91 protein-coding genes and 2 pseudogenes (1 of these 93 cut by a window edge) are annotated in these 115343 nt (G+C 59.9%); 40 read left to right on the top strand and 53 right to left on the bottom strand.

From position 1 onward, the window contains the following. Together DJ564_RS14850 and DJ564_RS14855 are read right to left on the bottom strand one after the other, a co-directional pair. A protein-coding gene (locus DJ564_RS14850) for a MoxR family ATPase (protein WP_003218556.1) crosses the window boundary here: on the bottom strand, window positions 1-638 show its 5' portion. 322 nt of this gene lie to the left of the window's left edge; 638 of the gene's 960 nt are visible here — the first part of the coding sequence; the start codon lies at window positions 636-638; its stop codon lies beyond the left edge, outside the window. A gap of 280 nt (window positions 639-918) precedes the next feature. Next, the gene (locus tag DJ564_RS14855) at window positions 919-1272 is read right to left on the bottom strand and encodes a hypothetical protein (RefSeq protein ID WP_109630625.1); all 354 of its coding nucleotides are present in this window, start codon (window positions 1270-1272) and stop codon (window positions 919-921) included. Between the two features lie 503 nt (window positions 1273-1775). Here DJ564_RS14855 and DJ564_RS14860 point away from each other — a divergent pair. Beyond that, window positions 1776-6677, top strand: coding sequence for an NAD-glutamate dehydrogenase (locus DJ564_RS14860; protein WP_109630628.1), 4902 nt, complete (start codon window positions 1776-1778; stop codon window positions 6675-6677). Window positions 6678-6839: 162 nt separating this feature from the next. On the opposite strand, the gene DJ564_RS14870 is transcribed toward DJ564_RS14860, so the two are convergent. From DJ564_RS14870 to DJ564_RS14885, 4 genes are all read right to left on the bottom strand, one after another. Further along, entirely contained in the window at window positions 6840-7550 is a 711-nt protein-coding gene (locus tag DJ564_RS14870; RefSeq protein ID WP_109630633.1) for an ATPase, read from the bottom strand. 227 nt (window positions 7551-7777) lie between these two features. Beyond that, the gene (locus DJ564_RS14875; RefSeq protein ID WP_109630636.1) at window positions 7778-8191 is read right to left on the bottom strand and encodes a cupin domain-containing protein; all 414 of its coding nucleotides are present in this window, start codon (window positions 8189-8191) and stop codon (window positions 7778-7780) included. Between the two features lie 261 nt (window positions 8192-8452). Beyond that, complete coding sequence (locus DJ564_RS14880; protein ID WP_109630639.1) at window positions 8453-8746, bottom strand: antibiotic biosynthesis monooxygenase family protein; 294 nt, start codon at window positions 8744-8746, stop codon at window positions 8453-8455. 123 nt (window positions 8747-8869) lie between these two features. Further along, a complete protein-coding gene (locus tag DJ564_RS14885) occupies window positions 8870-10303 on the bottom strand; it encodes a PLP-dependent aminotransferase family protein (protein ID WP_109630642.1) in 1434 nt (477 codons plus the stop codon). Window positions 10304-10510: 207 nt separating this feature from the next. Here DJ564_RS14885 and DJ564_RS14890 point away from each other — a divergent pair, with 207 nt between their 5' ends. The 3 genes from DJ564_RS14890 (at window position 10511) to DJ564_RS14900 (ending at window position 12652) form a co-directional block, all read left to right on the top strand. Continuing rightward, entirely contained in the window at window positions 10511-10951 is a 441-nt protein-coding gene (locus DJ564_RS14890) for a carboxymuconolactone decarboxylase family protein (protein ID WP_109630644.1), read from the top strand. A gap of 86 nt (window positions 10952-11037) precedes the next feature. Continuing rightward, entirely contained in the window at window positions 11038-11958 is a 921-nt protein-coding gene (locus DJ564_RS14895) for a LysR family transcriptional regulator (RefSeq protein ID WP_178082300.1), read from the top strand. Between the two features lie 172 nt (window positions 11959-12130). After that, window positions 12131-12652, top strand: a complete 522-nt coding sequence (locus DJ564_RS14900) for a GNAT family N-acetyltransferase (RefSeq protein ID WP_109630651.1) — start codon at window positions 12131-12133, stop codon at window positions 12650-12652. A gap of 1 nt (window position 12653) precedes the next feature. On the opposite strand, the gene DJ564_RS14905 is transcribed toward DJ564_RS14900, so the two are convergent. Then, window positions 12654-13346 carry an aspartate/glutamate racemase family protein gene (locus DJ564_RS14905; RefSeq protein WP_109630654.1) on the bottom strand — a complete coding sequence of 231 codons (693 nt, stop codon included), beginning with the start codon at window positions 13344-13346 and terminating at the stop codon, window positions 12654-12656. A 78-nt stretch (window positions 13347-13424) separates the two neighbouring features. Here DJ564_RS14905 and DJ564_RS14910 point away from each other — a divergent pair, with 78 nt between their 5' ends. Together DJ564_RS14910 and DJ564_RS14915 are read left to right on the top strand one after the other, a co-directional pair. After that, window positions 13425-14201: a helix-turn-helix domain-containing protein gene (locus tag DJ564_RS14910; protein WP_109630657.1), complete on the top strand. Its 777-nt coding sequence runs from the start codon at window positions 13425-13427 to the stop codon at window positions 14199-14201. A gap of 70 nt (window positions 14202-14271) precedes the next feature. Further along, window positions 14272-14766, top strand: a complete 495-nt coding sequence (locus tag DJ564_RS14915) for a hypothetical protein (protein ID WP_109630659.1) — start codon at window positions 14272-14274, stop codon at window positions 14764-14766. 154 nt (window positions 14767-14920) lie between these two features. Here DJ564_RS14915 and DJ564_RS14920 read toward each other — a convergent pair whose 3' ends face one another. Next, entirely contained in the window at window positions 14921-15142 is a 222-nt protein-coding gene (locus tag DJ564_RS14920) for a CcoQ/FixQ family Cbb3-type cytochrome c oxidase assembly chaperone (protein ID WP_109630662.1), read from the bottom strand. Window positions 15143-15150: 8 nt separating this feature from the next. Next, entirely contained in the window at window positions 15151-16578 is a 1428-nt protein-coding gene (gene ccoN, locus DJ564_RS14925) for a cytochrome-c oxidase, cbb3-type subunit I (RefSeq protein WP_109630665.1), read from the bottom strand. 377 nt (window positions 16579-16955) lie between these two features. On the opposite strand from ccoN, the gene DJ564_RS14940 reads away from it, so the two are divergent. From DJ564_RS14940 to DJ564_RS14955, 4 genes are all read left to right on the top strand, one after another. Then, window positions 16956-18629: a nitrite/sulfite reductase gene (locus DJ564_RS14940; RefSeq protein WP_109630668.1), complete on the top strand. Its 1674-nt coding sequence runs from the start codon at window positions 16956-16958 to the stop codon at window positions 18627-18629. Further along, on the top strand, window positions 18626-19105 hold the full coding sequence (locus tag DJ564_RS14945) for a DUF934 domain-containing protein (protein ID WP_109630670.1): 480 nt from the start codon (window positions 18626-18628) through the stop codon (window positions 19103-19105). The genes DJ564_RS14940 and DJ564_RS14945 overlap by 4 nt, the downstream gene beginning before the upstream one ends. 142 nt (window positions 19106-19247) lie before the next feature. Then, the gene (locus DJ564_RS14950; RefSeq protein WP_109630673.1) at window positions 19248-20216 is read left to right on the top strand and encodes a hypothetical protein; all 969 of its coding nucleotides are present in this window, start codon (window positions 19248-19250) and stop codon (window positions 20214-20216) included. A gap of 134 nt (window positions 20217-20350) precedes the next feature. After that, window positions 20351-21022, top strand: a complete 672-nt coding sequence (locus tag DJ564_RS14955) for a DUF3313 domain-containing protein (RefSeq protein WP_109630676.1) — start codon at window positions 20351-20353, stop codon at window positions 21020-21022. 109 nt (window positions 21023-21131) lie between these two features. Here DJ564_RS14955 and DJ564_RS14960 read toward each other — a convergent pair whose 3' ends face one another. The 6 genes from DJ564_RS14960 to DJ564_RS14980 all read right to left on the bottom strand — a co-directional run bounded on the left by DJ564_RS14960 (window position 21132) and on the right by DJ564_RS14980 (window position 26108). After that, on the bottom strand, window positions 21132-22103 hold the full coding sequence (locus DJ564_RS14960; protein WP_256597506.1) for a DUF3829 domain-containing protein: 972 nt from the start codon (window positions 22101-22103) through the stop codon (window positions 21132-21134). A 20-nt stretch (window positions 22104-22123) separates the two neighbouring features. Beyond that, entirely contained in the window at window positions 22124-23497 is a 1374-nt protein-coding gene (locus DJ564_RS14965) for a J domain-containing protein (RefSeq protein ID WP_109630682.1), read from the bottom strand. Between the two features lie 119 nt (window positions 23498-23616). Beyond that, on the bottom strand, window positions 23617-25014 hold the full coding sequence (locus DJ564_RS14970; RefSeq protein WP_109630685.1) for a DUF1254 domain-containing protein: 1398 nt from the start codon (window positions 25012-25014) through the stop codon (window positions 23617-23619). Window positions 25015-25022: 8 nt separating this feature from the next. Beyond that, window positions 25023-25250 (bottom strand): hypothetical protein, encoded by a 228-nt coding sequence (locus tag DJ564_RS14975; RefSeq protein WP_109630688.1) that lies wholly within the window; start codon window positions 25248-25250, stop codon window positions 25023-25025. Between the two features lie 10 nt (window positions 25251-25260). Then, entirely contained in the window at window positions 25261-25386 is a 126-nt protein-coding gene (locus tag DJ564_RS32410) for a hypothetical protein (protein WP_256597507.1), read from the bottom strand. A gap of 296 nt (window positions 25387-25682) precedes the next feature. Beyond that, complete coding sequence (locus tag DJ564_RS14980) at window positions 25683-26108, bottom strand: YciI family protein (protein ID WP_109630691.1); 426 nt, start codon at window positions 26106-26108, stop codon at window positions 25683-25685. A 220-nt stretch (window positions 26109-26328) separates the two neighbouring features. Between DJ564_RS14980 and DJ564_RS14985 the strand changes: the two genes are divergently transcribed. The 11 genes from DJ564_RS14985 to DJ564_RS15035 all read left to right on the top strand — a co-directional run bounded on the left by DJ564_RS14985 (window position 26329) and on the right by DJ564_RS15035 (window position 44501). Next, window positions 26329-28926: an S-type pyocin domain-containing protein gene (locus tag DJ564_RS14985; RefSeq protein ID WP_109630694.1), complete on the top strand. Its 2598-nt coding sequence runs from the start codon at window positions 26329-26331 to the stop codon at window positions 28924-28926. Beyond that, window positions 28923-29198, top strand: a complete 276-nt coding sequence (locus DJ564_RS14990) for a bacteriocin immunity protein (RefSeq protein WP_109630696.1) — start codon at window positions 28923-28925, stop codon at window positions 29196-29198. Before DJ564_RS14985 ends, DJ564_RS14990 begins: the two co-directional genes overlap by 4 nt. A 99-nt stretch (window positions 29199-29297) precedes the next feature. Further along, on the top strand, window positions 29298-30857 hold the full coding sequence (locus DJ564_RS14995; RefSeq protein WP_109630699.1) for an S-type pyocin domain-containing protein: 1560 nt from the start codon (window positions 29298-29300) through the stop codon (window positions 30855-30857). 50 nt (window positions 30858-30907) lie between these two features. Continuing rightward, window positions 30908-31351: a polyketide cyclase gene (locus tag DJ564_RS15000; protein ID WP_109630702.1), complete on the top strand. Its 444-nt coding sequence runs from the start codon at window positions 30908-30910 to the stop codon at window positions 31349-31351. Window positions 31352-31598: 247 nt separating this feature from the next. Further along, window positions 31599-32099, top strand: coding sequence for a thiol peroxidase (gene tpx, locus DJ564_RS15005; RefSeq protein WP_010459910.1), 501 nt, complete (start codon window positions 31599-31601; stop codon window positions 32097-32099). Window positions 32100-32278: 179 nt separating this feature from the next. Further along, window positions 32279-33595, top strand: coding sequence for an MdtA/MuxA family multidrug efflux RND transporter periplasmic adaptor subunit (locus DJ564_RS15010; protein WP_109630706.1), 1317 nt, complete (start codon window positions 32279-32281; stop codon window positions 33593-33595). After that, on the top strand, window positions 33592-36696 hold the full coding sequence (locus DJ564_RS15015; protein WP_109630709.1) for an MdtB/MuxB family multidrug efflux RND transporter permease subunit: 3105 nt from the start codon (window positions 33592-33594) through the stop codon (window positions 36694-36696). Before DJ564_RS15010 ends, DJ564_RS15015 begins: the two co-directional genes overlap by 4 nt. After that, complete coding sequence (locus DJ564_RS15020; RefSeq protein ID WP_109630712.1) at window positions 36693-39800, top strand: efflux RND transporter permease subunit; 3108 nt, start codon at window positions 36693-36695, stop codon at window positions 39798-39800. Before DJ564_RS15015 ends, DJ564_RS15020 begins: the two co-directional genes overlap by 4 nt. Beyond that, a complete protein-coding gene (locus tag DJ564_RS15025; RefSeq protein ID WP_109630715.1) occupies window positions 39797-41278 on the top strand; it encodes an efflux transporter outer membrane subunit in 1482 nt (493 codons plus the stop codon). The genes DJ564_RS15020 and DJ564_RS15025 overlap by 4 nt, the downstream gene beginning before the upstream one ends. Window positions 41279-41580: 302 nt before the next feature. After that, complete coding sequence (locus DJ564_RS15030) at window positions 41581-43662, top strand: bifunctional diguanylate cyclase/phosphodiesterase (RefSeq protein WP_109630718.1); 2082 nt, start codon at window positions 41581-41583, stop codon at window positions 43660-43662. Between the two features lie 92 nt (window positions 43663-43754). Next, complete coding sequence (locus DJ564_RS15035; RefSeq protein ID WP_109630721.1) at window positions 43755-44501, top strand: SDR family oxidoreductase; 747 nt, start codon at window positions 43755-43757, stop codon at window positions 44499-44501. A 124-nt stretch (window positions 44502-44625) separates the two neighbouring features. Here DJ564_RS15035 and mapR read toward each other — a convergent pair whose 3' ends face one another. The 3 genes from mapR to DJ564_RS15050 all read right to left on the bottom strand — a co-directional run bounded on the left by mapR (window position 44626) and on the right by DJ564_RS15050 (window position 48046). Then, window positions 44626-46035 carry a GntR family transcriptional regulator MpaR gene (gene mapR / locus DJ564_RS15040; RefSeq protein WP_109630724.1) on the bottom strand — a complete coding sequence of 470 codons (1410 nt, stop codon included), beginning with the start codon at window positions 46033-46035 and terminating at the stop codon, window positions 44626-44628. Between the two features lie 150 nt (window positions 46036-46185). Next, window positions 46186-47616, bottom strand: a complete 1431-nt coding sequence (gene ccoG, locus DJ564_RS15045; protein WP_109630726.1) for a cytochrome c oxidase accessory protein CcoG — start codon at window positions 47614-47616, stop codon at window positions 46186-46188. Between the two features lie 196 nt (window positions 47617-47812). Then, entirely contained in the window at window positions 47813-48046 is a 234-nt protein-coding gene (locus tag DJ564_RS15050) for a DUF3203 family protein (RefSeq protein WP_109630730.1), read from the bottom strand. A gap of 125 nt (window positions 48047-48171) precedes the next feature. Here DJ564_RS15050 and DJ564_RS15055 point away from each other — a divergent pair, with 125 nt between their 5' ends. Then, entirely contained in the window at window positions 48172-48684 is a 513-nt protein-coding gene (locus tag DJ564_RS15055; protein ID WP_109630733.1) for an MgtC/SapB family protein, read from the top strand. Window positions 48685-48687: 3 nt separating this feature from the next. Here the strand turns inward: DJ564_RS15055 and DJ564_RS32170 are convergent, their stop codons facing one another. Beyond that, entirely contained in the window at window positions 48688-48855 is a 168-nt protein-coding gene (locus DJ564_RS32170; protein WP_178082301.1) for a hypothetical protein, read from the bottom strand. A gap of 207 nt (window positions 48856-49062) precedes the next feature. Here DJ564_RS32170 and DJ564_RS15060 point away from each other — a divergent pair, with 207 nt between their 5' ends. The 3 genes from DJ564_RS15060 to glgB all read left to right on the top strand — a co-directional run bounded on the left by DJ564_RS15060 (window position 49063) and on the right by glgB (window position 56854). Next, on the top strand, window positions 49063-51060 hold the full coding sequence (locus tag DJ564_RS15060) for an alpha-1,4-glucan--maltose-1-phosphate maltosyltransferase (protein WP_109630734.1): 1998 nt from the start codon (window positions 49063-49065) through the stop codon (window positions 51058-51060). Between the two features lie 218 nt (window positions 51061-51278). Continuing rightward, on the top strand, window positions 51279-54620 hold the full coding sequence (treS, locus tag DJ564_RS15065; RefSeq protein WP_109630737.1) for a maltose alpha-D-glucosyltransferase: 3342 nt from the start codon (window positions 51279-51281) through the stop codon (window positions 54618-54620). Between the two features lie 2 nt (window positions 54621-54622). Next, the gene (gene glgB / locus DJ564_RS15070) at window positions 54623-56854 is read left to right on the top strand and encodes a 1,4-alpha-glucan branching protein GlgB (RefSeq protein WP_109630741.1); all 2232 of its coding nucleotides are present in this window, start codon (window positions 54623-54625) and stop codon (window positions 56852-56854) included. A 135-nt stretch (window positions 56855-56989) separates the two neighbouring features. Here the strand turns inward: glgB and DJ564_RS15075 are convergent, their stop codons facing one another. After that, the gene (locus tag DJ564_RS15075; RefSeq protein WP_109630744.1) at window positions 56990-58063 is read right to left on the bottom strand and encodes an autotransporter outer membrane beta-barrel domain-containing protein; all 1074 of its coding nucleotides are present in this window, start codon (window positions 58061-58063) and stop codon (window positions 56990-56992) included. 525 nt (window positions 58064-58588) lie between these two features. Between DJ564_RS15075 and DJ564_RS15080 the strand changes: the two genes are divergently transcribed. Continuing rightward, window positions 58589-59359 carry a DUF2092 domain-containing protein gene (locus DJ564_RS15080; RefSeq protein WP_109630746.1) on the top strand — a complete coding sequence of 257 codons (771 nt, stop codon included), beginning with the start codon at window positions 58589-58591 and terminating at the stop codon, window positions 59357-59359. Window position 59360: 1 nt separating this feature from the next. Beyond that, window positions 59361-59924 (top strand): hypothetical protein, encoded by a 564-nt coding sequence (locus tag DJ564_RS15085; RefSeq protein ID WP_109630749.1) that lies wholly within the window; start codon window positions 59361-59363, stop codon window positions 59922-59924. A gap of 12 nt (window positions 59925-59936) precedes the next feature. On the opposite strand, the gene DJ564_RS15090 is transcribed toward DJ564_RS15085, so the two are convergent. From DJ564_RS15090 to DJ564_RS32805, 18 genes and pseudogenes are all read right to left on the bottom strand, one after another. After that, window positions 59937-60737, bottom strand: a complete 801-nt coding sequence (locus DJ564_RS15090; protein WP_109630752.1) for an endonuclease/exonuclease/phosphatase family protein — start codon at window positions 60735-60737, stop codon at window positions 59937-59939. A gap of 199 nt (window positions 60738-60936) precedes the next feature. Next, window positions 60937-61695, bottom strand: a complete 759-nt coding sequence (locus tag DJ564_RS15095) for a PIG-L deacetylase family protein (protein WP_109630755.1) — start codon at window positions 61693-61695, stop codon at window positions 60937-60939. Between the two features lie 124 nt (window positions 61696-61819). Further along, window positions 61820-62479 (bottom strand): glycosyltransferase family 2 protein, encoded by a 660-nt coding sequence (locus DJ564_RS15100; protein WP_109630757.1) that lies wholly within the window; start codon window positions 62477-62479, stop codon window positions 61820-61822. After that, complete coding sequence (locus tag DJ564_RS15105) at window positions 62476-63075, bottom strand: SAM-dependent methyltransferase (RefSeq protein ID WP_109630760.1); 600 nt, start codon at window positions 63073-63075, stop codon at window positions 62476-62478. The genes DJ564_RS15100 and DJ564_RS15105 overlap by 4 nt, the downstream gene beginning before the upstream one ends. Continuing rightward, window positions 63072-63830, bottom strand: coding sequence for a PIG-L deacetylase family protein (locus DJ564_RS15110; protein WP_109630763.1), 759 nt, complete (start codon window positions 63828-63830; stop codon window positions 63072-63074). The genes DJ564_RS15105 and DJ564_RS15110 overlap by 4 nt, the downstream gene beginning before the upstream one ends. Beyond that, window positions 63827-64816, bottom strand: coding sequence for an acyl-CoA dehydrogenase family protein (locus DJ564_RS15115; RefSeq protein WP_109630765.1), 990 nt, complete (start codon window positions 64814-64816; stop codon window positions 63827-63829). Before DJ564_RS15115 ends, DJ564_RS15110 begins: the two co-directional genes overlap by 4 nt. 1 nt (window position 64817) lies before the next feature. Beyond that, window positions 64818-66977 (bottom strand): glycogen debranching protein GlgX, encoded by a 2160-nt coding sequence (glgX, locus tag DJ564_RS15120; protein WP_109630768.1) that lies wholly within the window; start codon window positions 66975-66977, stop codon window positions 64818-64820. A gap of 307 nt (window positions 66978-67284) precedes the next feature. Then, a complete protein-coding gene (locus DJ564_RS15125; protein WP_109630770.1) occupies window positions 67285-67602 on the bottom strand; it encodes a DUF2934 domain-containing protein in 318 nt (105 codons plus the stop codon). A gap of 21 nt (window positions 67603-67623) precedes the next feature. Continuing rightward, window positions 67624-70401, bottom strand: coding sequence for a malto-oligosyltrehalose synthase (locus tag DJ564_RS15130; protein ID WP_109630772.1), 2778 nt, complete (start codon window positions 70399-70401; stop codon window positions 67624-67626). Further along, window positions 70398-72476: a 4-alpha-glucanotransferase gene (malQ, locus tag DJ564_RS15135; protein ID WP_109630774.1), complete on the bottom strand. Its 2079-nt coding sequence runs from the start codon at window positions 72474-72476 to the stop codon at window positions 70398-70400. The genes DJ564_RS15130 and malQ overlap by 4 nt, the downstream gene beginning before the upstream one ends. Continuing rightward, window positions 72473-74269 carry a malto-oligosyltrehalose trehalohydrolase gene (gene treZ, locus DJ564_RS15140; protein ID WP_109630777.1) on the bottom strand — a complete coding sequence of 599 codons (1797 nt, stop codon included), beginning with the start codon at window positions 74267-74269 and terminating at the stop codon, window positions 72473-72475. The genes malQ and treZ overlap by 4 nt, the downstream gene beginning before the upstream one ends. A gap of 17 nt (window positions 74270-74286) precedes the next feature. Then, window positions 74287-75873 (bottom strand): glycogen synthase GlgA, encoded by a 1587-nt coding sequence (glgA, locus tag DJ564_RS15145; RefSeq protein WP_109630780.1) that lies wholly within the window; start codon window positions 75871-75873, stop codon window positions 74287-74289. 560 nt (window positions 75874-76433) lie between these two features. Then, window positions 76434-77387, bottom strand: a complete 954-nt coding sequence (locus DJ564_RS15150) for a D-2-hydroxyacid dehydrogenase family protein (RefSeq protein WP_109630783.1) — start codon at window positions 77385-77387, stop codon at window positions 76434-76436. Between the two features lie 13 nt (window positions 77388-77400). Next, entirely contained in the window at window positions 77401-78426 is a 1026-nt protein-coding gene (locus tag DJ564_RS15155) for an alpha/beta fold hydrolase (RefSeq protein WP_109630786.1), read from the bottom strand. A gap of 84 nt (window positions 78427-78510) precedes the next feature. After that, window positions 78511-78945 (bottom strand): YqaA family protein, encoded by a 435-nt coding sequence (locus DJ564_RS15160; protein WP_109636035.1) that lies wholly within the window; start codon window positions 78943-78945, stop codon window positions 78511-78513. After that, window positions 78945-79391 carry a DUF411 domain-containing protein gene (locus DJ564_RS15165; protein WP_109630789.1) on the bottom strand — a complete coding sequence of 149 codons (447 nt, stop codon included), beginning with the start codon at window positions 79389-79391 and terminating at the stop codon, window positions 78945-78947. Before DJ564_RS15165 ends, DJ564_RS15160 begins: the two co-directional genes overlap by 1 nt. 292 nt (window positions 79392-79683) lie before the next feature. Further along, window positions 79684-80208 (bottom strand): annotated as a pseudogene (locus tag DJ564_RS32800) (methyl-accepting chemotaxis protein); the annotation flags it as partial. A 339-nt stretch (window positions 80209-80547) separates the two neighbouring features. Beyond that, window positions 80548-81675 (bottom strand): annotated as a pseudogene (locus DJ564_RS32805) (cache domain-containing protein); the annotation flags it as partial. Between the two features lie 365 nt (window positions 81676-82040). Between DJ564_RS32805 and DJ564_RS15175 the strand changes: the two are divergent. Continuing rightward, window positions 82041-82574 carry a hypothetical protein gene (locus tag DJ564_RS15175; RefSeq protein ID WP_109630794.1) on the top strand — a complete coding sequence of 178 codons (534 nt, stop codon included), beginning with the start codon at window positions 82041-82043 and terminating at the stop codon, window positions 82572-82574. Window positions 82575-82618: 44 nt separating this feature from the next. Here the strand turns inward: DJ564_RS15175 and DJ564_RS15180 are convergent, their stop codons facing one another. Then, complete coding sequence (locus tag DJ564_RS15180; protein ID WP_109630796.1) at window positions 82619-83614, bottom strand: aldo/keto reductase; 996 nt, start codon at window positions 83612-83614, stop codon at window positions 82619-82621. Window positions 83615-83733: 119 nt separating this feature from the next. On the opposite strand from DJ564_RS15180, the gene DJ564_RS15185 reads away from it, so the two are divergent. Further along, entirely contained in the window at window positions 83734-84660 is a 927-nt protein-coding gene (locus DJ564_RS15185; protein WP_109630799.1) for a LysR family transcriptional regulator, read from the top strand. Here the strand turns inward: DJ564_RS15185 and DJ564_RS15190 are convergent. From DJ564_RS15190 to DJ564_RS15210, 5 genes are read right to left on the bottom strand one after another with little or no spacing between them, the layout of a single operon-like run. After that, on the bottom strand, window positions 84649-85584 hold the full coding sequence (locus DJ564_RS15190) for a GNAT family N-acetyltransferase (RefSeq protein WP_109630801.1): 936 nt from the start codon (window positions 85582-85584) through the stop codon (window positions 84649-84651). The genes DJ564_RS15185 and DJ564_RS15190 overlap by 12 nt on opposite strands. Further along, the gene (locus DJ564_RS15195) at window positions 85584-86873 is read right to left on the bottom strand and encodes an AMP-binding protein (protein ID WP_109630804.1); all 1290 of its coding nucleotides are present in this window, start codon (window positions 86871-86873) and stop codon (window positions 85584-85586) included. The genes DJ564_RS15190 and DJ564_RS15195 overlap by 1 nt, the downstream gene beginning before the upstream one ends. Before the next feature lie 51 nt (window positions 86874-86924). Next, a complete protein-coding gene (locus DJ564_RS15200) occupies window positions 86925-89327 on the bottom strand; it encodes an aldehyde dehydrogenase family protein (RefSeq protein ID WP_109630807.1) in 2403 nt (800 codons plus the stop codon). 1 nt (window position 89328) lies between these two features. Beyond that, window positions 89329-90459 (bottom strand): acyl-protein synthase, encoded by a 1131-nt coding sequence (locus DJ564_RS15205; protein WP_109630809.1) that lies wholly within the window; start codon window positions 90457-90459, stop codon window positions 89329-89331. A 21-nt stretch (window positions 90460-90480) separates the two neighbouring features. After that, a complete protein-coding gene (locus DJ564_RS15210; protein WP_109630812.1) occupies window positions 90481-91722 on the bottom strand; it encodes an MdfA family multidrug efflux MFS transporter in 1242 nt (413 codons plus the stop codon). Window positions 91723-92313: 591 nt separating this feature from the next. On the opposite strand from DJ564_RS15210, the gene DJ564_RS15215 reads away from it, so the two are divergent. Beyond that, window positions 92314-92502 (top strand): hypothetical protein, encoded by a 189-nt coding sequence (locus DJ564_RS15215; RefSeq protein ID WP_008024801.1) that lies wholly within the window; start codon window positions 92314-92316, stop codon window positions 92500-92502. A 17-nt stretch (window positions 92503-92519) separates the two neighbouring features. On the opposite strand, the gene DJ564_RS15220 is transcribed toward DJ564_RS15215, so the two are convergent. Further along, window positions 92520-92891 carry a fe2+ zn2+ uptake regulation protein gene (locus DJ564_RS15220; protein ID WP_109630814.1) on the bottom strand — a complete coding sequence of 124 codons (372 nt, stop codon included), beginning with the start codon at window positions 92889-92891 and terminating at the stop codon, window positions 92520-92522. A gap of 244 nt (window positions 92892-93135) precedes the next feature. Between DJ564_RS15220 and DJ564_RS15225 the strand changes: the two genes are divergently transcribed. Then, window positions 93136-95481 (top strand): acylase, encoded by a 2346-nt coding sequence (locus DJ564_RS15225; RefSeq protein WP_109630816.1) that lies wholly within the window; start codon window positions 93136-93138, stop codon window positions 95479-95481. A gap of 54 nt (window positions 95482-95535) precedes the next feature. On the opposite strand, the gene DJ564_RS15230 is transcribed toward DJ564_RS15225, so the two are convergent. Further along, complete coding sequence (locus tag DJ564_RS15230; RefSeq protein ID WP_109630819.1) at window positions 95536-96537, bottom strand: FecR family protein; 1002 nt, start codon at window positions 96535-96537, stop codon at window positions 95536-95538. Window positions 96538-96633: 96 nt separating this feature from the next. Beyond that, complete coding sequence (locus DJ564_RS15235) at window positions 96634-101454, bottom strand: dermonecrotic toxin domain-containing protein (RefSeq protein ID WP_109630822.1); 4821 nt, start codon at window positions 101452-101454, stop codon at window positions 96634-96636. Between the two features lie 228 nt (window positions 101455-101682). Here DJ564_RS15235 and DJ564_RS15240 point away from each other — a divergent pair, with 228 nt between their 5' ends. Next, window positions 101683-102723, top strand: a complete 1041-nt coding sequence (locus DJ564_RS15240; protein WP_109630825.1) for an Ldh family oxidoreductase — start codon at window positions 101683-101685, stop codon at window positions 102721-102723. 79 nt (window positions 102724-102802) lie between these two features. Here the strand turns inward: DJ564_RS15240 and DJ564_RS15245 are convergent, their stop codons facing one another. Continuing rightward, window positions 102803-103120 (bottom strand): YqjD family protein, encoded by a 318-nt coding sequence (locus DJ564_RS15245; RefSeq protein WP_109630828.1) that lies wholly within the window; start codon window positions 103118-103120, stop codon window positions 102803-102805. 166 nt (window positions 103121-103286) lie between these two features. Here DJ564_RS15245 and DJ564_RS15250 point away from each other — a divergent pair, with 166 nt between their 5' ends. Further along, window positions 103287-103538 carry a hypothetical protein gene (locus tag DJ564_RS15250; protein WP_010460650.1) on the top strand — a complete coding sequence of 84 codons (252 nt, stop codon included), beginning with the start codon at window positions 103287-103289 and terminating at the stop codon, window positions 103536-103538. Window positions 103539-103546: 8 nt separating this feature from the next. Here the strand turns inward: DJ564_RS15250 and DJ564_RS15255 are convergent, their stop codons facing one another. Next, window positions 103547-104455, bottom strand: a complete 909-nt coding sequence (locus tag DJ564_RS15255) for a LysR family transcriptional regulator (protein WP_109630831.1) — start codon at window positions 104453-104455, stop codon at window positions 103547-103549. 85 nt (window positions 104456-104540) lie between these two features. Here DJ564_RS15255 and DJ564_RS15260 point away from each other — a divergent pair, with 85 nt between their 5' ends. Beyond that, on the top strand, window positions 104541-105464 hold the full coding sequence (locus DJ564_RS15260; protein ID WP_109630834.1) for a carbon-nitrogen hydrolase family protein: 924 nt from the start codon (window positions 104541-104543) through the stop codon (window positions 105462-105464). 211 nt (window positions 105465-105675) lie between these two features. On the opposite strand, the gene DJ564_RS15265 is transcribed toward DJ564_RS15260, so the two are convergent. The 3 genes from DJ564_RS15265 to DJ564_RS15275 form a co-directional block, all read right to left on the bottom strand. Next, window positions 105676-106146: an LEA type 2 family protein gene (locus tag DJ564_RS15265; protein WP_109630839.1), complete on the bottom strand. Its 471-nt coding sequence runs from the start codon at window positions 106144-106146 to the stop codon at window positions 105676-105678. 59 nt (window positions 106147-106205) lie between these two features. Beyond that, window positions 106206-107678, bottom strand: a complete 1473-nt coding sequence (locus DJ564_RS15270) for a nucleobase:cation symporter-2 family protein (protein ID WP_109636037.1) — start codon at window positions 107676-107678, stop codon at window positions 106206-106208. 109 nt (window positions 107679-107787) lie between these two features. Further along, window positions 107788-108681 carry a LysR family transcriptional regulator gene (locus DJ564_RS15275; RefSeq protein ID WP_109630842.1) on the bottom strand — a complete coding sequence of 298 codons (894 nt, stop codon included), beginning with the start codon at window positions 108679-108681 and terminating at the stop codon, window positions 107788-107790. A gap of 101 nt (window positions 108682-108782) precedes the next feature. Between DJ564_RS15275 and DJ564_RS15280 the strand changes: the two genes are divergently transcribed. Next, the gene (locus DJ564_RS15280) at window positions 108783-109874 is read left to right on the top strand and encodes a polyamine ABC transporter substrate-binding protein (RefSeq protein WP_109630845.1); all 1092 of its coding nucleotides are present in this window, start codon (window positions 108783-108785) and stop codon (window positions 109872-109874) included. A 17-nt stretch (window positions 109875-109891) separates the two neighbouring features. Further along, window positions 109892-110851, top strand: a complete 960-nt coding sequence (speB, locus tag DJ564_RS15285) for an agmatinase (RefSeq protein WP_109630848.1) — start codon at window positions 109892-109894, stop codon at window positions 110849-110851. Window positions 110852-110966: 115 nt separating this feature from the next. Here the strand turns inward: speB and DJ564_RS15290 are convergent, their stop codons facing one another. After that, window positions 110967-112019, bottom strand: coding sequence for an aldo/keto reductase (locus DJ564_RS15290; protein WP_109630851.1), 1053 nt, complete (start codon window positions 112017-112019; stop codon window positions 110967-110969). Between the two features lie 386 nt (window positions 112020-112405). Between DJ564_RS15290 and DJ564_RS15295 the strand changes: the two genes are divergently transcribed. The 4 genes from DJ564_RS15295 to DJ564_RS15310 are packed head-to-tail and all read left to right on the top strand — an operon-like array spanning window position 112406 to window position 115263. Next, window positions 112406-113122: a YafY family protein gene (locus tag DJ564_RS15295; protein WP_109630854.1), complete on the top strand. Its 717-nt coding sequence runs from the start codon at window positions 112406-112408 to the stop codon at window positions 113120-113122. Between the two features lie 52 nt (window positions 113123-113174). Further along, a complete protein-coding gene (locus tag DJ564_RS15300; RefSeq protein WP_109630857.1) occupies window positions 113175-113516 on the top strand; it encodes a nuclear transport factor 2 family protein in 342 nt (113 codons plus the stop codon). A gap of 28 nt (window positions 113517-113544) precedes the next feature. Beyond that, a complete protein-coding gene (zapE, locus tag DJ564_RS15305) occupies window positions 113545-114663 on the top strand; it encodes a cell division protein ZapE (protein ID WP_109630861.1) in 1119 nt (372 codons plus the stop codon). An 18-nt stretch (window positions 114664-114681) separates the two neighbouring features. Beyond that, window positions 114682-115263, top strand: a complete 582-nt coding sequence (locus DJ564_RS15310) for a DinB family protein (protein ID WP_109630864.1) — start codon at window positions 114682-114684, stop codon at window positions 115261-115263. Window positions 115264-115343: the final 80 nt, after the last annotated feature.

A 115343-nucleotide genomic window follows, 5' to 3' on the forward strand; every position in this document is an offset into this window, starting at 1 on the left:
ATTTCCTTGCGTGCGGCGAAGATCGCCTGCTGGCTGACCCGGCGCTCGGGCTTGGTTTCGCCGTTCAGGGCTTCGCCCCGGGCCTGTTGCAGGATCCGGCGCTCGACGGCGGCGTCCGGGAAACCGATTTTGACGTGCATCAGGAAACGGTCGAGCTGGGCTTCGGGCAACGGATACGTGCCTTCCTGCTCGATCGGGTTTTGCGTGGCCATCACCAGAAACAGTGGCGACAGCTCGTAAGTGCTGCGTCCAACGCTGACCTGGCGCTCGGCCATGGCTTCCAGCAGTGCTGATTGAACCTTGGCCGGGGCACGGTTGATTTCGTCCGCCAGCACCAGGTTGTGGAAGATCGGGCCTTGCTGGAACACGAAACTGCCGGTTTCCGGGCGATAGATTTCCGTGCCGGTGATGTCGGCGGGTAGCAGGTCGGGAGTGAACTGAATGCGATGGAACTGGGCTTCGATGCCTTCGGCGAGTTCTTTGATGGCCTTGGTCTTGGCCAGCCCCGGTGCGCCTTCGACCAGCATGTGGCCGTCGGCGAGCAAGGCGATGAGCAAGCGCTCGATGAGTTTTTCCTGGCCGAGAATCTGCGTTGAAAGAAAGGTTCGCAGCGCTAGCAGCGCTTCACGATGTTCCATCGATGACTGTTCCTGGAAAGGGTGACCGAAGACGTTCGAATAACGCCAGGGCTGGGGGCGTTACTTTAATGCATCGCGGGGGGCGGCGACTAACGGCATTTTGTGCAAAGTGTGGGAAATGGTTGGGGAAATTGTTGGAGATTTGTACGGGCGGGGTATTGCGGTGGCCTTTTGGACGCCTTCGCGGGCAAGCCAGCTCCCACAGGTGACCGCATCGTTTGATTGAAATGCGATCAATGTGGGAGCGGGCTTGCTCGCGAAGAGGCCGGTCAAGGCACCCTCAAATCTCGCTTATATAGGTGCCGGTCCCCTTGAGGATGTTTTGCAGCGTTTCTTCAACGTCAGCCAGATCGCTGGCATCGGTGCTGTGAATGATCTCCAGCGAATCATCCCCATTCAACGCATCCGCATCCGCCGCGGCGATTTCGATCAGCAAGCGGGTAGGGCTCAAGGTCACTTTCACGCCGTCCAGGGTCGACGGTTCGCCATCAAGGGTGATGTCCAGCGCGTCTTCGTCCGGGTAGCGGGTCATCAGAAACATGTCGCCCTGTTCGCTGTGGCAGCAGAGCATGGCCATGTTGTCTTCTTCGTCATCGCACGGGTTGACGATCAAGAGTTGGGTGGTCATTTGCATGGGGAAATCCTGGCTCGGCGAGCGTTGAGAGCGCAATAAAAGGCGATTCTGCCAGCCCGCGGGAATTTCTGCTTGGCTGAGTGTCAGAGGATGTGTCGTGAACGCTCAGCGTGTTGCTGGTCATTTCGGGTACGCAAAAGCCGTAAAACCGGGGATAAAACGCCCGTTTTCCTGCACGACTGCTAGTGTTGTTCGAGGCGTATGCCGCGAGCTGCGTACCGATGACCGAATATGTCGCAGCGCCGCAAGCACAGGCCTTGCCGCACTCGTTAAGCTGCGCATCGAATGGATATCCGTAAAGACATTGTGCAATTCATCGCACAGGCGTTTTTGCCGATAGCCATCCATGGAAGGTGAATGTGACCTGAGTGTCTCGTCCAGCTTCACCCACCTGTCATCCTGTTTCCTCTGCCCGAGAATCAGGAACAGGGTGACGGATCGCCCCGAAAGGGGTTTTGCACGCGACGCTTCCATCAATAACAAGCCCAAGCGGAGTACCACAGATGGCGTTCTTCACCGCAGCCAGCAAAGCCGACTTCCAGCACCAACTGCAAGCGGCACTGGCCCAGCACATCAGTGAACAGGCACTGCCACAAGTGGCGCTGTTCGCTGAACAATTCTTCGGCATCATTTCCCTGGATGAGCTGACCCAGCGTCGGTTGTCCGACCTCGCCGGCTGCACCCTTTCTGCGTGGCGCCTGCTTGAGCGCTTCGATCACGCGCAACCGCAAGTGCGCGTCTACAACCCTGACTACGAACGCCACGGCTGGCAGTCGACCCACACCGCGGTCGAAGTGCTGCACCACGACCTGCCATTTCTGGTGGACTCGGTGCGTACCGAGCTGAACCGTCGCGGCTACAGCATTCACACCCTGCAAACCACTGTGCTGAGCGTGCGTCGCGGCAGCAAGGGCGAGCTGCTGGAAATCCTGCCGAAAGGCACTCAGGGCGAAGGCATTCTGCAAGAATCGCTGATGTACCTGGAAATCGACCGTTGCGCCAACGCGGCCGAGCTCAATGTCCTGAGCAAAGAGCTGGAGCAGGTTCTCGGTGAAGTCCGCGTCGCGGTCACCGATTTCGAACCGATGAAAGCCAAGGTCCAGGAAATCCTGAGCCACCTGGACAGCAGCCAGTTCGCGGTTGATCCAGAAGAAAAAGCTGAAATCAAAAGCTTCCTGGAATGGCTGGTGGGCAACCACTTCACGTTCCTGGGCTATGAAGAATTCGTGGTTCGCGATGAAGTCGACGGCGGCCACATCGTCTACGACCAGGATTCGTTCCTGGGTCTGACCAAGCTGCTGCGCACCGGCCTGACCTACGATGACCTGCGCATCGAAGACTATGCCGTGAACTACCTGCGCGAACCGACCCTGTTGTCGTTCGCCAAGGCTGCACACCCAAGCCGTGTGCACCGTCCGGCCTACCCGGACTACGTGTCGATCCGTGAAATCGACGCCGACGGCAAAGTCATCAAGGAATGCCGTTTCATGGGCCTGTACACCTCTTCGGTGTATGGCGAGAGCGTGCGGGTCATTCCGTACATCCGCCGCAAGGTCGAAGAAATCGAACGCCGTTCCGGCTTCCAGCCCAAGGCTCACCTGGGCAAGGAGCTGGCGCAGGTGGTCGAAGTGCTGCCACGCGATGATCTGTTCCAGACCCCGGTGGACGAGCTGTTCAGCACCGTGATGTCAATCGTGCAGATCCAGGAACGCAACAAGATCCGCGTGTTCCTGCGCAAAGACCCGTACGGCCGTTTCTGCTACTGCCTGGCCTACGTCCCGCGTGACATCTACTCCACCGAAGTGCGCCAGAAGATCCAGCAAGTGCTGATGGATCGCCTGAAAGCCTCTGACTGCGAGTTCTGGACCTTCTTCTCCGAATCCGTGCTGGCTCGCGTACAACTGATCTTGCGCGTAGATCCGAAGAACCGTCTCGACATCGACCCGGTCCTGCTGGAAAAAGAAGTCGTGCAAGCCTGCCGCAGCTGGCAGGACGACTACGCCAGCCTGATCGTCGAAAGCTTCGGCGAAGCCCACGGCACCAACGTGCTGGCTGACTTCCCTAAAGGCTTCCCGGCCGGGTACCGCGAGCGCTTCGCTGCCCACTCGGCCGTGGTCGACATGCAGCACCTGCTGAGCCTGAACGAAAAAAATCCACTGGTGATGAGTTTCTATCAGCCACTGGGCCAGGTCTCCGGTCAGCGCGAGTTGCACTGCAAGCTGTATCACGCCGACACGCCGCTGGCGCTGTCCGACGTATTGCCGATCCTGGAAAACCTCGGCCTGCGCGTGCTGGGCGAATTCCCGTACCGCCTGCGTCATAACAGTGGCCGCGAGTTCTGGATTCACGACTTTGCATTCACCGCTGCTGAAGGCCTGGAACTCGATATCCAGCAACTCAACGACACCTTGCAGGACGCCTTCGTCCACATCGTGCGTGGCGATGCCGAGAACGATGCGTTCAACCGCCTGGTGCTGACCGCCGGCCTGCCTTGGCGTGATGTGGCGCTGCTGCGTGCCTACGCCCGTTACATGAAGCAGATCCGCCTGGGCTTCGACCTGGGTTATATCGCCAGCACCCTGAACAACCACACCGACATCGCTCGCGAGTTGACCCGGTTGTTCAAGACCCGTTTCTACCTGGCGCGCAAGCTCACCGGCGACGATCTGGAAGACAAGCAGCAACGCCTGGAACACGCGATCATTGCCGCTCTGGACGAAGTCCAGGTGCTGAACGAAGACCGCATCCTGCGTCGCTACCTGGACCTGATCAAGGCCACGCTGCGGACCAACTTCTACCAGACCGATGCGAACGGCAAGAACAAGTCCTACTTCAGCTTCAAGTTCAACCCGCACCAGATTCCAGAGCTGCCGAAGCCAGTACCGAAGTTCGAAATCTTCGTTTACTCGCCACGCGTTGAAGGCGTGCACCTACGTTTCGGCAACGTCGCTCGCGGCGGTCTGCGCTGGTCCGACCGTGAAGAAGACTTCCGCACCGAAGTCCTGGGCCTGGTAAAAGCCCAGCAAGTGAAGAACTCGGTCATCGTGCCAGTGGGCGCCAAGGGCGGCTTCCTGCCGCGCCGTCTGCCGCTGGGCGGCAGCCGAGACGAGATCGCGGCCGAGGGCATCGCCTGCTACCGCATCTTCATCTCGGGCCTGTTGGACATTACCGACAACCTGAAAGACGGCGCGCTGGTTCCGCCGGCCAACGTCGTGCGTCATGACGACGATGACCCGTACCTGGTGGTCGCTGCGGACAAGGGCACTGCGACCTTCTCCGACATCGCCAACGGTATCGCTATCGACTACGGCTTCTGGCTGGGTGACGCGTTCGCGTCCGGTGGTTCTGCCGGTTACGACCACAAGAAAATGGGCATTACCGCCAAAGGCGCGTGGGTCGGCGTTCAACGTCACTTCCGCGAACGCGGCATCAATGTCCAGGAAGACAGCATCACCGTGGTGGGCGTCGGCGACATGGCCGGTGACGTGTTCGGTAATGGCTTGTTGATGTCCGACAAGCTGCAACTGGTCGCAGCGTTCAACCACCTGCACATCTTCATCGACCCGAACCCGGAGCCGGCGAACAGCTTCGCCGAGCGTCAGCGCCTGTTCGACCTGCCGCGTTCGGCCTGGTCGGATTACGACACCAGCATCATGTCCGAAGGCGGCGGGATCTTCTCCCGCAGCGCAAAAAGCATCGCGATTTCCCCGCAGATGAAAGAGCGCTTCGACATCCAGGCTGACAAGCTGACCCCGACCGAACTGCTCAATGCCTTGCTCAAGGCCCCGGTGGACCTGTTGTGGAACGGCGGTATCGGCACCTACGTCAAAGCCAGCAGCGAAAGCCACGCCGATGTCGGCGACAAGGCCAACGATGCACTCCGCGTGAACGGCAACGAACTGCGCTGCAAAGTCGTGGGCGAGGGCGGTAACCTCGGTATGACCCAACTGGGTCGTGTCGAATTCGGCCTCAATGGCGGCGGTTCCAACACCGACTTCATCGACAACGCCGGTGGCGTGGACTGCTCCGACCACGAAGTGAACATCAAGATCCTGCTGAACGAAGTGGTTCAGGCCGGTGACATGACCGACAAGCAACGCAACCAGTTGCTGGCGAGCATGACCGACGAAGTCGGCAATCTGGTGTTGGGCAACAACTACAAGCAGACTCAGGCCCTGTCCCTGGCGGCCCGCCGTGCTTTCGTGCGGATTGCCGAATACAAGCGCCTGATGAACGATCTGGAAGGCCGCGGCAAGCTGGATCGCGCCATCGAGTTCCTGCCGGCTGAAGAGGCAATCAACGAACGCCTCGTGGAAGGCCATGGCCTGACCCGTGCCGAACTGTCGGTGCTGATCTCCTACAGCAAGATCGACCTCAAGGAAGCGCTGCTCAACTCCCTGGTGCCGGACGACGACTACCTGACGCGCGACATGGAAACCGCTTTCCCGCCGAGCCTGGTGAGCAAGTTCTCCGAAGCCATGCGCCGTCACCGTCTGAAGCGCGAAATCGTCAGCACCCAGATCGCCAACGATCTGGTGAACCACATGGGCATTACCTTCGTTCAACGACTCAAAGAGTCGACCGGCATGAGCCCGGCGAACGTGGCCGGTGCCTACGTGATCGTGCGTGACATCTTCCATCTCCCGCACTGGTTCCGTCAGATCGAAGCCCTGGATTACCAGGTCTCCGCCGACGTGCAACTGGAGCTGATGGACGAGCTGATGCGCCTGGGCCGTCGCGCCACGCGCTGGTTCCTGCGTGCCCGTCGCAACGAGCAGAATGCTGCCCGTGACGTCGCGCATTTCGGTCCGCACCTGAAGGAGTTGGGCCTCAAGCTCGACGATCTGCTCAGCGGCGAGATCCGCGAAACCTGGCAGGCGCGTTATCAAGCGTACGTCGAAGCCGGTGTGCCGGAGTTGCTGGCGCGCATGGTGGCTGGCACCACGCACCTGTACACCCTGCTGCCGATCATCGAAGCTTCCGACGTGACCGGCCAGAACCCTGCAGACGTGGCCAAGGCTTACTTCGCCGTGGGCAGCGCGCTGGACATCACCTGGTACCTGCAACAGATCAGCGCTCTGCCGGTTGAAAACAACTGGCAGGCCCTGGCCCGTGAAGCGTTCCGTGATGACGTCGACTGGCAGCAACGTGCGATCACCATCTCCGTCCTGCAACAGGGCGACGGCACTCTGGACGTGGAAACACGCCTGGCGCTGTGGATGAAAGAGCACAACGGCATGATCGAACGCTGGCGCGCCATGCTGGTGGAAATCCGTGCCGCCAGTGGCACTGACTACGCCATGTACGCGGTGGCCAACCGTGAACTGTTGGACCTGGCGTTGAGCGGGCAAGCGGTAGTGCCTGCACCTGTCACTGCCGCGGCCGAGCTGGAACCGGCTGCCTGATCAGGCGTTGACTGAAAAAGCCCCGCATTGAGAGATGCGGGGTTTTTTTTGCCTGCAGGTTTTGTGTTGGCTGATCTGGCCTCATCGCGAGCAGGCTCGCTCCCACATTGGAATGCATTTCAAACTGTGGGAGCGAGCCTGCTCGCGATGGGGACATTAGCCTTAATACAACTTCTGAGCTGTTGTGTTATCAATCATCGACACTTTGTTTGTCGGTCTGGTCAGTAAATTACTGAGCGACTGGTCAAACTTCTGCAGTGCCCTGACTTGCACATTCTGCTGTTCGTTAATATCCGCCACGATCTCTTCACTGCGTTTGTAATCCGCCCATACCGGACTCAACGCTCTGGCATCATGCCCTTGTGCAGTGCCGATGTAGTTGAAGTTGGAGTCATAGAACTGCGCACTTACATTCGCCTCGATATCCGAACTGCGCGACATCATCAATTGGCTGCGGGTGTCGACAATGGCGACCACATCGGGCTTCGCCGCCTTGAGGCTTTGCATATTCGGGTACACGGTTACCGAGCCGAACTGACGTTGCAAGGATGCCTTGACCCAATCTACCGCATGGTCCGGTCTGGAGGTGGCGACGTAGGCGTCGTGGATCGACTGCACCAGCAGGCTCTGGCCGAAACCGGTGCCGGCGTTGGCTTGGTAGTGCTGCAGGTAGGCACGATTGGTCTGGGTGTTGCGGCTGTAGACGACGCCCAACGAAACCTGGCTGCCGTTGGGAACCTGCGTGGCACTGCTGCGGCCAACCGGTTCGCTGAAGAGGCCGTCCGGCGAAGACACGGCTTTGGGCGCGGTGGGAACCGAGCAGCCGGCCAGGAGGACGGTCATTGTTAATGTACTGACGAGCGCAAGTTTCATGGTGTTTCTCCAGTGAAACAACTTGAGTCGGAACGTTGTAATGTCGGATTAATCCCGCGTGGGTCCAGACTAAACCTGTCGTTGCTGAATGAAATAGCCAATGACCGAACTTGTTGGGCGGCCAATAGTTTAATTAGGTTTAAAACATGCCCGGTAATGACGCAGGGAAATAAAAAGACCCGGAAAGTTAATTCGGGTCTTTTTATTTATGGCTATCTCTTCAGCTATCAGTTTTCCAAAGGGATCAACACTTTTTCGTCCGGCGACAAGACCATGAATACCAACAGCTTGGCAGGCTTGGTTGCACTGGCGTTTTTCGAGACCAGGTGTTCCGAACCGGCTGGTTCGTACCAATACTGCCCAGCCTTGTAGGTGGTCGCTTTCTCGCCCTTCACTTGCGAGGTGACCGCGCCATCAAGGACGTAGGCCATGGCGGTGCCGTCATGCTTGTGGGCAATCGAGGATTGGCCGGGTTTGTAGTCGACCTCGATCATCATGGCTTTTTTGCCAGGCACGTTTTTCAGCGCCTCATCCTGCAGAACCGTGACCTTCTCTGACGGGTTTTCGTGGGCAATGGCAGTCGCTGAAACAGTCAGGGCGAGGGCGGTTAACGGAGCAGCAAGGAAACGCAAAGCTTTCATGGTTCTTCACCTGCGGTGGTTTGTTGTCAGAACCAACGATAGTCCGCAGGTGGGGCCAATCAAACAGCCAATATTCGTGAAGGTGAGGGGACCAATCCAGCCCATGATTGATGTAACTGCCCTGTGGCGAGGGGATTTATCCCCGTTCGGCTGCGAAGCAGTCGTCAATCCTGCAAACTCTGTTCGTCTGGAGGAATGCAGGGGGCCGCTTCGCGGCCCAACGGGGATAAATCCCCTCACCACAGGGTATCTACAGGGCGTTCAGCGGATCGGGAAGCTGTTGAAATCGACGGAATTAGCCAACTGGCTGTCGATCAGGCCAATAAAGCCTTGTACTTCGGGGCAGTTGAAATGCGATTGCATGGCCGCTTCCGATTGCCAACGGGCGCTGACGGTCCAGCGGTTGCTGTCCTCGGGGCAGCGGTCGACCATATAGGAATCACAGCCCGGTTGCTGGCGCAGGGTGTCGACAATCTTTTGCAGTTGCTTACCCAGTTCTTCCGAGCGGCCGGCGGCGGCCTGCACCATTACGGTATTGGTCACTTCGTTGGACATTGCTCACACTCCTGAATCAGGCCGGACGAATCCTGCTCATTGAGGGATAACGCTTATGCAGGATAGGCCTGCACCTTGGGACCGCCAATAGCCAATCGCCGGATAAAGCCGCAGACCAATCGGTCAGGCCACCTGCTGCAAAATGTCACGCAAACGGTCCAGGGCGATGTCGATGTCCAGGGTTTCTATGGCGCCAAAGCCCAGGAAAAACCCGGCCCGTGGTGTTTGCTGGTAGAAAAAGCTGTCGATGGCGTAGAGCCCGACTTCGACCTTCTTGGCCAATTCGATCACCAATGGAATATCGATAGGCACTTTGCACATAACTGTCATGTGAAACCCTGCCGTGGTGGGCACAGGCTCGAGCCAGGGTGAAAGGTCGTCTGCCATACGTGTCAGGATCCGTTCGCGGCGCCCGGCATAGATCGTATGACAGCGTCGGATGTGCTTGAGCAGGCAGCCTTCGGCGATGAATTTGGCCAGTGCCCATTGGGGCAGGGTGGAGGTGTGCAGGTCGGTGAGCTGCTTGGCGCGGATCACGGCTTCCAGAATCGCCGGCGGTAACACCGCATAACCTAGCCGCAGCTCTGGCAGCATGGTTTTTGAAAAGGTCCCGACGTAGGCGACAATGCCGCGCTCATCCATGCTCTGCAGTGAATCGGTAGGCCGGCCTTCGTAGCGGAATTCGCTGTCGTAATCGTCCTCGATGATGATCGCGCCCAACTCATAGGCCCGTTCCAGCAGCGCCACCCGGCGTGCCTGACTCATCGGCATGCCCAGCGGGAACTGGTGGGACGGCGTGACATAAATCAGCCGGGTTCCCAAGGGGATCTTGTCCACCTCAATCCCTTCGGCATCCACCGGCACCCCGATCACCGTGGCCCCATGGGTGCCAAACAACAGGCGAGCCGGCGGGTAGCCAGGGTCTTCCATGGCGACAATGCTGCCTGGACGCGTCAGCACCCGGGAGATCAGGTCCAGCGCCTGCTGCGCGCCGTTGCACACCACCACGTCTTCGTCCTGGCAATTGACCCCGCGGGAAAACGCGATGTGCCGGGCGATGGCGTTGCGCAGCGCCGGCAAGCCTTCGGGCAGGCTGTAGAAGCCTTTTGAGGCGGCAATCTGGCGCAACGCGTGGGAGGTGCAGCGCCGCCAATCGTCCTGCGGAAACTGGCCTTTGCTGGTGGCGCCGCCGATGAAGTCGTAGCGTAACGAGCCTTCCAGCGTTGGGTGGCGCAGAAACACCGGCAGGTTGCGCCAGGACTCGATCACCTCAAAGCTCGCCAGCTGCGAATGGCTTTGCTTGGGTGCGGCTTTGGCTGTGCGGGCATTGACGAAGGTGCCTTTGCCGATCACTCCGGTGAGAAAATTCTCATAGGTCAATTGCGCATAGGTGTCGGAAATGGTCTTGCGCGAAATGCCCAGCTGTTCGGCCAGCAAGCGGCTGGGCGGCAGCTGCGTCCCGGCTGCCAGACGGCCGGATTCGATGGCGCTGCGCAGTTGGTTGTACAACTGGCCTGCCAGGTCCTTGCGGCCGTTGATGACAACATGAAGTTCCATACCGGCGAGGCTCCCGGGGCGATTGAGGCGCGTGTGCGTCGCGCCAGATTACCCGCATGAGCGGCTGCGCAGAAGTTGCGTGGACGAAAAACCGCGGATTGGTCTGGCGGCGAGTGGTCCACGACTTTTTCGCTGAATTGGATCTGTAAGGTCCGCGCATCAGCGCCTACCTTGGAGGTCTCTATTCGATCCCAGAGGCCGCCCCCCATGAGTTCCCGCCTGGATTACTACAGCGCATCGCCCAAGGCGATGAAAGCGATGATTGCCATGGAGGCGTTGACCAGCAATCTCAGTATCGATCCGGCGTTGCTGCATCTGATCAAGATCCGCGCCTCGCAACTCAATGGCTGCGCCTTTTGCACCGACATGCATTCGGTGGACGCCAGGCGCCTCGGCGAGACCGATCGGCGTTTGTATTCGATTGTGGTGTGGCGCGACAGCGGCTTCTTCAACCCTCGCGAACGCGCCGCGCTGGCCTGGACCGAAGCAGTAACGCTGCTCTCTGAAAGCCATGTGCCGGATGACGTCTACGCCTTGGCTCGGGAGCAGTTCAACGAAAGTGAAATGGTCGACTTGACCATCGCCGTCACGACCATCAATAGCTGGAATCGTCTGGCGGTGAGTTTTCGGCAACCCCCCGGCGGCTGAATCGATTTTCCGCTTCGGCTGTCACGTCAGGTTCATAAACGCTGCGCAGGATGAGGGCTTCAAGGATAGATCGACAGGAGTCATTGATGTCATTCATGGAATCCACCCGCGCCGCCGGTATCGATCCGGTACTGGCGCAGTCTTTCCGGGTCAGCGCCCGTTGCGGTTGTTTCATGCAGGCGGCCCGCAGCCTCAATATCAAATCAACCCAGTTGCGCAAACACCTGGCGCAGCTCGAAACGCAATTGCAGTGTTCGTTGTTCAATCATCAGGACAATGGCCTGGCCTTGAGCCGCGAGGGGTTGCAGCTTCAGGCGCAACTGATCGCTCTGGCCCATGAACACGACGTGCCGGTGATCGAACAGCCGTTGATCCGCCTGGCTGTTTCCGAGTCGATTCTGCACGACATCCTGGGCCGCGACCTGGTGTCGCTGCTGCGACGCAACGCCAGCGTGCGCCTCGACATCATCACGTTGGACAGTGAGCTGTCGCTGCAAGCGGTCAGTGCCGACGTGGTGCTATGGCTGGCGGGCCCCGAGTCACCGCTGCCGGGCCCGAGTTTCCCGATCAGCGAGCCTCAGCCTTTGGCCCGACTGGATTATCTGCCACACATCGCCAAACGGTATTCACGGGTTGCGGCCCGGCCCGACAGCCTCGATGACCTGGCCGATTTCATGCTGGTGCAATGGCAGCCGGACCGTCAGGTCGAGTGTTTCCGGCCGTGGAATGGCGTGGTGGATCAGCGTTTGGCCGGTGTGGTGCAGTTGCATTCTTATGAGCTGATGCTGGAGATGATCCGTTGCAGCGCCTGCATCGGTTTGCTGCCCAATTACATCAGCCAGTTTGACCGGGGGCTGGTCGCGTTATCGGGATTGTTCGACCAACCGATGCAGCGCCAGGTGTGGATGGCGGTGAATGCCGAGTCTGCGGGGCAGGCGGAGGTGCAGATGATCGTCGAACTGATCCATAACACCTTCAATGAACGGCGAGACTGGTTCGTAAGTTGAAGGCTGTCCCTTTGTGGGAGCGGGCTTGCTCGCGAAAGCGGAGGGTCAGACAAATCAAAGTTAACTGACCCACCGCATTCGCGAGCAAGCCCGCTACCACAAAGGTTCTCGCCAGACAGGAAGAGCGCGTTATAGAGTGATCGGCCATGTCTGCATCAAGGATGAGTCACCCATGCCCGCCACCGATTCTGTCATCACCCTCGAACGCTTCAGCGAATCCCACATCAACGGCGTCACCGCGCTCTACAACGATCCGGCCATCACCCGTCAGGTCCTGCAAATGCCGTTTCAATCCACCGAGATCTGGCGTCAACGCCTGGCATCGGACAACGAGCGGCTGGTGAAACTGGTGGCGCTGCATCAGGGCGCGGTCATCGGCAACATTGGCCTGGAGCAATTCTCGCGAATTCGCCGCAGCCATGCCGGCAGTCTCGGCATGGCGGTCGCGGTGGAATGGCAGGGCAAAGGCGTGGGATCAAAACTGCTGGCGGCGGCGCTGGACGTCGCCGACAACTGGATGAACCTGCAACGGGTCGAGCTTTCGGTGTACGCCGACAACGAAGCGGCCATCGGGCTCTACCGCAAATTCGGCTTCGAGACCGAAGGCCTGTTCCGCGACTATGCCGTGCGTGACGGCCGACTGGTCGACACCTTGAGCATGGCGCGCCTGCGTCGCACGCCAAGGTCTGACTGACTCAGTCGCCCAACGCGAACGCCACCGCCGCCTGCGCATGCAGTGCGGTGGTGTCGAGCAAGTGCAGGGCGCTGTGCTCGGGTTTGATCAGCAGGCCGATTTCGGTGCAGCCGAGAATGATCGCCTGGGCGCCTTGCCGGGTTAGCGATTCGATGACCTGCTGATAAATCTTGCGTGATTCCTCGCTGATCACCCCGACGCACAACTCGTCATAGATAATCCGGTGCACGGCCTGGCGTTCCTCTGTTTCCGGCACCAGCACCGTCAATCCCATCGTGCTCAGACGATCCTTGAGAAAGTCCTGTTCCATGGTGAAGGCAGTCCCGAGCAAACCGACTTTCAGCGCTCCAGCGTCCACGGCGGCCTGGCCGGTCGGGTCGGCGATATGCAAGAACGGAACACTGATCGCTGCCTGAATTTGCCCGGCCACCTTGTGCATGGTGTTGGTACACAGCACCACGCACTCGGCGCCTCCGGCCTCGAGCCGGCGCGCCGCATCCACCAGAATCGCCGCCGCATCGTCCCAGCGCCCGGCATGCTGGGCCTGTTCGACAGGGCCGAAGTCGACGCTGTACATTAACAATTTCGCCGAACGCAACGGCCCGAGCCGGTCGCGAACCTGTTGGTTGATGAGGCGGTAATACTCGGCGCTGGACTCCCAGCTCATGCCGCCGATAAGGCCGATGGTGCGCATGGCGTGCTCCTGTTGTTGGCAACCCTTTGCGAGAGAGTGTCCAGTGGATCCCGGTTTCGATCTATCAGGAAATTTCACATGCCTGACGTCATGAGTCAGCGTTTGTTCGACGGCAAAGTCTGCCTGCAACTCTTGCCCCGTGCGGCGTACAGCGCGCGTGACGCGGCGCAGTCGCAAACGCTCGGGGTCACGCTGGAGCGTCAACAGGGCGTGCACGCCATCGATTCTGACCGTCGAATGGATTTCGATACCTTGCCCGGCGTCCTGGCTTATACACCGATCGGCGTCGAGGTATTTTCCGAGTCTGCCACCGGCGGTGAATACCTGCTGATGCGCCTGGACGAACAGTTTGCCGAGGAACAGTTACCCAGCGTCACCCACCGTATGCAGTCTTCAGGCAATCGACCTGCGCTGGCTCTTGCACGAGACTTGCGGCGACTGTTGCTCGCGCCGCAGTCTGATCTGCTGGCGTTTGAGCAATGTGCGCTGGGGCTCGTCGAATTGACCCACCGGAAAATCGACACCCCGCAGCGGATCACGTCCACGTCCTTCGCTCGTGTGCTGGACCAGATCGCCGAACAGTTCCAGCAGCCTCTGACGAACGCGCAATTGGCCGACACCTACGGACAAAACCCGCTGCGTTTTCTTCGCGATTTCACCCAGGCGATCGGCCTGACGCCCCATGCTTTTCTGGTGGAGGTGCGGCTTCAAGCGGCACGCCGGATGATCGAACACACAGACCTGACCCTGGCCAGCATCGCCCTCGATTCGGGATTCGCCCATCAGTCACACATGGGCAGTGCATTTCGCAAATACCTGGCCATGACCCCCAGCCAATACCGTTCACGCTTTTAGTCGTACGCCGATCCCGCGCATCTGCCATGCTCAACGTCCGCAGCACCGCTTCAACCAAAGGAACACCGCAATGGACGACGTACAGCAACTGGGCGAGATGCTTCGCCACTATGCAGAAAGCGAAGCGCACAAGAAGCAAGTGTTTGAGTCGCAATCGGCCGTGTGGGCGACGCGCATCGGTGAACTGTTCGACCAGATCCAGCAGTGGCTGGAACCGGTCCAGGTGCCGAATCTGCTGGAAGTGAGTCGCGAGGTGTACGTCGCTTCAGGGCCGAGCGTTCCCGTCGAGACGTCGACGTTCAAGACCGAGAAACTGAGCATTGTCATCGCCGGCAAACCGGTGGAGTTTGTGCCGGATGTGATGGGCGCCGGTGGTCAGATTTCACTGGCGGTGATGGGCTTGACGGCTGCCCGGTATGGCAGCATTTCGCTGGTGTGCCTGCCGCCGGCCACGAATTGGCAGTGGCGCAAGACCAATGGGCTGAAGGATCCGGATACGTTTGCGTTCGATGCGAACTTCCTGGCGCAGCAGTTGCAGAGCCTTATTCCCCGCGAACGCGGTTGAATCCACCAATCCATTGTGCGGCCGAGCTTTTGTGGCGAGGGGATTTATCCCCGTTGGACTGCGCAGCAGTCCCTTTTTTGGGGCCGCTTCGCGACCCAACGGGGATAAATCCCCTCGCCACAAAGGCTGCCTCCAACATTAGTCAGGTGAGGTGTCAGATTTCCAGGTTGCCCCAGCCTGTTTTAGCTTCTTCCGGCGCCACTGCTTTCACGGTTTTCCCCGTCGCCAACTCCACCCGCCGCGCCACCTCAGGGTCATCCGCAAACGGAATCAGACTCGCATCCTCCAGACTCTCAGCCGTCTGGTGTTTCAGGCAATATTCAATCGCCAGCCAAAACCCCACGACCCCAAACAGATTCAGCACAATCTCGGTCATCTCAAACCTCACGCAAACTGCGCATCACGTTCAGCCATCGCCACGTCCGCCACCCGCACGGTGCGCCACACGTTGTACGCCATCAGCAACATCCCGCTGAGGAAGAACACCCCGCCGGCAAAGCGCACCACAAACCCCGGATGGCTGGCCTGCAAGGCTTCCACAAACGAATAGGTCAACGTGCCGTCGTCGTTGATCGCACGCCACATCAACCCTTGGGTGATGCCGTTGACCCACATCGAGGCGATGTACAACACCGTGCCGATGGTCGCCAGCCAGAAGTGCAGGTTGATCAGCGGCGTGCTGAACATCTGCTCGCGTCCGAAGACTTTCGGGACCATGTGGTAAATGGCACCAAAGGTGATCATCGCCACCCAACCGAGAGCACCGGCGTGGACGTGGCCGATGGTCCAGTCGGTGTAGTGGGAGAGGGCGTTCACTGTCTTGATCGCCATCATCGGCCCTTCGAAGGTCGACATCCCGTAGAAGGCCAGCGACAGCACCAAAAAGCGCAGGATCGGGTCGGTGCGCAATTTATGCCAGGCGCCCGAGAGGGTCATCATGCCGTTGATCATCCCGCCCCAGCTCGGCGCCAGCAGGATCAGCGACATCGCCATGCCCAGTGACTGCGCCCAGTCCGGCAGCGCGGTGTAGTGCAAGTGATGCGGACCGGCCCAGATGTACAGGGTGATCAGTGCCCAGAAGTGCACGATCGACAACCGATAGGAATACACCGGCCGGCCGACCTGTTTCGGCACGAAGTAATACATCATCCCGAGGAACCCGGTGGTCAGGAAAAAGCCCACGGCGTTGTGCCCGTACCACCACTGCACCATGGCGTCGGTGGCCCCGGAATACACCGGATAGGACTTGAACCAGTCCACCGGGATCGACAGGTGATTGACCACGTGCAGCATCGCGATCACCACGATGAACGCGCCGAAGAACCAGTTGCCGACATAAATGTGTTTGGTCTTGCGCTGCACCACGGTGGTGAAGAACACGATGGCGTAAGCGACCCACACCACGGTCATCCACACCGCGCCGGAGAATTCGATCTCGGCGTATTCCTTGGTGGTGGTGTAGCCCAGCGGCAAAGTGATCAGCATCACCACGATCACCGATTGCCAGCCCCAGAAAGTGAACGAGGCCAGTTTGTCGGAGTACAGCCGCACCTGACACGTGCGCTGCACCGCGTAGTAACTGGCGGCGAATTGCGCGCTGCCGGCAAAGCCGAAAATCACCAGGCTGGTGTGCAGCGGGCGCAAGCGGCCGAAGGTGGTCCACGGCAGGTCGAGGTTCATCTCGGGCCACACCAGTTGCGAGGCGATCCACACCCCCATCGCCATCCCCACGACACCCCAGACAATGGTTGCCACGACGAATTGGCGCACGACCTTGTAGTTATAGGCCTGTCCGATTATTGCTGTGCTCATGGTCAATGCTTCCACGGTTGCAAAGTCTTGCCAGGCCACCCGGACTGGCATGCCGTCAACTGTAGAAAGCCTGCCTTAAACAAAACAGACTCAGAAAAACCGAGTTTATGCGGATCAGATACGGGGCATACCTGCGGTGATCTGACGCACTCTGATACGGTTTTTTAGTATTCAGGTGAATCTGTAACGCGCTGCGCCGCAGGTTCATAGTCACTGCCTCAACGAGCCACAGAGCTCGGCACCCACCGCAATCCCTGTGGGAGCGGGCTTGCTCGCGAAAGCGGTATGTCAGCTGACGGAGAAGTTGAATGACACTCCGCTTTCGCGAGCAAGCCCGCTCCCACAGGTTCTATGCCAGATCCTGATGAGGTAGCCACATGTATCAGTACGACGACTATGACCGGGCCTTGGTCTTCGAACGGGTTGCGCAGTTTCGCGATCAGGTCGAGCGTTTCATGGCGGGCGAATTGAGCGAGGAAGAGTTCCTGCCGTTGCGCCTGCAGAACGGCCTCTACATGCAAAAGCACGCCTACATGCTGCGCGTGGCGATTCCCTACGGCACCCTGAGCGCCACGCAAATGCGCACGCTGGCGAGCATCGCCCGGGACTACGATCGCGGTTATGGCCACTTCACCACCCGGCAGAACATGCAGTTCAACTGGATCGAGCTGGCGCAGGTGCCGGACATTCTCGAACGCCTTGCCCAGGTCGAAATGCACGCGATCCAGACCTCCGGCAACTGCGTGCGCAACATCACCACCGAAGCGTTTGCCGGTGTCGCGGCGGATGAGCTGATGGACCCGCGACCGCTGGCCGAGATCCTGCGCCAGTGGTCGACCATCAACCCGGAATTCCTCTACCTGCCGCGCAAGTTCAAGATCGCCATCTGTTCGGCGGAACAGGACCGCGCCGCGATCATGATGCATGACATCGGCCTCTACCTTTACCGCGATGACAGCGGGCAAATGCTGTTGCGGGTCATTGTCGGCGGCGGGCTGGGACGTACGCCGATCCTTGGCTTGCAGATTCGCGAGGGTTTGCCGTGGCAGCATTTGCTGTCCTACGTCGAGGCGGTGCTGCGGGTCTACAACCGCCACGGCCGGCGCGACAACAAGTACAAGGCGCGGATCAAGATTCTGGTCAAGGCCCTGGGCATCGAAGCGTTCGCCAGGGAAGTGGAGGAGGAATGGCAATACCTCAAGGACGGTCCGGCGCAATTGACCGACGTCGAATATGAGCGGGTCGCCAGTGCCTTCGTATCCCCCGACTACCGTTCGCTGTCCGACACGGACCTGGATTTCGGCACGCGCCTGGCCGAGAACCCGGCCTTCGCGCGTTGGGTCACGCGCAATGTCCAGCCGCACAAGGTCGCGGGCTACACCAGCGTGGTGTTGTCGACCAAACCGGGTTTCGACTCACCGCCCGGGGACGTGACGACCGCGCAAATGCTGGCCGTGGCCGAGTGGTCCGAGCAGTTCGGTTTCGGCGAGATTCGCATCGCCCATGAACAGAACATCGTGCGGCCGGACGTGCCCAAGGCCGATCTTTATACGCTGTGGTGCCTGGCCTGCGAGCAGGGCCTGGGCTGCGCCAACATCGGCTTGCTGACCGACATCATCGCCTGCCCCGGCGGCGACTTCTGCGCGCTGGCCAACGCCAAATCGATCCCGATTGCCCAAGCGATCCAGGCGCGTTTCGAGGACCTGGATTACCTCCACGACTTGGGTGACATCAGCCTGAACATCTCCGGCTGCATGAACGCCTGCGGTCACCACCACATCGGCAACATTGGCATTCTGGGGGTCGATAAGAACGGCAGCGAGTGGTACCAGATCACCCTCGGTGGCAGCCAGGGCAAGAACAGCGCCTTGGGCAAGGTCATCGGCCCATCGTTCAGCGCAGCTGAGGTGCCCGGGGTGATCGAGCGGATCATCGCCACGTTCGTTGACTACCGCGAGAGCGAGGAACTGTTCGTCGACACCTTGCAGCGCATCGGTCTGGAGCCGTTCAAGGAGCAGGTGTATCCGAAGATGCTGGAGGTTTCGGCATGAACAATCTGTTGCGACTGGAGGAGGGTGGCGCGCGGATTGTGACTGACGATCCGTGGGTGCTGGTCCGGGACGTAGAGGGTGAGCTGCCGGACGGGTCGGTGATTTTGCCGCTGAGTCGCTGGCTTCAAGCGCCAGCACCGCATGCGGTCTGGCTGGGGCCGGACGATGAGGTGGAAAGCCTCAAGCCCTGGTTCGAGAAGCTGCCCTTGATCGCCCTGGATTTCCCGAGTTTTCGCGATGGGCGCGGTTACAGCCAAGCGTATTTGCTACGAACTCGATTGGGCTGGACCGGCGAATTGCGCGCGGTCGGTGATGTGCTGCGCGATCAGCTCAGCCACATGCGCCAATGCGGGTTCGACAGCTTTGCGGTGCGTGAAGACAAATCCGCTGAGGACGCGCTGAAGGGACTGGCCGGGATGAGTGTGCTCTATGGACGTTCAGTGATTGAACCGCGGCCGTTGTTCAGAAGACGCTGACACGAGAGTGTCAGATTTTTTGTAGCAGCTGTCGAGCAGCGCCCTGTGGCGAGGCGTGCTCTTGTATTTTTTCTTGGGCCGATGATGGCATTTTGGTAGAGTCCGCAACTCGAAAGGGAGTCAGTCAAGAAAGGAGTCTGGTTTGAGTGTGGGCAAGAAGGTTTTGGGGCTGATTGCGCTGTTGCTGATGTTGGCGCTGTGGGCCAGTTATTTTTATGTGTTCAAGGAAAACCGTGACGGCCAGTTGGGCGGAGCCTTCGACAGTACGGCCTGGTGCGGCACGCCACTGGCCAGCGATGCCGCGGCGCTGGGCAGGGATCAACTGACGCTGCGCATCACCAACACCGTGCGCGGGGAGTTCATGCTCAGTGGCGCCGTGGTGGTGTCCGAGCGCACCTTCAACCGCTACGACCTGGGTCGCAACGAACTGCGCCTGCGCCTGGAACCCCTGCAGTGGTCGTTCGGCGTCACGCCGATTTTCCTTGAACAGGTCAAGGTTCAGCCGCTGAGCCGCAACCTCGCGTCGGCCAGCAAAAGCGCCTACGCCGAACTCGAACCAAGGCCCATCGGGGTTCAGGGCCGGGCCACGGATTTTCCCTTCGATACCTACCGCTACGGCTACAAACCGGTGCTGTACTACCTCAAGGGCAACGAGCGCATTGATCTGAGGTTCAAGAACATCACCACGCTGATGGAGATGTCGAACACCTTCACGCCGATCCAGAAGTACAACCGCGTCGACTTCATCAACGAACGCAACTCGATGATCCGTGACGAGGACTACAAGGCTTACGGTGCCCACGAATGCGCGTTCAGCGTCGAGCGCAAAGGCTCATTCAAAGTGATCGTGCTGCTCTTGTTGCTGGTGCTGTGCCTGCCGCTGCTGCACGTGTTCTACCGCGATGAGCCGGGGATCGATTTTCTCGCCACGCTGGTGAGTATCGGTGCGATCCGGGTCTTGTTGGTGGGGCCGATGAAAGACTTCCAGCTGTACACCATCGACTTCCTGTTCGCCGGGGTGATTATCTTGGTGGGCACGGTGTCGTTGATCAAGGCGATGCGGGCGAACAGTCGACGGGAGTTGGCGTTGAAGAGTGGCTCTTCGTGGTGAAGACCCGGCGCTTGTGAGCCATTGCGCAGCGATAGATGAATATTGTGCTTTTTGAAAACAAAACGCCGTGTGTTAGCTATAACTGTAATTCCCCTATGCAATACCGTTGTCGGCCTTCTGACAGGAGTTACAGCATGAAGCTTGCGTTAATGATGGGCACGTTGTGCATTGCCTCGATCGGGGTGGTGGGATGTGCCAGCAAAGTCGTTGAGCCGGACCAGTATTCAGGTTTTCTCAAGGACTACAGCCAACTCAAGGAAGCCAAGTCGCCCTCCGGTGCGACGGTGATGCGTTGGGTCGACCCCAAGCTCGACATGAATAAATTCACCAGCGTCTACATTGAGCCGACCCAGCTGTATCCGAAACCGCAACCGACGGTGAAAATCCCGCAGGCCACCCTCAATGGCATCACCGGTTACTACGACCAGGCGCTGAAGCGTGAAGTGGGTAAATCCCTGCCATTGGCCGCAGGTCCCGGCCCAGGCGTGATGGTAGTGCGCGCTGCAATTACGGCGGTGAGCAGCAAGACAGAAGGGCTGAAACCTTACGAAGTGATCCCGATTGCGCTGGTGGCCGCGGCGGTCAGCACGGCCAGCGGTATTCGTGATCAGCAGACCGATCTGGCTACCGAAGCGGTATTCCTCGATGGCGGCAACAACCATGTGTTAGCCCAGGTCGTGCGCAAGGGCACCGGTAAACCGCTGGAAAACGACTCTCAGGTGATGAAGGCCGATGATGTGAAAGGGGTGATCGATGGCTGGGCGTCGGATTTGCATCAGTCGTATCTGAAGCTTAAGTCCAAATGATGCAGTGAGGCTGATGGCCTCTTCGTTGGCAAGCCCGCTCCCACAGGGAAACGCGTAAACCTGTGGGAGCGGGCTTGCCCGCGATGAGGCCTCAATAACAACACATCAATCAATACTCAGCCCGCGCCAACCGATTGTAATGGCTGATCAGCGAATCATACCCACGCGTCACCGCATAAAAATCATCACTCAATCGCTGTGGTTCAGCCTTGTTCTTCCAGTCCCTGTGCAGAGCATTCAAGGCATCCAGATACGTCTGTGTTGGCCTGGCAATGTGCGACCAGAGATAACGGGGTACTTCGTTACGATTTTGCGTTTCCGGTAATTGGTATCGGCTGAACTGCTGCCGGTAATCCCAGGCCAATTGCAGTTCAGCGATGGTTTTAGCCAGTGCCTGCGGCGTCAGGGTTCGATTGTTCACACCCTCGGTTACAAGGTTCAGCGTGTCCCTGGCCTGGATCATGTAGGCCAGCAAATACCAGTGAATGTCCTTGCCCAGACGTGCTTCGATCAGATTGAGTTGCTCGCGCCGTTGTTCAAGGTCGAGCGATTCAACCTGCTGCCTCAGTACCGTTGACGCCGTGAGGTAGTCCTCCGCCCTGGGCCTGAATTGATCGGCAAAGGCGGGCTGCACCTCACTGATGGCGGTCGAAAAACGCGCCTGTCGGTAAAAGGTGATTTGCTGCGTAAAGGGCGTCACTTGCTGTAATGCCTGCGCGTAGGCATCGGCTTTCAACGCCAGCGGTGGGTCGTAGTTCAGTAGCTTGAGTTTTTCGCTTATTTTCGGCGAACAGATATCCCTTTGAATGCCGGGCGCATCACTGGCCCCGTTGTCGTCAAAATCATGCTGGTTGGCGATCCAGTCTCGCACCGGTTCCGCAGGTTGCTTCGGCGATTTGTACAGTTCGTAGGCGACCCGCCAATGCACGTCGACCCGGTTGATGCAATCGATCACCGGGCTCAGGGCGTTGGCCTGCGCGGTGAGCGGAGCGTCGTGTCGATCCAGCCACAAATCGATGCGGGCGACAAATTTCGAAGAACCGGCCAGCCCCATCAGGATCAGCATCACAATGGTGGCCACCGGGAACAGCCATTTCGGGTTCATGGCAGTTTCTCCTGGCCGTACCACTGCTCAACAGTGGCCGGTGCGTTGCATTCGCTGGCGGTAACCGGCATCCGGCTGCACAAGCGTTCGGTCCACTGTTGCAGGCCCTGGTTGCGGTTGACCGTACCTTGGCTCGAGATCACTTTGAACACGCCGAGTATTAAAACCAGCACCAAAATGCCCGCGCCCATCAGGCAGCGTTTGAGCAAGGGGCTGGCGTGTTGCCACGAAACCTGCGGTCTGACCTCCCGCCGGCGTATAAGTCCGACACCCGTCAGTGTGGCGGCGTAAACGATGCTGCCGACCACGCCATATACGTTGCCGATGCCCGCCGCCATCGCAATGCAGGGAATCAAGTCACGCAGCACGCCAAACGGCAGGGGCATGAGCGAGGGCGAAAGGCGCACACTCAATCGGTCGTCCAGCAACCAAAAGCGGTGGGCTACGTGCGCCGTCAGCCAGTTGAGTACCCAACCGACGAGCGCGAATATCACCGACCAGAACACGGCGACGCCGATCAATCCGCCCAGACGCGTGCCCAACGGCGCGTACTGAACAAAGGTGCCGATCAGGCAGGCAAGGACGATCCCCAGGTACATCGGCCAGCTGTCGTAGGCATGTTCCCACTCGCGCCAGAAGAACGGCGTGCCACCGGGCAGGCCTGCGCAGATGTCCGGGTGGTGCGCGTACAACGCAGAGCTGAGTTTGCGGCATTGTACCCAATCGCCTTCGCGCAAGCGTCGGGCGAGGGCGCGGCGTTGATTGAATGAGCCCGGCGCCAAGAGCAGATGGGCAGCGCGATGCTCCGGCGTGGCGGCGGGTTCTGCGGCGAGACGCCGTTGCCCGGCCAGGAATATCGGTGCTTCACGACGCTCGGCCAAGCGCTTGCGCTGCTGCGATAACGCTTCGATCAGCTCTTCGTCCAGTTCCAGTCGCTGCCAGAGACTGAACCAGTGAAACGTTTCCATCGCCCATTCGAGCAATGTTTCGCAGGTCTCGAGGTGTTCGACGCAATGCCTCAGCACCGCATCTTCCATGACATCGGCCGCGCCATGTTCGACGGCGATGGCATGGCGTCGTTCGAGCTCGACACGGCTGATTCCGTCCAGCGAACGGCTGACCAGTTGCAGCGTGTCGACTTCAACCACCGACAGCCCGGTCAGGTCCCACGAAGCTTCGTCGTCGGAGTCATCCTCGCGCAGTTGCTCCCATTCCTTGATGCTCAGCGCTTGCTCATAGGCCTCACGCAGGCGCTGGAAGCCCTCGGGGTCTTCATCCGGGCGCGTCTGTTTGAGCAGGATGGCGTATTGGCGTTTGATACGGCGCGTATCGGCATCGGCCGGGAGGCCGAGGAGGGTCCAGCAACTCATTGCGTGTGCAACTCCATGAAAACCCGCGACGCGACAGCTTCCCTGAAACCGGGGGATGGTGGCAGTTTGATTTTGCGCACCCTACCTGTTTCCCGTCGAAAAGTCCTCGGGTCTTGCCTTCAGTCGCCGATCACAGGGGTCAACAGGGGCATTTCCCATTGGCCGCTGGTGACTTCCGGTTTCGGCAGGTACAGGCGTAATACCCCGAAGAACGGGCCTTCTGGCGCTGGCAGCCAGTTGCTTTGCAAGTCCTTGGGCGGTGCCTCGTTTTGCAGATAAAGGGTCAGGCCACCGTCGGCGTCGAACTTGAGCTCGCGCAGCATCCGCGAGTTGATCAGATAGCGATTGATCGGGTTGGCCACCAGCAATTTGTTTTTGCCGTCGTACATCGTCAGCGACCAGAACGCATCGGCTGGGGGCAGGGCACCTTTGTCGAAATGCAGGGTGTAATCGTGTTTCGAGGCATCGAACGGTTGGCCATCCTTGTCGACGAAATAGCCGATGTAATTCGCCTCTTCGGCCGAGTTGCCGAAGATCCCCATGTTGGCGCCGGCGTAGCGGTACAGGTAATTGCCCTTGAGGTGATCGCGGGTGCCGTAGAAATCGCTGCTGGTGACCTCGTGAGTATCGACTTTGTCTTTCTTGAACCGGGCGAATTCGGCCTTGGCATCACTGATACCGTCTTCCAGGGCCTGGCGTTGTTCCGATGTGAAGTCGTGCAGTCTGAAAGGCATGCCGGCTTCTATACCGATGGTCTTGAAGCGCGCGAGCAGGTCCTGTTCCGCGTCCTGCGCCGGGGCGAAGGCCAGCATGAAATTCAGGTAGCGGAACAGGTCCGGCGTATCGCTCATGGTCGGAGTGGGTTTCGGCCAGGCAATCTTCGGCGCGGCGGGAGGGGCCTTCTTTTTGACGTAGTGGCTCAGCGTTTCGACTTTGTAGCCTTTCTGGACTTTCTTGACCTTGGCCAGGTCCTTTTCATCGAGCAGCTGCGTGCGATACAGGGCGTAGGCAATGTTGGTTTCGCTGCGCAGCATTCGATCCATTTTTATCGGTTGCTGACCCTGCCAGTTGGGGCCTGCGACCATGAAGTGTCCGCCGTTGTTGCCCGTACTGCGGGTGCCCAGGTACGCAAAGTTCTGCGTGTAGGCGTCGATCAATTGCACAGAGTAGTAACGGTGCTCGTCGATGGGCGGCAAGGTCAGCACCACCGGTTCGGCGCGCAGGTCCATCCAGACGAACGAGTAGGGCGTGTCGGCGTTGGGTGTGACGAACGCAGTGTCCTTGGCGGTGAACGCCTTCGCGGTGTTGCCGATCCGGTTGAACGGCGCCTTGAAGTTCGCGCTATTTTTGTCGACCGCCTGGGAGTAGAGGGTTTTGTACATCTCCACCACCGGGAATCCGTACAGGTAGGCTTCCTTGGCGATGCTCCGGGCTTCTTCAGGCGTGGCGGTGAAGTCGGCCCAGGCGCTGGTGCTCAGGGCGAGCGACAGCGCGGTGAGCAACAGGCGGTTATTCATAAAATTCCTTATTGAACCCTTGGGCGTCTTTCCACGGCCGTTGCGTCGTCGTTTGCCGGACGGGACGGCAGATCGATCACCAGCGGACCGGCAGAGAGCCAGGGGATCGCTTCATGGGCCCGTAGACTGTTTTCCAACATCTTGCCGACTCGGGTATCGAGGTCCTGGGCACCGACGCCGCAACTGACGAACATGGTCATCAGGCTGTAGCCGGCCAAGCGAATTGCACCGTGCATAGAGATATCCTCATTTACCGAACGTGACATTGAGCCCGGCGAACAGCGTGAACTGCAGCAGGCCATCGCCTTTGCGCTCCACGGTCCACTGCGGTTCGATGAAGGCGTTGAGAATATTGGCCCCGGATTTCCACACTTTTCCGCCACACAAATCGAGTGGGATGTAATGGGTGTCGTTCCTTACCGTTTACGACGTAATCTCTTTCCTTTCAAGCCTGTAGGACACGTCTGTTGAAGTTAGCAGCTAACTTCGGGTTAGCCAGTCGGTATGAGGGTGCATTGGATTTTTGAACAAGTTTTCGGAGTTTGTTTGTGTACTGGAGTTAATGCGAATCAGGGGGGGTGGTCGCGGACAAGCTCGCGCCGGTAGGAGCGAGGCTTGCCCACGAAGAACGATGATGCAGTGGTGTTCCGTTTAATGCCCTGAACGGTTCAACGCTTTTTCATCTGCTCGCGAATCCGTTCTTCCTGCTCGCGCAGTTGCGGGGTGAACTCTTCGCCGAAATCTTCGGCCCCATATATAGGGCGAATCTCGATCTCAGCTTCGGTACCCGGCATCGGATTGGGGCAGCGTTTGACCCACTCGATCGCTTCCTCTTTCGACTTGACCTCCCATATCCAATAACCGGCGATCAGCTCCTTGGTTTCGGCGAACGGGCCGTCGATGACCGTGCGTTTTTCGCCCGAGAATCGCACCCGGGCGCCTTTGCTGCTCGGTTGCAGGCCGTCGCACTCAATGAGGATGCCGGCCTTGGTCAGCTCTTCGTTGTAATTGCCCATCGCGGTCATCAGTTCCTCGGTGGGCATAACACCGGCCTCGGAGTCCGGGCTGGCTTTCACAATGATCATGAATCGCATGGTCTTGTCTCCGCTGGATTGTGGGTGATTCGCTGTCTAGTCGAATAACCGGGGCCTGAATCGACAACGCTGACGAAAGTTATTTGTACGCGCCAATCTGTTTTCGACTCGCCGCCTGGATAGCTCTCGACTGTCGGTGTAATGGCCACCCTATAACTATGTACCGCACCGGACCACTGCTCCATCGACATGCTGTGCCCTACAGACAAGGAGTGACTGTATGGCACAACAAGTACATAACGATGGAACGTCAGGAAGTGTCGTCATCCGGTCGGGTCCGCCCGCTTCAAGCGGTGGTTCCGGTGGAGGTGGCGGCGGCGGAGGGGTTTCAGGCGGGTTCGGTAAAACCAGCAAGAAAAAGAAGAAGGCCCGAAAGCGGGCCATAGAGGCCGCTCGTCAGGCAAAGGAAAACGAGCGTGTGCAGGCAGGTATTCAAGCGCAAGCCTTGGCGGCTCAAGCTCAAGCTCAAGCTCAAGCAGCCGCGGCACGGGCTCAGGAGCAATCTCGCGTTCAGGCCTTGCACCAATTTCTCAACGGCCTGGCCCAGCGTCATGACGCTATCAGAACCGAGGTGGACCGAAGTTTTGCGGTTAAGGCCAGTCAACTCGCCCCCTCCCTTGAACATGAAATCTCCGGTGTTCGACGACCGCCGGACAGCGGTTCGAGCGAGCGTTGGCAGCTATACACCATCACCAAGGAAAAAAACGAAATTGACGGGCTGATCGCCCGAAAAACCGCAGAGCTCAATGCAAAGAACGCTGTTGCCAGGTCCTTTGATGGACACGATCCATTCACCCGCACTTCGAACGATTACCTGACGCGACTGGGGGCGTTCGGGCAAGCGCTCAATGACGGTCACCAGATCTGGGAAAGCGCTTACAACGCTGCCCACGAAGTGCGGCTTCTATCCGCGCAGATAAACGCGCTCACGGAAAAATCCAATGCGCTTGCCAGACATCATGCCGAGCAGACCGTTGTCTGGCGTGAGCGGGAAGCGGTGTGGGAGGCGCTCCGTCAGTTTTCCGAGCAGCGCGATGCTCGAGTCCGGTTCAAGCAGCAGGCTGATGAAGACTCTCGCGTCGAACGGGTCAGGCGGGTCAACACGCTGACTGTGCCCATGTCGACAACGGCCGCCGGCGGGATGTTTTTGACCCGTGAGGGTGTGCTCGTTGCTCAGGACGTCGCGGCGGCAATCGAGGCTGCTTCCAGAGCTGCGGGCAGGCTCCTTGGCGATTTTGCTCGCATTGCAGCCAGAACAGGACCGGTATTCGTTACTGCCATGGTGTACTCGCCGACGCTTGGCAATGGCGAGCTGACGCCCGAGCAACGCAGGCGCCTGTTCCATTCAGTCGGCGTGCCGGCGCAATCGCTGGGCCTCGCTGACAGCAGCGTCTTGCAATCGATCGCTGATGCGGGCGGATCGGTTGAAATGGCCTATCGGCTCAAAGCCGAAACGGTGCCGGAAGGCACCGCGATCATCGCCGTCAGTACCGGAGGCGGCATTGACGCACAGGTTCCGGTCGTCAATGCAGTGCTCGATCTTCTGACGGGGGCCTATCACGCCGAGATCCCCGGATATCCCGGCAGGCACTTGCAGTTCACTCCAGACGTCCCCTCTCTTCGGACAACGGCGAGTCAATCCGGATTGGCGGTGATCACTGCGCAGGTCCAGAGCATCCCGGAGGGTGTCGATCTACGCATACAGGATTGCATTGTGTGCGTGCCAGGCCTGCCACCGACTTACTTCTCTTTCGGTTTGCCGGCGATGGGATCTGGTGTCGTCACCGGCATCGGTCAACCCGCCGGCCTTGACTGGTGGAAAACAGCCAGCCAAGCGAGCGGTGCAGCTATCCCGGTACAGATTGGCGATCAGTTCCGTGGCCGGGAAGTCAATTCGTTCGGGGCCTTCGATGAAACGCTGTGGCGAACAGTTGGCGAGTACCCGGCCCTTGTCGCCGAATTCGATGAGGTGAACAAAAAACGCCTCGAGCAAGGCTTTGCACCCTATGCCCCGAAAAACACCTGGGTCGGTGAGCGGCGTGAATTCGAGTTGCGTTATCAAACGCTCGCAGAGCTTGGCGAAAACCCGTTCAACCTCGACAAAATCAGCATTACTACTCCGCAAAGCAGCCAAGGACGGCTGGGCATAACACCGGCAATTTTGCCTTGGCCAATACGTCCTGTTGGCGTCGGTACCTGGATACCCCTCGTTCCACCGGGGATCGAACACCTCGGTCCTACAACTTCACCGGTCATACCGTCGATTCCTGCGGTTTATCCCGGTACTCCGGCCATCCCGGTCCTACCTCAAAACGAGACGTTTCCGGCTGTTGATCAAGGTCTGGTCGGTGGCAGTATTCCCGGGTTCCCGGCGGACATGGAGTTGCCTTCGTCGGATGTTCTGTTTCTTGACCGGCGGGATGATCCGGGTGTCGCAACCGGGGTTGGGCAGTCGGTGTCAGGAGTCTGGCTGGGTGCAGCCGCTCGTGGGGAGGGAGCGCCTATTCCTTCGCATATTGCGGATCAGTTAAGAGGACGGGAGTTTGCTAACTTTCATCGATTCAGGGAGGCTTTTTGGAAGGCAGTGGCCGCTGACTTAACTTTAAGTACTCAATTCCATGCCACAAATTTAAGGTTTCTGCGCAAGGGCACTGCGCCATTTCCTATCGGAAATGATCAGTACGGAGGTCGAGTGAAATACGAGCTCCATCATCAGATAGAGATTGCGCAAGGAGGGGCGGTGTACGACATGGATAACATTGTCGTAATGACGCCGAGACGACACGTTCTCGTACATAAGGGTGGTCAGCACCTATGAAAAACTATTCACGTATCGAAGATTACACAGAGTCTGAGTTTCTGGAATTTCTTAGAGAACTATTTGATGGTGGAGAGGATTTGACGGCTGATGAGTTTGATCAATACATGATCGAGCGCATCAAGCATTTCGAGACGATCACAGAACACCCAGACCGCTCAGACGTCATTTTCTACCCCAAGGAAGGCCAGGAAGACAGTCCCGAAGGCATCCTGAAAGCAGTCAAGGAATGGCGCGCACTCAATAACAAACCCGGCTTCAAGCCGGAGTAATGCAGTCACCTCGAGCGAAAAACCATCTGCTCATCATTAATGAGCAGATGCATCTATCTTGCAGCTGTTAAGTGTCTTCTCTACAAGGAAAAACCAGGGATGGAACTCAAAGCAACACTCAAGGATTACACCGAGCCGGAATTCCAGGCGTTGGTGAACAGAATATGGGCCGTCGATTTGCCTAAAGTGGACCATGACCGACTCATCAACCACTTCGACCGGATCGTCGGCCACCCCAAAGGCGCAGATCTGTTGTTCTACCCTGCAGAGGACGATTACAACGGTCACACCACGGGCTCGGTTGTGTACTACGTCAAAGACTGGCACCACAAGAAAGGGCAGCCTGCATTCAAGGGTGAGGGCATCCCCATGCCGAGCTCCAATGCCAATTGGCCGTCCACTCCGATGACGTTTGCCCAAGTGACGCAACTGCGCATCGCTCAAAGTCTGGCAGCGGCACAAAAAGTCGTCATAGACGTGGCAACTTCCCAGAATGATGTTGAGCCAGCGTTAAGCCTTTTAGAGCGCCGTATCAAGCATCTGCGCAGCCAACAGAACGCTGAAGTGGACATCCGTGGGCGTGAGGCGGACATCCGCAGCCTCGAAATCGCTGAATTTGATACACGTCTGGTGGTCAGGCGCTACGAGTTCTGGGAAATGAGGCTCAAGTTCAAAAGGGACGCTGCCCAACGCGATTTGACTTATGGCCGCGCCGAGCAAGCACAGTGGCAAAACATCGCCCAGTTGATCACTGCCACTGAGTCTCGGTATCTGGCGACGTTGAGCGTCGTCAGGCAGCGCCTGAATCACCTGCAAATCGAGGCTGAAACGTTACTGATCAATGCGCAAACCCAACTGGTACGCCAACGCTATCAGGGAGGAGTGGGTCCCGTTCAGACCCCGGGCCTTTTGTTGGCGTCACTGGGCCACGTCAATTCGCGGCCCGGCGTCTGGATCGATGGGGCGCTTTCACAACCAATGGAAATTTACCGGATCGCTCTGCAAAAATCGGTGCGTTCTGCGGTGGCAGAATTTACCTGGCAGATCACCTCCCGTACCGAAGCCCATCAGGGTCAATACGCGGCGGTTCTACGAATGGAATTTTCAAGTCGCGCCGAGGTTGGCAGGTATGCGGTGTGTGTGCCTTTGCACGAGTTCCAGCCCATCGAGGGGCATGATTGGCACGACCTTGCAGCAAACGCGGCAGACGTGGACATTGCTTTCAGGATGATCAGCGGTACATACGATGTTCCCGCAGGGACGCTGTCTCAAGGCGTGAGATTGATAAGCACGCTGTTACAGGTGGCCATAACGCCAACGAATGGCAACACCTTGTCGTCCAAAGTGAAGGTGCGCCCCGCGGTCTGGAAGGACACCATGCAAGCTTACTGTTTCACCGCCGATGGACCGGCCCCGGTCACTGTCAGCTGGCGCGCACCTGCGGCGCTTGAAACCACACCGGACCAGGGGTCGACCACCGAGTATCGCCTGGGGTTTTTGCAATCTCCGCCTGTTCCGTTATTGGAGCCATTTGATGGCACGAGCGAGATCAAATTCGATGACTACATCGTTGTCTTCCCGGCAGGCTCCGGGGTGGACCCGCTTTACGTCATGTTCCGGGACAGAAGAGAGTTTCCGACCCCCGAAACCATAAATTGATGTGCCTGCCACGCTTGCCACTTCACTTCCTGCCAAACAATGGAATGCAAATGCCTGTGTTGCAAATTACTACGCTCATCCCCGGCCGGACACCGGCGCAAGTCCTCGATTACTGCCTGGAAGGCGTCAACTTTCCGAAGATCTTCCCGGGGCGGGTGACGCTATTAAGCAATATCGACTTAAGCAATCTTCGAATCGAAGCCGGGCGCCAGTTCCGTTTTCGACACTGGATGTTCAATTTCATACCTGCCGATTGGACCGTGGTGATTCGCGAGGTTGGCGAGCATCATTTCATCGATGAAATGCTCAAGGGACCAATGGCTGCCTTTCGTCATGAACACCGGGTGGAGACGGGAGAGGGCGGTACGCTGTACACCGATCATGTGACGTATTCGGCTTTCGGTGGCGCGTTGACAGAGGCGCTACTGGTAAATGCGTATATGCGCCGGATCTTCGAGGCGCGACACCGCAATATGTTGCGGTTGCTGGCCTGACCCCGACCCTGTGGACCTTGTGGCGAGGGGGCTTGCCCCCGTTGGGTCGCGAAGCGGCCCCATAGCCGAAGTTCAGGGGACTGCTGCGCAGTCCAACGGGGGCAAGCCCCCTCGCCACAAAGGCTCGCTCCCATCAGGGATTTGGGTTGTATACAAGTTTTGTACAGGGGATAGGTCGTCGGACCATTTCGTGGTTAACTTCGGCCTCTTCAAAATTCTCCACAACAACGTCAGAAGGACTCCGTTCATGGCTCAAGTCACTCTTAAAGGCTCCCCGGTTCAAGTCAACGGCCAATTGCCACAAGCCGGTTCCAAGGCGCCAGCCTTTTCCCTGGTTGCCGGCAATCTGTCCGACGTGACCCTGGCGAACTTCGCCGGCAAGCGCAAAGTGCTGAACATCTTCCCAAGCGTCGACACTCCGACCTGCGCCACTTCGGTCCGCAAGTTCAACGCCCAGGCCAACGACATCGCCAACACCGTGGTGCTGTGCATCTCGGCTGACCTGCCGTTCGCTCAAGCACGCTTCTGCGGCGCCGAAGGCCTGGAAAACGTTCAGAACCTGTCGACCCTGCGCGGTGCCGAGTTCATCGAGAACTACGGCGTGGCCATCGCTGATGGTCCTCTGAAAGGCCTGACTGCCCGTGCGGTCGTGGTACTGGACGAAAACGACAACGTGCTGCACAGCGAACTGGTCAAGGAAATCGCTGAAGAGCCGAACTACGAAGCGGCACTGGCCGTTCTGAAATAAGTAAAGCATTACAATTGTTAACGGCCTGGCCCTGTCCAGGCCGTTTTCATTTGTGCTTCAGTGTCTTAGATAAATCTCCTGTTACGTAAGCCGAAGGTAAATTGCCGGTAAAGGCGCTTTGCTTAATACCCACCAGTGCTTATCGTTCAGCCTCCTGTAGAAAGAAGCTCACGCGCCCAATGGTTGATCATTCCATGCAATCCTCCGCTTCCCGTAAACCTCGTCGCTGGCTCCTCGGCCTGCTTGTCCTGTTGGTCATCGCTGGCCTTTGCTGGAAATTCTGGCCCGCCGGTACTGCCAACAAGGACGGCGCTGCGCCGAAAGCCGTGGCCGGCCACACCGGCAAGTCGGGGGGGATGCGTCCGGGCTTCGGCGGGGCGACCGGGCCGATCCCGGTGCGCGTGGCGCCGGCGGTCAAGGGAGATTTCCCGTTGTACTACAAGGCGTTGGGCACCGTTACCGCGCTGAACACCATCAATGTGCGCAGCCGGGTGGGCGGCGAACTGATGAAGATATCTTTTGAAGAAGGGCAGATGGTCAAGGCCGGCGATCTGCTGGCGGAAATCGACCCGCGCCCATACCAGAACGCCTTGCTCCAGGCCGAAGGCACGCTGCTGCAGAACCAGGCACAGTTGAAAAACGCTCAGGTTGACGTCGAGCGTTATCGTGGCCTGTTCAAGGAAGACAGCATCGCCAAGCAAACCCTGGACACCGCCGAAGCACTGGTCGGTCAGTACCAGGGCACGGTCAAGACCAACCAGGCGGCGGTCAACGACGCCAAGCTCAATCTCGAATTCACCAAGATCCGCGCGCCGATTGCCGGACGCGTGGGCCTGCGACAGCTGGACGTCGGCAACCTGGTAGCCGCCAACGACACCACGGCACTGGCGATCATCACCCAGACCCAGCCGATCAGCGTCGCCTTCACCTTGCCGGAAAACAGCCTCGACGTGGTCCTGGCGCGCTATCGCACCGGCGCCAAGCTGCCGGCCGAAGCCTGGGACCGTGGCGACACCAAGTTGCAGGCCACCGGCGTGTTGCAGAGCCTGGACAACCAGATCGACGTGACCACCGGCACCCTGAAATTCAAGGCGCGCTACGAGAACCGTGATCAGGCGCTGTTCCCCAATCAGTTCGTGAATGTCCACTTGCTGGCCGACACCTTGAAAGACGTGGTGCTCGCACCTTCCGCGGCGATTCAGTTTGGCACCAACGGCACCTTCGTCTACGCCCTGGACGGCGACAAGAAAGTCGCGATCCGTCAGTTGAAAGTCGGCGCCAGTGACGGTGAAAACACCGTGATCACTGAAGGCCTGGCCCCCGGAGATCGAGTGGTCCTGGAAGGCACCGACCGCTTGAAGGAAGGCAGCGAAGTGGAAGTGGTCAACGACACCAAGGACGTACCGACCACCCCGACCGGCCACCTGCAAGGCAAATCGGCGGCCAGCTCGACTGAGCCGGCGACCACCGACAAGGCGAAAAAGGGCGGCGCATGAACATCTCGCGGCTGTTCATCCTCCGCCCGGTCGCCACTACGCTGAGCATGCTGGCCATTATCCTGGCCGGCGTGATCGCCTATCGGCTGCTGCCGGTGTCGGCATTGCCTCAGGTGGATTACCCGACCATCCGCGTCATGACGCTGTATCCCGGCGCCAGCCCGGACGTCATGACCAGCGCCGTGACTGCGCCGCTGGAGCGTCAGTTCGGGCAGATGCCCGGCCTGACCCAGATGGCGTCGACCAGCTCTGGCGGCGCATCGGTGCTGACCCTGCGTTTCAGCCTCGACATCAACATGGACGTCGCCGAGCAGCAGGTGCAGGCCGCGATCAACGCCGCGACCAATCTGCTGCCCAAGGACCTGCCGGCGCCGCCGGTGTACAACAAGGTCAACCCGGCGGATACCCCGGTGTTGACCTTGGCCATCACCTCTAAAACCATGTTGTTGCCCAAGCTCAATGATTTGGTCGATACGCGCATGGCGCAGAAAATCGCCCAGATCAGCGGCGTCGGTATGGTCAGCATTGCCGGCGGCCAGCGTCAGGCGGTGCGGATCAAGGTCAACCCGGAAGCGTTGGCGGCCAATGGCTTGAACCTGTCGGACGTGCGCACCCTGATCGGCGCGTCCAACGTCAACCAGCCCAAGGGCAACTTCGACGGCCCGACCCGGGTGTCGATGCTCGATGCCAACGATCAACTGACCTCGCCCAAGGACTACGCCAACCTGATCCTGGCCTACGCCAACGGCGCGCCGTTGCGCCTCAGGGACGTGGCCGAGATCGTCGACGGCGCAGAAAACGAACGTCTGGCAGCGTGGGCCAATGAAAACCAGGCCGTGTTGCTGAACATTCAGCGTCAACCCGGGGCCAACGTCATTGAAGTGGTCGACCGGATCAAGGCCTTGCTGCCGAGCATCACCGACAACCTGCCGGCCGGTCTCGACGTTACGGTCCTCACCGACCGCACCCAGACCATCCGCGCCTCCGTCACCGACGTGCAACACGAATTGCTGATCGCCATCGCCCTGGTGGTGATGGTGACGTTCCTGTTTCTGCGTCGGGCCAGTGCCACGATCATTCCGTCGGTGGCTGTGCCGCTGTCGCTGATCGGCACCTTCGGCGTGATGTACCTCGCCGGTTTCTCGGTCAATAACCTGACCTTGATGGCCCTGACCATCGCCACCGGTTTCGTGGTGGACGATGCGATTGTGATGCTGGAGAACATTTCCCGGTTTATCGAAGAAGGGGATAGTCCCCTGAATGCCGCGCTCAAGGGCGCCAAGCAGATCGGCTTCACCCTGATTTCCCTGACCCTGTCGCTGATCGCGGTACTGATTCCGTTGCTGTTCATGGCGGACGTGGTGGGGCGGCTGTTCCGCGAGTTCGCCATTACCCTGGCGGTGGCGATCCTGATTTCCCTGGTCGTGTCCCTGACCCTGACGCCGATGATGTGCGCACGCTTGCTCAAGCGTGAACCCAAGGAAGAAGAACAGGGTCGTTTCTACCGCGCCAGCGGCGCGACAATTGATTGGATGATCGCGGCTTACGGGCGCAAGTTAAAGTGGGTTCTCAAGCATCAACCACTGACATTGCTGGTGGCGATCGGTACCTTGGCGCTGACGGTGTTCCTGTACATGGTCGTGCCCAAGGGCTTTTTCCCGGTGCAGGACACGGGCGTTATCCAGGGCATCTCCGAGGCGCCGCAGTCGATTTCCTTTGCGGCGATGAGCGAGCGTCAGCAGGAACTGGCCAAGGTCATCCTGACGGATCCGGCGGTGGAAAGCCTGTCGTCCTACATCGGCGTCGACGGTGACAACTCGACCCTCAACAGCGGTCGGCTGCTGATCAACCTCAAGTCCCACAGCAACCGCGACCTGAGTGCCACCGAAGTGATCGCGCGCCTGCAACCGGAGCTGGACAAGCTGGTCGGCATTCGTCTGTTCATGCAGCCGGTGCAGGACCTGACTATCGAAGACCGCGTCAGCCGCACGCAATACCAGTTCAGCATGTCGTCGCCGGACTCCGAGTTGCTCAGCCTGTGGAGTGGTCGTCTGGTCGACGCACTGGCACAGCGACCGGAGTTGACCGACGTTGCCAGCGACTTGCAGGACAAGGGCTTGCAGGTCTATCTGGTGATCGACCGCGATGCAGCGTCGCGGGTCGGTGTATCGGTGTCGAACATCACCGATGCGCTGTACGACGCCTTCGGCCAGCGGCAGATTTCAACTATTTACACCCAGGCCAGCCAATACCGCGTAGTGCTGCAATCGCAGTCCGGCGAGAAGATTGGCCCGGACGCGTTGAACCAGATTCACGTCAAGACCACCGACGGCGGGCAAGTGCGCCTGTCCAGCCTGGCGCACATCGAGGAGCGGCAGGCGCAGTTGGCGATCACGCATATCGGCCAGTTCCCGGCGGTGATGATGTCGTTCAACCTGGCACCCGGCGTGGCGCTGGGGCATGCGGTGGAAATCATCGAGCAGGTGCAGAAAGACATCGGCATGCCGATTGGCGTGCAGACTCAGTTCCAGGGCGCGGCCGAGGCGTTCCAGGCCTCGTTGTCGAGCACCTTGCTGCTGATTCTGGCGGCGGTGGTGACCATGTACATCGTGCTCGGCGTGCTCTACGAGAGCTACATCCACCCGATCACCATTCTCTCGACCTTGCCCTCGGCGGCGGTCGGCGCCTTGCTGGCGCTGCTGCTGAGCGGCAATGACCTGGGGATGATCGCGATCATCGGCATCATTTTGCTGATTGGCATTGTGAAAAAGAACGCGATCATGATGATCGACTTCGCCCTGGACGCTGAACGCAACCAGGGCATGGACCCGGAAACAGCGATCTATCAAGCGGCGCTGTTGCGTTTCCGGCCGATTTTGATGACCACGTTGGCCGCGTTGTTTGGCGCGGTGCCGTTGATGCTGGCCACCGGTTCCGGCGCGGAATTACGCCAGCCGTTGGGTCTGGTGATGGTCGGCGGTTTGCTGGTGAGCCAGGTGCTGACGCTGTTCACCACGCCGGTGATCTATCTGTATTTCGACCGCCTCGGCCGACGCTGGGGTCGCAAGTCTGAAGCCGCGGAAGCGGTCGAGCAGCCATGAACCTGTCCGGACCTTTCATCAGGCGCCCGGTCGCGACCATGCTGCTGAGCCTGGCGATCATGCTGCTGGGCGGCGTGAGCTTCGGCCTGCTGCCGGTGTCGCCGTTGCCGCAGATGGATTTCCCGGTGATCGTCGTCCAGGCCAGCCTGCCGGGCGCCAGTCCTGAAGTGATGGCCTCGACCGTGGCGACGCCGCTGGAGCGCTCCTTCGGCGCCATCGCCGGCGTCAACACCATGAGCAGCCGCTCCAGCCAGGGCTCGACCCGGGTGATTTTGCAGTTCGACCTCGACCGCGACATCAACGGCGCGGCCCGGGAAGTGCAGGCGGCGATCAACGCCTCGCGCAACCTGCTGCCGAGCGGGATGCGCAGCATGCCGACCTACAAGAAGGTCAACCCGTCCCAGGCGCCGATCATGGTGCTGTCGCTGACCTCCGACGTACTGGAAAAAGGCCAGCTCTACGATTTGGCCTCGACCATTCTTTCCCAGAGCCTGTCCCAGGTGCAGGGCGTCGGTGAAGTGCAGATCGGCGGCAGCTCCTTGCCGGCGGTGCGCATCGAACTCGAACCCCAGGCGCTCAACCAGTACGGCGTGGCCCTGGACGATGTGCGCAACACCATCGCCAACGCCAACGTGCGCCGGCCCAAGGGCTCGGTCGAAGACGGCCAGCGGTTGTGGCAGGTGCAGGCCAACGATCAACTGGAAAAAGCCAAGGATTACGAGTCGCTGATCATCCACTACGCGGACGGCGCCGCGTTGCGCCTGAGGGACGTGGCCAAGGTCAGCGATGGCGTTGAGGACCGCTACAACAGCGGCTTCTTCAACAATGACGCGGCGGTGCTGCTGGTGATCAACCGCCAGGCCGGCGCCAACATCATCGAGACGGTCAACGAAATCAAGGCGCAGTTGCCAGCGTTGCAGGCGGTGCTGCCGGCCAGCGTCAAATTGAACCTGGCAATGGACCGGTCACCAGTGATCAAGGCGACCTTGCACGAAGCGGAAATGACTCTGCTGATCGCCGTGGCGCTGGTGATTCTGGTGGTGTTCCTGTTTCTCGGTAACTTCCGCGCCTCGCTGATTCCGACCCTGGCGGTGCCGGTGTCGCTGGTCGGCACCTTTGCGGTGATGTACCTCTATGGGTTCTCCCTGAACAATCTGTCGCTGATGGCGCTGATCCTGGCCACCGGACTGGTGGTGGATGACGCCATCGTGGTGCTGGAGAACATTTCCCGGCACATCGATGAAGGCGTACCGCCGATGAAGGCCGCCTACCTGGGGGCTGAGGAAGTCGGCTTTACGTTGCTGTCGATGAACGTCTCGCTGGTGGCGGTGTTCCTGTCGATCCTGTTCATGGGCGGGATCGTCGAAAGCCTGTTCCGCGAGTTTTCCATCACGTTGGCGGCGTCCATCGTGGTCTCGCTGATAGTCTCATTGACACTGACGCCGATGCTTTGCGCCCGTTGGCTCAAGCCGCACACGCCGGGGCAGGAAAACCGTTTGCAGCGCTGGAGTCAGCGGGCCAACGAGTGGATGGTCGCAAAATACGCGACCAGCCTCGACTGGGTATTGCGTCACCGCCGGTTGACTTTGCTCAGCCTGATCGTGACGGTCGGCGTTAACATCGCCCTGTATGTCGTTGTTCCTAAAACTTTTATGCCGCAACAGGATACCGGTCAACTGATCGGTTTCGTGCGCGGCGACGACGGTCTGTCGTTCAGCGTGATGCAGCCGAAAATGGAAATCTTCCGCCGCGCCGTGCTCAAGGACGACGCGGTGCAAAGCGTCGCCGGTTTCATCGGCGGCACCAGCGGCACCAACAACGCCTTCATGCTGGTGCGCTTGAAACCGATCAAGGAACGCAACATTTCCGCGCAGAAAGTCATCGAGCGCCTGCGTAAGGAAATGCCCAAGGTCGCTGGCGCGCAATTGATGCTGATGGCCGATCAGGACCTGCAATTCGGCGGCGGTCGTGAACAAACCACGTCGCAGTATTCCTACATCCTGCAAAGCGGCGACCTCGGTGATTTGCGCGAGTGGTACCCGAAAGTCGTCACCGCTCTGAAAGCGTTGCCGGAGCTGACGGCGATCGATGCCCGTGAAGGGAGAGGGGCTCAGCAAGTGACCCTGATCGTCGACCGCGATCAGGCCAAGCGCCTTGGTGTCGACATGGACATGGTTACCTCGGTATTGAACAACGCGTACAGCCAGCGGCAGATCTCGACGATTTACGACAGCCTCAACCAGTACCAAGTGGTGATGGAGGTCAATCCGAAATACGCCCAGGACCCGATTACGCTCAAGCAGGTGCAGGTGATCACCGCCGACGGCGCGCGGATTCCGCTGTCGACCATTGCCCATTACGAAAACAGCCTGGAAGACGACCGGGTCAGCCACGAAGGCCAGTTCGCCTCCGAAAGCATTGCCTTCGACATGGCGGAAGGCGTCACGGTGGAGCAGGGCAGTGCCGCCATTGAGCGCGCGATTGCCAAGGTCGGCCTGCCGGAAAGTGTGATCGCGAAAATGGCCGGCACCGCCGATGCCTTTGCGGCCACGCAGAAGAGCCAGCCGTGGATGATTCTCGGCGCACTGGTGGCGGTGTATCTGGTGCTGGGTGTGCTGTATGAAAGCTACATCCATCCGCTGACCATCTTGTCCACGTTGCCGTCGGCCGGGGTCGGCGCGTTGCTGTCGATTTATGCGCTGGGTGGTGAGTTCAGCCTGATTTCGTTGCTCGGGTTGTTCCTGCTGATCGGCGTGGTGAAGAAAAACGCCATTCTGATGATCGACCTGGCGCTGCAATTGGAGCGTCATCAGGGCATGGCTCCGCTGGAGTCGATTCGCAGTGCTTGCCTGCAACGTCTGCGGCCAATTCTGATGACCACCCTGGCGGCGATCCTCGGCGCGTTGCCGTTGCTGCTGAGCCGTGCCGAAGGGGCGGAAATGCGTCAGCCGCTGGGTCTGACCATCATTGGCGGGCTGATCTTCAGCCAGGTGTTGACCCTTTACACCACCCCGGTGGTTTACCTCTATCTCGATAAACTGCGCCATCGCTTCAACAAATGGCGTGGAGTGCGTACCGATGCTGCTCTGGAAACTCCGCTATGACTGACCGTTCGCTTATCAATCTGGCCACGCCGTTGGCCGCAGCCCGGGGCTCGCGCTTGCTGAGCCTGGCGCTGTGCGTGGCGATGCTCAGCGCTTGCGCTGTCGGCCCGGACTACCAGCGCCCGCCAGCCGCCGCGCCGGTGCAATACAAGGAAGCCGCCGGCTGGCGTCAGGCCAGCCCGAGTGATTCCCTGGCCCGCGGCGCCTGGTGGGAGTTGTATGGCGATCAGCAGCTCAATGGCCTGATCGAAAAACTCAACAGCTCCAACCAGACCGTCGCCCAGTCTGAAGCCCAGTACCGTCAGGCCCAGGCCTTGGTGCGCAGCGCCCGGGGTGCGTTTTTCCCGACGGTGGATCTGACCGTCGGGAAAAACCGCTCCAGCCAGGGCACCGGCAGCAGCAGTTCAAGCCTGACCAGTTCCTCCAGCGGTATTCGTGACACCTACACCGCGCAGGCCGGGGTCAGTTGGGAGGCGGACATCTGGGGCAAGTTGCGCCGAGGCCTTGAAGCCGACACCGCCAACGCCGAGGCCAGTTTTGCGGATCTGGCGGCGATGCGCCTCAGCCAGCAATCGGAGCTGGTACAGAACTACCTGCAACTGCGGGTGATTGACGAACAAAAGCGCCTGCTGGAAGCGACCGTCGAGGCCTATCAGCGCTCGCTGAAAATGACCGAAAACCAGTACCGCGCCGGCGTCTCCGGCAAGGACGCGGTGGCCCAGGCGCAAACGCAGCTCAAAAGCACCCAGGCGGACATGGTCGACCTGATCTGGCAACGTGCTCAGTTCGAAAACGCCATTGCCGTGCTGATCGGGCTACCGCCAGCCGAGTTCGACCTGGCCGAAACCAAGAATATTCCGGCGTTGCCCGAAGTACCGCTGGGCCTGCCTTCGCAGTTGCTCGAGCGTCGCCCGGACATCGCTTCCGCCGAGCGTTCGGTGATGGCGGCCAACGCCAACATCGGCGTGGCCAAGGCCGCCTACTACCCGGACCTGACCCTGAGCCTGAACGGCGGTTATAGCAGCAGCACCTATGCCAACTGGATCAGCGTGCCGAACCGCTTCTGGTCGGTGGGGCCACAACTGGCCATGACCCTGTTCGATGGCGGCCAGCGATCTGCCGAGGTCGATCGCAGCGAGGCCGCTTACGACGAAACCGTCGCCAAGTACCGCCAGACCGTGCTCGATGGTTTTCGCGAGGTGGAAAACTACCTGGTGCAACTCAAGGTGCTGGAAGACGAAGCCGGCGTGCGCCAGGAAGCACTGGATGCCGCGCGTGAATCCCTTCGTTTGACGCAAAACCAGTACAAGGCCGGGGTGATTGCGTACCTGGACGTGGTGGTTGTCCAGGCCACCGCGTTGAGTAATGAACGCAGCGTGTTGAGCCTGTTACAGAGTCGGTTGATTGCCAGTGTGCAGCTGATTGCGGCGCTGGGTGGTGGCTGGGACGGAGCGCTCCAGGTAAGCGAAAACAAGTAGAGCAACCCTGTGGCGAGGGAGCTTGCTCCCGCTCGGCTGCGCAGCAGACGCAAATCGGCTGACGCATTCTTCCTGACCGACCGCGTTTGCCTATTTGGGACGGTTTCGCCGTCCAGCGGGAGCAAGCTCCCTCGCCACAAGTTCGCAACTTGAGGCTTTGCGACGATCAAACAAGCGTTTCATCGGTTTGATGGCCATTTGATTACTTTTGTCAGTGCGTTCTTTTGTGCAATCAGTACAATCGCCCGTTTTGCCCTCCCGAGAACGGAAGCAGTACGGGAGGGCGATCGCGAGATAGTCACATGCTCATCGGTAGCTATTCCCCCACGCTGGTAATCATTTCGCTCTGCGTAGCGATCCTCGCCTCTTATACCGCGCTCGACCTGACCGAGCGCATCGCGACCGCCAAAGGCCGCGCCGTGTTTCTATGGACGGCGGGCGGCGCCTTTGCCATGGGCGTTGGCGTGTGGTCGATGCACTTTATCGGCATGCTCGCGTTCACATTGCCCATCGACCTGGGTTACGACTTCACCCTCACGGCACTCTCGCTGTTGACCGCGATCCTGTCCTGCGGCTTTGCCCTGTGGCTGGTCAGCCAGCCCCGGCTGCCGTCCTGGCAACTGGGGTTCGGCGCGTTGCTCATGGGCGCCGGGATCAGCGCCATGCATTACACCGGCATGGCCGCCATGCACATGCAGCCGGGCATCGATTACGACCCGACGCTGTTTGGTGCGTCACTGCTCATCGCCGTTGGCGCCTCCGGTGCGGCGTTATGGATCGCCTTCCGCCTGCGTCAGCACACGCCATACGTAGGCCTGCTTCGCGCCGGTGCGGCGGTGATCATGGGCCTCGCCATCGTCGGCATGCACTACACGGCCATGGCCGCGGCGCGCTTCCCGGACGGCAGTTTCTGTGGCGCCGCCATCAGCGGCTTGAACGGCAAGGGCCTGGACAACCTGGTGCTGATCACCACGCTCGCGGTGTTGAGCATCGCCTTGCTGACTTCGGTACTCGATGCGCGTCTTGAGGCTCGCACCGCCGATCTGGCGCGCTCGCTGACGGAAGCCAACCGCGAACTGACCCAACTGGCCCTGCACGACACCCTCACCGGTTTGCCCAATCGCATGTTGCTGGCCGACCGCATCGAGCAGGCCATGTCCAAGGTCCAGGAGCAGGGCGGTTGTTTTGCGCTGATGTTCATAGACCTCGACGGCTTCAAACCGGTCAACGATGCCTTCGGCCACCACATGGGCGATCAGTTGTTGCGCGAAGTTGGTTTGCGTTTGCGCGAGGACATGCGCAGTCAGGACACTTTGGCGCGCATCGGCGGCGATGAATTCGTCCTGCTGGTGCGCCTCAGCGAGCCAAACGACGCGCTGAACGTGGCAGCGCGGCAGGTCGGGCTGATCGGCAGTGCGTTCCGGGTCGCCGAACACGACCTGCAGATTTCCGCCAGCCTCGGCATCGCGTTGTACCCGGGCAACGGCCAGACCGCCCAGGAATTGCTGATGAACGCCGACGCGGCGATGTACCACGCCAAGGGCGCCGGGAAAAACGGCTACAGCTTCTTCGACGCGTCGATGAACAGCAACGCGCGCAAACAGCTGCAATTGCTGCAGGATTTGCGCAATGCCCTCGAACAGCAGCAGTTCAGCCTCTATTACCAGCCCAAGTTCGACGCCGGCAATGGTCGCCCGGTAGGCGCCGAAGCGCTGCTGCGTTGGGAGCATCCGACCCAGGGCATGCTGCTGCCGGACAAGTTCATCGATCTGGCGGAAAGGACCGGGCTGATCATTCCCATTGGTGAATGGGTGCTGAACGAAGCCTGCCGCCAGATGCGCGAGTGGTACGTGCTCGGCTATACCGACTGGCGCATTGCGGTGAACCTCTCGGCGTTGCAGTTCTGCCATGCGGGTCTGGTCAAGAGCGTCTCCAAAGCCTTGGCCACGCATAAGCTGCCGGCCAATAGCCTGACCCTGGAAATCACTGAAACCACCGCCATGAGTGATGCCGATGCGAGCATGACGGTGCTTCAGGAACTCTCGGAAATGGGCGTCGACCTGTCCATCGACGACTTCGGCACCGGTTATTCGAGCTTGATGTACCTTAAGCGACTGCCGGCCAACGAACTGAAGATCGACCGCGGTTTCGTCCGCGATCTGGAACACGACAGTGACGACGCTGCCATCGTCTCGGCCATCGTTGCCCTCGGCCAGGCGTTGGGCTTGCGCATCGTCGCCGAAGGCGTGGAGACCGGCGTCCAGCAAGACTTCCTGACCAAACTCGGTTGCGATTCGTTGCAGGGCTACCTGCTCGGACACCCGCTGCCGGCGGATCGCTTCATGGCCGACATTGTTCGCGGGGAACGATTGGCGACGGCTTGAATACCGTTGTGATTGATGTGAGTCCATGCAAATCCGTGCAATGGCGGGTATTCTTGGCCCCGACTGCTTACGCGTGAAGGGGGAAAGTCAGCATGGACAAAGTCATTGTCATCACCGGCGGCGGCCGTGGTATCGGCGCCGCAACCGCGCTGTTGGCCGCCGGGCTTGGCTATCGGATCTGTATCAACTATCAATCCGACGAATCGGCCGCGCATGGCGTATTGGCGCAAGTCCGCGCTTTGGGCGCTCAAGCCATCGCGGTGCGCGCCGACGTCAGCATCGAAGACGAAGTGATCAGTCTGTTCCACCGGGTGGACACCGAACTGGGTCGAGTCACCGCGCTGGTGAACAACGCCGGCACCGTCGGGCACAAGTCCCGCGTCGACGAAATGTCCGAATTCCGCATCCTCAAAACCCTCAAGACCAACGTCCTGGCACCGATCCTCTGCGCCAAGCACGCGGTCATGCGCATGTCGCCCAAACATGGCGGGCAGGGCGGCAGCATCGTCAACGTGTCCTCAGTGGCTTCGCGTTTGGGCTCGCCTAATGAGTATGTGGATTACGCCGCGTCGAAAGGCGCGCTGGACAGCTTCACCATCGGTCTGTCCAAGGAAGTGGCGGGCGAGGGGATTCGCGTCAATGCGGTGCGACCGGGGTTTATCTACACCGATTTCCATGCGTTGAGCGGTGATCCGGATCGGGTCAGTAAGCTGGAGTCGGCAATTCCGATGGCCCGGGGCGGACGGCCGGATGAAGTGGCAGAGGCGATTATCTGGTTGCTGTCGGACAAGGCGTCATATGCGACCGGGACTTTTGTTGATCTGGGTGGTGGTCGTTAACCGCTGAGACTTGTGTTGACCGGGCTGGCCCCTTCGCGAGCAAGCCCGCTCCCACCGTTGATCGCGTTACCCCTGTGGGAGCGGGCTTGCTCGCGAAGGGGCCATGCCAGACAACATCCAACTCTCAGAACGACCGCACTATCCGCCCCAACGTCTCCATCGCCTTCTCCGACTCCTCGGTCCACGGGCTCCCATAATTCAGCCGAATACAATTCCTGAACCGCTGCGTCGGTGAAAAGATCGGCCCCGGCGCGATGCTGATGCCTTGCGCCAGTGCCATCTGAAACAACTTCAGCGAATCCATCTGCGGCGGCAGTTCCAGCCACAGGAAATAGCCGCCGGCCGGTTGGCTGACGCGCGTCTGTGCCGGGAAGTAGCGGGCGATGGCGGCGAGCATGGCGCTTTGCTGTTCTTCCAGGGCGTAGCGCAGTTTGCGCAGGTGCCGGTCGTAGCCGCCGTGTTGCAGGTAGTCGGCGATGCCCGCCTGGGCCGGCATCGAGGCGCACAGCGAGGTCATGAGTTTCAGCCGTTCGATCTTCTGCGCGTATCGCCCAGCGGCAACCCAGCCGATCCGGTAGCCGGGGGCCAGGCTTTTGGCGAAGGAACCGCAATGCATCACCAGCCCTTCGGTATCAAACGCCTTGGCCGGTTTCGGCGCCTGTTGTCCATAATAAAGTTCGGCGTAGACATCGTCCTCGATCAGCGGCACCTGATGGCTGCGCAACAACTCGACCAGCTCCTGCTTCTTCGCCTCGGGCATGGTGGCGCCCATCGGGTTCTGGAAACTGGTCATGCACCAGCAGGCCTTGATCGGGTGGCGTTCCAGGGTTTGCGCGAGTACGCCCAGGTCGATACCGTCACGCGGGTGCACCGGGATTTCGACGGCTTTCAGTTTAAGCCGCTCCAGGATTTGCAGGCAGGCATAGAACGCCGGCGCTTCAATGGCCACCAGGTCGCCGGGTTCGGTGACCGCTTGCAGGCACAGGTTCAGGGCTTCCAGTGCGCCGTTGGTGATCAGCAGTTCTTCCATCGGCAGCATCAGGCCGCCGACCATGTAACGCAGGGCAATCTGGCGTCGCAATTGCGGGTTGCCCGGTGACATGTCGGTGACGACCATGCGCGGGTCCATGTCCCGGGCGGCGCTGGCCAGGGAGCGGGACAGGCGCTGCAACGGGAACAGCGTCGGGCTGGGGAAGGCCGAGCCGAACGGCACGGTGGTCGGGTCCTTGATCGAGTCGAGGACCGAGAACACCAGTTCGCTGACGTCGACTTCGGTGGATTCATTGACCTGGCTGCTGATCACCGGCTCCGAGAACGGACTCGGCGCGTGCGCGTTGACGAAGTAGCCGGAACGCGGCCGGGCGCGGATCAGGCCCCGGCGTTCAAGCAGGTAATAGGCCTGGAACACGGTGGACGGGCTGACCCCATACGTCTGGCTGGCATAGCGCACCGACGGCACGCGCTGACCGGGGCCTAGGACACCGGAGCGGATCAGTTCAGCGATGTCGTCGGCGAATTTTTCGTAGCGTTTCATCGAGTGCCTGGTGTGAAGTAATTCAATGGGTACGCTGTTGTGGCGAGGGAGCTTGCTCCCGTTGGGGTGCGAAGCGCCCCCAGAATTTACGACTGCTAAGCAGCCGAACGGGGCAAGCCCCCTCGCCACAGGGCACCGCAGTCTAAGGGATCAACGGTTCATCGGCGCAACAAACCGGCTTTTGGCCACGCTATAAATGTCCGGTTCGTCGCTGTCGGCAATCTTGAAATTGATCGTCTGCGAGCTGCTGCTTGGCCGTTCGGTGGTCATGGCCACCGACACCGGCACATCGACAATCTCACCCGGCGCCAGGCTCAGCTCGGTCTTGCCTTGCAGGACGAAGCCTTCGCCGTCCACCAGGCTCAGCCGGTAATCCTGACGCAGCTGGGTCTTGTTGATGACCTTCAGGCTGTAGATGTTTTCGATCTGCCCCTGACTGTTCTCGCGGAACAGGCCACGGTCCTTGCTCACGTCCAGCGACACCATCGGCCGTTCGACCAGAGCGAGGGCGAGGGCACCGATCATCACCAGCAGCACCGCCGTGTAACCGATCAGCCGCGGCCGCAGCAGATGAGTCTTGCCACCTTGCAACTCATGCTCCGAGGTATAGCTGATCAAGCCACGGGCGTAGCCCATTTTGTCCATGATCGAATCGCAGGCGTCGATACACGCCGCGCAGCCGATGCATTCCATCTGCAAACCGTCACGAATGTCGATCCCGGTCGGGCAGACCTGCACGCACAGCTGGCAATCGATGCAATCCCCCAGGCCCACCTCGGCCGGTTTCACCTCACGTTTGCGCGGGCCACGGTTTTCACCGCGGGCGACGTCGTAGGAAATGGTCAGGGTGTCCTTGTCGAACATCACGCTCTGGAACCGCGCATACGGGCACATGTGCATGCACACCGCTTCACGCAGCCACCCGGCGTTGATGTAGGTCGCGCCGGTGAAGAACAGCACCCAAAACAGACTGACACCGCCCATTTGCAGCGTCAGCAGCTCTTCGGCCAGGGGCCGGATCGGCGTGAAGTAGCCGACAAAGGTCAGCCCGGTGAGCAGGCTGATGGCCAGCCACAGCGTGTGCTTGGCCGAGCGGCGGACCAGTTTGTTCAAGCCCCATGGCGCGGCTTGCAGCTTGATGCGCTGGTTGCGTTCGCCTTCGGTGATCTTCTCGCACCACATGAAGATCCAGGTCCAGGAGCTCTGCGGGCAGGTGTAACCGCACCAGACGCGACCGGCAAACACGGTGATCGCAAACAAGCCGAACGCGGCGATGATCAACAGCGCCGACAGCAGGATGAAGTCCTGGGGCCAGAAGGTCGCGCCGAAGATGTGGAATTTGCTCTCGGAAAGGTCCCAGAGCACCGCCTGACGGTCGCCCCAGTTCAGCCACACGGTGCCGAAGAACATCAAAAACAATACGCCCGCGCCGCTCAGGCGCAAGGTGCGGAACAGGCCGGTGAAACTGCGGGTGTGGATCAGGTTGTCGCTGGACTTGGCCTTCATCTTTGGACGCGAAGGCTCAAAGCTCTGTACTAAAGGGACGCTTTCTACGGTTCGGACGGGGATTCTTTCGCTCATGGTCTTTCGCTCATCAGCCTCCATCAGGCATGAGCACTATGACCAGCGATCTGTTTGCATAACAGACTCAGGTATTGCAATAAAAAGCGGATCAGATGGGCTTTGATCCGCTGCCTGCGACAACTTGATGCACCCCGTCACAGCGGGACGCAGACGCCTATAACAGGCGCCTGCGGGCGGTGTTGATCCGCATCAGTCAAATCACCGAATCACTGTCAGTGGCTTTCAAATGCTTACGACCGTCCACTGCGCCTGCTACGGTCAATGCGTCGGCTTCTGCTTCGGTGATGTAGACGCGCTGGCCGTTGAGCTCAACCGCCGACATGGCTTTTTCCGAGTCGGTGATGATCGTGACATCGGGGCACAGGCGAATTTCTTCGCCGTTCTCGGTAACGAAAAAGCAGGTCTGGTTTTCGATGCGCACAGTCATGGAGGTGTCCTTTTTTTAGCGGGTTCTAAACTGTTAGGGCGCATCCGACGGACATCGTTCTGTGCAACTGATTAATGGTCGGCGCGGTCCATCCTCCCATAATGATCAATCACAAGGATTGCACCATGAACGCCTGGTGGCATGAGGTTTGGGTAACGCTGCAAGCGGAGTTCGCCGACATCGGCGATGCGTCACAACTGACGCGTATCACCGTGAGATTGCTGATGGCTGCGATTCTTGGCGGCATTCTCGGCTTCGAGCGCGAGCAAAAGGGCAAGGCTGCCGGGGTTCGTACTCACATGCTAGTGGCGCTGGGCGCGGCACTGTTTGTCCTGGTGCCACAGATGTCCGGCTCCCAGGCCGATGCCATGAGCCGGGTGGTGCAAGGGGTCATCGCCGGGATCGGCTTCCTTGGCGCCGGCACCATCCTGAAAAACCAAGAAGGTGATGAAGGCCACGTCAAAGGCCTGACGACCGCCGCCGGGTTGTGGATGACGGCCGCCATCGGCGTCTCGGCCGGGTTGGGTCGAGAGGCGACGGCGGTCTTGAGTACGATACTGGCGTTGGCGATTTTCAGCGTGATGCCGAAAATCGTGCAACTGCTCGACAGGGATAAAGACGAGCAGGAGCGGCCGTAGTCATCACTTGGGCGCAACGATCACCGGCGGCATCGTGCCCGGTGGATCTTCTCTGGGCGGTGGCGTGGTGCCGGGCGGCTCTTGCTCGGGCACCGGTTCCGGTTCGGTCGGCGGAATGGTCGGGGTGTCGATGTTCGGATCAGGCGTCTCGGCCGGGATAGGAATACTCATCGTTGAAGCCTCCAGTGGCACATGGCGTAAGTCGTGCTTAAGTGAGTTGACCGTCGCGCGAGGGATTTGATTCCCCGGCAAATGGGCGTGAACTTTTCCCCGCGCTTGTCGCTCGGAACCTAAGTGAGTTCATTTCGGGACCGACGGTTCTGCGTGAACGACGAACAGACACAAGAGCGTCCATGGGGCGTTAAGGAGAGATGCTCGATGACTGCTGAAAAACCGACTGAGTTGAACTACAACCCTCATATGCCGCTGTCGCAGGCGCTACTGCTGCCGCGCATTGCTATTGAAAGCATCATGCCGACCCTCGATGGCGGGCAGTTCGCTGCCAAGGCCGTGGTGGGCCAGGACGTGGTAGTCACCGGCAAAGTGTTCGCCGACGGCCACGACAAACTGGCCGTGCGCATCCGCTGGCGTGCCGATGGTGACGAGGCGTGGCAGAGCGAGGCCATGGCCGAGCTCGGCAATAACGGCTGGCAGGGCCAGTTCCGGGTTGAGGATCAGGGCCGGTACGTCTTTTGTATCGAAGCCTGGATTGATCAGTACGCGAGCTTTCTGTATGAGATCGAGAAGAAACACATCGCCGGCGTGCCCATCAGCCTGGAGTTGCAGGAAGGGCGCAATCAGGTACAGCAAGCGGCCGAGCGAGCAGAAGGGCCACTGAGCGAAGCACTGGCGGCGTTGCACCATGAGCTGTCCGGCCTGCTCGAAGCCGAGCAGGTCGCCCTGTTTCTGCACCAACGCAGTGCTGACCTGATGGCCCAGGCCGATCACCGCGCTTATCTGAGCCTCAGTCCTGAATTTCCGCTGGACGTCGAACGGGAACTGGCCCAGTTCGCCAGTTGGTATGAGCTGTTTCCGCGCTCGATCACCGACGATCCGGCCCGCCACGGCACGTTCAACGACGTGCACTCGCGACTGGCGATGATCCAGGACATGGGTTTCGACGTGCTGTATTTCCCGCCGATCCACCCGATCGGTCGCAGCTACCGCAAAGGCCCGAACAATTCATTGACCGCCGGCCCCGACGATCCGGGCAGCCCGTATGCCATCGGCAGCGAGGAAGGCGGGCACGAGGCGATTCACTCCGAACTCGGCACACGCGAAGACTTCCGCCGATTGGTGGCAGCCGCGGCCGATCACGGACTGGAAATTGCCCTCGATTTCGCGATCCAGTGTTCCCAGGACCACCCGTGGCTCAAGCAGCACCCGGGCTGGTTCAACTGGCGCCCGGACGGCACGATCAAATACGCCGAGAACCCGCCGAAAAAATACCAAGACATCGTCAACGTCGACTTCTATGCCAGCGATGCGATTCCGAGTCTTTGGGTCGAGTTGCGCGACATCGTGGTCGGCTGGGTCGAAGAGGGCGTGAAGATCTTTCGCGTCGACAACCCGCACACCAAGCCGCTGCCGTTCTGGCAATGGCTGATCGCCGACGTGCGGGCGTTGTACCCCGAAGTGATTTTCCTCGCGGAAGCCTTTACCACGCCAGCGATGATGGCGCGGCTGGGCAAGGTCGGTTACTCCCAGAGCTACACCTACTTCACCTGGCGTAATACCAAAACCGAACTGGCGACCTATTTCACCGAGCTTAACGAGTCGCCGTGGCGCGAATGCTACCGGCCGAATTTCTTCGTCAATACGCCGGACATCAACCCCGCATTCCTCCATGAGTCCGGACGCGCCGGTTTTCTGATCCGCGCCGCGTTGGCCACCATGGGCTCCGGATTGTGGGGCATGTATTCGGGCTTCGAACTCTGTGAAGCGGCGCCGGTGCCTGGGAAGGAGGAATACCTCAATTCCGAGAAGTACGAGATCCGTCCGCGGGACTTCAACGCGCCGGGCAACATCATTGCCGAAATCGCCCAGCTCAACCGCATCCGCCGGCAGAACCCAGCGTTGCACACGCACCTGGGCTTGACGGTCTACAACGCCTGGAATGACAACATTCTGTATTTCGGCAAGCGCAGTGCGGATGGCAGCAACTTCATTCTGGTGGCGGTCAGCCTCGATCCGCATAACGTCCAGGAAGCGAACTTCGAGTTGCCGCTGTGGGAAATGGGCTTGCCCGACGACGCCAGCACCCAGGGCGAAGACTTGATGAGCGGCCATCGCTGGGCCTGGCACGGCAAGTACCAGTTCATGCGGATCGACCCGGCGCATCAACCGTTTGGCATCTGGCGAATCACCACTTCCTGAAGGCACCGCAGATACCTGTGGCGAGGGAGCTTCTGTGGCGAGGGGACTTGTCCCCGTTGGGCTGCGAAGCGGCCCCAATCTGCTTAGAGACCTCATTAACCAGATCAAAAGTAGGCGACTGCTTCGCAGCCGAACGGGGACAAGTCCCCTCGCCACAAAGCCCTATACCCAAGCGACTGGCTCGGTGGTGGCTATTTCGAATTCAACAGGAGTTTCAAATGGCGAAGAAACCCAAGGCAGCCACCTTTATCAAGGACCCGCTCTGGTACAAGGATGCGGTGATCTACCAGGTACACGTTAAGTCTTTTTTCGACTCCAACAATGACGGGATCGGCGACTTTCCCGGCCTTATCGCCAAGCTCGATTACATTGCCGACCTCGGCGTCAACACCATCTGGCTCTTGCCGTTCTATCCGTCGCCACGGCGCGACGATGGCTACGACATTGCCGAGTACCGTGGCGTACACCCAGACTATGGCACCATGGCCGACGCCAAGCGTTTCATCTCCGAGGCCCATAAACGTGGCCTGCGGGTGATTACCGAGTTGGTCATCAACCACACCTCGGACCAGCACGCCTGGTTCCAGCGCGCACGTAAAGCCAAACCCGGTTCGGCGGCGCGGGACTTCTACGTCTGGTCCGATGACGACCACAAATACGACGGCACCCGCATCATCTTTCTCGACACCGAGAAGTCCAACTGGACCTGGGATCCAGTCGCCGGCCAATACTTCTGGCACCGCTTCTATTCGCACCAGCCGGACCTGAACTTCGACAACCCGCAAGTCATGAAAGCGGTGCTGTCGGTGATGCGCTACTGGCTCGACATGGGCATCGACGGCCTGCGGCTGGACGCGATTCCGTACTTGATCGAGCGCGACGGCACCAACAACGAAAATCTGCCTGAGACCCACGACGTCCTCAAGCAGATCCGTGCCGAGATCGACGCCAATTACCCGGACCGCATGCTCCTGGCCGAGGCCAATCAATGGCCGGAAGACACCCAGCTGTATTTCGGTGACACCGACAAGAAAGGCCTCAACGGCGACGAATGCCACATGGCGTTCCACTTCCCGTTGATGCCGCGCATGTACATGGCGCTGGCCCAGGAGGATCGCTTCCCGATCACCGACATCCTGCGTCAGACCCCGGAGATTCCGGCCAACTGTCAGTGGGCGATCTTCCTGCGCAACCACGATGAGTTGACCCTGGAAATGGTCACCGACAAGGAGCGCGATTACCTGTGGAATTACTACGCAGCCGACCGTCGGGCGCGGATCAACCTCGGTATTCGCCGCCGCCTCGCACCGTTGATGGAGCGGGATCGTCGTCGCGTGGAACTGCTCAACAGTCTGCTGCTGTCGATGCCGGGTACGCCGACGATGTATTACGGCGATGAAATCGGCATGGGCGACAACATCTACCTCGGCGACCGTGACGGTGTGCGCACGCCCATGCAGTGGTCGATCGACCGCAACGGTGGTTTCTCCCGCGCCGACCCGGCGAGCCTGGTGCTGCCACCGATCATGGACCCGCAATACGGTTACCTGTCGGTCAACGTCGAGACCCAGGCCGGCGACCCACACTCACTGCTGAACTGGACCCGACGCATGCTCGCCGTGCGCAAGCAGTCCAAGGCCTTTGGTCGCGGCACGCTGAAAATGCTCTCGCCGAGCAATCGACGGATTCTGGCCTACACCCGTGAATACACCGGGCCGGATGGAAAATACGAAACCATCCTGTGTGTTGCCAACGTCTCGCGCAGTGCGCAAGCGGCGGAGCTCGACCTGTCGGCCTACGTCGGCATGGTGCCGGTGGAGATGCTCGGCGGTAACGCCTTCCCGCCGATCGGCCAGTTGAATTTCCTCCTGACCCTGGCGCCTTACGGCTTTTATTGGTTCGGACTCGCTGCGGAGAATCAAATGCCGAGCTGGCACGTAGAACCGGCGCAAAGCCTGCCGGACTTCACCACATTGGTGTTGAAAAAACGCATGGAAGAACTGCTCGAAGCTCCGTCTCGCGGCACGCTGGAGCAAGGCATCCTGCCGAACTGGCTGCAAAACCGTCGCTGGTTCGCCGGCAAGGACGCGGCCATCGAGAAGGTCAACCTGGCCTATGGCGTGCGCTTCGGCGACGCGCAGCATCCGGTGCTGCTGAGTGAAATCGAAGTCACCAGCGGCGGCCAGACCAGCCGTTACCAGCTGCCGTTCGGCTTCATTGCCGATGATCAGGTCGGGCCGGCACTGCCGCAGCAATTGGCGCTGTCTCGAGTGCGACGTGGCCCTCAGGTGGGGTTGATCACCGATGCGTTCAGCCTGGAAAACTTTATCCGCGCGGTGTTGCAAGGCATGCAGGAAAGCACCGTATTGCCTTCGGACGGCGGCGAGATTCGTTTCGAACCGACTGCCGAACTGGCCAAACTGGGCCTGAACGCAGAATCGGAAGTGCGCTACCTGTCCGCCGAGCAGTCCAACAGTTCGGTGGTGATCGGCAGCAGCCTGGTGCTGAAGCTGATCCGCAAGGTCGCCTCGGGCGTGCACCCGGAACTGGAAATGAGCGCCTACCTGACCAACGCCGGTTTCAGCAACATCTCGCCGCTGCTGGGCTCGGTGGTTCGCCGCGATGCCCAGGGCGAAGACAATCTGCTGATGATCGCCCAAGGCTATTTGAGCAATCAGGGCGATGCCTGGGAATGGACCCAGAACAACCTCGAACGGGCACTGCGCGACGAACTGGCCGACGCCATGTCCGAGCAAGAGCAACACTACAACGCCTTGGGTGAACTGAAAGACTTCGCCGGCATGCTCGGCCAGCGGCTGGGGGAAATGCACCAGGTGCTGGCGGCCCCGACCGATGACCCGGACTTCGCGCCGCAGGTCACCACGCAGAAAGACGCCCTGGCTTCGGCCAAGGACGTCGCGGCTCAGCTGGAACACTCGCTGAAGTTGCTCAAGCAACATCAAAGCGAACTGAACCCGGCGGACAAAGCGCTGGTCACTCGTTTACTGGACAACAAAAAAGCCATCCTCAGCCATGTCCAGGACCTGGGCAAAAAAGCCGTCGGTGGTTTGCGCATTCGTGTCCACGGCGACTTGCACTTGGGGCAGGTGCTGGTGATCAAGGGCGACGCTTACCTGATCGACTTCGAGGGTGAGCCGGCTCGGCCGTTGAGCGAGCGACGCGGCAAGCACAGCCCCTATAAAGATGTCAGCGGCGTGTTGCGCTCCTTCGATTACGCCGCGGCGATGGCCATCAACGTACACAACGTCGACAACACGGCCGAGGCCCAAGCGGCACGGCAACGGGTAGCCGACCGCTATCTGAATGAAGCAAAACAGGCATTTGTCGACGCTTATCGGCTGGCGGCAGCTAGTCTTGCTCATGCGTGGCAAGATCCGGAAGGCGAGGACGCCGCGCTGGCGTTGTTCGGGCTGGAGAAGGCGGCGTATGAGGTGGCGTATGAGGCTGAGAATCGCCCCACTTGGCTGCCGGTGCCATTGCACGGTTTGTATGGATTATTGAGTGGGCTTAAACCCTTTTCCGATCTTGGTGGAGAGTAGTTATGAGTTTCTCGAACAAGGAACAGGGTCACGCTAAAGAGGCGCTGCTGCCCAGATCGCGGGATATCGACGCGCTGGTTCGCGCCGAACATCAGGACCCTTTTGCAATTCTCGGCCCCCACGGCGATGACGCCGGTGGGCAATTCATTCGGGCTTATCTGCCGGACGCACTGAGCGTTCAGGTACTGGCCAGGGACTCCGGGGAAGAACTCGGCAACCTCGAAGCCACCCAGACCCCGGGCCTGTTTGTCGGTCACTTCGACAGAGCGCAGCCGTATCTGCTGCGCACCCGTTGGGCCGGCGGCGAACAGGTTTCCGAAGACCCTTACAGCTTCGGCCCGCTGCTCGGCGAGATGGACTTGTACCTGTTCGCCGAAGGCAATCACCGTGACCTCAGCGCCTGCCTCGGCGCGCAATTGAAGAACGTCGACGGTGTCGACGGCGTGCGTTTCGCCGTGTGGGCGCCAAATGCCAAACGGGTGTCGGTGGTCGGTGACTTCAACAATTGGGACGGTCGTCGGCACCCGATGCGCCTGCGCCATCCCACCGGGGTCTGGGAAGTCTTCATTCCGCGCCTGCAGGCGGGGGAAACCTACAAGTACGAAATCCTCGGCGCCCACGGCATTCTGCCGCTCAAGGCTGACCCGATGGCCCTGGCGACCTCGCTGCCGCCGGATACGGCGTCAAAAGTCGCTGCACCCTTGAACATCGATTGGCAGGACCAGGCGTGGATGCAATCCCGTGGAGAGCGGCATCTGCCGAGCGCGCCGCTGTCGATCTACGAATTGCACGCCGGCTCGTGGCAATGCGAGCTGGACGATCTGGGTGAAGTGGCACGCCAGTACACCTGGCACGAGCTGGGCGAGCGGCTGATTCCTTATGTGAAGGAACTGGGCTTCACCCACATCGAACTGATGCCGATCATGGAACACCCGTTCGGCGGTTCCTGGGGTTATCAGCTGCTGTCGCAATTCGCCCCGAGTGCCCGCTATGGTTCGCCGGAAGATTTCGCGGCTTTCGTCAACGCCTGTCACCAGGCTGATATCGGCGTGATCCTCGACTGGGTGCCGGCGCATTTCCCGACCGATACCCACGGTCTGGCGCAGTTCGATGGCACCGCGCTGTACGAATACGGCAATCCGCAGGAAGGTTTTCATCAGGATTGGGACACGCTGATCTACAACCTGGGCCGCACCGAAGTGCATGGCTACATGCTCGCTTCGGCACTGCACTGGCTCAAGCATTTCCACGTCGATGGCCTGCGGGTCGATGCCGTGGCGTCGATGCTCTATCGCGATTACTCGCGCAAGGCCGGGGAGTGGGTGCCGAACCGTCACGGTGGGCGCGAGAACCTCGAAGCCATTGACTTCCTGCGTCACCTCAACGACGTGGTCAACCTGGAAGCGCCGGGTGCCTTGGTGATAGCCGAGGAATCCACCGCATGGCCGGGTGTCAGCCAAAGCACCCAACAGGGTGGACTGGGCTTCGATTACAAATGGAACATGGGCTGGATGCACGATTCGCTGCATTACATCCAGCAGGACCCGGTGTACCGTGGCCATCACCACAACGAGCTGAGTTTTGGCCTGGTGTATGCCTGGTCCGAGCGCTTCATCCTGCCGATCTCCCACGATGAAGTGGTGCACGGCAAACATTCATTGATCGACAAGATGCCCGGTGACCGCTGGCAGAAATTTGCCAATCTGCGGGCCTATCTGAGCTTCATGTGGGCGCATCCCGGCAAGAAGCTGTTGTTCATGGGCTGCGAATTCGGTCAATGGCGTGAGTGGAATCACGATCAGCAACTGGACTGGTACCTGCTCCAATACTCGGAACACAAGGGTGTGCAGAAACTCGTCGGCGACCTCAATCGGCTGTACCGCGAAGAGCCGGCAATGCATGACCAGGACGACGCGCCGCAGGGCTTCCAGTGGTTGATCGGCGACGATGCGATCAACAGCGTTTATGCGTTCTTGCGCTGGAGCAAGGAAGGGCGGCCGGTGCTGGTGGTGGCGAACTTCACGCCGGTGCCGCGCCAGGCCTATCGCATCGGCGTACCGTTCGCCGGGCGCTGGGGCGAGATGATCAACAGCGATGCGGCGATGTATGCCGGGTCCAACTATGGCAACAGCGGCGGAGCCTTTACCGAGGAAGAGCCGAGCCATGGTCAGGCGCTTTCGCTGGTGTTGAATCTGCCGCCGCTGGCGGTGTTGATCTTGCGGCCTGAGGGTTGATCTAGAACCGAACCGCTCCATTCGCGAGCAAGCCCGCTCCCACATTGGTTTTGTGTACGACACAGCTCCAATGTGGGAGCGGGCTTGCTCGCGAAGGCGTCCGACCTGACACCGAATCACTCAAACCGAAAAACCTCACCACCGCATCCGCACCCCAAGACTCCCAATCAACCCGTTCAAATCGTTGTCATCCACATCACTGCTGTAATCGGCGCTGACGTAAAAACTCACCGCAGGCGTGACTCTGGCCACCAGCCCCAACCCCACTTCGACCGTCGATGAATTGCGACTGCTGCTGATCTTGTCGACCTGATCGAGGGTCACGGTATTGCCGGTGTACACGGTGTGCCACAAGTTGGTCCGCACATAGGGTTCGACGCCCAGGCCATTGATGTCGTAACTACCTTTCAACCGTGCACCGACCCGGCCGCTCCATGACGTCAGGTCGCTGGACGATGAATTGCTTGAACCGGCATAGGGCGTATCCAGGGTGATGCGCTGATTGATCAACTGCGCTTGCGGTTCAACCACCCAGTTTTCGCTCACGCCAATCGGGAAACCGCCTTCTACCGACAACGTTACCGCGCTGCCTTCGGTCGCCATCCGCGCGCCCTGGTCGTTACGGCTGTAGCCGTTGACCCGCCCGCCACTGGCCGACAAATCCACGTGCCAGCCTTGTGGCCCGGTCAGGCTCCAGTAAGCGCCGAGGCTCTGGCCTTGCAGGTTAAGGGTGTCGTTTTCAGGGGCGGCGAGTGCGCGACTGGTCAACAGACCGTTGCTGTTGCCTTGTAACTGGGTCATCCCGCCGATCAGACCGACCCGCTGGGTATGGCCACTACCGCTCTGCAGGGTCAGGATCGCCGGGCCTTTGAATTCGGTGCTGCCGGGGATTGAATGACTCTGGGTCATGACATCGGTTTGTGCTTGGCGCGATGCCTGACCGTAAAGCTGATCCCAGGCCGAAGGTGCGGCATCTTCGATGGTCAGGCGTGAACTTCGTGTATCGGAGGCGGCGCTGAAGTGGCCGGGGTAGGGGGCGGTGACAGTGATCGTTGGCAAGGTCATTGCCGGAACATCCTGGCGATACCAAGGGGCGGTTTCTTCTTCTGCCGGCCCTGCTTGCACCTCCATGGAAGAACACAGCAGCAGTGAACTCGAGACAGTGCAAAAAGTGACTTTGATCTCTTCTTGGGTGAATGAAGTTTTCATGGGGGTCTACCTTGCAATCGCATGCCGTATCTCGCTCTGGCGTCTCTCCTACCCCGAATGAGGGGCGACCGAATGGATTGAGGCAAGCCGCTGGCCGCCCGATTTCGCGGGTGTCTGGAGGTTTGCCCCTGGTGGATTTCCGGGGGTAGTAACGTGAAGCTAAGAAGACCCTTGACAGGTCGTCAAGAAAATGGCCGATAAGTGGTAGTGTTATTTTAGTGCTTGCAAGTGACTGATTTTTGCCGCGTATCTAAGTTCTTGTTTGTTCGAAAAATCGTCAAAAACCCCGCGTGCCAGAGCCTTTGGATAGTGGGCTATCGGTCTGCCGGGGTGAGGTAGAGTGCAAGGTTGTACCGCTGATCCGGTGTCTCGATTCTGTCAGTAATGCAGCGCTGAGATGAACGCAAGGTGACCGGCGTCTTCACGCCGGTTTGTCTGTCTGGCGAACAGGGTGGGCCGCGACTAGGCTGAATAGTCAGCCATGAAATTCGGCGGCACCCCGGTGCAAGGACAGGAGCGGAACCCATGAAAACCCAACCCAGTGTTTTCTGCCTGATGGTCACCCTGGCCCTTGCTCCGGGGGCTCGCGCCGAAGAAGCACCCCCGGCGGACACTGCCCCGACGATCAACCCTCAGGTGGTCGACAAGTTGATTGATATGGGCGACTACCTGCGCAGCCTGTCGAAGTTTCAGGTCGACGCCGAAGTGTCCCGCGATACCGTTCTGGAGACCGGTCAGAAGATCAAGTCCGAGGCGGCCACGACCCTGAAAGTGCTTGGGCATGATCGAATGTACGCCAGGACAGAAGGCGATATTCGAACGCGGGAATTTTTCTACAACGGCAAGAAACTGACCCAGTACTCACCGTACCTCAAGTACTACACCACGGTGGATGCTCCGCCCAAGGTGGCCGAAGCCCTGCACATGATCGAAGACCATTACGGTATTCAGATCCCCATGGAAGACCTGTTTCTGTTTGGCAGCGATCAGGCGCAGATCGATGCCCTGAAAGAAGCCCTGTACGTTGGGCCCTCGACGATCAATGGTCAGCTCTGTGATCACTTGGCCTTTCGGCAGGAGGGCGTCGACTGGCAATTGTGGATCACCCGTTCCGAGAAGCCGCTGCCGTGCAAACTGGTGATCACCACCACCGACGAGAAGAGCTTTCCGGAATACAGCGCGGTGTATCGCTGGAACCTCAAGCCTGGCCTTCAGGAGTCGATGTTCACCTTCAAACCGGCCAAGGGCGACGTGGCGATTCCGTTGAAGAAGGCCGCTGAGCAGGGAGGGGAATGACATGAACCGGACAATGTCGTGGAGCCTGTTGTTATCGCTCGCCGCTGCCACCATGCTGACCGTCGGCCTGATCGCCGAAGCGGATGCCCGACCGCGAGGCCAGGGGCAGGCAAGGGCCTCGGTCAATCGAGCGCCGGCACCCAATGCCCAGCGGGCGCAGCGGATGAATACCTCGCAACGGGCGACCAATGTGAATGCGGCCAATCGGGTGAACTCAGGCAACCGGGTCAATGCCGGGAACAACGTCGGCAACCGCACCAACATCAACAACAGCACCCGTAACGTCAACATCAACAACAATCGCGATGTCGACATTGATGTCGACGGGCGTGGCCGCTATGGCTACGACAATCACTACCACCCGATCGCCGCGGCGGCGGCTGTGACCGCGACGGTCGCGGTGACAGCGGCCGTGGTCGGCTCGATCTTTACCCCTGCGCAAATGCCCACGAGTTGCGTGGAGGTCATGCAGTACAACACGTTGTACATGCAGTGTGGTTCGACCTGGTATCAACCGCAGTATCAGGGCAGCAATGTGACCTACGTCGTGGTCAACGCGCCTTGACGCGCTGACCACTTAGAGGTGCACTTCGACCGCCAACGGCAAGTGATCCGACAGGTGCGTCCAGGGTTTGTTGCCGAGGATTCGCGGGTTGTGGCTGCTGGCGTTGCGCAGGTAGATCCGGTCCAGGCGCAGCAGCGGAAAGCGCGCCGGGTAGGTTTTTGCGGGTCGGCCATTGTGGCGCTCGAACGCTTCGTGCAGGTAATCGCGACGGGCGAGGGCGGCGTTGCCTTGTAGCTGCCAGTCGTTGAAGTCGCCGGCGATGATCACCGGCGCATCGTCGGGCAGGGATTCGAGCAGCAGGCAGAGCAGCTGGAGCTGCAACTGGCGATGACTTTCCAGCAGGCTCAGATGCACGCAGATTGCGTGGACTTCAGCGTGCCCCGGTACGTCGAGGATGCAGTGCAGCAACCCGCGCCGTTCGGGGCCGGTGATCGAGACGTCAAGGTTGCGGTGTTCGCGAATCGGGTATTTCGACAGCAGCGCGTTGCCGTGATGGCCGTTGGGATATACGGCGTTGCGGCCGTAGGCGAAATCGCTCCACATGCTGTCGGCCAGGAACTCGTATTGCGAGGTCTGCGGCCAATCGTTGTAACGTGAAGAGTGCCGATCGTGCTCACCGACCACTTCCTGCAGGAACACCAGATCGGCCGACGTACTGCGCACCGCTTCGCGCAGCTCCGGAAGGATGAAACGCCGGTTGAGGGCGGTAAACCCCTTGTGCGTGTTGACCGTCAGCACCCTCAAGCGATGAATCGCCAGGGGCGAGTCCAAGGGCACTGATTCGACGGCTCGCTGCTCGGCATCGCTGGTCACGTTCACTCCTCTGAATCTGGGCTGCTTAGTCATGCGACTGATTCAGCGGCGGGCAGTTCAGTTTGAGCGACAGCCAATCCATGTGGGAGCGGGCTTGCTCGCGAAAGCGGTGGGTCAGTCAACATTGATGTCGCCTGAGACGCACTCTTCGCGAGCAAGCCCGCTCCCACAGGGGATTTGGGTTGGACGGGGAATGGGGTCAAACGAAGACGACTTCATAGGGCAGGCGCATCCGTTCCAGGATCACCCTGGGCAGTAGCGGTGCGATGCCGATGGCCGGTTCGCCGTCGAGCTGGCTGGCGTAGGCGTGGGTGGCGTGGCTTTTGCGCGCGACGGTCCAGGTGTCGAGGCGGATTTTGCGGGCACGATGCCAGGGAAACAATCCTTGATCCCGGGTGGGCCAATGCCAGGCCCAGACCGGCAGTTCGTTGATCGTCGCGCCGACCATGCTCGCTGCATTGGCGCTGGCGCGGCCGACGGCGTCATGATCCGAGGTGCCGTCTTCGCGCCAGGTGCTGAACACCACGTCACCGGGGCGCAAATAACGGGCGATGAATTGCGTCAGTTGGGTTTCACGCTCGGCCAGGGCGTTGTCGGTGAAGCCGCCGCGAATCCACTTCAGGCTGTGCATCGGCAATCCTAGCCGGCGCAAGGCTTCGACGCTTTCCTGGCCGCGAAACACACTCAGGCGCTTCTCTGACCATTGCTGCGAACCCGGATGGCTGGCGCTGCCATCGGTGATCGATATCAATTGCAAGGGATGACCGAGGGAGGAAAGAAGTTGAAGCAGGCCACCACACATGACCACTTCATCGCCGGGATGCGGCGCGATCACCACCGCGCGGGCGCCAGCAGGGACCAAGGTCTCGGTGTTGATAACGGGGATGTTGTCCAGTTGCTGGGCGTTGTTCCAGATCTGTCCCGGCAAGCTGCTGTCGATGATGGAAACGGGTTTCATCGGGCTACGTCCTTGTTCTGTTTGATAGCAATAGGCAGCGCTCCATACCCTGGATTGCCGCGAGCAGAGTATTGCTCAAGTCAGGCTGTTCGTCGCGTGGTGGTGTTGTCTGAGCCGGTTTTTTTTAACCAACCTGTGCCAGGTCCCGCAAATAGTCGCCAAAACCGCCGCGGGCCCGGCTGTCCAGTCGGGCACTGGTGAGCACTTGCGGACGATGGCTCCACGCGATGTTCGCGCCACAGCGTTCGAGTTGCCGCACCAGTTGCACATCTTCATCGCAGGCCAGCGGTTCGAAACCACCGGCGCGCCGGTAGGCGTCGGCACTGATGCCCAGGTTCGCGCCGTGAATGTGCCGATGGCCGTCGCGGGCCTGATAATGCTGGTGATAGCGAATCTGTGCCGACTCATCGATCGACTCGTGCCATTCGTCCACCGTGACCGTGCCGCACACGGCATCGACGTCGAGGGCCAACTGCGCCACCAGCCAATCCTGCGCCACACGGCTGTCAGCGTCGGAACAGGAAATCCAGCGCGCCCCGCGATCCAGCAGAAACCGCGCCCCGGCGGCGCGGGCCTGACCGACGTTACGCGCCTCGATCACCAGGCTGTGCACCGGGTAAGCACTGACGATCTCCAGGGAGCGGTCGGTGCAACTGTCGAGCACCACCAACACCTCGACGGTTTCACCGCCCAGCAGTTCATGTTTCGCGGCGAGCAGGGCCGCTTCAAGGCAGTCTTCGAGCAAGTCTTCTTCGTTGTGCGCGGGGATCAGAATGCCAATCATCGCAGACCCTCCAAAGCCGCCACGGAGCGAGGTTCACGACTCCAGAGTTCCAGCAGGAAATCCGCTTCCTGATGCAGGACCAGGCGCGGTAAAGGCAAATGTTCGTGCAGCAAGTCATGCACTTGCCGGGCATTCAGCGGGCAATCATCGATGGGCGGGCGCCAGTGGCAAGCCAGCAGTTGGCCGTCGGCGGTCAGCGACTCTGCGGCCTGTTCGATCAGGCGTTTCAGGTCGTCGGCGTCGAGGTAATAGCCGATCTCGCTAAGCACGATCAGATCGAATTTTTCGTCCGGCCAATCCGCGGGCAAGCGAAGGTGACGGACTTCGGCGTGGTCGAACGGGCCGAGTCGGGTGCGGGCCAGCGTCACGGCTGCGGGGGCGGTGTCGCAACACAAAAGACGATCACAACGACTGGCCAGCTCAAAGCTCAGCTCGCCGTTGGCACAGCCGGGCTCGAAGATTGCGCGGTAATGCGGGCGGGGCAGTGCGGCGAGGGTGATTGCGCGTTTGCGTTGTTCATACCAGCGCTGACGAAAGGACCAGGGATCGTCGTTGCCGGCAAACAAACCGTCGAAGTAGCGATCCTCCACGCTCATAAAAACACCACCTCGAACGGTTGCAACAGTCGTTCCAGCACATAAGGCGCCAGCACTGGCGGCAGGCCGATTTTCGGGTCACCTTCCAACTGGCTGGCAAAGGCGTGGATCGCATGGCGTTTGCGCGCGACCAAATGCGGCGCCAGCAGGATCTTCCGCGCCCGCTCCCACGGCACGAAACTGTCTTCGGGCGTTGCCCAGTGCCAGGTCCACACGGGCAATTCGTGCACGGTCACCCCCGCACGTTTCGCCGCTTCGGCGCTGGCCCGGCCCACGGCTTCGTGATCACAATGACCGTCTTCGCGCCACGTGGTGAACACCACGTCGTTGGGGCGCAAATGACGTTCGATGAATTCGCTCAATTCGTGTTCTCGAGCGGCGACCTGGCTGTCCTTGAAACCGCCGCGCAGCCATTTCAGGCTGTGCAGTGGCAGCCCAAGACGGCGCAAGGCTTCGACCGACTCCTGAGGCCGCACCGCGCTCAGGCGCTCCACCGGCCAACGCTCGGAACCCGGATGACTGGCGCTGCCGTCAGTGACCGAGATCAATTGCAAGGGGCGGCCAGCGGCGGCGAGTAACTGCAGGAAACCGCCGCAGCCCAGCACTTCGTCATCCGGGTGCGGGGCGATGATCACCGCGCGGGCGCCTTCCGGCACCAGGCTCAGGATATCGATCACCGGCAACTGCGCCAGGTGGCTGGAGGTCTGCCACCGATGAAGTGGCGTGCCTTGGCCGACGATAGGGTTGGTTTTCATAACGTCCATGTTCCGCTGATGACGGTCTGACCGAGGGCGGCGAGGTCCCGCTCGGCGTGGCTTTGACGCAGGAATACCGGCAGGTCGGCGATCAATCGGGCGAACTGCCGATCCTTGCAATAGGGGCCCGCCCCGAGAGCGTGGCCGACGTGCAACAGGACTTGTTCAGCAGCGTGTTCCATCACTGCCCGGGCGCGCCGGGCCAGCACTTCGGCGTCGTCCAGCGGCGCGGCGTCGATCATCAGTGCGCTGACCCGCAACACTTCGGCAGCCGCATGCAACGCACTGTCGACGGCGCCCAGATGGGCGAGGGCGTGGGGTTCATCATGTTGAGCGCAGTGCGTGCGCAGGCGTTCGGCGATGCTCTGTGCCGCGCCGTACCAGCAGGCGGCAATGCCGATGCCGCCTTGCCAGAAACCGGGGCGATTCAGGTAGTCTCCCCGGTAGCCGATGGCTTGTGCTTCGGCGCCTTCGAACAGCACCTCGACGCTGCCGGTGGCGCCCATGCCGACCGCTTGCCAGCCCTGATCGGTGATGGTCACGCCGGGTTGATCCAGCGCCACCGCGACCAGTTGCTGGCAGTCCTGATGATCCCAGGCCGTGAGCAACGCATGACTCAACACCGCCGCGCCCGAGCACCAGGCCTTGCGCCCGTTCAGCAGGACCATATGGCCCTGTGGACGGACGCGCACCCGCGCCTGTGGTGGTTCGGCCGCCCACATGCCCCACGTGCTGCCCGGGGTTGGCGAGCCACCGAGTTGCTGGATGATCGCCAGCGCATCGGTGTGGCCTTCGTACAACTTGCACAACCCCAGGTCATGAGCACCGACCTCGGCCAGGCGCTGGAACCGTTCCAGCGTCTGGCCGCTTCCCGGCAGCGGAAGCTGATCAAGACCCGCCTCCACCAGCGCCCGCAGGCACCGGCCTAGCGCCTGAGTATCGGCGTAGTCCGCTGGCTGGCGATCGAGAAACGCTTGAAGGTCCATTTCACTCATCTTCCTCATGCTGCAATTCGAACAGCAGCAGCGAGCGACCGGTGACGGAATATTCGACACCGAACTCGAAGCGTTCCTGCCCGCGAATCGACGGTTGATTGGTGTCGATCATGCACGTCCAGTGACCGCCGTCCGGCACTTCCGGCAATGTGAAATTGACGATGTCGTGGTGCGCGTTGACCACCAGCAACAAGGTCGCGTCACCGCCTTTGCGACGGATACCGGTTTCCTGGGCACGGCCATCCATCAGCATGCCGAGGCAGCGGCCGTGGGCGTCTTCCCATTGTTCGATGCTCATTTCGCTGCCATCCGGGGCGAGCCAGGTCACGTCCTTGACGCCGATGTCTTCGTTGTAGTTGCCCACCAGGAAACGTCCGCGACGCAGGATCGGATAGGCCAGTCGCAGCTTGATCAGGCGCTTGACGAACTTGAGCAGGGCCTTGCCGTCTTCGCTCAGGTCCCAGTTGACCCAGCCGATCTCGCTGTCCTGGCAGTAGGCGTTGTTATTGCCATTTTGTGTCCGGGCGAATTCGTCGCCGGCCACCAGCATCGGCGTGCCTTGGGACAACAGCAGCGTGGCGAAGAAATTGCGCATTTGCCGCAGCCGCAGTTCGTTGATTTCCGGGTCGTCGGTCGGGCCTTCGACGCCATGGTTCCAGGACAAGTTGTTGTTGCTGCCGTCCTGATTGTTCTCGTCGTTGGCTTCGTTGTGCTTGTCGTTGTACGACACCAGGTCATTGAGGGTGAAACCGTCATGCGCCGTGATGAAGTTCAACGAGGCGTAAGGCCGCCGGCCGCGCTGGTTGAACATTTCGCCGGAAGCGGTCATGCGGCTGGCGAAGTCCGCCAGTTGGCCGTCGTCGCCTTTCCAGAACGCACGTACGGTATCGCGGAATTTGTCGTTCCATTCGACCCAGCCCGGCGGGAAACCACCGACCTGATAACCGCCGGGGCCGCAATCCCAGGGTTCGGAAATCATCTTCACCTGACGCAACACCGGGTCCTGACGGCAAGCCACGAGGAAGCTGTGACGCTCGTCGAAGCCGTGGTGGTAACGACCGAGAATGGTCGCCAGGTCGAAGCGGAAACCGTCCACGTGCATTTCCGTGGCCCAGTAACGCAGGGAATCGGTGACCATTTGCAGCACGCACGGGTGACTCAGGTCGAGAGTGTTGCCGGTGCCGGAATCGTTGATGTAGTAGCGCTTGTCATCGGGCATCAAGCGGTAATACGAGGCGTTGTCGATGCCGCGCATGGACAGGGTCGGGCCTTGCTCGTTGCCCTCGGCGGTGTGGTTGTAGACCACGTCGAGGATTACTTCCAGATTGGCTTCGTGCAGGTGCGCGACCATCTCCTTGAACTCGGCGATCTTGCCGCTGGCCAGGTAACGCGGGTCCGGGGCGAAGAAGGCGATGCTGTTGTAGCCCCAGTAATTGGTCATGCCTTTGTGCAGCAGATGCTGGTCGTTGACGAAGGCGTGGATCGGCAGCAACTCAACTGACGACACCCCGAGCTTGCGAATGTGTTCCAGCACGTCATCGACCATCAACCCGGCGCAGGTGCCACGCACGTTCTCGGGGACGGAAGGGTGACGCATGCTGATGCCGCGCAGGTGGGTTTCATAAATGATCGTCTTGTCCCACGGGATGCTGACCCGTTGATCATTGCCCCAGGTGTGAGCCGGGTCGATGACTTTGCACTTGGGCACGAACGGCGCACTGTCGCGCTCATCGAAACTCAAGTCAGCGTCCGGGTGGCCGATGGTGTAGCCGAACAGCGCTTCGGACCATTTCAGCTGGCCGACCAATTGTTTGGCGTAGGGGTCGATCAGCAATTTGTTGTGGTTGAAGCGATGGCCGTTGGCCGGGTCGTACGCACCATAGACACGGTAGCCGTAGATCAGCCCCGGATGGGCGTCGGGCAAATAACCGTGGTAGATCTCGTCGGTGTATTCCGGCAGTTCGATGCGCTCCAGTTCCACCTCGCCGGCATCGTCGAAAATGCACAGTTCGACTTTGGTTGCGTTGGCGGAAAACAAGGCAAAGTTGACCCCCAGACCATCCCAGGTCGCACCCAGCGGGAAGGGCAAGCCTTCACGGATTCGCGAGGCCTCGGCGTGAGGTTCTGGCGCGGCATTCTTTGGATTGGTCATACATGCTCCTGCAAAAAGGGTAAACGAATAACGTGGCGCCACGAAACCCTGTGGGAGTGACCTGTGGCGAGGGGATTTATCCCCGTTCGGCTGCGAAGCAGTCGTAAAAGTCTATGTTGCAGCGAAAATTTTCAGGGCCGCTTCGCAGCCCAACGGGGCGGTGCGACGTTTCGCTAAATCCCCTCGCCACAGTCGCTCCCACAGGGGGACAGTATTTCAATTCACAATGGCTCTTTATTTCGGGCGAGCGAGCCCACGGTGGCCAGGGGGCTGGCCACGAGGTCAATCAGGAAGCGATAGTGAAGCGTCAGACAGCAGGCGGTTTGCGCGCTGCTTTAGGCTTCTTCTCTGCAGCTTTTTCGCCGGGCGGAATCACCTTCGACGCCGCAGCAGGCTTGGCCTTGGCTTTCGGTTCCGGGACCTTGCCATTGGCGGCTTTGGACACAGCAGGTTTGGCAGCCGTTTTACTGCCGGTAGCCTTCGGCGATTTCTTGGGGGCCAGGGCTTCGGCTTCAGCCAGTTTGCGAGCCATCTCCCAGTGCCGGGCTTCCTGGCCCTCAGGCTTTCCTTCCGATTCCCAGATTTGATAGGCAAATTCGCGAACGCGTTTATCGTCGGTACTCATCGCAATACTCCTGAACTGAACTCAAGCTTGGGTAAACGTTTGAATAAAGAGATTGACCGGGAAATCCCCCAGCGCGGCGCTGATCTTCAGCTCCCTGTGGTGTGTGACTGCTGTGCTCGAAAAAAGTCCCTTCAGATTTTCCTCGGGGGCGGTGAACGGTAATTTCACCCGCGTATCGCCCCAGCGCAGCGCATCCACCAAGGGGGCGGCACTGTTTCCCAGCAGTGGGGCGCAACGGATCGGTACGATCACGATGGCCCGTTTTCCTTCATGTTCGCGACAAAACGCCAGCACTCGGTGAGCCTGACTGCCGAGGACTTCGAGGGCGTGATACGTCCCTCGCCGAAACAGCTCGGCATGCTCGGCACGCAGGTTCAACACCTGCTTGATCAGGGTCTGCTTGATGCGCCCGTCACGCCAGTTGGCCAACAGGTCAGGCAGGTTCAACGGCACCTGCATCGCCTGTTGGCGGTTGACGTAATCCACTGGCCGGCGGTTGTCCGGATCGACCAGCGAGAAGTCCCAGTATTCGTTGCCCTGGTACAGGTCCGGGATCCCCGGTACGGTCATGCGCAGCAAGGTTTGCGCCAAACCGTTGATTGCGCCGGGCGCGGTAATCGTTTGAACCGCTTTGCCGAGGGCCGCGCGTAACAGCTCACCCTCGGGGCTCAGCAGCAGACGCTCGATAAAGAGCTGCATGGCTTTTTCATAAGGCTCGTTCGCCGCGCTCCAACTGCTTTGCAGCTTGGCTTCGCGCAACGCTTTCTGCTGCCATTGCCACAGGCGTTTAGCGTAGTCCTCCAGCGCGGGCTGATCGTCACTGCGCAGGTCCAGCGGCCAACTGCCGAGGATCGCCTGATAGAGGATCAACTCATCGCCCGCCGAGGGCATCTGATCGTCGTCACGCAAGGGCCGGGCGAGTGTTCGCCAGAGCGGAACCTGCTCGGCGTACCAGGCACTGCGTTCACTCAACACCGCCAACCGCGCGCGAGTGTCTTCACCGCGTTTGTGGTCGTGGGTGGCGGTGGCCAGCAGGTTGTCCGGAAACTGTTCCAGGCGGTTGATGCAGACGGCATGGAAGTCAGACACCGGCGCACTGAACTGCTCGGTGCTGAAGCCCACGTCATTGCGCGACAGCAGCACCGCCGAGCGATAGAACGCAGTGTCTTCCACCGCTTTGGCTGCCGCCGGGGACGTCAGTTGCTGGAACCGCACGCAAGCGTGCTTGAGGATCTTGCGCGGGCGTCCCACCGGGCGTTTGCGCCACGGCTCACCGCCCAGCCAACCGGCCAGACAATCCAGCACCGGCCAGTCGGCCTCGCTGAGGGTTTGCCGTGCCCCGTCCATGGCTTGCTGGAAAAACACGTCGTCTTCGGCAGAACGGCCACGCGGGCTGATGTAAGTGCGGTACACCGGGAAGTGCACGATCAGTTCCTGCAAGGCCCGACGGATCGCGCCAAGGGTCAGGTCGCGGGTCATCAGGTCGTCCCGGGCCACTTGCAGCAGCGCCTGGGCGACACTTTCGAAGTCACCGGCCAATGAACCGTTGAGAATCTGCTGGCGCGCCAGTTGCGCTTCCTGACGGAAGTCGGCGGGCCGTTCGCTGTGGCGATTCCACAGTTCACCCAGGGTTCTGCCACCGTCGGGATCGTGCTGCAGCAACGACAACTGGTTCATGAATTCATAACCGGTGGTGCCGTCCACCGACCAGTCGCGGTGCAGGGTTTCGCCTTCTCCGAGGATCTTCTCGACGTAGATCGGCAGGTGTCGGTCAGGCGACAGCGTATCGACCCGACGCCGCAGTTTGCGGCAATAACCGCGTGGGTCGGCGAGGCCGTCGATGTGGTCGATGCGCAAACCGTCGACCAGGCCTTCAGCCACCAATTCGAAGATCTTCGCGTGGGTCGCTTCGAACACGGCGGGGCGTTCGACACGCAAACCGCCCAGCTCGTTGATATCGAAAAACCGCCGCCAGTTGATGTCATCCGCCGCCGTGCGCCAACTGGCCAGGCGATAACTCTGGCGTTCAAGCAGGTGATGCAGGCGCTGGAAACCCTCGGGTGTCAGGGAATCGTAGGCGCTGAGATTCTGCTGGATGCATTGCAGGAGTGCAGGGTCGCTGGCCAGTTCACGTAACTCTGCCTTCAGCGGTTGCGCCAGGCTGTGAGCATCGGTCTGGTAGCTCAATGCACTGAAGCGGTCGGCGAGAAACCTGAGCGGTTCGTCGTCGGTTCGCAGCAACTCACCGTAGCTCGACGGGCAGATCGGGAAATGATGCTCGTAGTGCTCGACATAAAACGCGCCGCGCTCTGCATCGAAACGCAAGGGCAGGGTGCCGTCCTGCAGGGCGACACCGTAATCGCTGCCGAGGAATGGCAGCAGCAACTGGCCCTCCATCAACGGATCAGGCGAGTGCCATTGAATGTCGAAGAACTCGCCGTAAGGGCTCAGGCGTCCCCATTCCAGCAAGTCCAGCCACCACGGGTTATCACTGCCACCGACGGCCATGTGGTTGGAGACGATGTCGAGGATCAGCCCCATCTTGTGCTCGCGCAGGGCCGCGACCAAACGGCGCAAGGCGGCTTCACCACCCAACTCGGGGTTGACCGTGGTCGGGTCCACCACGTCGTAGCCATGCATGGAGCCGGAGCGGGCGGCGAGCAGTGGCGAGGCATAAACGTGGCTGATGCCCAGGCTGGCAAAGTACGGCACCAGCGGCACCGCTTGATCCAGGGTGAAGCCTTTATGAAATTGCAGGCGCAGGGTCGCGCGCAGCGGTTGGATTAACGGATGAGTCATTGGTCACGCTCGCCAGCCTGAAGTCGCGCACAGGCGAGCAATTCCAGGCGCCGTGCGGCGTCCGGGTCATCGAGCAGCGCTTCGCTGCCGCCGGGCAGGCGCCGCGACCAGTTGGGGTGCGTGTCGATGGTGCCCGGCAGGTTGGCCTGCTGTTCAATGCCCAGGGCATCTTCCAGCGGCAGCAACACCAGCGGTGCCTTGGTATGACCGAGGAAACGAACTGCGGCATCCAGCACCTGGTCGGTTTCATGGGACTCTTCGCGAAAGTTTTGCGGGTCCTCGCTCAGCACACGGCGCAGGCCTTCGCGCTCGCGTTCACGGTGCTGGCGCCATTCGATTTCACCCGTGGCATCGACCAGGCCCAGCCGGGCATTCCAGTCGATATCGCGGCCATGCCACCAGCCATTGAGCGTCGGCAAGTCATGGGTGCTGGTGGTCGCGAGGGCGTTGTCCGGCCAGTCGAGAATCGATTTGAAGTGCGCGTTGTCCTGTTCGAACAACAACACCCGCATGCCGAGGATCGAACGGGCGATGAGTTTTTCCCGCAGGCCATCCGCCACGGTCCCGAGGTCTTCGCCCAGGACGATCGCCTGATGACGATGGGATTCAAGGCTGAGCAAGCGCAGCAGGTCGTCCACCGGGTAATACAGATAGGCGCCGTCAGCGGGCGGCGAATCATTGGGAATCACCCACAGCCGTTGCAGCCCCATGACGTGGTCAATGCGCAAGCCACCCGCGTGGGCGAAGTTGGCCCGCAGCATTTCGATGAACGCGCGAAAGCCGTTGCGCACCAGGCCTTCCGGAGAAAACGCGGAAATGCCCCAGCCCTGGCCGGTACGGTTAAGAATGTCTGGCGGCGCGCCCACCGTCAGTGAGGCGAGTAATTCGTCCTGGCGACTCCAGGCCTGACTGCCACCGCCGTCGGCGCCCACGGCCAGGTCCGCGATCAGGCCGATGCTCATCCCCGCGCTGCGGGCGGCGGTTTGCGCGCGCTCCAGGCAGCGGGTGATCAACCATTGGCTGAACGCGAAGAAGCCAATGCGCCCGGCGTTCTCTTCGGCAAATTCGGCAAGGGCGGCACTGCGCGGGTCGCGCCATTGTTCTGGCCACTCGCGCCAGTCGAGGGTTTCACCCTTGGCAGCGCGGGTTTCTTGAATGGCCTCGAAGCGGCAATGATTTTCCAGGGCTTCGCCGGCAGCATGGCGGAAGCTGCTGAAGTCGGCATGCAACGGGTGTTCGCCCTGGACGAAGCCTTCGTACAAGGCTTGCAGCAAACGATGCTTGGCTTCGGCGGCCACGGGCCAGTTAATCAGCGGCTGTTCTTCCAGCTGTTGCAGTTCAGCGGCCAGGCCGGTGGCGTCAATCGCGGCCCGCCATGCACGCTCGCCGAGGATTGCACCCGGCGCGGCATAGAGGCTGTTGAGAAACAAACGGCTGGACGGTGAATACGGGCTGTAGCGCTGGGTGTCGCTGCCGAACATTGCATGCAGCGGACTGATCGCCAAGGCCTCGGCGCCGCGTTCGCCGGCCACTCGGGCGAGGTCTTCCAGCGCCTGGGTATCGCCGAATCCGCAATCGCCAGGTCGACGCAGCGAATACAGCTGCACGCTCAGGCCCCAGGTACGCGGAATCGGACTGTCCACGGCATCGCCGACGCTGTAGCAACGGGTCGGCGCTACAGCCAGGGTAAAGGATTGCCCGTCGATGCTGACGTGTTGATACCCGACCGGAACCAGACCCGGCAGCATCGCCTCGGCATCCAGTTTCAGGTTAAGCCGTGAGCCATCTTCCAGGTGGATCTCACACGGCGTTTCGGGCTCAAAGAAATGCGCCAGATCGAGGCTGACACCGAAATCGGCTGTGATCAGCGGCGGCAGATGCCGGGTCTGTTGCACCTCCTGCAATTGCAGGAGGCTGGCGTCGATTTCCTGTGCGGTGCTGGCCGGGTGGCCGAGTCCGATCAGGACGTTACGCAATACCGATGGAGCGACTTTCTGCGGGCGGCCGTTGGCGTCGATCCAGTCGACTGCCAAACCGGCACGGCTGGCCAGTATTTCCAGTTGCGCATCACTCATTGGCGCTCTCCATCCGGGGGTAGCAAGGGGGCTGCGGCCGTGAGGCTGACTAGCGCGCAATACGGGGCAAGGGTGCCCTGTTCCAACAGGCCGGCGGACTGAGGTGGAGTTTCGAACAACAACCTGGCGTCGGCCTGTGGGGAGTGGACCACTGGCGTGTCGCTGAGGTTCAGGTCAATGCGCAGCTGTCGGCCATTACCCAGTAGCCAGCGCGCCGTCACCGCACCTTCGGCCAGCACCTCGGCCCCCAGGGCCTGGGCCCCCGGCAGATGCGGGATGATGTGGTCATGACGAATCCGCAACAGCTGGTGATACAGGCCCTGCATGGCCGATTTCCGGGTGGCGGTCAGTTTCGGCCGCGACGCTTCAAAGGTCTGTTGCGCGTTCGGATCGGGGATCTGTTCGCGTTTATGAGGATCAGTAAAGGCGCTGAAGGCTGCAAATTCATTACGTCGTCCTTCACGAACCAGTTCCGCCAGTTCACCGTGGTGGCTGGTAAAGAACAGGAACGGTTCCTCGGCCGCGAATTCATCGCCCATGAACATCAGCGGAATCATCGGTGACAGCAACAACAGCGCGGTAGCGGCTTTCAAGGCGTCGAGGTCGGTCAGTTGATGCAGCCGCTCGCCGAAGGCACGATTGCCGATCTGGTCATGGTTCTGCAAGAACAGCACAAACGCGCTGGGCGGCAAGTGACCACTGGGCTCGCCCCGGGTTGTACCGTGGCGGGTCACGTGGCCCTGAAACACGAAGCCCTGACTCAGGCAGCGCGCCAATTGTTCGGTGGGTTTGTCGGCATAGTCGGCGTAATAGGCGTCGGTTTCACCGGTCAGCAACACGTGCAACGCGTTGTGCCCGTCATCGTTCCACTGCGCGTCGAAGCCTTCTTCCAACAGGCTGGCCTGGTTGTGTTCGTTCTCGACCGTCAGCCACACATGCCGCGCCGGATCGGTCTGTTGCCGGACCCGTTGCGCCAGTTCCTGGAGAAAGTCCGGGCTCTCGATGGCGTGCACCGCATCCAGGCGCAAGCCATCGAAGCGGTATTCCAGCAGCCACATCAGCGCGTTGTCGATGAAGAAGTCCCGCACCTCGCGCCGCCGGAAGTCGATGGCTGCGCCCCAAGGCGTGTGCTTGTCTTCGCGAAAGAAGCCCTTGGCGTAGTGATGCAAGTAATTGCCGTCCGGGCCGAAGTGGTTGTAGACCACGTCGAGAATCACCGCAAGACCATGGCCGTGGGCGGTGTCGATCAGGTGTTTGAGTTGTTCGGGAGTGCCGTAGGAGGCTTGGGGCGCGTAGGGCAGAACCCCGTCGTAGCCCCAGTTGCGGTCGCCGGGGAACTGCGCCAGCGGCATCAGTTCGATCGCGGTGATGCCCAAGTCGACCAGCCGCGCCAAATGCTGCTCGACCTCACTGAAGCCGCCAAGTGCACCGACGTGCAATTCATAGATCACGGCCTCATTCCAGGGCCGACCGGTCCAGGCGCTGTTCTGCCATTGATAGGCGAGGGGATCGACCACCACACTCTGGTCGCCGATATCGCCGGCCTGCGCCCGGGAGGCCGGGTCCGGCACCTCCAGTTCGCCATCAATGTTGTAACGGTAACGCGTACCCGCCGGGCAGCGGGTCTTGATCACGAACCAGCCATCAGCCTGAGGCAGTAGCGGCAAGGATTGTCCATCTTCCAGTTCGACACTGACGTAAAACGCATCTGGCGCCCACAAGGCAAAACGCGTGTGTTCTGCGTCCAGCATGATTGCGCCGTGGGGCCAGGTCTCAAGGGTCCGTAACGGCATCGGTGAAAACCTCTTTTTTACTGCCTGCCCGATTTACCCAGGGCTTTGGCGACAAGTTGTTCGTAGAGTTCGGCGTAGGGTTCTACCGCCTTGCACCAGTTGAAAGGTGCGGCCATGGCGCGGCACCGCATGGCGTTGAGCAGGCCGGGGAAGGCAAACACCTTGAACGCGCGGCTCAGGGCTTCCTGGTAGCTCTCGACGGTGGATTCGTCGAACAGGAAACCGGTCACGCCGTTTTCAATGGTGTCGGCCAAGCCGCCGGTGTTGCGCGCCACCGGCAGCGAACCGAAGCGCTGGGCATACATCTGGCTCAGGCCGCAAGGCTCGTAACGCGACGGCATCAGCAGGAAATCACTGCCGGCGAACATGCGACGGGCGTCGGTTTCATTGAAGCCAATGCGCACGCCGATTTGCCCGGGGAAGCGCAGGGCCAGTTCACGCATGGCTTGTTCTTCTTCCGGCTCGCCTCGACCGATGATTGCGATCTGGCCACCGTTTTCGACGATGTATTCGGAGACCGCTTCGGTCAGGTCCAGGCCTTTTTGATAGACCAGGCGTGAGACCACCGCAAACAGCGGGCCTTCGGAGTCTTCCAGGCCGAACAGCTCACGGACATGGGCGGCGTTGACCGCTTTGCCATCCCAGTCGCCGATGCTGAACGGGCAGAACAAATGCGGATCGGTGGCGGCGTCCCAGCTTTCATCAATACCGTTGGGAATACCGCTGAGCAGACCTTGCTGGGTCTTGGCGGCGAGAAAGCCGTCGAGACCGCAGCCGAAGGCCGGCGTGGTGATTTCCTGGGCGTAGGTGGCGCTGACGGTGGTGATGTGGCTCGAATAGGCCATGCCAGCCTTGAGGAACGACATCTTGCCGTAGAACTCCATGCCTTCCTGTTGTAAGGCATGGTTGGGAATGCCGAGTTCCGGGCACGAACCCAGGCTGGTGACACCTTGATAGGCCAGGTTGTGAATGGTGAACAGCGTCGGGGTGCGCTGTCCACGCCAGTGCATGTAGGCAGGCGCCAGGCCGGCCGGCCAGTCATGGGCATGCACCAGATCCGGGCACCAGTGGATTTGTGCAAGATTGGCGGCAATATCGGCGGCGGCAAGGCCCAGGCGGGCGAAACGAATGTGGTTGTCCGGCCAGTCGCGGCCGTTGTTGGCGCCGTAAGGCGAACCTTCGCGCTCGTAGAGCTCGGGGCAGATCAACACGTAAATGACCAGACCGTCCGGCATGTCCATGCGTCCGATCTTGCAGGGCGGCAGTGCGGCATGCCCACCGAGTTCACCGATGATGTGAATCGGGTTTTCGCTGTTCAGCACTTGCGGGTAACCGGGGATCAGCACCCGCACATCGTGCAGCAGCGCCATCGCTCGGGGCAGGGCTGCGGACACGTCACCCAAACCGCCGGTCTTGACCAGATCGGCAATTTCGGAGGTGACGAACAACACCTTCTTTCTATTCGGGTTCTGACTGGCAGCCGGTGTCAGCGTCTTGGTGCCCGGTACGCTGATCGATTGGGCGCTCGGAGCATTCACGGCGCTCGATTCGCCGACCTGCTGATGAGCACGCTCTCCCTGAATATCTAAAGCCGCACTAATCATATGAATCTCCCGTGTTGTTGATCTAATTCCAGGTCCGGCACAAACGGTGTTCGTGGCCAAATCCTGTGGCCGGGCGCAAATGCGCTTCGCATCGGTGAGCAATGCTGCCCCATGCGCTAATGCAGAAAGGGTGGAGGGGCCTTTGCAAGGAATGCACCAGTCGCTAAGGCCCTACCTTTAACCTGACCCCCGGTCAGGACCAAAAGTTTCGAGTTTCTTACCGCCAGATGACTGACCGGTTTTACCTCGCGAAAATGAGTCTAGGCCAGATCCTAGAGCGGGGCAGGTCAAGTGGCGAAATTGTTCGACAATCGGTGGAAAGAGGGTAAAGGCACAGCGCCTGTAGGGGGAAACGCACCGACGAAGGGCAGGTTTATTTTTCAGAGTGGGTCAAAACGGGACTGGCCAGTCAGGGAAATGGGCGTGGTTTGGAGCCAAATGCACCATTGCGGTGCGAGGTGTGTGGGGGCTGAGGGCCCCATCGCGAGCAGGCTCACTCCTACAGGGATTGCGTAAATCCTGTGGGAGCGGGCTTGCCCGCGATGAACGATAACTCGGTTTCAGCTGAGCAAACGAATCGGCTCGCCCGCCGACCACGCCTGAATATCCTCGATCATCTGTGAAAAGAACTGATGGTAGTTCTGCTGGCTGACATACCCGACATGCGGCGTCGCCAACACATTGTCCAGCGTTCTGAACGGATGGTTCACCGGCAAAGGCTCCACGTCGAACACATCCAGCGCAGCCCCCGCCAGCCGATTCTTCTGCAACGCCTTGATCAGCGCCGTCTCATCGACAATCGGGCCGCGGGCGGTGTTGACCAGCAGCGCCGAAGGTTTCATCCAGGCCAGCGCCTGGGCGTCGACCAGTCCCCGGCTGCGGTCGCTGAGCACCAAGTGAACCGACAGCACGTCAGCCTGTTCGAACAGCTCTTGCTTGCTGACATAGGTCACGCCCGCTTCGGTGGCGCGTTCGGCCGTGAGGTTTTCGCTCCACGCGATCACCCGCATCCCGAACACCTGACCGAACTGCGCGACACGTTTGCCAATGCTGCCAAGGCCGAGGATCGCCAGCGTCTTGCCGTGCAAATCGCCGCCCAGGCCTTGCTGCCATTTCCCGGCGCGCAGGGCATTGGCTTCGACCACGAGGTTGCGGGTTGCGGCCATGATCAGCGCCCAGGTCAGTTCCGGAGCGGCGTGTTTGTAGCTGTCGGTGCCACTGACCTGGATGCCCAGTGCTGCGGCGGCCTTGAGGTCCAGCGCGGCATTGCGCATGCCGCCGGTGACCAGCAGTTTGAGTTTTGGTAACTGACGCAGCAGCTCTTCATCGAACCGGGTGCGTTCGCGCATCACACAGATCACCTCGAACTTGCCCAGACGCTCAGCCAGTGTTGCGTTATCGGCAGGGTAGTCGTGGATAAAACTCACCTCGCCGAGGCTCTCCAGCACCGACCAGTCGACCACATCACGGGCCACGTCCTGCCAATCATCGATCACCGCAATCTGCACAGCCATCAGCCTTACCTCATTAACGCACGGGATTGGTTTTGTTCAGCCAGTCGAGCAATGCCTGGTGGAATTTCGCCGGTTCTTCCATTTGCGGCGCGTGGCCCATGCCGGGGAATTCAACCAGGGTGGACTGGGGAATCAGTTTCGCCACTTGCTTGCCGAGCACGTCGTAATGACCGAGCTTCGCCTTGACCTCCGGGGAGGCAATGTCACTGCCGATGGCCGTGGTGTCGGACGTGCCGATCAGCAACAGCGTCGGCATCTTCAGGTTCTTGAACTCGTAATACACCGGCTGGGTGAAGATCATGTCGTAGATCAACGCCGAGTTCCACGCCACTTGCGTGTGCCCCGGGCCTTTGTTCAAGCCTGCCAGCATGTCGACCCAGCGATCGAATTCAGGCTTCCAGCGGCCGCCGTAATAGGTGTTGCGTTCGTAAGTGCGGATGCCGTCGGCGCTCAGCTTGAGTTCGCGCTCGTACCATTGATCGACGGTGCGATACGGCACGCCGAGGGCTTTCCAGTCTTCCAGGCCAATGGGATTGACCAGCGCCAGTTGCTCGACTTGATCGGGGTATTGCAGCGCATACCGCGTGGCGAGCATGCCGCCGGTGGAATGCCCAAGCACGCTGGCCTTCTGGATGCCCAGGGCTTTGAGCAGTTGCTGGGTATTGGTCGCCAGTTGCTGGAATGTGTATTGATAGTTGTCCGGTTTGCTGGAGGTGCAGAAACCGATCTGGTCCGGCGCAATAACCCGGTAACCGGCTTCGCTCAGGGCTTTGATCGAACTGTCCCAGGTGGCGCCGCAGAAGTTTTTACCGTGCATCAACACCACGCTGCGCCCGTTGGCCTTGCCGTGGGCGGCGACGTCCATGTAACCCATCTGCAGGGATTTGCCCTGGGATTCGAACGCGAAATGCTTGACCGTGTAGGGGTACTCGAATCCTTGCAGTTCCGGTCCGTATTCCGGGCCTTCAGCGTGGGCCAGAACAGGCAGTGCAGCCGTCAGGAACAGGCCGGGCAACCAGCGCGAAAGAGCAAGGGACATGGGTGGACTCCGTAGGAAACGGCCGATGCTGGATCGGCATGATTAGGGCGACATTAAACACAGGCAATTGCCACCGCTGATCGTTCAACCGATCCAGCCCAGCGTGGCCAGGGCCAGCACCCCGTAACGAGCACCTTTGGCGAGGGTCACGATCAGCAGGAACCGACCCAGCGGCTCGCGCATGACGCCGGCCACCAGCGTCAGCGGGTCACCGATGATAGGCACCCAGCTCAGCAGCAATGACCAGTGACCATAGCGTTGATAGTGTTTTCGGGCCTGTTCCAGATGGCGCGGGCTGACCGGAAACCAGCGTCGGTCGCGAAACCGTTCGAGGCGACAGCCGAGCCACCAATTGACCACGGAGCCGAGGACATTACCCAGCGTCGCGACGGCCAGCAGCGACCACAGCCAGTACTGCTCGCTGAGCAACAGGCCCACGAGCAGCGCTTCGGATTGCAAAGGCAGCAAGGTCGCGGCACCGAATGCCGCAAAAAACAGCCCGATGTAGGCGCCGCCGATCAATGGGCCGGGTAGTCCGCCACCACCACATCAGTGCCGTCCTTTTTCAGGCCGATCACTTGGTAGGCATCGCTCATGCCGTCCATTTCCATGCCCGGCGAGCCCATGGGCATGCCCGGTGCCGCAACACCCAGCAGGTCATCGCGTTTGCTCAAGGCCAGGACTTGATCCGCCGGCACATGACCTTCAACGAATTTGCCGTTGATCAGGCCGGTGTGGCACGACGCCAGGCGTGGAGGCACGCCGTGCTGTTGCTTGAATTCGCTCATGTTGGATTCGACGTGGTCTTCAACCTTGAAGCCATTGGCTTCCAGGTGGCTGATCCATTTTTTGCAGCAGCCGCAGTTGGCGTCACGGTGGACTTCGATCGGGACCAGGTCGGCGGCCTGGGCCAGGGAGGAGATGAAAAGGGCGCTCAGGGCGACCAGACGCAGGTGGGTTCGCATGGGGATTTCGTCTCGGGGTGGCGGCCAAAAAGATGCATTTTGACCATTTTTCGCGGCGAAGAGATACGAGGTTGTTTCGAAGTAATACAGCAAACGCTGAGCCATTGTGTTGAAGGGGGCTGTTGTGGTGAGGGGAGTTATCCCCGATGGGCAGCGAAGCGGCCCCAAAAAATCTACGACTGCTGCGCAGCCGAACGGGGATAAATCCCCTCGCCACAAAAGCTCCGTACCACCACAACCTTTTACTACACCAGCTCCCTGGCCACAGGGAGCTTGTGTCATCGGGCAGCAGTCAACGCACCTTGAATCGCCCCATGATCGAGCTGACGCGCGCGTTGGCTTGCAGCAGTTGCTGGGTGTTGAGCTCACTGGCCTGGCCGCTTTTCACCAGCTCATCCACCATGTGGCGGATTTGCACCATGCTGCGGTTGATCTCTTCGGTTACCGCGCTTTGCTGCTCGGCAGCGGTGGCGATCTGCGTGCTCAGGCTGTTGATGTGGCTGACCGAGCCGGCCATTTCATCCAGCCCCGTGTTGACCCGCGCCGTGGCATCGGCGGCGGACTGGCAGCTGGCCTGGGTGTTTTCCATGGCGCTCACCGACGAACTCACGCCTTGGGTCAGGCGCTTGAGCATTTCATTGATTTGCGAGGTGCTGGCCTGGGTGCGAGCGGCGAGGGCGCGGACTTCATCGGCGACCACCGCGAAACCGCGACCTTGCTCACCGGCCCGGGCTGCTTCGATGGCGGCGTTGAGCGCCAGCAAGTTGGTTTGCCCGGCAATCGCGCCAATCACCCCGAGAATCTCGGTGATGCGCTGCGCATCCTCTTGCATGCTTTCGACTTTATGAGTAGCGCTCGCCACCTCGTCGATCAACGCGATCACGCTGCTGGACGCTTCTCCGACCACGACCCGCGAACGGTCGGCGTTTTCATTGGCGCGCTGGGTGAAGGCCGCGGTTTCGGCCGCATTCTGCGCGACGCTTTCAGCCGTCGAACTCATCTCGGTAATCGCCGTCACCGTCTGATCGGTTTCAGACGCGTGTCGCACCAGAATCTGGCTGGTGTGGGCCGAGGTGCGTTGCAGGTTGTCGAGGCTGGACGCCATGGCGCCGGTGGCCTGGGTGACTTCGCCGATCATGTTCTGCAGATAAATGATGAACGCGTTGACCGAGTGCCCGATGGCGCCCAGTTCGTCTTCGGCGCGGATGGTGATGCGCTTGGTCAAATCGGCATCGCCAGCGGACAGGGCGTCGATGTTGGCCTTGAGGATTTTCATGCGCTGGATCAGTTGGCGAATCGCGTAGATCTGCAGCAACACCAGCAGGATCACCATCGGAATTTGCAGCAGGCTCAAGGTGCTGAGCACGTCGTCACGCTGGGCGGTGATCAGCTTGGTCGGCAGGGCGGTGGCGAGGAACCACGGCGTGCCTTCGATCGGGCGCATGAAGAAGGTGTTGGCTTCGCCGTTGTTGTCGAACTCGACACGCTGCGACTGATCACGGTTTTGCAGGCCGGCCTTCACTTGACTGGCGAATGGCGAGTTGCCGGCCAGTTCACTGATGTTCTTCAGCACAATCGGCCCATTGATCCGCGAGCTGTTGCTGATGATCTTGCCGTCGGCCTCGACGATCAGCATTTGCGCGCCGAGGTCTTTTTCCTTGCGCGCGATCAGGTCATTGAAAAAGCCCAGGGTCACGTCGATGGTCGAGACGCCATACGCCGCACCATTTTTCTGAATGGCCATGGCGCAGTTGGTGCGTGGCTCGGCGCTGGCGTCATCTTTGTAGGCCGCGGCCCAGGCGCATTGGCCTCGCGGGGTTTGCATGCCGCCCTTGTACCAGGTCTGGTCGTAATAGTTGGGGGCCGCGTCGCTGTTCCAGAAGGTATTGACCGCCAGCTTGCCCGAGGCGTCGCGGTGCCAGAAGGTGCTGAACTTGTTGCGTCCGGCCTCACGCTGGCCGGGCAACGGCCAGATCCCGCCACCGAACACTTTCAACTCGCCGTACTGATCGACCAGTCCCGGCAGGACGGTGTCGATGGCGGCGCTGTCGAGCAACGCAATGGTCTGGGTGATGCTGCGTTGTTGCGCTTGAACCTTGTTCAGTTCGCCCTGGATTTGCTCGGCCACTTCGGCGATGCGGTTGAGGGCGACCTGTTCTTCGGTGTGACGAAGTTTAGGCGCGACCAACTGGCTGATGCCGACCACTGTCAGGACAAACAACAGCAGGATGAACAGGACCAGAAACAGCGTGTAGCGAGCCTGGATGGTGCGGAATGCGGGCATGGGACCGGTCCTTGTGCAGCGTTTTTATTGTGGTTTTCGATCAAAAGATCGGCGCTTCGAAGGGCTATCGGCCTGCGAAAGACGAGCTTTAGGTACGAACGTACAAGATGCGGGCGGGGTGACGGACGGTCGGGTCATGAAGGTGTCGATGTGGATACAAACGAGGCTGATCAGTTGCCAGTCCAATGACGGCGAGTTGGTATAGACCAATGAATCAAGGCACTTGGTGCTTTGTATCGTGAATGTACGAAAATTGTAAAAACCGCAAATACTTGTTGGTATGGCAAGTTGCCACGCTGATACTTGGCCGCTCTAAATCGGGGTTAACAAGGAGTTTTTATGGTCACGCCGTCGGGAGTGCAATCATGACTATCGGCTACGCCGGGGCTTGGACATCCAAGGCAGGTTTATTGGTTCAGGATACGGGCGGCGGCAAGCCTATCAAGCAAAGCGCCCGGATCAAGCAAATGCTGTCACTGGTGGGGAGCAATCCAAACGCGCTGAGCACGGCGAAAATGGATGCAATGAAAATCCATCGAAACGTAAAAGGTTTCGATCCGGAAAATGTCTCCGCCAAACAACTGGGCAATCTCAGTTCCTTTTTGAGAGGCAAGGGACTGATTTCCGACATCACGTGGATGACGTTGATGAATGCCGGCGACAAGTTTGACCGGTTCGGCGTGCAGAAAGACCCGGATGCAAAATTCAATGCGCTGGAGTATTTCGCCACGCAACTGGACACCATCCAGAGCAACAGCATCAAGGGCGACAAGTATTCCGCTGGCCTGATCCCGGAGTTCAAGACCGCAATCTACGTACTGCAGAACTTGCAGACTTACGGCAAGGGCAATGGCACGACGGTGCCTCCTACCGATGGTGGCGTCAGCTCCAAGGCCTGACGCTAGGTGTGCTGGCCCACTCAGGCTGAGTGGGCCAGGCCTGGCTACCGCTCAAGCAACTTCATGACTTCCTCTGGATAGCGCAAGCCAGCGGTGGCATTGGCCGGGAAGATCGCCTCCAGCGCGTGCAACTCGTCACGGCTGAGTTTTACCTCCAGTGCAGCAACATTCTCTTCAAGGTATCTACGCTGTTTGGTCCCCGGAATCGGGATCAGATAATCACCTTGCGCCAGCACCCAGGCCAACGCCAGTTGGCCCGCCGTCACCCCTTTGTCGGCGGCCAGGGCCTGCACTTGCTGCACCAGCAACAGGTTCTTCGCAAAATTATCCCCTTGAAAGCGCGGGCTGAAGCGACGGTAATCGTCGGCGGCGAAGTCATCCGCGCTTTTCAGTGCGCCCGTCAGAAAACCTCGACCCAATGGACTGTAAGGGACGAAGGCAACGCCCAGGCGCTGACATGCTGCCAGGCAACCATTTTCTTCCTGATCGCGGCTCCACAGCGAATATTCACTTTGCAGGGCGCTGATGGGATGAACCTTGTGTGCGCGCTCCAGCGTGTCGGCTGACGCTTCACTCAAGCCCAGATAACGCACCTTGCCGGCTTTGACCAACTCGGCCATGGCGCCGACCGTTTCCTCGATGGCCACCTGCGGATCGATGCGGTGCTGGTAATACAAATCCAGGGTTTCAACGCCCAGGCGTTTAAGCGTGCCGTCGATAGAGTCGCGAATGTAGTCCGGGCGACCGTTGACGGCCCGGGCACCGGGATTGGACGGATCGCGGACGATGCCGAACTTGCTGGCCAGGAACACCTGCGCGCGCTTGCCGACAATGGCCTTGCCGATCAGTTCTTCGTTGGTGTGCGGGCCGTACATGTCAGCGGTGTCGAGCAAATTGATTCCCAGTTCCAGCGCCCGGTGCAGGGTGGCGGTGGCTTCGCGGGTGTCGACACCGGTGGTATAGAAATCGGTCATGCCCATGCAGCCCAGACCGATGGCAGAAACCTGCGGGCCATTTTTGCCCAATTGACGTGTTTGCATGAAATCAACTCCCTGTGGTGTAAGCCCCTAGTGTTGACCTCGACAGAAACAAGATAAACCGGCTAAAACTGCTATCACTGTTTGCAAATTCTAAACAATCACTTGGAGCGCTCTGACCAATGGACCGCTTTAACGCCATGCGCGTGTTCACCCGAATCGTCGAGTTGGGCGGCTTTGCCAAAGCGGCAGACAGCCTGCAGTTGCCCCGCGCTTCGGTGACCATCCTGATCAAGCAGCTTGAAGCGCATCTTGGTGTGCAACTGTTGCAACGGACCACGCGGCAAATCAGCCTGACCCTCGACGGTGCGGCCTACTACCCGAGATGCGTGCGATTGCTGGCTGATCTGGAGGAAACCGAAGCAGTGTTCTCCGCCGCTCGCCAGAACCCCAAAGGCCTGCTGCGAGTGGACATGCCGTCCGGGATCGGGCGTTTGATCGTGATTCCCGCATTGCCGCACTTCACCCGTCGCTATCCCTTGATCGAACTGGACATCGGCTTGAATGACCGACCTGTCGACCTGATTCGTGAAGGCGTCGATTGTGTGCTGCGCGGCGGTTCGGCGCTGGATGACTCACTGGTGGCGCGGCCGCTGGTCATGCTCGATCAGGTGACCTGCGCCAGCCCCGATTATGTGGCGCATTACGGCGCCCCCCAAACCCTGGCGGACCTCGAGGGCCATCGGATGGTGGAGTACTTCTCCAGTGCAACCGGAAAACGCTTCGGCCTGGACTTCATGATCAACGATCAAATCCGCCAGGTAGATCTGCCCAAGCATGTCTCGGTCAACAGTGCTGATGGTTACATTGCGGCCTGCGAGGCAGGCTACGGGCTGGTGCAGACGCCGTACTACCACGTTGCCCGTCAATTGAAGGAAGGGCGTTTGTGCGAAATCATGAAATCGACGCCGCCCCCCGGAATGCCATTGACGGCCCTCTATCCCCCACACCGCCAGTTGTCCCGGCGGGTAAGGGTGTTTGTCGACTGGCTGGTGGAGCTTTGCGCGCAGCCGGGCAATGACTTTCACAGAAAAGACTCAAGCAGCTGAGCGAGCGCTGGCCAGTGTTTCGGTATTGCGCTGCAAGTCGTCGTGCAGCTGTTGCATGTAGGGGCAATGCAGGTTGAGGGATCGAGGCTGCGCTCCTCTATGAAACAGGGCGAACCATCCATGATTGCCGGGTGCGGGCATCAACCCGGTGAAGGTGAAACCCAGCAGCGTCAAACTGCGCAGGTCTTCGGTGAAGTGCCGTGATAACGCAACCCGGGTCGAGATCATCCAGTGACCGGGCAATTGCCGGATCTGGTCGAGCAGGCGTTTGCTCAAGCGCTGAACGACCATGTCGAAGCGGTGATGATGTTGCTTGATCTGCAAGGGCATCGAAGGTGGTGCTGGTATTTGCGGATGAGTCCCGAACAGCGAACACAGGTGCTGCATAAACCCTCGATAGCGCTCAGGCCAGGGAATGTCAGGGAGCGGGCGCGCGTGGCCTTCAACCACGTAGCAACCCATCACAATGGTTTCCGGGTGCGGCTCGCCGAAGGGCGAAGGGACGTAGTCGGGAAGCACGCCTGTGCTGTGGAAGCCGATGTTTGCAGCCATGCGTTGAGTGTACGGGTGGTGGGTCACTTGTTTGATCACGACACTCTTGAAGCCCAGTGGTCCGGCCTGCAACAGTAACTCCCGGCCCAGGCGGGTCGCGATACTTTGCCCCTGCGCGGCGGGATGCACCACGCTGAGCGCCAGTTCCGCAGTTTGCGGGAACACTTCCTGGCACAACGCGGCATGCCCGAGAACCCTTACGTCGTCCACCGCCAGCATCGATTTCCAGCGGCCGTCGGCAATGTGCTGGCTGATCATGTTCGGCAGGTAAACATCCGGTTGAACGTAATGATCGCCATAGACCTCACGAAACAGCTCGCTCACGGCGCGGGCGTCGGAAGGGCGAAAGCGTCGAAAAATCAGGTGAGACATCACGCAGTCTCCAGTGATGGCGCGTCATAGGTGCGCAAATCCAAGACCCGCATCTGTTTTCCCGAGCGAGGGTGAAGCTTCAGTTCGGTGGCAGGGCAGGACAGCACCCGCAGCTCCAGCAACCCTTCGCGATTCAGTTGCTCGAGCGCGGGATAGTGGGTCACAAGCGCTGCATACAGCGCCTGGCACATCGCAGCGGTGGTCAGTGCTTGAGCGCCGGGCACCCATTTCACACTGACGATGTCCTTGTAGCCGTCATGTTCGATGCGCAATTGCCACTGATCGGTATCGGCAACGCGCTGGACGATCTGCAGAATTTCGTCGATCAACAACGACATAGACCCCACCCGAACCCGCTGACTATGGGCGCTACGTCCCTTGAGGGCGAATTTGCGCATCGGGGTTGTGCCTGGCTCACGCCAGCAGGCGCGGTCGCCCACCGGATAACGCAGCAGTGGCATCAGTCGGCGTGTCAGGTTGGTCACCACCAACACTCCAGTACGGTCGCATTCTTCGATGACTTCGCCGGTGAGTTCATCGACGATTTCCAGCAAAGTCTGCGGTTCAAACACCCTATGCTCGCCCAGGGCGCAGTCTCGGCTCGTCGCCCCGATCAGACCCGCATCGACGCTGGCATAGCCGATTGAGGCGATGCGCACGTTGGGAAACACCTGGGTGAATATTGCCATTTGCGGGCCGAACAGGCTTTCGCCGCCGTACAGCAACGTTTCAACCCCACACAGAACCCGCTGATGCTGGTTCAGGTAGGCCGCAAAGCGCAATAACTGCGCCGGCACGCCGACCAGCACGTTGATCCGGTGCTGATCCAGCGCATCCGCCAGGACATCCATGCTGACTTCGCCAGTGAACGGAAACTCACAGATAGACCGTTTGACGTGCGTCAGCGAGTCGTGGATGAACAGAAAGCTGGCGTAGAGATCGCCGCTGAAGAACAGATTGGCGACGCGGTCGCCGTTTTTCAGTTGGCAGGAAATACTGTCGCCGAACGTGCTGACCAACGTTTGCCATTCATCCTTGGAATACACCGATAGTTTGCCGTGGCTGGTTGAACCCCCCGTTTTGAACACCAGCCCGTTACTGATCTGTCCGGTCAGTACGGGCCATTCAGTTAGATCGTTACTGTCTGCCCAATAGTCGGCAACATTGGTTAATGGAAGGTCTTTTAAAGTGTTTCCTTCCAATGGCAAGTGTTGCAGGTGTTTGCGATAGAAGTTTGAGTGTTGCCTTATGTAATTCACGAGTTGTTCAAGCGAATAAGGTGTGTTCACCGGGTTCTCTTATTATCAGGCGTTTCTACGGTTGAAAAACTGGCAACAGGTTTATTTCCTGTTATCGATAACTAACGGTGTTTTCCCGCTGTGTTTGTTTCTGGTGAACCCGGATTCAGCGCACTGGTGAACTTCCACCGTTAACAGTGCAGCGTTCACGGCATTGGCCAATGCTTCATGGTTCAACAAGTTTGCATAAACCTTGTCGGCATTCAGGTTCGCTAGAACCGTCAGTCGCTCCCGGCCATCGAGGGCATGGTCCAGGACCAGTTGAACAGGCAAGCCGACACTCTCCTGTAGTGCCAACGGAGAAATGAATTCCGTGCCCATGCGAATCAGCTTGCCGTGACGCTGCAGCAATTCGAATCGCGGAGAGTCGAGCCCGCACGGACAGGCTCCGGGTATCCAGCGCCCGGTGTCGCCAACGTCGTACCGGCGCACGCTTTGGCCTTGCCGGGCGCGGGAGGTGAATAGCAACCGGCCGACCTCATCGGCCTGCACCGGCACATCGTGTTCGAGATGCACGATTTCCAGATGCTGTGTGTCGCACATCAAATGAAAGACGCCGTCCTCGGTCGCCGTGCAGGCATGCCCCAGCGGGCCGGCGTCGACCGAGCCATAGATCGCCGAGCGAATCGTCAAAACCCCGCAGCTTTCCATCAGGCGCAGGCTGGCCTCGCCGGGGTGCTCACCACCGAGGAACACTTTGCTGATGCCGGCGTACGCGCGAAGTCGGCTTTGTTCGTTGAAAAACAGGCGGTGCAACGTACTTGGCATGCCGATCAACACGGTAATTCGGTGGTCCACAATCAGCTGGGCAATTTCACTGAAATCATCATTGTGCGGCGCGCCCATGGGGAAATGCGTAACGCCCATCTGCTCCAGAACCTTGGTGAAACTGGAGAAACCTCCATACAGGCTGCCGCCGTAAAACAGGTTCATCGCCCGGTCTGTTGATGGGTCGAGACCGGCGGCAAACATGCCGTCAGCCGCGGCGCGCATCTGCCGTTGAAAGTCGTGATAGCTGAACCCGGCCAGGGCCGGCGTGCCGCTGCTACCGCCGGAACGGAAATACAGCTGTGCAGAGGCGTTGATCGGTTGGGTCATGAACGCGGTTTTGTCCATGATCGGTTCGTGACGTGTATCGGGAGCGGGAGGTGGCGCATCGAGCGTTGCCCGACCAGGCACTGCTTCCGGCGGCAGACTCACTGAGAGGCGACGACTGAAGCGTGACAGCGCGTAGACGCCGTCATGGGGCTCCCCGGGGTAACCGTCATGAATCGAACCGCACGGGGCGATACGCGTGACGCCGGCATTGACCAGCGTGCGTATCAGCCCGGGCGTCTGTGCAGGTGAGCAAATCAACGCGCAGCTTTGCAGGACCGTGCGCCAAGGCAACAGCGTCTCGGCGATCAAGTGTTGCGGCACCGGTTTGAGTAGCAACGTGCGAAACAACGGCGAGGGCGCGAGCGTCTGGTTGTGATCCCAGATGACTCTCCATCCGGGGCCGGCCCAGACCTGAGCAGTCCGGTTTGCAAAGCAATGTTCCAGGCGCGCCATGGCGGTGCGGGTGGTGATCTCCGAAGCCTCCTGGTCTGTCGGAATCAGCGCCGGCCAGTGTGAGGCACGACGTGTGAACGCTTCGGCCAGACGTTCACCCAGGTCCCGCAAAACCGCCGGATCGTTGCTGTCCACCAGTAGCCATTGCGGGCTGGAACACGCTTGTTGATCGAGGCTGCACACTTCATCCACCAACGCGTCCAGCGTCGAAGGGCTAGCCGCGTCGGGCGACAGGTAAGCGAAACTGATCCTGTGGCCCCAATCGATGAAGCGACACCCGGCCGGGATCTGCTGACGAATCGCCTTGAGTGCTTGTTCACCGCCCCAGGCGGCGACACCATCAGCGTGGGTGCAGAGTCGCGTTATCTGAGTAGTGCTGACCGGCAACACCGCAATGAAATCAGCCAGCTTGCCGCGGGTATCGCAGTGCACCAGCGCCGCGAGTAACCGGGCGGTCAATCCATCATCGCTGGAGCTGGGGCGCAGCCAGTTGATGTTACCGGCCAACAGGCTTTCGACGACCGCGCAGAACGCCAGCATCGGCGCATTGCCCGGCGTGATGTGAACCACCAGACCCAGCGGGTGCCAGCTCTCAAAGCACGCTTGGCGGTAATCGATACGCCGCAGGGAGCGCGGTTGCACACCCAACTCTCGCTCAAGCTTGGTGACGAGGTTGCTGCGTTGGCAGAAGTCGACAAGCCCCAGTCGTTGACCGTCGTCGAGGGGCACGTCCAGCCTGCCAGCCTGCAATTGCAGGATAAAACGGGCCGCTGCGTCGATCACGGTGGCGCTGTCAATCGGCGCGTTCAGCAGCCGTGGCAGTTGTGGGTGCAGTTCACCGAGGGCGGTTTCGAGGCTGACGTCGTCACGCAGTTCGCCATGGATCAGGTACATATCAGGCTCCTCCAATCAGTTCAGACGCGGCCATTGCGCAGCTTCGGCTGGCGCTCGTGCCGGCGCGTCCATGCAGTTCAAACCAGTCGGTCTGCAAGCCGCATCCGCAGCTAGCTCCGGGGTGCAGCGTCGCCAGATCCCCCATGACCACGGCATGCGCGGGGCTGGAAGAAATGTAGGGCGACACGAACTCCAGCAACCCGCGCCGGCCGTAGGGCTGGACGGTGAAGTCGGATGGATTGCGCACGAAGACCTTCGAATAAACCGGCACATGAAAATGCTGGTGAGCACACTGGATATAGGGCACGGCATGCTCGACCGCGCCGTAGCCGTCGCGGCAGCGGGACAGGTCGATACCCAGTTGGCGGTTGATCCGTTCATACAACTGCGACAAAGGAATTTCCTGCGCCGCCTGGGTTTTCCAGCCGCCACCGAGAAACACCAGTGACTCGGCCGGCAACTGCAGATCCGCCACGCCGGTGTCTGCCATGTGTTGCAGCGCGTGGGAAAGGAACGCGGGGAAGCCGAGAATGCGCACCGGTAAACCTTCCTCTGCGAACGCCTGCAAGGCGCGGATCACCCCAAACAGATCGAACGCGTGACCTTCTCCGGTCAGGCGCAATCCGTAGGCGACGCGGTTGACCGGCGCGTAACTGCACAAAAACTTGTCGGTGTAGGCGGTGCCCAATGTGATGGCGGCCTTGGGTTCGTAGCTCAGGAGCAAGTAGTTGCAAGGGGTGTCGGGGGTGTCCCAGCCGTAATGGCGAAAAATGTGGCTCACCATCCCTTGGGCGGCGGCCATGCTGCGCTCGTCGTAGCGCAAGCGACTCTTCTGGCCGCTGGTGCCGGAGGATGTCAGCTCCAGCGCGTCTTCGCCTGTGGGACCGAACAACAAGTGACGTTTGAAATAATGGGCGAAAATCGGTGGCAGCCTTGACCAGTCATCCAGTGTCTCCAGGTCTCGTGCAACGAGACCGTTAGCATTGAGCCAGCGCTCGTAGCCGGGCGTGTGGTGACAATGAAACAGGCTTATTTCCCCCATAGCCTGGTCGAACAGGCCTTCAGGCACGGAATCCAGGCAATAGGGGTGCGTTAACGCGCAAAGCGCATCGGTGTGGGGTAAATGGATCATCGAAGGACCTATCGAGTGGGGTCAGGCAGCAAGCGGGGGAAGGGCGCGCCGCAGGAACAGGCGCAAGGGCAGCAGGCACAAGAGCCCTGCGACACCCGCCATCAGGGCGAAGGATTCGTGACTGACGCCAGCGCCGGCCGCTGCCATCAGCGAGCCGCCGCCGCCCATGACGGCGATCGAAATCATGCCGATCATGGCCGAGACCAGGCCTTTGCTGTCGTCGCTTGAAAATAGCGCGAGCCGGTACAGTGCGGCATTGCTCATGCCCAGGCCGATGGCGTAAAGCGCCAGGGCGCTGATCAGCAAAGGCGTCGACGCACCGTAGACACTGCTGGCGAGCAGCGCGATAAGCCCACCGCAAAACGGCCAAAGCGCGTATCGAATCAGTTGTGGCAACTCATTGTTGGCAATCAATCGGTTGAGTATCAGGTTGCCGAGAATGACTGCCGCAAATACCGGGATTTGCCACAGGCCGTACTCAAGCGACGAAAACCCCTGGTTCTGAATCAGCAGGAGTGGCGCCAGTCCGATCCAGGCGATCAATGGCAGGCTCATCACGCCTAGTGCAACAGAGGCCGTCATGAATCGCAGGTTGGTGAGTAAAGCGACATAGCGGCGAAAGGTGCCACGCCATTCAAAGGGCATTGCAGCCAGGCGCTGACCATCGTGGCGCAAAGTTCCCACGGTCTCCGGCATGAAGATGAACAGCGCAACCCAGGTCAGCACGCCAATGATGCCCAGCAGTAAAAACAGCTCCCGCCAGGAGATCCATTCCAGCAACAAACTGCCCAGCAAGGGCCCTAGAAGAGGTGAAAGCAGGGCAACATTCCCTAGTAGCGCCATGATTTTTACTGCATCGGCTTCGCAGAAGACTTCTTGCAAGGCCGGATAGCTGACGGCAATGACAAACCCCAGCCCCATTCCTTGAACCAGACGCAAGGCGTTGAAGGCATATATGGTTTTCACGTTGAACGTGGCAACGCAGGCCAGGGCGAATAGCCCGCAACCGATAAGCAACATTCTGCGGCGACCGTACTGATCGGACAGCGGCCCGATCAGCCACTGCAGGAGAACGCCCCCGGCTAAATACAAATTAAAGGCATAAGGGACATGTTCGGGACTGGAATTCAGTTGTTGGGTGACAGTTAGCATGGCCGGCATGATCATATCGCTGGCCATATAAGTGAGTAGTTCGAAAAGAGCAATTGCGATGCAAAACCCGAATAATCGAATGGGGCTTATAGTTATCAAGGCGCTGCGCATGGAGTTCCTTCGGGGGGGGCTTAAGTTATAAAGTAAGTTCTCAGGTGGTGGAGCAAGAATAGTCATTATCGATGAGTAATTTCATTGCGATAAGTGAGACACCAAATTTCAGAAGTTTTGCGGCCCGTCTAGTGCGCGGGTCAGAGAGCAAAAGAGAGAGTTTTTGTGAAGTGACTTACATTAGTGCAGGAGAAATCCTACACGAAAATACCCGCTACTAAGCGGGCATATCGAAAAGTCTTACAGAGTGCGTTTGTATTTTTACAAGTGATTAGTTTTGTACTTTCGAAGAAGCTTTAACGGTGCTGGTAATAACCAGGTCCACCTCTGTCGTAATGGTGGTCACCGTGCCAGCCCCCGTGGGGGAAAACGATGCAACCGCTAAGGGTTAGCAGAGCGATCAGGGGAATCAGCAACGTGATTCGACGTAACATTTGAAAATCCTCAAGGTTATCGCTGCAATAAAGCCAAATCTCTTCATCGGCTGTAACATGAGACCCCGTTTGCAGCGTCCCATTCCCGCACAAAGGTAGGGGCTTGGCATGCTTTCAGATACAAACCGGACACATTTTTCAGGTTCAGGAACTCGCAATGACTCAGTCGCAACGTTTGAAATACTCGATTCTGATCTCCCTGGTGGTGCTGGGGATCATGTTCGGCCTTTCGTATCTGCAAAACGCAGGTGTCATCAGCGAGAAGCTGTTTCAGTACATCGCCATCGGCGTGGCGGTGATCGTGGTGGTGATCAATGGCGTGATGCGTCGCAAGGTCAAGCCTTGAGCGACGCATTGAACTGATCAGTCGCGATGAAGCAGGGCTACAGCGTGTGGATGCAGGCTGTAGCTTTTGTCCGCGTTGTGCGTGATTACGCCTTCGCTGCACAAGCGTTTCAACACTTCTCGCACACTGAGAAAGGACAGGGGGATATCCAGGTCCAGCAAGTGGCCATGCACGCCGCGCACGCCCAGGCTGCGCTCGCTTTCGGCGGCGGTCAGCAAGGCGTCGATGACCTTGAGTCGAATCAGGCTGGTTCGCAGTCCATAGCTTTTGAGCAGCAACCTGATCCGCTCGTTGCCATTGCGCTCGCCTTGTTGGCTGAAGACCCCGGAGCTCATGGCTGAACCCTTGGGCGCGTGACTACCGTCCGTTGGCAGTTGCGAGTTGTACATGCAAAAACTCCTTTTCCGAGCCGGCCAGGAAATGTGATGGGTGCTCTCATTGAATAAGACGTACGAGCACACCAAATAATGAACGCCCGAATGTAGAAAATTCGTCACTGGCATGTCAGCAGCCTGTGAGATGGCTGGGAAAAGCGCCTTTCAGGGCCTAAATTTTTGTCGTCGATTTCGTTCCTAGGGGAAGGCGCGGTGCGTGTTTGACGCAGGGTGTTTGTCTTTTCGATCAGGAGCGAGCGTGATTATTTCCAGGCAATTAACCAGGTTGAGCCTGGCGGGCATGTTGGTGGGGCTGAGTCTTGCGGCAAGCGCGCGCAGTACGCCCGAGGAGGCGAGCGCCGATATTCGCCGCACCAGTTTTGGTGTGCCGCATATCCGTGCCGAAAACGAGCGTGGTCTCGGTTATGGCATCGGTTACGCCTACGCCCAGGACAACCTGTGCTTGCTGGCCAATGAGATTGTCACCGTCAATGGCGAGCGTTCACGCTATTTCGGCCCGGACCAACTGACGGTCGAGGAGCGCGAAAACCAGGTCAGCGATCTGTTCTTCACCTGGCTCAATACCCCTGACGCCGTCGCCGGGTTCTGGAAGGCGCAAACCTCACCAGTGCGTGATCTGGTCGAAGGTTATGTTGCGGGCTACAACCGCTCGCTGAGCGAACGCCGCGCACAGGGTTTGCCGCAGCAATGCCAAGGCGAATGGGTACGCGATATCACCTCGCAGGACCTGGTCAAGTTGACTCGCCGCCTGTTGGTCGAAGGCGGAGTGGGGCAGTTCGCCGAAGCGCTGGCGGGGGCGACGCCACCCAAGGCCGTCACGAAGGCCGCAGGCGAAGGGTCGTCGTTTCAGCTGGCGGCCACGCGCATGCAGCGGTTCGCGCTGGATCGCGGCAGCAATGCGGTGGCGGTCGGCAGCGAGCGGTCGTTCAATGGCCGTGGGATGCTGCTCGCCAACCCGCATTTCCCCTGGATTGGCGGGATGCGCTTCTATCAGATGCACCTGACCATTCCCGGCAAGCTGGATGTGATGGGCGCGGCGTTGCCGGGGCTGCCGATGATCAATATCGGGTTCAACCAGCACCTGGCGTGGACCCATACGGTGGACACGTCCAAGCACTTCACCCTGTATCGCCTGCAACTTGATCCCAAGGATCCGACTCGTTACCTGCTTGACGGCAAGTCGCTGCCAATGGACAAGCAAACCGTGACGGTGAACGTGAAACAGCCCGACGGCCAGACCCGGGTGGTGTCTCATGTGGTCTATAGCTCGCAGTTCGGTCCGATCGTGCAGTGGCCCGGCAAACTCGACTGGGACAATCAATACGCCTACAGCCTGCGCGATGCCAACCTGGAAAACGACCGGGTGTTGCAGCAGTGGTACGCGATGAATCAGGCCACCAGCCTCAAGGATTTGCAGGCCTCGGTGCACAAGATTCAAGGCATCCCGTGGGTCAACACCCTGGCGGTGGATAGTCAGGGGCAAACGCTGTACATGAACCTGTCGGTGGTGCCGAACGTCAGCGCCGACAAACTGGCCAAGTGCAGCGACCCGCGCATCGGGTTGCAGATGATCGTGCTCGACGGCTCCAACAGCGCTTGCGCGTGGGACAGCGATCCGAACGCCGCGCAACAGGGTATTTATGCGGCGGACAAGTTGCCGCAGCTGCTGCGCAAGGATTACGTACAACACTCCAATGATTCTGCGTGGATGGCCAACCCGGCGCAGCCGCTCACCGGTTTCTCGCCCCTGATCAGTCAGGAAGGCCAGGCACTGGGGCTGCGCTCGCGTTTCGCCCTGGATCGATTGAGCACGCTGAGCAAGGCCGGCCTGATCTCGGCGGCGGATTTGCAACGGATGGTGATGGACGATCAGGTCTATCAGGCCGGGCAAGTGATGCCGGATCTGTTGCAGTTCTGCGCTGGCGATCTGGGCGCCGATGCCGCCACGCTCGCGCCGGTATGTGCGAGCCTCAAGGCGTGGGACCGCAGCGCAAATCTGGACAGCGGGCTCGGGATTGTTCACTTCCAGAACGTAATGGAACCGTTGCAGCAAGTCCCGGACATCTGGCGAGTGGCATTCGATCCGAAAGACCCGCAACACACACCGCGCGGGCTGGCGCTGGATAATCCGCAGGTGAGCCAGGCCATACGCGAAGCGATGCTGGCGTCGGTGGAGCAGGTCAAAAAGCTTGGGCTCAAGGATGAAAGCCGTTGGGGCGACATTCAGGTGGTCAGCAGCGGCGGCCAGCAGACGCCGATCCACGGCGGGCCAGGCACGCTGGGCGTGTACAACGCCATCCAGAGTGTGCCGAGGACCGATGGCAAACTCGAAGTCATCAGCGGCACCAGCTATTTGCAAGTGGTGACCTTTGATGACAAAGGCCCGCACGCGCAAGGTCTGCTGGCCTTCTCGTTGTCCAGCGATCCGGCGTCGAAGTACTCCCGGGATCAGACCCTGGCCTTTTCGAAGAAGCAGCTGAGCCCGTTGCCGTTTACCGAGCAACAGATCACGTCAGATCCGCAGTACCAGGCGCAGACGATTCGCGAGCAGGATGAAAAAGCCGGGAAGGTGGCCGCTCATTAAGAAAAGGTGGTTCAGCAATAAAGAAGGCCGCATCCCGTTAAGGGTTGCGGCTTTTCAGCTTTTCGGGGTTTGTTGCGGGATCGAATTGAGTACCGGATTACCTTCCTTGTTTCGGGTCAGGTAGACCGGCAGCACTTTGGGCAGGGAAGCCACCAGGTTGTTGAGTTCCTTGATGTTGTAGATGCCACCCAGACGAATCGTGCCGGTGCTATGGTCAGCGACCATGATCGGTTTGCTCAGGTAACGGTTGATCAACGGCAGGGCATCGTTCAACGACAGATCATCAAGCACCAGTTTGCCGCTGCGCCAGGCCAGGGCGTTGTCGTTGGGATAGGTCTGATTGATCTGCGGGGTGAAGTCGCCGTGTTTATAGCGCGCCTGCATGGCAGGTCCGAGACGCAAGCCATCGCCCGGAAGATCATCGTTGCTGCTGACCAGCACTGAGCCCTCAATCAGGTTCACGCGTACCTGATCCTCGTACATCCAGACGTTGAATTTGGTCCCGGTGACCCGAATTCTTCCCTCCGCTGCCCTGACAACAAAAGGGTGAGCCAGGTCGTGGCTGACACTGAAGAAGGCCTCGCCTTTTTCCAGCGTGACCCGGCGCTGATCCTTGTAGTTGCTGAACGTCAGCTCGCTGTCCAGGTTCAACTCCACTTGGCTGCCATCGCTCAGGGTGACCTGACGAACCGTGTCGCTGGCTTCGAAGTGCTGATACGAATTTGGTAGCCAACCCATGTTCCAGCCGCTGTACGCCGCCAACGGCAACGCCAGGGCACAAACGGCGGCGGCAATACCAATCGTGCGCCAGGGTGTGGCAGGTTTGAAACGAGCAACCGGTGCGACGGCTTCGGGACGCGGCAAATCCCCCGCGACTTCCCAGATTTCCAGCATGGCCTCGTACTCGAACGCATGCAGCGGATGAGCCTCTCGCCACTGTTCGAAGGCGATCCGCTCTTCAGCGGTGCAGTCCACGGCGTGCAGACGCATGCACCAGTGCGCAGCGGCATCGGTGATGGCGTCATATTCGGCTTGCGAGAGAGAATTGTCGGTCATTGACTCATCCTGATTTCCCACATTCTAACCTTGTGGGGAAGCATGCGAGAACAGCCGTCATGGCAATTAACCATCAAATGGGAATTATTTTTGACATCAGGGCGTGCTGACGTGCAGTTGACGGCCCAGATGACTGATCAGCCAGGCGACGCTGTCGGCGTTTGCAAGTTGGACCGACAGCCTGGCCATTGGGTCTTTCCTGAATATGTGGCGGGCACCGCTCAGGTTTTCTGCGCCGGTCAAGGCCAGGATATGCTCTCTCACACTATCGGTATCTTCACCGGAAGTGCTGCCCAGGTCCTCCCACACCTCGGTATCCGGATCCTGGACCATAAACAACCGGGTAAGAGGGGTCTTCAGCGACAGTGCGGTGCTTTGCAGTTCGCGTAATGCTTTTTTCAGAGCGCTGGCGGTCGGGGTCGCTGTTCCGATCAGATCGGGAAAAGGTCTGCCGGAATCAAGGTACGAAATATCCGAGGCCTTGCAGGCAGTGTGGGCGAGCTCATGAATCAGCGTCGTCGCTCGGGCATGGGTATTGATAGGGAAGGCAGTGTCGGAAAGATGCTCGCGGTAATGATTGAATCCGGGGGCGAAGAATTTTTCTGCCAGATAGATCCTTTGTTTTACATCCGTTGGAACGGTAAAGCCGAACGTATGTTCCGCCCCTTCGATCAGCCTGCCCACCACAAAACGCTTCGATTTGGGCTTCCTGAGCGAGGGATCCAGCAACGCTGCAAAAATATCGCCCACCACTTTTTCAAGTTTTTCCAACTGGGCCGCTGACACCGACGGCACGTCGATAAAATCCATGATGAGCTGATGTACGGGAGTGACTGTTCCATCGGTCGATTTGAGCAATTCCAGATTCCGAAACGCATTCCAGGCATAGGTGGTCGCCAGGTCCTGCGCGGAATCAATCTGACGCGCCTTCTTCGGAAACAGCTGGCGGATCCGGTGCATGCCATTGGCGTCGACATTCATGCCCTCCCAAACCGTCAGGGCCGTTTCCAGCCGTTTGACGAGGCCGGGCCGTTCTGCCGACGATTGCCTGTCCAGCATCCATTGTTTCGCGACATTCTGGCGCAGTCGAGGCCCCCTTTTTTTTCCGTCGCTGATGCGCCAGCGGGTGCCATGTTTGGCGACGGGATAGACTTTGCCCTCGACTGCCCCGAAGCGCTTTTTGGTTGTCGGGTGCGTGTAGAGCCCAAGCGTAGAGTCGTGTGTCAGCGACCCAAGGTCGGCTTCGAGGCTTTCATGACGCTGCAGACGAGTGCGTTCCGGTGCCGTTATATCGACGTTCTGCCACTTGACTCGGGTGTCTTGGGGTTGCGTCGCCGGCGCGACTGGCGACGAAGGTTGCTGCGGTTCATCTCCCAGCGATAGGCGTAACGAGGCCAATTGTGAAATGCCGCTGATAAACGCGCTGATCGCCGCGCCCCATTTGTGCGTCTGGAGGTCCTCGGCGGACTGCTTGATATCGCGATAACTGCGCCACACCGTGAGGGGGTAAGCGAGTTTGCCCATGCAGAACGAAAAGGCTTCGTGCACATCTTCGCCCAGCACATGCTTGATGGTTGCCCATTCGCGTTGCTTCTGGTTATCCGACTGAAAACCGAGCAATCGCCCCAATAGCGCGGCATTGTCATTGAACAAATGCTTGAACAGATTACCTTTGACTGGATTGGACGCCAGTGTGACCGGCGTCAACTGGGGGCTGGTGGTCATCATCCGGTATTGCACATGCGTGCGGTCAGGCTGTGGGAGGTTCATGAGTACCCAATCCAACAATCCGCCCTGGTTCTTCAGTTCCGTCAGCAAGTGTGTTTCGTTGGCGTATTCTTTGACCCCGTGCTGCGGGCTGTGAGGCGCGACAAGCACGTGTGGCGCCTTGCTATCGGCCTTGGAACCGATCAGATAAACGCCAGGCACTTTGATCGACTGCCCGTTCCCGATACCCAGAAACTCCAGCGGACGAATGATCGCGTTCGCACCCTCGATTGCCGCACGGGCGATGGCGTCGGGCATGTCCATGACTTGCCGGATCAGGTCAAACCCCGTCTCGCTCAGACGCTCCTGGAGTTTTTCCGAGTGGGCGTAGTGCATCAGTTGCCACGGTAATTGGGTGTAGAACCGTTTCCTGCGCCCCGCGTTTGCCTCCGTGTCTGCGAGGGCGTCACTCAAGATCTTTTGTTGATGCTCGCCCGGTTTCAGGTTGCGTATCAGGTCTCTGATGTAGCTTTCGTCCATATCCTCAGGAATCACAGTGGCATCCAGCGACACCAGTTTGAAATGGGCCTTATCCAGATCCTCAAGGTGATTCAACGCAAAATCGGTCAGGATTTGCGGCCTGACCGCAGCGCCTGGGCGTGCGTTGATACGGACCTGGACTTGATCCGGATCTATGTTGAACGTGTCTGCCTTGAGCTGTTTCTCAAGTTCATCGTGAGCCGTACGGCGCAGTGACGGAATACCGGCCAGGTAGTCCCGGTCGTCTTTGACGTTATCGAGGTATTGCTGCAGCAGTTCGCCCTGCAGAATCAAGTCTTTGATCGGCGCTTTTGCCAGCCACGCCGGCAGTTTTTGCCGGGTTGTCAGAGACTGGGCAATGTCCTTGGCGCGGCGTAGTCCTGTCTGGGGCTTGCGTAGTCCCACCAGATTCAAAAGGCTGGCGAGTGGCGTGGCGGGGAGCTTCGTGGCGAGCGCGCGGCCGACCATCGTTTCGTCCAGACAGACATAGGGTTTTTGCAGGTAATCGAGAAAATGGCCAAAGATCCGTTGCAGCGGCGCCAGCGTGTAAGTCGTTCCCGGCAAGCGCTCGCTGCGGCCAAGGTTTTCTAAAAGGGTTGTCCGCTGATCATCGTCTTTGAGACGTCGATCGAGTTCGTCCAGCAGCGGCGTCAGAGCCTTGAACGCTTCGAATCCGAACGCAGGTGTCCACAAGATCGCTTTGCCCGAATGCACAGGGTCCAGGCCACCTCGCTCAGTCAGCAAAAAACAACTGGCCAGTTTCAGCACGTCTGTCCCAGCGCCGGCCTTTAATGCCAGGGAGAAGACATCGGGCAAGAAACCGTTTAATGCCGCGCGTTGCAGGTGTACCGGGGAATCGAGCACGGTACTGACGATGGCCTGTTCCGTCGGCCCCAGCGTGCGGGTGACAGCTCGCAGCTTCAGTTCACTGCGCAAGGCTGTTGACAAGGTATGCGTAAAACTCGATTGCAGGCTCGCCACCGATGAGCTGACGAGGTTCAGCGCCTCGGTCAGCGTGCTGGTTGTTGCGGGAATGGCCGGGTGGTTTTCAAGGCGCTGATCAAGCGCCTGCTCAACGGTATCAAGCAGTGCCAGTTCGGCTTTGGCCGACTCGGCGCGCACAGTAGCCGGTCGCGCGCTCCGGCGATGGTCGACCCGGGTACTCCAGCGCCCCCCGGCGTCGCTGGTCAGCAGTCGGTCATCAATCAATCCCCGGACGTCCAGCGCCTTATCAATCAAGGCATAGGGGTTTAGCGTGCCTTCACTTTCGCGGTACAGGCCCAACGCATGGCTCAGGTTATCCCGCTGTTTGATCAGGATGTCGGCCATCAATTGTTTAAACACCGGGCCGACGATCGTTTTGCCTTCAATCACGCGCTCATCTGGCTCGAACGCAAGAAAGGTCTCGCGTTCGTTCAACGACATGAAATTGAATAACGTGTCGTCATGTCCTTCGCTTTTCATCATCTGCAGCACGATTTTCTTGATGGCTGGCAGATTGCTCGTCGCCTCGATACCTCTGGATGGGGTGTACAGAAAGCCCAGGGTGTTGACGCTCCCGATCATCAACGTCGAGGCCAGCTCGGCGAAATGCTTGAGGGGCGCGGTGACACGTACCTTTTCGATACGAAGCGGGTCTCTTCTGTCGGGCGTCAGGCTGACATTCATCAGTCGCAGGTATTCCTGCGTCGTCAACGTCCCTTGTTGACGCTGGTTGAGCAGTCTCATGTGGAAGGTGTCGCGCAGGCACTCGGTGAAGAATTCCAGCCGTGACAGCCCGTTGCTCATGGCCGTATTCCAGAATGTGCCGAGCAGGCTTTGCAGATGGGGCGTAAAGCTGTGCGCGATCTCTTTTATCGCGTTCTCCCAGGCTTGGTTGTCGGCGTCGCTGCTCACGCCGTGTTCGGGGTTGGAAAAAACCCTGGAATCACCCGCAGGCCAGTGATGGGTCAGGTAAAAGTGCAACAGCGCATCGATCAGTGAGTGCGAGGAAATCGTATGCTGGTCTTCACCGTCGTCGAAGGCTGAGATCGTCCTGACATAACTCTTGAGGCGCGTCAGGCGCTGGTCCAGTTTGGGGAAGGGTATTTCCAACGCATTCCTGAGGGCGTCGTCGAGCATCGATTGCAGGGTCGGCGTCTTGACCAGTTCAGCCATCATCGTCGTGATGTTTTGCGCCTGATTGCGGTCGAGGATGAGCTGCTGGTCCTGGAAGACCGCGCCTTTGATGTCTTCCGTTGCAATGTCGGGTACGGAGGCAGCGGGCAATGCGCTGCGTTGCTCGATGGAGAGAAATCGCAGCAGCTCGCGCTTGCCGGTGTCCTGCGCCAGCCACTCCTTGAGCCTGCTGTTGAGGTCGTCCATGTCGGCGAATTTGATCAGGCCTTTCCATGGCGTGTAGAGCGTGACTTCGCCGTCGTCGGGTCGACTCATGGCGAAGGCTCCGGCTATTGGGATATCCGGGGTGCCCGTCACCCGCAGCAACAGCTGACAGGCGAACATCGGGTCTTTTTGCATGATGCGGGCGATGTGGGTGGCCAGGTACACGTTATTCAGCCACTTCAGATCATCCATCGAGAACGTCAACGCTTTCTCGCGATCCCCAGGCTGTTTAGCCTTGGAGGCACGTTCTGCTTCGTCAAAAAAATACGGCAGGGCGGGATCAGTCATGTGTTTTCCTCAGTGTTACGACCGGCGGTTGGTCGCGGGTCGTCAGGTCGGGAAAAAACACTACGGTCATTGGAAGGCGTCGGTGCGGTACATATTGCTTGAGAAGAGCAAGCGCTCGAGACTTGACAGGACGCCGGTACAACAGCGCTTAATCGACGTCTGCTGTTGGTTGCCATGCAACCTCGTTTCCCCTGGTGCCCGTATTCAATAATAAAACTGGAGCTTCAGATGACCGCAACGCCCGAAGTGGCCGTCAGTTCGACCACCCCCTCGCTCGATTTCGACGCGCTCGTTCTATTGCTTGAGCAAATTTTTCTGCGCCACGGCACCTCCGCCGATGTCGCCAAGACCCTGGCGCTGAATTGCGCCGGCGCTGAACGCGATGGCGCCCACAGCCATGGCGTGTTTCGTATTCCAGGTTATGTCTCGACGCTCAAGAGTGGCTGGGTCAATGGCCAGGCCGTGCCGGTGGTCGAGGATGTTGCATCGGGGTTTGTCCGGGTCGACGCGGCTAACGGTTTTGCCCAACCCGCGCTGGCGGCGGCCCGTGCACTGTTGGTGGAAAAAGCCCGCAGCGCCGGGATTGCGGTGTTGGCAATTCGTAACTCCCACCATTTCGCGGCACTGTGGCCGGATGTCGAGCCGTTTGCCTATGAAGGGCTGGTGGCGTTGAGCGTGGTCAACAGCATGACGTGCGTGGTGCCACACGGCGCCGACCGGCCGTTGTTCGGCACCAACCCGATTGCCTTCGCCGCGCCCCGGGCTGACGGTGAACCGATTGTCTTTGACCTGGCCACCAGCGCCATTGCCCATGGCGATGTGCAGATTGCCGCGCAAAAAGGTGAGCGCCTGCCGGCGGGCATGGGCGTGGACGGCCTTGGTCAGCCGACTCAGGATCCGAAGGCGATTCTGGAGGGTGGCGCGTTGCTGCCGTTTGGTGGGCACAAGGGTTCAGCGCTGTCGATGATGGTCGAATTGTTGGCGGCGGCACTGACCGGCGGCAATTTCTCCTTCGAGTTCGACTGGAAGAACCATCCGGGAGCCAAGACGCCGTGGACCGGGCAATTGCTGATCGTGATCGATCCGAGCAAGGCGGCCGGGCAGAATTTTGCCGAGCGCAGCCAGGAACTGGTGCGTCAGATGCACAGCGTGGGGCTCAAACGCCTGCCGGGTGATCGACGTCATCACCAGCGAACCAAGTCGAATGCCCAAGGCATTCAACTGGATGCCCAGACGTTGGCGAATTTGCGAGCACTGGCAGGGCTCTGAAACCGGAGCAAAACGCGGACAAGAAAAAGGCGAGCGCAATGCTCGCCTTTTTGCAGTGTGGCTATTGAAGCGGGACCGTTTAACGGCGGCCCAGCAACAACCCGACCACCAGGCCGAAACCGGCTGAGATGGCGACGGTTTGCCATGGATGACCACCGATGTAGGTCTCGGTCGCGTCGACTACCGGTTTAGTGCGGTCGCGAACACTGGTGACCGAATCCCGGGCCTGCTGGAGTTTCTGGGCGATTTGCCCACGAAGGGTCTCTGCTTCCTCACCCACTAATGAAGCGCTGCTTTTCAGCAGTTTTTCCGACTCTTCGATCAAGGATTGAAGTTCGCTGAATGCCTGATCCTTGATCTGGTCATTGGCGACTTGTGTGGCTGTTTTCCGGGCCATTGGGTACTCCTTGCAGGTAAATGGGCAGTGAACAATGGAGTCTGCGGCAACCGAAAAAGTTGCAGTGAATTTGCGCACTGACTGTGAGTCGAGGAAAAATCCCGAGTCAGACATTTCGTCCTACAGTGTAAGATGGCGCCTATTTTTACGCAGCAGGTAACTCCCCATGAGCTTCAATCTGGCCGACAAACCCCTGGCTGAGCGCGCAGCGCTTGAAGATGAGAAATCCCGTCTGTTCGACCTCTGGCAAAGCAACCTTGGCAAATCCAAGGGCGAAGCCGCGCGGTTGTTTGGCGAGCGGGCCAAGCGCAAAGGCAAATGGGCGGAATGGGTTCGTGCCGAACTTGACGCCATGTCACCGCCGGAATTCGCGAACATGGTGCGCAGTGAAGTGAACCGTTTGATGGCCGCCAAGTAAGACCGGCCTCAGGCAAAACTCGCGACAATGGCCTCGCGCACTTTCAACACCACCGGATCGAGTTGCGTGCTGGTACGCCAGCCCAGTTCGATCGGGTAGCGTGGCAAGGCCAGAGGGCAGGGCAGCAGCGCCAGTCCGCAGAGCGCCGCAATGCTTTTGGCCGCGTGGGCCGGAATGGTCGCCACCGCCTGACTGCCCTTGAGCAGGTGTGGCAATGCTGCAAAGTGCGTGGTCGAGGCGCACACCCGCCGATTCAGCCCCAACGCTGCCAAGCCCTCATCGGTGATCCCGATAAAACCGCCCGATGACACCAGAATGTGCTCGCGGGCCACAAACTCTTCAAGGCTGATTGCCTGTTGCCCCGGTGCCAGGCTGAGCGAATCCACCAGGCACAGATAACCGCCTTCCCCCAGCACTTGGCGGCTGAGCAATCGCTCGGTGAAACCGCCCGCGGTGATTGCCAGGTCGATGCTGCGCTCCATCAATGCCTGAGCGACGATCTGACTGTGCGTCTGCCGAAAGATCAGGCGTAATTTCGGCGCGCTTAGGGCAATGGCCTCGATCAACCGCCGACCGTAGGCGATCTCGAAATCATCCGACAACCCCACCGTGACCGAACGTCCGTCGTAATGATTGGCCGCCGGATCGACCATCGCCAGGCTCTGCCGGCATTTGTTCAGCGCGTCACTCACCACCGGTTTCAACTGGTTGGCCCTGAGCGTCGGCGCCAGACCACGGCCGGTGCGCACGAACAGCTGATCGCCATACAGCTCGCGCAACCGTCGCAGCGCCGCGCTGACGGCCGATTGCGTGACGCCCAGGCGCAACGCCGCACGGCTGGCGCTGGACTCTTCATGCAGCGCTTCGAAGACTTTGAGCAGGTTGAGGTCAACGGTCACGATATTCATAAGGTTCATATCATTCAGCAGTGAATCGGGCTTTATTGATGATCCGGTGGCGCCTGAGAATGAGCAACACCTCATTGCTTTCGGAGTGACAGACATGACCAAGTCCATTGTTGCAGCGTTGCAAATCGGCGCCTTGCCCGGCGGCAAGGCCGAGACCCTTGAACAGATCCTTGCGTGGGAAAACGCGATTATCGAATCTGGTGCCGCGCTGGTGGTCATGCCCGAAGCGTTGCTGGGGGGTTACCCCAAGGGAGAGGGCTTTGGCACTCAGCTGGGCTACCGGTTGCCGGAAGGTCGTGAAGCCTTTGCCCGCTATTTTGCCAACGCCATCGACGTGCCCGGCGCCGAGACTGAAGCGCTGGCCGGATTGTCGGCCCGCACCGGGGCCAATCTGGTGATCGGCGTGATTGAGCGCGCCGGCAGCACGTTGCATTGCACGGCACTGTTGTTCGATCCGCAGGCCGGGCTGGTCGCCAAACACCGCAAGCTGATGCCGACCGGCACTGAGCGTCTGATCTGGGGCAAGGGCGACGGCTCGACGCTGCCGGTGATCGACAGCCAGGTCGGGCGCATCGGTGCGGTGGTGTGCTGGGAAAACATGATGCCGCTGCTGCGCACCGCGATGTACGCCAAAGGCATTGAAGTCTGGTGCGCGCCGACGGTGGACGAGCGGGAAATGTGGCAGGTCAGCATGCGCCACATCGCCCATGAAGGACGCTGCTTCGTCGTCAGCGCGTGCCAGGTCCAGGACTCACCGCAGGCCTTGGGCATGGAGATCGCCAACTGGCCGGCGGATCGGCCGTTGATTGCCGGCGGCAGCGTAATCGTCGGCCCCATGGGCGACATTCTGGCGGGGCCGCTGCGTGACGGGGCGGGGTTGCTCACCGCTGAGATCGACACCGACGACCTGATCCGCGCGCGGTACGACTTTGATGTGGTCGGGCACTATGCGCGCCCGGATGTGTTTGAGCTGAGCGTTGACGAATGTTCCAAGCCTGGGGTCCGCTTCACCGCATAACCCACCCGTGAAAGCTGATGTTGTTCACTCAATACCATCTTCAGGCGAGCACGAAACCTGTGGTGAGGGGATTTATCCCCGTTGGGTCGCGAAGCGGCCCTCGCGTTTGTTCAGACAGGTCGGTTTGTCTGGATTGACGACTGCTTCGCAGCCGAACGGGGATAAATCCCCTCGCCACGGGCGCTCCCACAGGGGATATTTATCGTCGGTTTTACCGCGTGCCGGTCGTAGACCCCAGGCTCAGTTTGCCGGTGTCCACAAAACGCATTGTGCCAAACAAGCCACCCGCCAGTTTGCCGCGCAGCACGTAAGGCAGGTTGTTCAGCGTTTGCGTCTGGCTCAGCCCCAATGTCTGGCGTATCACCGAGAACGCCGAAACGCTCACCGGCACGCTCAGCACGGTTTCGGAAAAGCGTGCAATCGAACCCGACTGATCACTGACTCCGGAAGCCAGCGGCTGGCCATTGACCTCCAGGTCCAGCGCCACGCCGTTGTAGTCGATTGGTGTTTCATTGGGATTTTGCACGCGGATCTTCACGGCAAAGCGCACTTCCATGTCCTGGCTTTGCAGCGGTTCGATGCCGACCACATTGATGTTCAACGGGTCGCGATGGGGGAAGAGGGCGCAGGCGCTCAGGGAGAGCAACAGCAGGGAAAGGATGACGGCGTGGACGCTGCGCATGTAGACGCTCTCATAAAGAAAAGGGCTGAACCACTAACGGCTCAGCCCTCGAGTCTTTCTTAGCGGTTCAACTGTGCGACCGCCGCAGGTCGTGCGGGTTCACCCTTGGCCGGGACATCGGGGTTTTCCATGACCTGCAGGATCGAAGCTTCCGGGTCGAAATCGTCCTCTTCCAGCTCGATGAACTCCTCGGGCAGGAAGATGTTCAGCACGATAGCGCACAACGCGCCGACGGTGATCGGCGATTCGAAGATGTTGTGCAGCGCCTTCGGTAGCTCGCGCAACACGTCCGGGACCGCCGCGACCCCCAGCCCCATGCCGATGGAAATCGCCACGATCAGCATGTTGCGCCGATGCAAACCGGCTTCGGCGAGGATCTTGATCCCGGCCACCGCCACGGTGCCGAACATCACCAGTTCCGCGCCGCCGAGCACCGGTTTGGGCATTAATTGCAGCACTGCGCCAATCATCGGGAACAGTCCCAACAGCACCAACAGACCGGCGATGAAAAACGCCACGTAGCGGCTGGCCACGCCCGTCAACTGGATCACGCCATTATTCTGGGCGAAGGTCACCATCGGCATGCTGTTGAACACTGCCGCCATGGCCGAGTTCAGGCCGTCAGCCAGCAGGCCGGATTTGATCCGGCGGATGTAAATCGGGCCCTTGACCGGCTGCCGGGAAATCATCGAGTTGGCGGTCAGGTCGCCAGCGGCTTCCAACGGCGACACCAGGAAAATCACCGCCACCGGCACAAACGCGACCCAGTCAAAATTGAAGCCGTACTTGAACGGAACCGGCACGCTCATCAGCGGCACGTCGGGCAGGCTGGCGAAATTGACGTCGCCCATCAGCCAGGCCACGACGTAACCCAACGTCAGGCCAATGACGATTGCCCCGAGGCGCAGAAAGGGCACGTCGACCCGGTTCAACACCACGATTGTGCCGAGCACAAGCGCTGCCAACGCCAGATGACTGGCCGCGCCGAGGTCTGCTGCGCCGAAGCCGCCGGCGATGTCGGTCATGGCGACCTTGATCAGCGACAGGCCCATCAGGGTAATGATGGTGCCGGTCACCACAGGCGTAATGAGCATCCGCAGCTTGCCGATGAACTGGCTCAACACCACTTCGATGAACGCGGCGAAAAAGCACACGCCGAAGATCGTCGAGAGGATTTCATCGGTGCCGCCACCCCGAGCCTTGACCATGAACCCGGCGCTGAGAATCACGCTGATGAACGAGAAGCTGGTGCCTTGCAGGCACAACAGGCCGGAACCGATCGGGCCGATGCGCCGCGCCTGAACAAAGGTGCCCAGACCCGAGACAAACAGCGCCATGCTGATCAGGTACGGCACTTCGCTTTGCAGACCGAGGGCACCGCCCATGATCAGGGTCGGGGTGATGATTCCGACAAAACTCGCCAGCACATGTTGCAGGGCGGCGAAGACCGTGGCGGTGAGATGGGGGCGATCGTTGAGGCCGTAGATCAGGTCGGAACGGGACTGGGGTTTTGCATGTTCGGAAGAGGTCACGAGGAAAGCGCCAGGGGCCAGGTCAAAAAATGGAGGCGCAGGATGCCAGCAGCGGCCATCGAGGGCAAACGATACATCGGCGGGATACACGCCACAGGTCCGTGCGTGTTCATGCAAACGCGGCGAGCAGGTCTTCTTCAAATGCCTTCTGCGCATCTCCCGGCACCTGCGCACGATGGCGCGCCAGGTGAAATGCCACGTCAAAACTCAGGTCATCCCGGCGTACGGCGCGTAGCAAACCTTTGTCTTCCCAGCTACGGGCGAAATGATCGGGCAAATAACCGACATGCTTGCCGGAAAGAATGAAGGCGAGGGTACCTTCGACCTGCTCGGACCGTGCCGAACATAATTTGCCTTGAAACGGCTCGTCACTACGAAGGAAACGATAAGGATGATCAACCCGGTCACACGCCTGCAACGCCAGATCATCCGGCGCATCATCGGTAAACAACGGATGCCCCGGGGCGCAGTACAGGTGCTGGGTTTCGCTGAACAGTTCGCGGTAGTCAAACGCGCTTTGTACCTGGGAGAAATAGCCGATCGCCAAGTCCAGTCTCTGTTGCAACAGCAGGCGTTCCATTTCCCCGGGCATGGCACTCATCAACTCGATGCGCACTGACTCGTCCCGCTCACGAAAACGCCGGATCGCACCAGCAACTTTCTGCAGCACCGATTGATCAAGGGCTTCGGACAGGCCCAGGCGCACTTCGCCGATCAACCGTCCCGCCACGCCGTTGGATTGATGACGGAACGCTTCGATGGATTCAAACAGCCCACGCGTCGCACTCAGTAACTGTTCACCCTTGGGCGTGATCCTGAATCCGCCTTTGCCGCGACTGCACAGGCGATAGCCAAGCCGGGTTTCGAGTTTGGCCATTTGCTGACTGATGCTCGATTGGCTCAAGCCCAGTTCCCCTTGCGCCGCGCTGAACCCGCCGCATTCCACCACGCGGACAAACAAGCGCAGCAGTTGCAGGTCGAGGTCGTGGAGTTGACCGAGCATCAAACATTACTCCGCAATAAAGTCAGGTTAACAAACTTGATATTTCGCCAATGTATCCGAGCGCGCACGCTGCAACCACTTCCTCTGGTCAGGTGTTTGTCATGGCTCCCGTATTCAAGCTGTGTTTACCCGCGCTGTTCCTCGCCATCGCCGTGTCGGCCCAGGCCGAGGAAAAGACGCTCAACCTCTACAGTTGGGCCGATTACGTGGCGCCCGAAACCTTGCAGCGTTTCGAACAGGAAACCGGCATTCACGTGCGTTACGACACCTTCGATTCGTCCGAAGTGTTGGAAACCAAACTGCTCACCGGTGGCAGTGGCTATGACGTGGTGGTGCCGTCTTCCAGCGTACTGGCCCGAGGTTTGGCGGCCGGGGCGCTGAAGGAGATTCCTCACGAAGGGCTCAAGGGTTACGCCAACCTCGACCCGGACTTGCTGGAAAAACTCGCCGCCGTCGACCCCGGCAATCGTTTTGGCGTGCCGTATACCTGGGGCACGCTGGGTTTGGGCTTGAATGTCGAGGCCGTGAAAAAACGCTTGCCGGATGTCCCTCTCAACAGCCTCGATCTGCTGTTCAAGCCGCAATACGCCAGCCAGTTGAAGGACTGCGGCATCGCGATTCTCGATTCGCCGCAAGAGGTGATCGGCCTGGCGCTGCACTATCTCGGTAAAGATCCCTACAGCACCGACAAGGCCGATCTGACCGCCGCCGAGGCGTTGTTGCATCAGCTGCAGCCCAATGTGCTGTACGTCGCTACCGGGCGGCAGATCAATGATCTGGCCAACGGCAGCGTGTGCCTGGCCTTGACCTACAACGGCGACGCCAGCATGGCCGCCGACCAGGCGCGCAAGGCCAATAAACCGTTCGAGGTGGCCTACCGGATTCCCAAGGAAGGCACGCTGGTCTGGCAGGACAACCTGGCGATTCCCAAGGACGCGCCGCACCCCGAGGCAGCCCGGGCGTTCATCGAATTCATGCTGCGCCCCGAATCCGTGGCGGCGCTGACCAACACGCTGTTCTTTGCCACGGCCAACCAGGCAGCGACGCCGCTGGTGGATGAAGCCGTGCGCACCGACCCGGACATCTACCCCTTGGCCGACACCCGCGAACGGCTATACGCCGACCGCAGCATGAGCCTCAAGGACATGCGCACGCGCACGCGCCTGTGGACCACTTTCCGTAGTCGCCAATAAATAAAAAGGAGATCACCATGGACGCCCCGATGCAAAACGATCAGGCCCTGACCCGCGACAGCCTCTATGGAACTGCCGCCGAAAGCACCTACGCCGGTATCACCAGTTTTATGCGCCGTCGCTACAGCCGTGATTTGCGCGGTGTCGACGTGGTGGTCAGCGGTGTGCCGTTCGACACTGCCACCAGCAACCGTCCCGGTGCGCGCTTCGGACCGCGCGGCATTCGTGCCGCGTCTACCGGGATTGCCTGGGAGCGCCACTGGCCGTGGACCTTTGACCCGTTCGATCATCTGGCGGTCATCGACTACGGTGATTGCGACTTCGATTACGGCTCGCCGCACTCGGTACCGGAAAGCATCGAGGCCCACGCCGAGCAGATCCTGAACGGCGGTTGCGCAATGTTGACGTTCGGCGGCGATCACTTCATCAGCTATCCGCTGCTCAAGGCTCATGCGCGCAAACATGGTCCGCTGTCGCTGATTCACTTCGATGCGCACAGCGACACTTGGCCGGACGAAGAGGGTAAGCGTGTCGATCATGGCACGATGTTCTGGCACGCGGCCAAGGAAGGACTGGTGGATCCGTCGCGCTCGGTGCAGATCGGTCTGCGCACCACCAATGATGACCACCAGGGCTTTCAGGTGCTGGATGCGCGGCACGTGCATCGGCAAGGGTGTGAGGCGATCGTCGAGGCGATTCGTGCGCGGGTGGGGGATAACCCGGTGTACCTGACGTTCGACATCGATTGCCTCGACCCGGCGTTCGCGCCAGGCACCGGAACGCCGGTGTGCGGAGGTTTGAGCACGGTGCAGGCGCTGGAAATTCTCGGCGGGTTGCGCGGGATCAATCTGGTGGGGATGGACGTGGTGGAAGTGGCGCCAGCCTACGATCATGCGGACATCACCTCGCTGGCGGCGGCGACGTTGGCGATGGAGATGCTGTGTTTGTACGCGGCCAAACACAAAACAGACCGTTAAAACACAATCCCAATGTGGGAGCGAGCCTGCTCGCGATAGCGGATTTACATTCAACATCGTCGCTGAATGCAATGGCCTCATCGCGAGCAGGCTCGCTCCCACAATTGGATCTGTGTCAGGCCACGGGAATGATTGGCAGGTCGAGAGTTTCACCGCCGCTATACCGCGCCATCGACCCGGCAATGGATTCATGCGGCACACCTTTCGCCATCTCACTCACCCCATCCAGCCGCGATAACTGATCAGCGCTCATTTGCACGTTCAGCGCGCCCAACGTCGCATCGAGTTGCTCACGAGTGCGCGAGCCCAGGATCGGAATCAGCGCCGTCGTCGAGCGTTTGGCCTTTTCCCGCAGCCAGGCAATGGCCACGTGCGTCGGACTGGCTCCAAGCTCCGCCGCAACGGCCAGCAAGGTATCGAGCAGGGCGGTTTCCCGTGCACTTTTTTCGGCGTGAATCAGCATGCCGAGTTTGGCGGCGCGGTTGTCACCATCACTGTTGCGGTACTTGCCGGTCAGGAAACCGCCACCCAATGGCGACCATAACGTCGCGGCAAGGCCCAATGCCTCGGCCATCGGCAGTTGTTCACGCTCAGCCGTGCGCTCGGCGAGGCTGTACTCGGCTTGAATCGCTGCAATGGGCGAAAAACCGCGCACTTCGGCCAACACATCCGCACGAGCGATGCGCCAGGCCGGGAAGTTCGACAGCCCGGCGTAGTGAATCTTGCCGGCACGCACCAGATCGTCGAAGCCACGCAGGATTTCTTCCATCGGCGTGACGCCGTCGCTCATGTGCGCCCAGAACAGGTCGATGTGATCGGTGTTGAGCCGTTTCAGGCTTTCTTCCACGGCACGAACCATGTTCTTGCGGTTATTGCCGGTGTGGGAAATGCCCGCGGCGGGTGTGGTCCCCAAGGTGTATTTGGTGGCGATGACCAGGCTATCCCTTTCCACTGCAATGAACTCGCTAAGCATGGCTTCCGACTGCCCGCCCTGATAGCCGTTGGCGGTGTCGATAAAGTTGCCGCCGGCCTCCAGGTAGCCATCGAAAATGCGCTTGGCTTCGTCACGCTCGGCGCCATGGCCCCAGCCGGTACCGAAGTTGCCGGCGCCCAGCGCCAGTTCCGAAACCCGCAAGCCGGTTTTGCGACCGAAGACTTTGTAATGCATGAGGTGACTCCTGAGGAACAACGGCGGGATTTATTTAAATGTCTATCAACATGTATTAAATATGATGCCAGTAATATGAGCCGTCAAGGCGCTTTTCCATTCAGGGCAAAACAGCCGACCGCCGGGGGTAACGTTGTCAAACTCAGCACAATCTTCAGTCGAGCAAAAAACCTGTGGCGAGGGAGCTTGCTCGCGCTTGAGTACGTAGCACTCATAAAAATCTGCGTTGCTGTCTCATTTTGGGGCCGCTACGCAGCCCAGCGGGAGCAAGCTCCCTCGCCACAAAGTAGGTGTGACTGAGAGTCCGCGTAGCATTTTGCTCCTGCCAGTTTCTGACAGCAGCCTCTGCTAAGCTCCGACGACTTCTCAGGAAAGAGACTACAGACGTGTCGCGTACCACTCGTTTACTCACGTTGCTGCAAGTGCTGCGGGGCAAAAGTCGTCCCGCTACGGCTGCAACGCTGGCCAGTGAATTGGAGATTTCCGAACGCACGCTGTACCGCGACATCGCCGAGCTGACGGCGCTGGGTGCACCGATTTTCGGCGAAGCAGGGGTTGGTTACGTGTTGCGCAGCGGTCTGTTCCTGCCGCCCTTGATGCTCAATGCCGACGAAACCGAAGCCATCGTGCTCGGATTACGTTACGTCGATCAGCGTGGCGACGAGGTGTTGAGCAAAGCTGCGGCCGACGCCTTGGCGAAGATTGCTGCGGTGTTGGCGCCTGAAGCTCAGGACGCCTTGCGCAACCCGACGGTGCTGCCGGGCCCGCGCGGTTATGGCTATCCGCAAAATGCCGTGCCGTTGAACGTGTTTCGCCAGGCCATCCGCGATCAGTCCAAGCTGAACATCGACTATGCAGACGCCCATCAAGTGCCCAGTCAGCGGTTGATCTGGCCACTGGCGCTGGGTTTTCTCAATGAGGTGCGGATCATCGTCGCCTGGTGTGAATTGCGCAGTGCCTACCGCACGTTTCGCACCGACCGGATCTCGGCCGCCACTGAGCAGGGTGAGCGCTATCCGGGGCGACGCAGCGACCTGTTGCGCACCTGGCACAAGCAGATGCAACTGGATGACGCCGGGTGTTTCACTCCTGACAAGAACTGACACAGACCTGTTCTAGCATGGCTCCAGAATCAAACAACAAGGAGCCGCACCCATGTCCAATCCAGCCTCTTCACTGGCACCCGCCATCGCCGCCTACATTGCTGCCGCCAATGCCCGCGACACCTCGCGGGTCGGCAGTTTTTTTGCTGAGGACGCCAACGTGTTCGATGAGGGCCAGCACCGGATCGGCACGCAAGCCATCGCCCAGTGGATGCAAGACACCGCGCAGCGTTATGAACCTCGGGTCGAAGTGCTAGACGTTCAGCAACGTACCGGCAAAGTCTTGGTGCACAACCTGATTTTCGGGACGTTTCCCGGCAGTCCTCTGGAGTTGCGCTACATGTTTCGCCTCAACGAACAGGGCAAGATCGCCCGGCTAGACATCTCTCTGTAAATCCGGGCGCCGTGGCATACTGCCGCGCATGAATGTCGACTCTCCCCTAAGCGCCTGGCAACACGCCATTGAACAAAAGGGCTTCGTCCAGGACGAAGCCCAGGAACATGCCGTGTGGGCGCTGCAAAAATGCCACGAAGCCTTGCACGAAGGGCGCACGCCAATCACCGGCGTTTACCTTTGGGGCCCGGTCGGACGGGGTAAGACCTGGTTGATGGACCAGTTCTACCAAACCCTGAAAGTCCCGGCCCGACGCCAACACTTCCACCACTTCATGGGCTGGGTGCATCAACGTTCGTTCCAGCTGACTGGCACCGCCGACCCGCTGAAGGCGCTGGCCCGTGAGTTGAGCCAGGAAGTGCGGGTGTTGTGTTTCGATGAACTGTTCGTCAACGACATTGGCGACGCGATCATTCTCGGGCGTTTGTTTCAAGTAATGTTTGAGCAGGGCGTGGTGGTGGTTTGCACCTCCAATCAGCCGCCGGACCAACTGTACGCCGACGGCTTCAACCGCGACCGTTTCGTGCCCGCCATCGAGGCGATCAAACAGCACATGCAGGTGATCGCGGTGGATGGCGGCGAAGACCATCGCCTGCATCCGGGCGCTGCGCTGCAACGTTATTGGGTGGCGGATTCCGGGCAACCCAGCGCGCTCGGTGAAGTGTTCAAGGCGTTGACCGTTGGCCAGTCAACATCCAGCGAGCCGATTACGGTCGGTTATCGCTCGATCAACGTGGTAAAGGCCAGTTCGACGGTGCTCTGGTGCCGCTACGCTGACCTTTGCGAACAACCGTTCGCCGCCATGGACTTCATGGCGCTGTGTGACACCTTCAGCGCTATTCTGTTGAGTGACGTGCCCAATCTCAGCGCGCAAAAACGCGAAGGACGTATCGCCCGAGGCACCGAGGACGGTGCCGAGCGGGTCGTGGCCGGTGATCGCGAGCTGCCGCAATTGTCGGTGCCTGACGATGGTGTCCGGCGTTTCATTGCCTTGGTGGACGAGTGTTACGACCGCAAGGTGCCGCTGTACCTCGAAGCGCGGGTGCCGATGACGGCGTTGTACACCGAGGGCTATCTGGAATTCCCGTTCCGCCGTACGTTAAGCCGTTTACAGGAAATGCAGCTGCAACGTTTCGCCGAAGCCTGATGGCCGGGAGCCGCGAATATGAATCAGCCTCTGTCTCACCATTTGTTGACCATGGCTTATCAGAATGCCTGGGCCAATCATCGACTCGCCAAGGCCTGGAATCAGTTGAGCCCGGCCGAACTGGTGGCGCCTCGGGTCAGCTTCTTCCCCAGCCTCATTGCCACCCTCAACCACATCCTGACCTGCGACTGGTTTTACGTGGATGCGCTGGAGCGGGAACTGCGCGGTGACGATCCGCACCCTGATTGCCATGTGTTCTTCGCCGAGGACGAACCGTTCACGGCGGGCGCCGATCTGCAGCGTGAACAAGCGCATGTGGACCGTCGCCTGATTGCCTACTGCGAACAATTGCGCGACGCTGACCTGGGCCGAATCGTGACCATCGCCCGGGACACGCCGCAACATGACAGCCGTTTGCGCCTGCTGTCGCACCTGTTCGAGCACCAGCTTCATCACCGTGGCCAGGTTCACGCGATGCTCAGCGGCACCTCGGTCAAACCGCCGCAACTGGACGAGTTTTTCTGTGCCGGTGAATCGCAGTTAAGAGCCAATGATTTTGCCGAGTTGGGCTGGACCGAAACGCTGATCTGGGGCGTTTGAGGCAGGTTCGGGTTGTCGCCGATTGCGCCTCGCGATAATGTCCGTCGACCTCCCGGCGCGAGCGACGCGCCGGGACCACT

The sequence above is a fragment of the Pseudomonas sp. 31-12 genome (genome assembly GCF_003151075.1).
In the GTDB taxonomy this organism is placed as follows: Bacteria; Pseudomonadota; Gammaproteobacteria; order Pseudomonadales; family Pseudomonadaceae; genus Aquipseudomonas.

What these genes read in the sequence shown, in the direction of transcription:
- DJ564_RS14855 (WP_109630625.1), bottom strand. Translation starts at nt 1,272, where the DNA reads ATGCAAATGACCACCCAACTCTTGATCGTCAACCCGTGCGATGACGAA.
- DJ564_RS14860 (WP_109630628.1), top strand. Translation starts at nt 1,776, where the DNA reads ATGGCGTTCTTCACCGCAGCCAGCAAAGCCGACTTCCAGCACCAACTG.
- DJ564_RS14870 (WP_109630633.1), bottom strand. Translation starts at nt 7,550, where the DNA reads ATGAAACTTGCGCTCGTCAGTACATTAACAATGACCGTCCTCCTGGCC.
- DJ564_RS14875 (WP_109630636.1), bottom strand. Translation starts at nt 8,191, where the DNA reads ATGAAAGCTTTGCGTTTCCTTGCTGCTCCGTTAACCGCCCTCGCCCTG.
- DJ564_RS14880 (WP_109630639.1), bottom strand. Translation starts at nt 8,746, where the DNA reads ATGTCCAACGAAGTGACCAATACCGTAATGGTGCAGGCCGCCGCCGGC.
- DJ564_RS14885 (WP_109630642.1), bottom strand. Translation starts at nt 10,303, where the DNA reads ATGGAACTTCATGTTGTCATCAACGGCCGCAAGGACCTGGCAGGCCAG.
- DJ564_RS14890 (WP_109630644.1), top strand. Translation starts at nt 10,511, where the DNA reads ATGAGTTCCCGCCTGGATTACTACAGCGCATCGCCCAAGGCGATGAAA.
- DJ564_RS14895 (WP_178082300.1), top strand. Translation starts at nt 11,038, where the DNA reads ATGTCATTCATGGAATCCACCCGCGCCGCCGGTATCGATCCGGTACTG.
- DJ564_RS14900 (WP_109630651.1), top strand. Translation starts at nt 12,131, where the DNA reads ATGCCCGCCACCGATTCTGTCATCACCCTCGAACGCTTCAGCGAATCC.
- DJ564_RS14905 (WP_109630654.1), bottom strand. Translation starts at nt 13,346, where the DNA reads ATGCGCACCATCGGCCTTATCGGCGGCATGAGCTGGGAGTCCAGCGCC.
- DJ564_RS14910 (WP_109630657.1), top strand. Translation starts at nt 13,425, where the DNA reads ATGCCTGACGTCATGAGTCAGCGTTTGTTCGACGGCAAAGTCTGCCTG.
- DJ564_RS14915 (WP_109630659.1), top strand. Translation starts at nt 14,272, where the DNA reads ATGGACGACGTACAGCAACTGGGCGAGATGCTTCGCCACTATGCAGAA.
- DJ564_RS14920 (WP_109630662.1), bottom strand. Translation starts at nt 15,142, where the DNA reads ATGACCGAGATTGTGCTGAATCTGTTTGGGGTCGTGGGGTTTTGGCTG.
- ccoN (WP_109630665.1), bottom strand. Translation starts at nt 16,578, where the DNA reads ATGAGCACAGCAATAATCGGACAGGCCTATAACTACAAGGTCGTGCGC.
- DJ564_RS14940 (WP_109630668.1), top strand. Translation starts at nt 16,956, where the DNA reads ATGTATCAGTACGACGACTATGACCGGGCCTTGGTCTTCGAACGGGTT.
- DJ564_RS14945 (WP_109630670.1), top strand. Translation starts at nt 18,626, where the DNA reads ATGAACAATCTGTTGCGACTGGAGGAGGGTGGCGCGCGGATTGTGACT.
- DJ564_RS14955 (WP_109630676.1), top strand. Translation starts at nt 20,351, where the DNA reads ATGAAGCTTGCGTTAATGATGGGCACGTTGTGCATTGCCTCGATCGGG.
- DJ564_RS14965 (WP_109630682.1), bottom strand. Translation starts at nt 23,497, where the DNA reads ATGAGTTGCTGGACCCTCCTCGGCCTCCCGGCCGATGCCGATACGCGC.
- DJ564_RS14970 (WP_109630685.1), bottom strand. Translation starts at nt 25,014, where the DNA reads ATGAATAACCGCCTGTTGCTCACCGCGCTGTCGCTCGCCCTGAGCACC.
- DJ564_RS14975 (WP_109630688.1), bottom strand. Translation starts at nt 25,250, where the DNA reads ATGCACGGTGCAATTCGCTTGGCCGGCTACAGCCTGATGACCATGTTC.
- DJ564_RS14980 (WP_109630691.1), bottom strand. Translation starts at nt 26,108, where the DNA reads ATGCGATTCATGATCATTGTGAAAGCCAGCCCGGACTCCGAGGCCGGT.
- DJ564_RS14985 (WP_109630694.1), top strand. Translation starts at nt 26,329, where the DNA reads ATGGCACAACAAGTACATAACGATGGAACGTCAGGAAGTGTCGTCATC.
- DJ564_RS14990 (WP_109630696.1), top strand. Translation starts at nt 28,923, where the DNA reads ATGAAAAACTATTCACGTATCGAAGATTACACAGAGTCTGAGTTTCTG.
- DJ564_RS14995 (WP_109630699.1), top strand. Translation starts at nt 29,298, where the DNA reads ATGGAACTCAAAGCAACACTCAAGGATTACACCGAGCCGGAATTCCAG.
- DJ564_RS15000 (WP_109630702.1), top strand. Translation starts at nt 30,908, where the DNA reads ATGCCTGTGTTGCAAATTACTACGCTCATCCCCGGCCGGACACCGGCG.
- tpx (WP_010459910.1), top strand. Translation starts at nt 31,599, where the DNA reads ATGGCTCAAGTCACTCTTAAAGGCTCCCCGGTTCAAGTCAACGGCCAA.
- DJ564_RS15010 (WP_109630706.1), top strand. Translation starts at nt 32,279, where the DNA reads ATGGTTGATCATTCCATGCAATCCTCCGCTTCCCGTAAACCTCGTCGC.
- DJ564_RS15015 (WP_109630709.1), top strand. Translation starts at nt 33,592, where the DNA reads ATGAACATCTCGCGGCTGTTCATCCTCCGCCCGGTCGCCACTACGCTG.
- DJ564_RS15020 (WP_109630712.1), top strand. Translation starts at nt 36,693, where the DNA reads ATGAACCTGTCCGGACCTTTCATCAGGCGCCCGGTCGCGACCATGCTG.
- DJ564_RS15025 (WP_109630715.1), top strand. Translation starts at nt 39,797, where the DNA reads ATGACTGACCGTTCGCTTATCAATCTGGCCACGCCGTTGGCCGCAGCC.
- DJ564_RS15030 (WP_109630718.1), top strand. Translation starts at nt 41,581, where the DNA reads ATGCTCATCGGTAGCTATTCCCCCACGCTGGTAATCATTTCGCTCTGC.
- DJ564_RS15035 (WP_109630721.1), top strand. Translation starts at nt 43,755, where the DNA reads ATGGACAAAGTCATTGTCATCACCGGCGGCGGCCGTGGTATCGGCGCC.
- mapR (WP_109630724.1), bottom strand. Translation starts at nt 46,035, where the DNA reads ATGAAACGCTACGAAAAATTCGCCGACGACATCGCTGAACTGATCCGC.
- ccoG (WP_109630726.1), bottom strand. Translation starts at nt 47,616, where the DNA reads ATGAGCGAAAGAATCCCCGTCCGAACCGTAGAAAGCGTCCCTTTAGTA.
- DJ564_RS15050 (WP_109630730.1), bottom strand. Translation starts at nt 48,046, where the DNA reads ATGACTGTGCGCATCGAAAACCAGACCTGCTTTTTCGTTACCGAGAAC.
- DJ564_RS15055 (WP_109630733.1), top strand. Translation starts at nt 48,172, where the DNA reads ATGAACGCCTGGTGGCATGAGGTTTGGGTAACGCTGCAAGCGGAGTTC.
- DJ564_RS32170 (WP_178082301.1), bottom strand. Translation starts at nt 48,855, where the DNA reads ATGAGTATTCCTATCCCGGCCGAGACGCCTGATCCGAACATCGACACC.
- DJ564_RS15060 (WP_109630734.1), top strand. Translation starts at nt 49,063, where the DNA reads ATGACTGCTGAAAAACCGACTGAGTTGAACTACAACCCTCATATGCCG.
- treS (WP_109630737.1), top strand. Translation starts at nt 51,279, where the DNA reads ATGGCGAAGAAACCCAAGGCAGCCACCTTTATCAAGGACCCGCTCTGG.
- glgB (WP_109630741.1), top strand. Translation starts at nt 54,623, where the DNA reads ATGAGTTTCTCGAACAAGGAACAGGGTCACGCTAAAGAGGCGCTGCTG.
- DJ564_RS15075 (WP_109630744.1), bottom strand. Translation starts at nt 58,063, where the DNA reads ATGAAAACTTCATTCACCCAAGAAGAGATCAAAGTCACTTTTTGCACT.
- DJ564_RS15080 (WP_109630746.1), top strand. Translation starts at nt 58,589, where the DNA reads ATGAAAACCCAACCCAGTGTTTTCTGCCTGATGGTCACCCTGGCCCTT.
- DJ564_RS15085 (WP_109630749.1), top strand. Translation starts at nt 59,361, where the DNA reads ATGAACCGGACAATGTCGTGGAGCCTGTTGTTATCGCTCGCCGCTGCC.
- DJ564_RS15095 (WP_109630755.1), bottom strand. Translation starts at nt 61,695, where the DNA reads ATGAAACCCGTTTCCATCATCGACAGCAGCTTGCCGGGACAGATCTGG.
- DJ564_RS15100 (WP_109630757.1), bottom strand. Translation starts at nt 62,479, where the DNA reads ATGATTGGCATTCTGATCCCCGCGCACAACGAAGAAGACTTGCTCGAA.
- DJ564_RS15105 (WP_109630760.1), bottom strand. Translation starts at nt 63,075, where the DNA reads ATGAGCGTGGAGGATCGCTACTTCGACGGTTTGTTTGCCGGCAACGAC.
- DJ564_RS15110 (WP_109630763.1), bottom strand. Translation starts at nt 63,830, where the DNA reads ATGAAAACCAACCCTATCGTCGGCCAAGGCACGCCACTTCATCGGTGG.
- DJ564_RS15115 (WP_109630765.1), bottom strand. Translation starts at nt 64,816, where the DNA reads ATGGACCTTCAAGCGTTTCTCGATCGCCAGCCAGCGGACTACGCCGAT.
- glgX (WP_109630768.1), bottom strand. Translation starts at nt 66,977, where the DNA reads ATGACCAATCCAAAGAATGCCGCGCCAGAACCTCACGCCGAGGCCTCG.
- DJ564_RS15125 (WP_109630770.1), bottom strand. Translation starts at nt 67,602, where the DNA reads ATGAGTACCGACGATAAACGCGTTCGCGAATTTGCCTATCAAATCTGG.
- DJ564_RS15130 (WP_109630772.1), bottom strand. Translation starts at nt 70,401, where the DNA reads ATGACTCATCCGTTAATCCAACCGCTGCGCGCGACCCTGCGCCTGCAA.
- malQ (WP_109630774.1), bottom strand. Translation starts at nt 72,476, where the DNA reads ATGAGTGATGCGCAACTGGAAATACTGGCCAGCCGTGCCGGTTTGGCA.
- treZ (WP_109630777.1), bottom strand. Translation starts at nt 74,269, where the DNA reads ATGCCGTTACGGACCCTTGAGACCTGGCCCCACGGCGCAATCATGCTG.
- glgA (WP_109630780.1), bottom strand. Translation starts at nt 75,873, where the DNA reads ATGATTAGTGCGGCTTTAGATATTCAGGGAGAGCGTGCTCATCAGCAG.
- DJ564_RS15150 (WP_109630783.1), bottom strand. Translation starts at nt 77,387, where the DNA reads ATGGCTGTGCAGATTGCGGTGATCGATGATTGGCAGGACGTGGCCCGT.
- DJ564_RS15155 (WP_109630786.1), bottom strand. Translation starts at nt 78,426, where the DNA reads ATGTCCCTTGCTCTTTCGCGCTGGTTGCCCGGCCTGTTCCTGACGGCT.
- DJ564_RS15165 (WP_109630789.1), bottom strand. Translation starts at nt 79,391, where the DNA reads ATGCGAACCCACCTGCGTCTGGTCGCCCTGAGCGCCCTTTTCATCTCC.
- DJ564_RS15175 (WP_109630794.1), top strand. Translation starts at nt 82,041, where the DNA reads ATGACTATCGGCTACGCCGGGGCTTGGACATCCAAGGCAGGTTTATTG.
- DJ564_RS15180 (WP_109630796.1), bottom strand. Translation starts at nt 83,614, where the DNA reads ATGCAAACACGTCAATTGGGCAAAAATGGCCCGCAGGTTTCTGCCATC.
- DJ564_RS15185 (WP_109630799.1), top strand. Translation starts at nt 83,734, where the DNA reads ATGGACCGCTTTAACGCCATGCGCGTGTTCACCCGAATCGTCGAGTTG.
- DJ564_RS15190 (WP_109630801.1), bottom strand. Translation starts at nt 85,584, where the DNA reads ATGTCTCACCTGATTTTTCGACGCTTTCGCCCTTCCGACGCCCGCGCC.
- DJ564_RS15200 (WP_109630807.1), bottom strand. Translation starts at nt 89,327, where the DNA reads ATGTACCTGATCCATGGCGAACTGCGTGACGACGTCAGCCTCGAAACC.
- DJ564_RS15205 (WP_109630809.1), bottom strand. Translation starts at nt 90,459, where the DNA reads ATGATCCATTTACCCCACACCGATGCGCTTTGCGCGTTAACGCACCCC.
- DJ564_RS15210 (WP_109630812.1), bottom strand. Translation starts at nt 91,722, where the DNA reads ATGCGCAGCGCCTTGATAACTATAAGCCCCATTCGATTATTCGGGTTT.
- DJ564_RS15215 (WP_008024801.1), top strand. Translation starts at nt 92,314, where the DNA reads ATGACTCAGTCGCAACGTTTGAAATACTCGATTCTGATCTCCCTGGTG.
- DJ564_RS15220 (WP_109630814.1), bottom strand. Translation starts at nt 92,891, where the DNA reads ATGTACAACTCGCAACTGCCAACGGACGGTAGTCACGCGCCCAAGGGT.
- DJ564_RS15230 (WP_109630819.1), bottom strand. Translation starts at nt 96,537, where the DNA reads ATGACCGACAATTCTCTCTCGCAAGCCGAATATGACGCCATCACCGAT.
- DJ564_RS15235 (WP_109630822.1), bottom strand. Translation starts at nt 101,454, where the DNA reads ATGACTGATCCCGCCCTGCCGTATTTTTTTGACGAAGCAGAACGTGCC.
- DJ564_RS15240 (WP_109630825.1), top strand. Translation starts at nt 101,683, where the DNA reads ATGACCGCAACGCCCGAAGTGGCCGTCAGTTCGACCACCCCCTCGCTC.
- DJ564_RS15245 (WP_109630828.1), bottom strand. Translation starts at nt 103,120, where the DNA reads ATGGCCCGGAAAACAGCCACACAAGTCGCCAATGACCAGATCAAGGAT.
- DJ564_RS15250 (WP_010460650.1), top strand. Translation starts at nt 103,287, where the DNA reads ATGAGCTTCAATCTGGCCGACAAACCCCTGGCTGAGCGCGCAGCGCTT.
- DJ564_RS15255 (WP_109630831.1), bottom strand. Translation starts at nt 104,455, where the DNA reads ATGAACCTTATGAATATCGTGACCGTTGACCTCAACCTGCTCAAAGTC.
- DJ564_RS15260 (WP_109630834.1), top strand. Translation starts at nt 104,541, where the DNA reads ATGACCAAGTCCATTGTTGCAGCGTTGCAAATCGGCGCCTTGCCCGGC.
- DJ564_RS15265 (WP_109630839.1), bottom strand. Translation starts at nt 106,146, where the DNA reads ATGCGCAGCGTCCACGCCGTCATCCTTTCCCTGCTGTTGCTCTCCCTG.
- DJ564_RS15275 (WP_109630842.1), bottom strand. Translation starts at nt 108,681, where the DNA reads ATGCTCGGTCAACTCCACGACCTCGACCTGCAACTGCTGCGCTTGTTT.
- DJ564_RS15280 (WP_109630845.1), top strand. Translation starts at nt 108,783, where the DNA reads ATGGCTCCCGTATTCAAGCTGTGTTTACCCGCGCTGTTCCTCGCCATC.
- speB (WP_109630848.1), top strand. Translation starts at nt 109,892, where the DNA reads ATGGACGCCCCGATGCAAAACGATCAGGCCCTGACCCGCGACAGCCTC.
- DJ564_RS15290 (WP_109630851.1), bottom strand. Translation starts at nt 112,019, where the DNA reads ATGCATTACAAAGTCTTCGGTCGCAAAACCGGCTTGCGGGTTTCGGAA.
- DJ564_RS15300 (WP_109630857.1), top strand. Translation starts at nt 113,175, where the DNA reads ATGTCCAATCCAGCCTCTTCACTGGCACCCGCCATCGCCGCCTACATT.
- zapE (WP_109630861.1), top strand. Translation starts at nt 113,545, where the DNA reads ATGAATGTCGACTCTCCCCTAAGCGCCTGGCAACACGCCATTGAACAA.
- DJ564_RS15310 (WP_109630864.1), top strand. Translation starts at nt 114,682, where the DNA reads ATGAATCAGCCTCTGTCTCACCATTTGTTGACCATGGCTTATCAGAAT.